Genomic DNA, 83,215 nt, shown 5'->3' with positions numbered 1-83,215 from the left:
CGTATTGGCTGATAAACGATCTCCGAGCAATCTTTCGTACGAAGTCTAGCACCAAGGAGACTGCGAAGAAAGCGCTTGAAGGATGGTACAAGAAGGTCACCAAGTCTACCCTTAGAGAGATTAAATCCGTAAAACAGTCTATCCAGCACTACGAGGACGAGATACTCAATTACTTTATCAACAGAGACACTAATGCTTCTGCAGAATCGCTCAACTCCAAGATGAAAGCCTTTAGGTCATGCCTGAAGGGAATAAGGGATATACCCTTCTTTTTCTATAGATGTATTACCGTCTTTGGTTAGGCAGCGGCATCCGCCCGCCACGGACAATCCCCCTTGGGCCCATAAAATACAGAATAAAAATGTTTTGGGAAAATTTGCTCATCTCAATAAATATTCGTATTTTTGTATCAGAAATAGAAGTCACATTAAATAACACGATTATGGCATTGGAAATTAAAGCGATTCCTACTCTTCATGGTGATGCTGCTGAGAGATTTCTTAAGCTAATAGACGTATCGTCAGAAGAAAGAAGCGGGGAGGTATCAAGCGTGACCCGCAGATGGTTAAGAAAGTTCTGCAAAAGGCTGGCCTTAGATAATTATGAGTTGGCTTTTTGATAACTGTAGTATTGATGAGTCGTATCATCAACGGATGCGATTCCATGTGATTATTCTTTCTATTCGTCAATATAAAATACTTGAAAATTGCGTTTTTCCCATTTTTTTGACAAATAGAACTTGTAAACTAGAGCGCGGAGAGGGCGAGTCTGAGCTAAAATGTGCGGAAAAACGGAGTTTCGGGTCGTAAATACCGTAGATATTTTGCTAAACATCGTGCAGAATTTTCTCTGGATGGTGTTTACGGGTCGAAAATATCGTAGAGAAAATGAATAAAACGATAATTTCCGGACTGTTTTTATTGGTTTTATGCGTATTTTTATTCGTTGTTGTTATAACGATAATTGCAAGTAATTGATTATGAGAGAGATGTAAAATTGGCTGAGAATCGTGTATTTGCGGGCGAATGGTCAGTTGCTGAAAAAATCGCGAATTTTGGAGGGGTTAAAACCGATGGTGTTTCGTCGATAATTTTTCGATGAAAATAAAATAGGTCTAAAATTTTCAGTTATCGAAAAAATATTGTATTTTTGCACGATAAACAAGCAAGCAAGAAAGCTATGAAGGAAATCAGTTGGGGATTTATCGGATGTGGTGAAGTGACGGAGAAGAAATCCGGTCCGGCGTTCAATGAAGTGCCGGGATCACATATAGAGGCCGTGATGAGTCGTAACAAGGCCCATGCGCGTGAGTATGCCCAGCGTCATCATATCAAGAAATGGTATGATGATGCCCAGGAGCTTATTGACGATCCGGCGGTGAACGCTATCTATATCGCCACGCCTCCGTCTTCCCATGCCACGTTTGCCATTATGTCGATGAAGGCTGGCAAGCCCTGTTATGTGGAGAAGCCGCTGGCGGCGAGCTACGGGGACTGTATCCGTATCAACCGTATCAGTGAGCAGACGGGCGTGCCATGCTTTGTGGCCTATTACCGTCGTTACCTTCCTTATTTCCAGCGTGTGAAGAAGATCATTGATGACGGCGTCATCGGTACGGTTGTCAATGTCCAGGTACGGTTTTCCGTGCCGCCGCGTGATCTTGATATCAACCGTGCCGGGGAATTGCCCTGGCGGTTGCAGCCGGATATCTCCGGCGGCGGCTATTTCTATGACCTCGCGCCCCATCAGATCGACCTGCTGCAGCAGTTCTTCGGTGTCATCACGCGTGCCCATGGCTATCCCGCCAACCGTGCCCATCTCTATGAGCCCGAGGACACCATTTCCGCCTGTTTCTATTTCGAGAGTGGCATCCCCGGCAGTGGCAGTTGGTGTTTTGTCGGTCATGAGAGCGCGAAGGAAGATCTGGTGACCGTCATCGGCACGAAGGGAACGGTCTCCTTCTCCGTATTCAACTATGATCCTATCCAGCTTGTCACTTCGGAGGGCGCCACGAGTATCGTCGTGCCCAATCCGCCGTATGTCCAGTTGCCGATCATCCGTAATGTCATCGAGGATCTGCAAGGCATCGGCAACTGTGAGTCGACGAGTGTGGCAGCGACGCCAACGAATTGGGTGTTGGACCGTATTCTTTGGAAGAATTAATATTTTTGCGATCGTGGTGTTGAGATTGAAACGAATCAGTGCGTGGCTGTTGCTCGTCATGATCCCCTCCGTGCTCTTCGGTGCGGAGGAAGGGGACAGCGTACCTCGTCGGCAGAATATTTTCCGGGCTATCGGGCATGCTGCCATACGTTTCATGGAAGAATTTGACCATATCGATACCACCTATATCGAACCTCAGGCCTACAATTTCACCACGATGTTGCAGAATACCAATACCTACGAGTCTTATCGCTTCAGCACGAGAGACGGAAATATGAGCATCAAGCTCTCGCCGGATCCTTCTTACCGTATGGGTCCGTATTTCGGTTATCGCTGGGCCTTCCTCGGATATACTTTCGATGTGGCGCATGTCTTCTCCGGCAGTGCCCGCCAGAACCGCACGGAGTGGGATTTCTCCCTCTACAGTTCAATGTTCGGCATCGACTTCTTCTGGCGAAACATGGGTAACGGCTATAAGATCAAAGACTTGAAGTTCAATGGTGATGAATCCGTGGAGATGTTGAAAGGCAGTGAGTATAAAGGATTCTCATCGAGTCTGCGGGGCGTGAACGTCTATTATATCTTCAACCATCGGAAATTCTCCTATCCGGCAGCCTACAGCCAGAGCAACGTGCAGCGGCGCAGTGCCGGCAGCGCGCTGGTGGGGCTCGGGTTCACGCGTCATACGATGTATCTCAATCTCAGTGATTTGGTGGAGATGGTACGGACGCCGGAGAACAGTGATGAGCTCAATCACGCAACGGACGGTGTGAACCTCGACCTGAAGTATAAATATCTCGATATCAGTGCCAGTGGTGGCTACAGTTATAACTGGGTCTTCGCCCGCAACTGTCTCTTCAATGCCAGTCTGTCGGCTGCCATCGGTTATAAGTCGACATCTTCGGATATTGACGGACAGTCGAAATATTTCACGGATTTCAAGTTGAAGAATTTCAATGTTGACTGTGTAGGCCGTTTTGCGATATTGTATAACAACATGCGGTGGTTTGCCGGACTCAGTGCTATCCTTCATACTTACCAGTATGACAAAGACCAGATCTCAACGAGCAATATCAACGGCGTGTTGAATTTCTATGTAGGATTTAATTTTGGAAGACGAAAGCGATGAAAAATAAATTAGGGAGACGGAATGTCTTTCTCTTGCTCCTTCTGAGCTGTTCCTTGCTCGGGCTCAGAGCGCAGGGCGTGGTCTGTACGAAAGGCGACAGTGCCCGCGTGGTGGCTTTGCTCACCGAGGCGCGCCGCCAGCCGGCAAAGACCAACTGGATGTTGTGGTTCGGCCGGAAGTTTATCGGCGTGCCTTATGTCGGGGGAACACTCGACAAGGGCAGGGATGAGCAACTCGTGGTGAATCTCCATGAACTCGACTGTACCACTTATGTGGAACAGGTGATGGCGCTCACGCTGTGCGCCGAGAAGAAGGCGACGCGCTTTGCCGATTTCTGCAATGCCCTCCGTCATGTGCGTTATATCGGGGGACGTGTGGCTTATACGGCCCGACAGCATTATTTCACCGCATGGATCAATGATAATGTCAAGGAAGGCCTGGTGACAGATATCCAACAGCCCAACCCGCCGTTCTCCGCCGTACAGAAGATCCGGGTCAACTGGATGACGACGCATGTGAGCAGTTATAAGATGCTCTCCGCCCACCGTCAGTGGCTCGGCGGCATCCGTGACCTGGAGAACAGTATCAATGGCAAGCGCTACCGCTATATCCCCAAGCGGCTGTTGCACGACAGTAGCTTGCTGCGCCGGTGCATCAAGAATGGTGACATCCTCGTGATGATCACGTCGAAGAAAGGCCTTGACACCGCCCACATTGGTATCGCCGTATGGGGGCGTGACGGACAGCTCCACCTCCTCAACGCCTCCTCGCTTCACCACCGTGTCATCGAAGAGCCCCGGAGCCTTTATGAATATCAACAGCGTCAGCGTACGCAGATCGGAATACGGGTATGCAGAGTAAGATAATTTCCTGTTTGTCTTCTTTTCGTCGTCAGCCGGGACTGCTGTCCTGGCTCGTCGTCCTCGTGCTCTTCTCCTCCTGTGCCTCCACGAAATTCGTGCCCGAGAAACGTTATCTCCTGGACCGAGTGGAGATCACGTCGACGCAGGAACATTTCAACGCGGCGGCCCTCGAACCGTTTATCCGTCAGAAAGCCAACTCCAAGTGGTTCTCCCTTTTCAAGATTCCTTTGGGCACCTATTCCCTCTCGGGAAAGGACAGCACGAAATGGCTGAACCGCACGCTGAAAAAGCTTGGCGAGCAGCCCGTGCTCTACGACTCCGTACAGGCACGGCTGAGTTGTCAGGATTTGTTGACTGCCCTGCAGAACCTAGGCTATATGCATTCGCGCGTCGTGCTCCATACACGGGTCCATGGCCGTAAGATCGATGTACATTATCTTCTTGATCCGGGTGTATCGTTTCTTATTGGCTCGGTAGACCATGACATCCGCGATACGGCTATCGCCCGTCTGTTGCAGGACTATCACTGGCAGCTGAAAGCCGGCAGCCCCTTTACCGTGGACCACCTCAACGAGGAGCGGAAGGCTGTCACGGCTTTCTTGAACGATCGTGGCTATCTGCGTTTCCATAAGGACTTTATACAGTATAACTGCGACACCATCCGTGGCAGCCGTAATATCGCCGTTCATCTCGTACTCCTCCCTTACCGTGCGAACAGCAGAAGTCCGGAGACCTTGCACCCCCGCTATTTCATCCGTCAGGTGAACTTCCTGCCCGATGAGAACGACAAGCTCCATCTGCGACGGAAAGTGCTGGAGGATAATACGGCATTGAAAGTCGGAGAGCCGTTCAGTAATACGGATCTTCAGCAGACCTATCATAACTTTGCCCGTATGGCGGCTGTGAGATATACGAATATCAATTTCCGGGAGGTCCGCGACAGTCTGTTGCCCGACAGTCTGCTCACGGCTGCCGATACGCTGCACCGCTTCGTGGATGCCCATCTGCAGGTGAGCATGAACAAGCCGTCGTCCATTGCTTTCCAGCCCGAAGGTACGAATACGGCAGGTGATCTTGGTGCTGCCGCCTCACTGACCTATACAAACCGGAACCTCTTCCGCGGCAGTGAACAGCTGTCGGTGGAACTGCGGGGCGCCTTCGAGGCCATTACAGGACTGGAGGGGTATAAGGATCAGAACTACCAGGAATATTCTGTCTCTACGAAACTCGCCTTCCCGCGTTTCGTAGCGCCGTTTCTATCCCGTAGCTTCCGTCGCCGACAGACGGCCACGTCGGAACTGTCCGTCAGCTGGGATCTGCAGAACAGGCCGGAGTTCCACCGCCGTGTCTTCTCCACGGCCTGGCGTTACCGGTGGGAGGAGCCGCACCATCATCTGAAATGGCGCTTTGACCTCCTCGACCTCAACTATGTCTATATGCCGTGGATCTCTGAGACGTTCCGTCATGACTATCTCGACAGTGCGAGCAACCGCAATGCCATCCTGCGTTATAACTATGAGGATCTGTTCATTATGAAGATGGGACTGGGTATCTCTTATAATAATGGTGTCGACGCTGTCCGTGCCAATATTGAGACAGCAGGCAATCTCCTTGACGGTCTCGCTCATCTCGCTTCTTTCAAGCAGAATAATAGTGGACAGTACACCTTATTTAATATAGCCTTTGCGCAGTATGCCAAGTTTGACTTCGACTATACCCATTTGTTGAAGTTCGATCGCCGTAATACGCTCGCCCTTCATGCCGACTTCGGCATCGCCTATCCTTACGGCAACAGTACGATCCTGCCGTTTGAGAAACGCTATTTCTCCGGTGGCGCCAACAGTGTGCGTGGATGGAGCGTCAGAGGACTGGGACCGGGAAAGTTCAAGGGAACGGACGGGCGCATAGATTTTATCAACCAGACGGGAGATATGAAACTCGACCTCAACGCGGAGATGCGCAGCCATCTGTTCTGGAAACTCGAGGGGGCCGCCTTCATCGACGCGGGAAATATCTGGACCCTTCGTGACTATGCCGATCAGCCGGGAGGACAGTTCCTTTTCAAGGATTTCTATAAGGAGATCGCGGTAGCCTATGGCCTCGGCCTGCGGTTGAACTTCGACTACTTCATCCTGCGCTTTGACTTTGGTATGAAAGCCATCAATCCTGCTTATGACAATGAACGGGAGCATTGGGCGATCTTCCATCCTGATCTCAGCCGCGACTTCTGTTTCCATTTCGCCGTGGGCCTGCCGTTCTGATACATTAAAAAAGTAAAAAGTCAACGGAATATTTGCTTTGTTGCGCTATTTTTGCTAATTTTGCAGATATATTGACTTGAACGATGCTGAAATTTATCTCTTTCGGGAGTGGGAGCAGTGGCAACTGCTATTTGCTCTATACTGATGATGACGCCTTGTTGATCGATGCCGGCGTAGGTGTGCGACTGCTGAAGAAGCATTTCCACGATTATGGACTGCGACTCGACATGGTGCGGAATATCCTTGTCACTCATGATCATGCCGATCATGTCAAATCTGTCGGCAGTATCAGTGGCGACTATCATATTCCGGTCTACGCTACCCGGAAGGTTCATAACGGCATAGAACGAAACTACTGTGTGCGGCGGAAGATTGACGGAGAGATGCTTCGGGTGATCTCTGTCGACGAGCCCTTCTCTGTAGGCAAGTTTCGGGTTACGGCTTTTGAAGTGCCCCACGACAGTAGCGATAATGTAGGCTATCTCATAGAATATGGTGAGGTCACGTTCTGTCTGATGACCGATGTGGGGCATCTTACCCCGCAGATGTTCGATATCATCGGACAAGCCAATTATCTTGTCATTGAGGCTAATCATGATCCCGAAATGTTACGCCAGGGGCCTTATCCGCAGTATCTCAAAGACCGTATCGCCGGCCCCCGTGGCCATCTGAACAATAGTGAGTGTGCGCATGCCCTCGCCGAGCATGCTACGGAGAGGCTGCGTCATGTATGGCTTTGTCATCTCAGTGAGGAGAACAACCATCCCGAATTGGCACGTCTCACCGTGGAGCAGGTGCTCCGCGACTATGGCCTCGTTGCGGGGAAGGATTTTCTCGTTGACGTGTTGAAACGTAAGACGCCCAGTGGGTTCTTTGAACTCAAGTGATATGAATCTCTCCATCCTCATCCCTACTTTTAATGATGACTGTACGTCACTCGTCCATGATCTGTTGGCACAGGCTGAGCTGATCGACGGACTGTCTGTTGAGGTGCTTATCGGTGACGATGGCTCTACGGATGAGAACGTTGTAGGGCGTCTTCACGCTTTGTCGGTTCTTTCGCATACCCAATATATTCGGAGGGAAAAGAACCAGGGACGGGCCGCCATTCGGAATTTCCTCGTCCGTCAGGCTCATTACGACCGGTTGCTCTTTATTGACAGTGATATGACCGTTTGCCGGGATGATTTTCTCCGCAAATATCTCGATACACAGGGTGCATTGGTCTATGGTGGCTATATCGTCGGGGGAGATAGTAGACGGCTGCGACATAACCTCCGTTACCAATATGAACGTCATTGTGAGGCAGCGCATCATGTCGATCAGCGCCTGCTGCATCCCGATCGTGACTTCCATACCTCCAACTTCCTCGTAGACCGTCAGGTGATGCTTTCTCATCCCCTTGATGAGCGGTTCCGACATTATGGCTACGAGGATGTGTTGTGGGGAAAAGTGCTGACACAGGAAGGTTTCAGTATCCGACACATTGATAATCCCCTCTCCTTTGCTACCTTTGAGGATAATGCCGCCTTTGTAGCGAAGACAGAGGAAGGTCTTCATACCTTATTTATATTTAGGAAGGATCTTTCCGGCTATTCCCATCTCCTGGCCTTGTCGGAAAAGTGGAATCATTCGCCGATAGGTGCTGCCTTACGGTTGTGGCATAAGTGGGTCGGACCTTGGGAAAGAAAAAAACTCTGCGGAACTAATCCTAGCGTGCCGTTGTTACAACTCTATAAGTTGGGATTTTTTCTCAGTTTATATTAAACCTACAGTATATTCTTTCGTCTACAGGAAAATGAATAGATAACATTAAATACTATATTAGCAAAATGAAAAAGAATGTACTCTCTGCTGCTGCCATCGCGTTGATGCTGATGACGGGTGCCGGTGTGAATGCTGAGGCTGCCACACTGGATGATTGCGCAATGGATCAGATGATGGCTATGCCGGCCAAGAAAACGGCTAAGAAAACTAAGAAAACCACGAAGAAGTCTACGAAGACGACATCGAAGAAGTCCACGAAGAAGACCACTTCTTCCACAACAACGGCCACGGCAACTGCTTCGTCCGCAACGACGACGGAAAGTACTGCCTCCAACGGCCTCGGCTCCCTGCTCGGCGGTCTGGCCAGTGGCCTCTCCACCATCTTCAACGCCAACAAGACCGCTACCGTAGATGATCTCGCCGGTACCTGGAGCTACACGGAGCCTGCTGTGGTCTTCAGTGATGACAATGTGCTGAAGGAGATGGCCGGTAAGATCGCCAGTGCTTCCATCGAGAGCAAACTGGCTCAGGAGTATGAGAAGTTCGGTATCAAGAAGGGCGCAATGAAGATGACGTTTGACAAGGACGGCAACTTCACCCAGACTATCGGTGGAAAGACAATTTCCGGTACCTATAAGATCAACGGGCAAAATGTCACGCTGAGCTATCTCGGTGGACTGAAACAGCTCGTCGGTACCACGCAACTCGACGGTAATGACCTCCTCATTGTCGTTGATGCCACGAAGGCCCTCTCAACCTTAAAGGTCCTTGGCGCCCTGACGGGCAACAGTGTCGCCAATACGGTAGGAAATCTTGTAGGAAGCTATAAAGGTCTGAAAATCGGCGTGAAATTGGATAAATAATCCGCTGATAATTTGGTAGTTTAGAAAAAAGTTCGTAATTTTGCACCCGCATTCACGAGTTGGATGCATAAAATTCAAACCTTTCAAATTATTTCATTAAAAAATGGCAACAAAAATCAGATTGCAGCGCGGCGGTCGTAAAGGCTACGCCTTCTATCGCATCGTTATCGCCGACGTTCGCGCACCACGTGATGGTAAATTTACTGAGAAGATTGGTACGTTCAACCCTAACACCAATCCTGCTACCGTAGATTTGAATTTCGACCGTGCTCTCTACTGGGTAGAGGCAGGTGCACAGCCTACGGACACTGTTCGTAACATCCTCAAGGGAGAGGGCGTCTATATGATGAAGCATCTCCGTGGCGGTGTCAAGAAGGGTGCTTTCGATGAGGCTGAGGCTCAGAAGCGTTTCGATGCTTGGAAAGCTGGTAAGGATCAGGCTAAGACAGCCGTCGCTGACGCTACTGCCAAGGCTAAGAAGGATGCTGCCGCTAAGGAGCTCGAGGCTGAGAAGAAGATCAACGAGGCTATCGCTAAGAAGGTCGCCGACAAGAAGGCTGCTGAGGCTGCCGCTAAGGCTGAGGCTGAAGCTGCTAAGGCTGCTGAGGAAGCTGCTCCCGCTGAGGGTGAGGCTGCTGAGGCTCCCGCTGAGGCTTAATCTTCTGGTAGAAAAAATTTTGGAAGCCGGATATTCTCATGAATATCCGGCTTCTGTCTTTCTTTTTTCATCAAGATTGGGGAATATCTATTCATTCTTTCCTCATTTATTGGTATTTTTCGTTAAAAAAGTGATTTTTTTTGCCTTTAGACCTTGACACTTATCATTTTTTTTTGTAACTTTGCATCAGAAAATAAGAAGATACCTCGATGGTCGTGATGATCATCCTATTATATTTATAAACTTAAAACCATTTTTCATCATGAGAGAAGTTAAAGAACAGATTTTCAAAGATTATTTGAATGACACCAAGATGCTCACAACGAGCGAAACAAACGTGAATGTTGTTGGTGGAGAAATCTGGTACGATTAAATTCACGTTTGACTGTTTCAGAGGCAGTCTATTGTAAATGAAAGGAATTTACACGGAAAACCGGTCATCAGAGGTATTCTGATGGCCGTTTTTTGTCTCTGTACATCTTCTCCTTCCCAGGATGTCTTTCTATTTCCGATAGAGTTCAAGATACTGCCGGGCTACTTTCTTATAGTCATGATGGCGCTCGATATAACGGACGCTGTCACGACGCATCTGCATCACCAGGTTCGGGTGGGTGAGCAGAACGCGGAGACCGTCATAGACACTCTCCTCGTTGGGCTGAACATTGAGGATGGGCCGCAATTCAGTCTCGTGAAGAATTTCGTAGTTCTCCGGTTCGCCGCCCCCGCAACAGATGATGCCGCGCTTCATAGCCTCCAGGGGGTTCATGGAGGGGGTGTAACTGTAGAGTTGGTCGAGGATGATGTCACTGCCGTTCATCATTTCCCGATATTGGGCAAAAGGAACACTTTCTGCAACGCGCAGTTCCACTTTTTCGGGATAATCGGCTTCCAGCCGACGAGCGGCACGGAGCATGATGTCTGTGCCTTTGTAGGCACTCCGCTTCTTATTGATACCGATAAAGATGCGCAACTTGTCATGAGGCACGATGGCTGGTGGTGGGTCCAGCGGTTTAATGGGGAAGGGGATGAACGTGGTCTTCTCGGGGAAGAGGGGCTGATAGGTTGCCCAGTATTCATAGAGGCCGGCGACGATGGCATCACAGTCATGGGCGATGAGCTCGTTGAGGCGCCCTTTGGGTGTGCCGATCCAGTCCTTCTGCTCGCGAAGGGCATTCTCGTCGGTGCGAACCTCATCACCGAAGTTGAAATCACTATAGCGCAGGGGTTTCCGCGTACTGTTCTCGTGCACCCAGTAATAGTCCATGCCATAGGCACCGAGTATCATCTTTCCGTTGTTATGACGGAGATATTGGTAGAATCGTGCGTTCCATTCAGACTTCAGTTCCAGAAACATCGGATTGATGAGTTGCACGACATCATAGTCGCGTAGTTTCGGCAATAGGCGGAACAGACGGGCCAGAAGGGAGATGCCGCCCCATTTCGTCGGCATCCGCTTTAGGTTGATGTCGCGTGGGTAGTCCTTCCAGAAGTCACCGTTGGAGGCTACCGTGACATCCTGCCCGAGACTTCGTAGTCCCTCCGCCAGTGTCCAGTGCACATTACTGTATTCGCCTAATAGTAGGATTTTCATGAGTAATTATTCTCTATTGTCCATTATCTATTCTCTATTGTCCATTATCTATTCTCTATTGTCCATTCTCCATTAAAGGTAGGGGATAGTGAGGAGCATGGCTAAGCGGCCCGTCTTCGTGGCTACTGCCCGGCGGAAGAGATTGTACTTGGTGGTATAGTCACGGTCGGGGAGGGGGAAGAGCCCATTCTTCTGCAGACGGGAGATAGCATCCTCGAGATAACGCTGCGAGCGGGTCAGACGGATGCACTGGTAGATATAGTCCATGGTGAGCTGAGCCACACGGCGCTCCATAGCCGCACGCTGGCCGCCTTGGAGCTGATGACTGATGGCATCAAGCCGCAAAAGCACCTGCTCTAAGTCGTTGAGGCGATGGAGGCGGTGTTGCTTGCTCTTGTTGTTCATGATCGACGTGCGGCGCTTACGGTAGAAGTAGGCCAGCGACGGCGTGTCGAAGACTCGCTTGGCATGGAGAAAGAGCTGTGGCGTAAACTCTTCGTCCTCATGGATAATACCAGTGGTAAAGCGGAGTCCTCGGAGAATATCTTTGCGGAAAACATAGCTGCACGCTGATGCCCTGAGGTTCCTGGTCTGCATATATTCCTCACCGCTGATAGGCTCGGGGAGCGTGAAGTCGGGCTCATTGACTTTTGTAGATGTGAAATTGAAATGGACGATATCCGGATGATGAAAGCGCACGATGTCGAGACAGTGTTCGTAGGAGGCGGTAATGAGCTTATCATCGCCGTCGACAAACTGGATATACATTCCTCGGGCGATCTGCAGTCCGCGGTTGCGGGCCTCGGAGACTCCTCGGTTGGGCTGTCGGAAGTAGACGATCTGATCGTCAAACTCTAACAGTTCGTTGATGACGGGAATCTCGGATCCGTCATCAACGACAATGACTTCCCGTTCCTCTTCCCCTAATGACAAGGCGAGAATGGACCGCAGACACTGGCGGACCATCTCCGCCGGAAGATTATAGACGGGGATGATGAACGATACCAGCGGCTGCTCTGACTTACTGGCTTCTATTTTTTGTGAAGGATGCTGTGTGCGAGTTTGTTCAGTTGACATAAGCGTTTGATTCCTAGGAGATGCATGAGTTTGAGTTTCCACGTGTTGTAATAAGGCATTACGGGAAGGATGGGTTCGTCGCCTGTTTGTTCGTAGACATCCAACTGGATATTCAGCAAGTGAGCGTAATAGATTCCCATGTCATGGGCCTCTTCCGTGCTCAGGGAGGCTGTCGGCGTGTCGAGGAGGGCGAAGATCTTGTTATGGAACGCCTGACGATGACCTTCCAACAGTTCCCGCAGTTCATGGCCGCGGGCTGTCGCGGTGATGCCTTGGGGATTCCATGCATAGTCGTAATAGCCTTTCGAACTTGTGGCGATCTTACTACAATGGGCGAGGACGAGAGGGAGGGTATAGACATCCTCGAAATGCTTGCCCGCAGGGAAGCGTACATCGTCGAAGAGTGCTTTCCGGTAGAGTTTGTTACAGGCGTAACAGTGCTGGTAGGCTTTGCCATGAAGCCAGTAACGGCGCATATCGGTATAGACCTCGTCGGGTAATGTTAAGGTATGCGTGCCGTGGGGACCACCGATACGTTCATGGACACTGTATTCGATGAGATCCAGCTCCTCCTCTTCCATCTGCTGCAGCAGGTCATGGTAAAGCAACGGGGTGTCACTCAGCGCGTCGTCACTATCGATGAAGGTCAGCACATCCCCCGTGGCAATATTGATGCCGCTGTTGCGGGCAACACTGAGACCTTGATTTGTCTGGTGATAGACACGCAGCCGATGGTCCTTCGCCGCCAGCTGTTCCATGAGCTCCTGACAGCCGTCGGCGGAGCCATCATCGACGAGGATCACCTCCATGTCGGTCTGCTGTTGTCGCAGTACCGTCTCCACACAGCGGCGGAGTGTCTCCCGTGTGTTGTAAACGGGTATAATGACGGATAATTTCATGGGCATGTTCTTTTTTCTACTGCAAAAATAATAAAAAACTTTTATTCTCGTTGTAATGAATAATGGAAAAAGCGGAAAAAGATAATAATTACACCCATATTCTCAAGTATACCGGACTCTTCGGCGGTGTACAGGGACTGAATATCCTGGTGGGTATCATCCGCAATAAACTCGTGGCACTGATCCTGGGCCCGGCAGGAATGGGTCTGGTGTCTTTGTTCAACAGTACGCTGACCCTCCTTTCCAATGCCACGAATCTCGGTATTTCCATGAGTGGCGTGCGGGAGATCTCCGAAGCCTATGATCAGGAGAAGGAGAACTATGACGCTGACGGCCTCCGCGCTTGTCCGCGGCTCTGCCAGGCAATCCGTGTTATCCGTTTCTGGAGTTTCCTCGTGGCACTCTTTGGAATGGTCGTCTGTATCGTCTTGAGTCCGTTGCTCAACCGATGGACCTTTACTTGGGGCAATCATACCTTACATTTCGTTCTTCTCTCTCCCGTGGTGGCTTTGATGGCGATAACGGGCGGGGAGATGGCTGTTCTGAAAGCTACGCGGAAGTTGCGGGCCCTCGCCGCCTCGTCGGTATATAGCGTCATCGCCACGCTTTTGACGACAGTCCCTTTGTATTATTTCTGGGGACAGGCAGCTATCGTTCCCTCATTGTTGCTCATCGCCCTGATCCAGTTGCTGCTGACGGTGATCTTCTCCTGGCGGCAGTTTCCTATCCAACTGATATGGACTCGCCGGCAACTGTTCCGCGGCGTGGGGATGGTAAGGGTAGGTATAGCCTTCGTTTTTGCTGGTATTCTCGGCAGTGGTACTGACTTCCTGATCCGTACCTTTCTGAACCGTCTCGCCGGACTTGATGAGATTGGCTTCTTCAATGCCGGATACATGCTCACCATGACTTATGCCGGTCTCGTCTTCTCTGCCATGGAGACGGATTATTTTCCGCGGCTCTCCGCTATCCAACAGACCGGAAAGGAGCTTAACCGAGTCGTCAATAACCAGATCGAGGTGTCCCTGCTCCTCGTGTCACCGTTGTTGACAGCATTCATCACGGCAGCGCCGTTGGTCGTCACCTTATTATACAGTGCACAGTTCGCTCCCGTGACGGCGATGCTGAAGGTGACCCTGCTGTCCATGTATTTCCGTGCTCTGTTCCTTCCGATGGAATATATCGCCTTGTCACGCGGTGACTCTGTGACCTTTCTTATCCAGGAGTGCGTGTCGGCTGTTCTCATCCTTGCCTCCGTCCTCGCCGGCTTTTCCCTTTGGGGACTGACGGGAACGGGCGTCGGACTCTTTGTAGCCAGTATCCTGATCTTCCTGTATGACATATCCAATATCTATTACCGTTATCGTTTTACCATCTCTCGTCAGGCACTCGGCTATCTCTCCTTCCAACTGCTCACGGGAATTGCTTGTTGTGTGCTCACCGGGATCTTCTCGGGATGGCTCTCCTGGCTGTTGGGTGCGCTGCTTTTCATCGTCAGTGCCCTGTTCTCCCTTCTCATCATCCATCAGAAGACACATCTTTGGGAGAATATCAAGGAAAAGCTCTTCCGGAAATAAGATGTTCCCAAGAGCATCTTCTTATGAATATTTTCTTCGATTTTGCCTACTTGAGTGTTCAAAATGGACAATGAAATTTGACTTTTTGTTACGAATGTGTTAAACCGTAATAAAAAATCATCTCTTTTCTTGATTTATTAGGATTATTTGTTAACTTTGCCCTAAGAAAAAAGAAAGCATCACACACCCCTACAAGGACACTGAGGAGCCGCATGTTACCTCTGATTGCGGATCTATCACGTCCCTGCTAAGCTGACAATAGATTATATATAATAAGGTGTAAATTATGGCGAAAGTAAAGACGATTGGCGTATTGACCTCCGGTGGTGATGCCCCCGGAATGAATGCTGCCATCCGTGCGGTTACCCGCGCAGGAATCTACAATGGTTTTAAGATCAAAGCTATCTACCGTGGTTATGACGGTCTCATTGCAGATGAGATCAAACCCTTCACCACAGAGAATGTTTCTGGTATTATCGGTACCGGTGGTACCATCCTGAAGACGGCTCGCTCTAAGGAGTTTATGACGGAAGAAGGACGCCAGAAAGCATATGAGAATTTGCAGAAGGAGGAGATCGACGCCCTCGTGGTTATCGGTGGTAATGGCTCTCTGACGGGTGCCATGCATTTCGCACAGGATTTTGATATTTGTTGTATCGGACTTCCCGGTACTATTGATAATGACCTCTATGGTACGGATAACACCATTGGTTATGATACCACGATGAATACCATCGTTGAATGTGTGGATCGTATCCGTGATACGGCGCAGAGTCATGAGCGTATCTTCTTCGTGGAGGTGATGGGCCGTGATGCCGGTTTCTTGGCGCAGAACTCTGCTATTGCCAGTGGTGCCGAGGCTGCCATCATTCCCGAGGACAGTACTGATGTTGACCAGTTGGCACAGTTCATGGAGCGTGGTATCCGTAAGAGCAAGAAGAGTTGTATCGTCATTGTCTCCGAGAGTCCGAAATGTGGCGCTATGTATTATGCGAACCGTGTGCGCAAGGAGTTCCCGGAATATGATGTGCGTGTATCCATCCTCGGACATTTGCAGCGTGGTGGTCGTCCTTCAGCCCGTGACCGTATCCTTGCCAGCCGTACCGGCTGTGGCGCCATCGAGGCTATCATGCAGGGACAACGTAATGTGATGGTCGGTGTTCGTAACAACGAGGTCGTCTACGTTCCGCTGAGTGAGGCTATTCGTAGTGATAAGCCGTTCGACCGCAAACTCATCAAGGTACTTGATGAGTTATCTATCTAATAAAAAAGGTAATTCTAAAAATATTAAGCTTATGTCAAAAATCAATGGACACATTTCCCAGATCATCGGTCCTGTCATCGATGTCTTCTTCGAGACAGGCGGCGAGGATCCGGAGAAAGTGCTTCCTAAAATCCATGAGGCTCTGGTCATCCACCGCCCCGACGGACGAGATCTAATCATCGAGGTGGAACAGCACATCGGTGAGGATACCGTGCGTTGTGTGGCTATGGATAACACTGACGGTCTGCAGCGTGGACTGGAGGTGATCCCTACGGGATCGCCGATCACGATGCCTGCCGGTGATCAGATCAAGGGCCGTATGCTTAATGTCATCGGTCAGCCTATCGATGGCATGAAGAAGCTCGACATGAAAGGCTCGTATCCTATTCACCGTGAAGCGCCGAAGTTTGACGAGCTCTCCACGCACAAGGAGATGCTTCCTACGGGTATCAAAGTCATCGACTTGCTGGAGCCTTACATGAAAGGTGGTAAGATTGGTCTTTTCGGTGGTGCCGGTGTAGGTAAGACGGTGCTCATCATGGAGCTGATCAACAACATCGCCAAGGGACACAACGGTTACTCTGTCTTCGCCGGTGTCGGTGAGCGTACCCGTGAAGGTAACGACCTGATCCGCGATATGCTCGAGAGTGGTGTTATCCGCTATGGTGATAAGTTCAAGAAAGCCATGGAAGAGGGAAAATGGGATCTCAGTCTCGTCGACCCCGAGGAGTTGCAGAAGAGTCAGGCAACTCTTGTCTATGGTCAGATGAACGAGCCGCCAGGGGCACGTGCTTCTGTCGCCCTCTCCGGTCTGACCGTCGCTGAGGAGTTCCGTGATCATGGTGGCAAGGATGGTGGTCCTGCTGATATCATGTTCTTCATCGATAATATCTTCCGTTTCACGCAGGCTGGTTCTGAGGTCTCCGCCCTTCTGGGCCGAATGCCGTCAGCCGTAGGTTATCAGCCGACACTGGCCAGTGAGATGGGTGCCATGCAGGAGCGTATCACCTCTACGAAGAAAGGTTCCATCACCTCCGTGCAGGCTGTCTATGTCCCTGCCGATGACTTGACGGACCCGGCACCGGCCACAACGTTCACCCATCTGGATGCTACGACGGAGCTGAGCCGTAAGATTGCTGAGCTTGGTATCTATCCTGCTGTGGATCCGCTGGGCTCCACTTCCCGTATCCTCGATCCGTTGATCGTCGGTAAGGCTCATTACGACTGTGCGCAGCGTGTCAAGCAGTTGCTGCAGCATTACAATGAGCTTCAGGATATCATCGCCATCCTCGGTATGGATGAACTCTCTGATGAGGATAAGCTCGTCGTCAACCGTGCCCGTAAGGTCCAGCGTTTCCTCTCTCAGCCGTTTACCGTCGCTGAGCAGTTCACGGGTCTGCCCGGTGTCATGGTGCCCATCGAGGATACCATTAAGGGCTTCAATGCCATCCTTGACGGTGAGGTCGACGACCTGCCGGAACAGGCCTTCCTCAATGTCGGTACCATCGACGATGCCAAGGCTAAGGCTAAGAAGCTGATGCAGCAAGTAGAGAAATAAGGAGATGCGCCTATGCTGACACTGAAAATCGTATCACCCGAGAAAGTCGTCTACCAGGGGCCTGTGGAGAATGTGACGGTGCCCGGCACGTTGGGATCTTTTGAGATTCTCAACAACCACGCGCCCATCATCTCCTCGCTGGAGGCCGGGCGTGTGACCTACACCACCGACCAGGGGCGTCAGCAGATGGACATCGAAGGTGGATTTGTGGAAGTGAAAAAGAATGTTGTGAACTTATGTGTGGAAGTATAGCAGACATCACTACTGCAGGTAAGCGCTACCGCAAAGGGTCGCTGTGGATCATTGCCGCTATGATGCTCATCGTCCTGGTGATCATCCGCGTGACTAACGAGTTCTTCCTCGTCGGTGGCCTTGTCGTCACAGTGGTCTTCTCTCTGCTCTGCAGCATCGTCTACGGGAAAGCATGGGAGGCTGTGGCACGCCGCTCGCCGCGCCAGTTGGCGAAGTTCTACCTTGTCGCCGGCACGCTGCGGATGCTCGCCGCCGTCCTTGTCTTCCTCGTCTATGCGCTCCTTCATCGGGACACAGGGACGTTGCTCGGCTTCACGGCATTGTTCGCGGGATTCTATCTCGTCCTGCTTCTGTTCGACTGCATCTTCTTTGCTCGGATAGAGAAAAAGTTTAAACAATTAAAATAAGAATTCTATGAAGGTTATCAAACAATTGTTCCTCATGCTCGTCATGTTCTTGACGCTGACTCCTGTGTCGGCGAAGGAGAACATCGATGTGAAGGGCATTTTGTGGGGTCATATCAAAGATTCTTATGAATGGCATATCACGAAAGTGGGGGACCATCAGATGGTCATCAATCTTCCGGTCATCGTGAAGACGACAACGGGCTGGCATGTGTTCAGCAGCGCCGCCTTCAGCGAGGAGAAAGATAAGAATGGAGACCGCCCCGGTCCTTACAACCTCGTGATCAAGAACGGTGATTCCAAGACCTATCCCAACAAGATTGTAGAGAAGGTCGGGAACAAGGAAGTCAGACCGTTGGATATCTCCATCACGAAGACCGTCTGCGTGCTCTTCATCGATGCGATCATCCTACTCCTCTGTATCTTGATCCCCGCCCGCTGGTGCCGTCGGCATAAAGTCGACGACCCCGCGCCGAAAGGATTCACGGGACTCGTACACATGTTTGTCATGAGTGTCTATAATGAAGTCATCAAGGCACCGATGGGCGATGAGGCACCGAAGTATGCCCCGTGGCTGCTGACCTGCTTCTTCTTCATCTTCACGGCAAATATCATGGGTATCGTTCCGTTCCCTCCCGGCGGCGGCAACCTCACGGGAAATATCGCCTGTACGTGTTTCCTGGGTGTGTGCACCTTCCTCATCACCAATTTCACGGGTACGAAAGCCTATTGGAAGGATATCTTCTGGCCAGAAGTCCCGTTGTGGTTGAAGGTCCCCGTTCCTTTGATGCCTTTCATTGAGTTGTTTGGTATCTTCACTAAACCCCTGGCATTGATCATTCGACTCTTTGCCAATATGATGGCAGGCCATGCCATTGCCCTGTCGTTCGCGGCCATCATCTTCATCATGTTCAACATCAGTGAGAATATGTTGGTCAACTATATCGCCGGTTCCGGCATGACGGTGGTGAGCGTCGCCATGAGCGTGTTCATGATGCTCCTGGAGATTCTGGTGAGCTACATCCAGGCCCTCGTCTTCACCATGCTGAGTGCCGTCTTCATCTCCTTGGCTCACGTTAAGTCTGCCGAGTAAAAACAGAATCTGTGGGGCTTCGGTCCTTCCGAAAGGAAAAAATTAAACATTAAAAATATTAGAACTATGATTTCATTATTGTTAGCAGCAGAAGTTGCAAAGTTAGGTGCCGCAGTAGGCGCAGGTCTCGCCGCAATTGGCGCAGGTATTGGTATCGGTCGTATCGGTGGTCAGGCCATGGACGCCATGGCCCGTCAGCCGGAGAAGATGAGCGATCTTCGTTCTTCCATGATCATCGCTGCCGCCCTCGTCGAAGGTGTGGCTTTCTTCGCCGTCATCATCGCCATCCTCGCCATCGTCATGTAAATGACCGCGCGGACGCGCTTTTCATTCAATCAAATTAGTCAAGAACTTTAACCAGTATATATGGATTTATTAACACCGGATTCAGGCTTGCTGTTCTGGATGACTGTTGTCTTCCTGCTGGTCTTCCTCATCTTGTTGAAGTGGGGCTTCCCCGTGATCATCAAGATGGTGAACGAGCGCAAGGGGTATATCGATGACTCCCTTCGGAAGGCACATGAGGCCAACGAGAAGCTTGCCAATATCCAAAAAGAAGGTGAATCCATTCTGCAGGAAGCACGTGAGAAACAGGCTCAGATCTTGAAAGAGGCTGCCGACACACGTGACAAGATCGTGGAGCAAGCACAGGAGAAGGCCCGTGATGAGGGAGCCCGTCTGCTCGGTGAGGCGAAAGCGCAGATAGAGACGGAGAAGCAGAATGCCATCCGTGATATCCGCTCGCAGGTTGCCACACTGAGTGTCGAGGTTGCCGGCAAGGTCCTCCGCCAGAAGCTCTCCACGAATCAGGAGCAGATGGAACTGATAAACCGGCTGCTGGATGAAGTTTCTGCTGAAAAGCAGGAGTCTGACAAATAAAGTAGCTTATGGATAGAGGTGTAATATCGGTCAGATATGCCCGTGCGCTCTTGGAGAGTGCCACGGCGCAGAAGGTCGAAGATGCCGTTTACCAGGATATGATGACGCTCTCCGAGAGTTATCTCCAGGTGAAGGCCCTTCGAACTACGATAGACAACCCTATGCTCCGCAAGGACCAGAAGCAGCATGTCTTGGAGACGGCAATGGGCGCGCCCACTGCTCTGAGCAAGCGCTTCGTATCCCTGGTCTTGAAAGAGGACCGGGAGAGTATCCTTCAGTTCATGGCTGCTTCGTATGTCTCTCTTTACCGGAAGCAGAAGAATATCATCCGCGGTCACCTGACTACTGCCGTTGCCGTTGACAAGGCCACAGAGGCCAAGCTCCGGCAGATGGTGGAGAGCAGGGCAAAGGGTAGTGTAGAGTTCACTACCGAGGTGGATCCGTCGCTCATCGGCGGTTTCATCCTTGAGTATGACACCTACAGAATGGATGCCAGCGTGAAGACGAAGCTTCATGCCATCCTCAATTCTTTAAATAAAAAATAAACATGTCAGAAAAGATAAAACCAAGCGAAGTGTCTGAGGTCCTTGAGAAGGAACTGCAAGGCATCAACAACGCGGACCAGTTTGATGAGGTCGGCACCGTGCTTACCGTAGCTGATGGTGTGGCTCATATCTATGGCTTGCGTAATGTTGAGGCTTCAGAACTTCTCGAGTTTGAGAATGGCACCATGGCCATTGTCATGAACCTCGAGGAAGACAACGTCGGTTGTGTCCTCCTCGGTCCCACCGCAGGCATCAAGGAAGGCGAGAAGGTGCGCCGTACGCATCGTATCGCTTCTATCCGTGTGAACGATAACTTCCTCGGACGTGTCGTCAACCCGCTGGGTCAGGCTATTGATGGCAAGGGTGACATCGATCTCACCGATGCTTTCGAGATGCCGTTGGACCGTAAGGCTCCGGGCGTGATTTATCGTCAGCCGGTGAAGGAACCGTTGCAGACAGGTCTGAAGGCCATCGACTCCATGATCCCTATCGGTCGTGGCCAGCGTGAGTTGATTATCGGTGACCGTCAGACAGGTAAGACGGCCATCGCTGTCGACACCATCATCAACCAGAAGAGTCTTTACGAGGCCGGTAAACCCGTATACTGTATTTATGTCGCCATTGGTCAGAAAGCCAGTACGGTGGCCTCTCTCGTACAGACACTGAAGGATCACGGCGCTATGCCTTATACCATCGTCGTCAGTGCTACGGCCGCTGATCCTGCCGCTATGCAGTATTATGCTCCGTTTGCCGGAGCTGCTATCGGTGAGTATTTCCGTGACCGCGGTCTCTCCGCCCTTGTCGTCTATGATGACCTGAGCAAGCAGGCTGTGGCTTACCGTGAGGTATCCCTGATTCTCCGTCGTCCGTCAGGACGTGAGGCTTATCCGGGTGATGTATTCTATCTCCACAGTCGTTTGCTCGAGCGTGCCGCCCGTATCAACGACCAGCAGGAAGTTGCCGAGCAGATGAACGACCTGCCGGAGTGCATGAAGGGACATGTCAAGGGTGGTGGTTCGCTTACCGCTCTGCCGATCATTGAGACGCAGGCCGGTGATGTGTCCGCCTATATTCCTACGAACGTGATCTCCATCACCGATGGTCAGATCTATCTCGTCACCGATCTCTTCAACCAGGGCTTCCGTCCGGCTATTGATGTCGGTATCTCAGTGAGCCGTGTCGGTGGTTCCGCACAGATCAAGAGTATGAAGAAGGTGGCCGGTACGTTGAAGATCGATATGGCACAGTATCGGGAGCTCGAGGCCTTCTCGAAGTTCTCCAGCGATATGGACCCCGTGACGGCCATGACGCTTGACCGAGGCCGTAAGACCAACCAGTTGTTGATTCAGCCGCAGTACAGTCCTATGCCTGTCGGTGAGCAGATCGCCATCCTTTACTGTGGTGTCCATGGCCTGTTGCATGATGTTCCTGTTGATCAGGTTCGTAGTTGTCAGGATCAGTTCCTTGACGCTATGCGCTCGAAGCATCAGGATGTCATCGACACCCTTGCCAGTGGCAAGCTCACGGACGACTGTGAGGCTACCATCAAGGATGTGATGGCCAATATTGCCGGACAATTTAAAGCGTGATAGCCTATGCCGTCGTTAAAAGAGATTAAGACCCGTATCACCTCTGTCAAGGGCACCCGTAAGATTACGAGTGCCATGAAGATGGTGGCGTCATCAAAGTTGCATCATGCCCAGGTAGCTATTCAGAACATGCTTCCTTACTCCAATCAGTTGGAGCATATCCTGAAGAGTTTCCTGATCTCTACTCCTGATGCCTCATCGGAGTATCAGATGGCTCATGCACAGATGAAGCGTGTCGCTCTCGTTGTCTTCAGTAGCAACAGCAGTCTCTGTGGCGGTTTCAATAATAACGTCATTAAACTGATGCTTCAGGCAGTCGAGGAATACCATGCCCTGGGTGTCGAGGATATCACTATCTATCCTATAGGCCGTAAGGTAGAGGAGAAGGTAGATAAACTCGGTCTGAAGAAAGGTGGTAGTTTCCTCGATCTCGCCGACAAGCCGAATTCCGAGGACTGTCGGCAGTTGGCCATGAAGCTCTGTGAGCAATTTCTCCATGGTGAGGTCGACAAGGTTGAATTGATCTATCATCATTTCAAGAGTGCCGGCTCCCAGATTCTGCAGCGTCGCACTTTCTTGCCTATTGATCTCTCTACGGAGGCTATCGGTGAGGAGAACGACCGTGATCTGGGCAGTAACCTTGCTACCGCAAAGGCCCAGGAATATCTTCGTAAAAAGAAAGCCAAGGAAGCGGGTGAGCGTATCCAGGGAGCGAAGATCAATGATGATTTCATTGTTGAGCCGGATCTGGAGACCGTCCTCCGTGCCCTTGTGCCGAAGGAACTTCATCTGAGCGTTTACACGGCGCTCCTCGACAGTGTTGCCTCTGAGCATGCCGCCCGTATGGTCGCCATGCAGGCTGCTACAGATAATGCCGATGAACTGCTTAAGGAACTCAACCTGCAGTACAACAAGAGTCGTCAGGCTGCTATCACAAGTGAATTGCTGGATATTGTTGGCGGTAGTGTCAACAATTAAAAGTAAAGAAGTAAAAAATTAAAAAAGTAAAGGCTGCGCTCCTTCGTGGGACGCAGCCTTTATTTTTTTGCTTTTATAGCTCACCATAGATTATTATAGCTCGCCATAGACCTATAGAGGGCTATAGTTTTCTATTGCGAGCTATATAGCTATAGTCTATACGAGGTACTGCGAAGAGATACTCTCGTTGTTGACAACACGGCGGATAGTCTCGGCGAACATGTCAGCGACGCTGAGCTGCTTGACCTTGGCGCAACGCTGCGTGTAGGGGATGGAGTCGGTGAAGACAATCTCCTCGAGACAACTGTTCTGAACACGCTCACTGGCGGGACCACTCATGACACAGTGGCTGGCGCAGGCACGGACGCTGATGGCACCAGCTTCCTTCATGAGGTTGGCAGCCTTCGTGATCGTACCGGCGGTGTCGACCATATCGTCGATGATGACAACATTTTTGCCCTTAACATCACCGATGATCTGCATGCTTTCCACCACATTGGCACGTGCGCGGGTCTTGTTGCAGAGCACCAGCGGACAACCCAGATATTTGGCGTAGGTGCTGGCACGCTTACTACCGCCGACATCCGGAGAAGCAATGACGAGGTTGTCGAGCTTGAGCTTCTGCAGATAGGGGAGGATGACACCACTGGCGTAGAGGTGATCTACAGGCACATTGAAGAAGCCCTGAATCTGGTCAGCGTGGAGATCCATCGTGATCAGACGGTCGATACCTGCGACACTGAGCAGATCAGCTACAAGCTTGGCGCCGATGCTCACACGCGGTTTGTCCTTACGGTCCTGACGGGCCCAACCGAAATAGGGGATGACGGCGATGATGTTACGTGCGGAGGCACGCTTGGCGGCGTCGATCATCAACAACAACTCCATGAGGTTGTCGGAGTTAGGGAAGGTACTCTGTACGAGGAACACATCACGACCACGGATAGACTCCTCATAGGATACCGCAAACTCACCGTCGGAGAACTTGGTGACGACCAGGTTACCGAGGGGACATCCTAAGCTTTGGCAGATTTTCTCTGCCAGGTATCTCGTCTTGGTGCCCGAGAATACCAGAAAAGAGTTTTTATCACTCATTGCTTTTAGCGTTATTATTGTAAAGAAATGTACTTCCTTTTTGGGGGTCATCATGGAATGACTTTTCCTTGTCATTCAGGAATGGCATTGCAAAAGTATGAAAATTTTCTAGAAAAACCAATGATATTGGAAATTAAATGCTATCTTTGCCCCATAAAATTATTTTTTATCAAGAATGAAAGTCAATTTAAGCACATTTTCAGAACTTCATGAGCCTGTTTACGTCCTTGAGGAAGAACGTCTGCGCAGAAACCTCTCACTCATCCGGCGAGTGGTCCATGACGCTGATGTCGAGATCATCCTTGCCTTCAAGGCATACGCGCTGTGGAAGACTTTTCCGATCTTCCGGGAGTATATCCATGCCACGACGGCCAGTTCTCTTTATGAGGCCCGTCTTGGCTATGAGGAGTTCGGCGCTCAGACGCATACGTTCTCTCCGGCCTATAATGATCAGGAAATTGATGCCATTGCCCGTTGCTCTAGTCATCTGACGTTTAACTCTTTGTCCCAGTATGAGCGTTACCATACCCGTGTTCGCGAGGTTCATTCGTCGATCAGTCTCGGCTTGCGTGTCAATCCTGAATATTCGGAGGTGGAGACACTCCTTTATAATCCATGTGCCCCCGGCACGCGATTCGGCGTCATCGCTGACAAGATCCCGCTCCGTTTGCCTGCTGATATCGAAGGTTTCCATTGTCATACCCTTTGTGAGAGTGGTGCTGACGTTTTTGAACGTACTTTGCAACATATTGAGGAAAAGTTCAGTTGTTGGTTCCCCCAACTGAAATGGATCAACTTCGGGGGTGGCCATCTTATGACGCGTAAGGATTATGATGTGGACCGTCTCATCCGTATCCTCCGTGATTTCCATCGCCGTTATCCCCATCTTCATGTCATCCTTGAGCCTGGTAGTGCTTTCGGTTGGCAGACAGGCCCGCTGATTGCTCAGGTCGTTGATGTCGTAGAGGACCGTGGTTATCGTACGGCCGTCCTCAATGTTTCGTTCACCTGTCATATGCCCGACTGTCTGGAGATGCCCTATCACCCCGCTGTTCGTAATGCCCGTATTCTGGAGTACGGGAATGCCGAACAAGAGTTGCAGAACATGCAGCGGCCCCATGTCTATCGCTTAGGCGGTTGTAGTTGTCTGAGTGGCGACTATATGGGCGACTGGCAGTTTGACCATGAGTTGGAAGTAGGGGAGAATATCATCTTTGAGGATATGCTCCATTACACGACGGTCAAGACAAATATGTTTAATGGCATCACTCATCCCTCCATCGCCATTGTTCATCCCCAGGGGAATCTGGAGTGGCTGCGGCGGTACAGTTATGAGGATTACAAGACCCGTATGGATTGAGCGTAGGGATATGATTGATGCATCAATCATATCCCTATTAATATAATAAGGTGTAAATTGGTAAAATGAAGAAAAAGTGACTTTTTTGTGAAAAAAGACGAGAAAAGATTTGCGGGTAAAGGAAAAAGTTACTACCTTTGCACTCGCATTTAGGGAAATGCACCTCACTAAGAGGAAAATAAGCGGCAATAGCTCAGTTGGTAGAGCGCAACCTTGCCAAGGTTGAGGTCGCGGGTCCGAGTCCCGTTTGCCGCTCATAATTTTCTGAAACGACCCAAAGATAAGATTTTTCTTATCAAGGAAAATGCCCAGGTGGCGGAATTGGTAGACGCGCACGTTTCAGGTGCGTGTGTTTCACGACGTGCAGGTTCGAGTCCTGTTCTGGGCACTTTTCATGGGTAGTCTCTGTGTTGGAGAGATGGCGGAATTGGTAGACGCGCTACTTTGAGGGGGTAGTGGTAATTGTACCGTGGGAGTTCGAGTCTCCTTCTCTTCACTTTTTAAATGTTCAGTTGCGGCAATAGCTCAGTTGGTAGAGCGCAACCTTGCCAAGGTTGAGGTCGCGGGTCCGAGTCCCGTTTGCCGCTCTTGATTTTTTTATTCCTTTCTTTAAAGGAAAAAGTATTACGAATACTACGAACAAGTCTCAAGCATGAATTTATACGTAAGATATTTTGATCGTGAAGCTCTTTTTCATAATTCCGAAGAAGTAATAGCATTTCTTTCTCGTATTGATGAGATTGGAATGGATGATAAGTTAGCCAATGAGATTCGGGAATATGCAGAGAGTGATGTGTTGTATCCCAAGCGCGTGAAAGTCCGTCCACGTGCCTATTTTATCATTATTAAGACGACCGCCGAGACGATGGCGGATTTTAAGGCCAAGAAAGGTGTTCATCCTGTTTCGCCGGGTGAAAAGCAGAAGATGGCCGGCAGTGCCGTCCTTCGCCTCAGCGAGCAGCGTCCTGGTTGGTATGAGGGTGATTTGAACTTCAAGCGTGTCGTCACCATTCCTGCCACAGGCAAGCATGAGTACCGTGACACCCGTTTCGTTGTGCGTTGTAAGGCGATGAGCGGTCAGGACTGTTACGACCGTATGGTGGAGAACCTGCAGGAACGTGTGGACCGTCGTAGTCAGTTCCCTTCCGCAAAGGGAAAGAATTTCCATTTCAAGTATTTAGGTATGTGGAAGCAGGCATAGGCTTATGAACAAGGTGATGTTGATAGGTAATGTGGGCAAGGATCCCGACGTGCGTTATTACGAGGCCGATCAGGCGGTAGCGCAGGTCTCGCTGGCGACAACAGAGAAGGGGTATACCTTGCAGAATGGTACGCAGGTGCCCGATCATACCGATTGGCATAACCTGGTGTTCTATCATGGTCTTGCCAAAGTGGTAGAGAAATATGTCCATAAGGGTGACAAACTCTATGTGGAAGGTCGGTTGCGCTATCGTTATTATGATGATAAGGCCGGCCGTCGCCATTTTGTTACGGAGATTATCGTGGACAACATGGAGATGCTCACACCAAAAAATAAAGAATGATGGATATAGACAGTATATCGCACTTATCATCGCTCGTGGACGTCAATCCGCCGTCCACGGGCGTTATTGTGGCAGCTCTCTTGGCTGCTTTGCTCATTTTGGTCTCAGCCTTCGCTTCCGGCAGTGAGATAGCCTTTTTCAGTCTCACGCCCGAAGATCTTGACGAGCTCGATCCCCAGCATAGTGCCAAGGACAAACTCATAGAGAAGTTACGTGATGACTCTGAGCGGACATTGGCGACGATATTGATTACGAACAACTTCGTCAATGTCACCATTATCATGCTCTGTAATTATATTTTCGGCTCGATCATCAAATTCCATGCGCCATGGTTGGAGTTTCTCTGTATCACCGTCTTGCTGACCTTTCTCTTGCTTCTCTTCGGTGAGATCATGCCGAAGGTCTACAGTCGACAGAATGCCCTGCTGTTCTGTCGCCGTGCCTGTCACGCCATCAGTGTGCTGGAGAAAGTGTTTTGGCCTTTGGAGAATATCCTCATCAAGAGTGGCAGTCTCGCCGAGCGTGCCGTGCCGAAGGAGAGCCGTCAACTTAGTGTTGACGATCTGGAGACAGCCCTTGAGCTGACCGACAAGAGTGAGATCAAGAATGAGCAGAGTATGTTGCAGGGCATCATCCGTTTCGGCGATGAGAACGCGAAGGATGTCATGACGTCGCGCCAGGATATTGTAGACCTTGACATACACTGTTCGTTTTCCGACGTGCTGAAATGTATTGTAGACAACAACTACAGTCGTATCCCTGTCTATCAGAACAACACCGACAATATCCGTGGTGTTCTCTATATCAAGGACTTGTTGCCCTATCTCGGCAAGCCGTCCTCGTTCCGTTGGCAGAGTCTGATCCGTCCGCCTTATTTCGTACCGGAGACGAAGAAGATCGATGATCTGCTTAGGGAGTTTCAGGAGAACAAAGTCCATATCGCCATTGTTGTCGATGAGTTTGGCGGTACCTCCGGTCTCGTGACGATGGAGGATATCCTTGAGGAGATTGTCGGAGAGATCAACGACGAGTATGATGAGGAGGAGAAGGTCTATTCGAAACTCAACTATAACACTTATCTTTTTGAAGGCAAGACCCTTTTGAGTGATTTCATCAAGGTGCTGCATATCGATGATGATGAGTTTGCTGATGTTGAGGGAGATGCCGACACTATTGCCGGTCTGCTTCTGGAGATAAAAGGAGACTTCCCGAGTATCCATGAGAAGATCTCTTATAAGAACTACACTTTTGAGGTCATGGAGATAGAAGAGCGCCGCATCTCGAAAGTGAAGGTTACCGTACACGAAGTGAAAAAAGTGGAGAAATAAACCTACCCAACCTCCTTCCGAAGGGAGGGGCTTTTGTAGGGACATGATTTATCATGTTCCGCCGAATGAGACATAATATTTTGAACGATGCCTTTATTCCGCAAAACGATATTCTACAATGGAACGAAATTCGGTCTTTGGAGGATCACGGAATCCCCCGAAGACCTTTTCGCATTATATCCTTATCTGGAGAAATACCGTGCCCATGTGCAGAAAAACTATCATAAGGACGGACGTCGTCTGGAGTTTCTCTGCTCCCGTATTCTCCTCTTTGAACTGTCGGGAGAATGGCAGGAGATCAAGCACCGGGATGACGGCGCCCCCCTCGTAGAAGGTTATGAGCTCTCTATCTCCCATACTCGTGGTTTTGCAGCACTCATTATTTCAAAAGACCATCCTGTAGCGGTGGATATCGAGTATCCGAGTGATCGGGTGGGGAAGATCGCCGCGCGTTTCCTGCGTCCCGACGAGTCCTTCACGGACATCCCCCGTCAACTCATCGCCTGGTGCGCGAAGGAGGCCTGTTATAAGTATTTCTCTGCTGATCATCTCGACTATCCGGAAATGTGTGTTCATCCCTTCTCCCTCGAAGACCAATGCCTGAATGTGGATAATCTCAAGCGCCGATGTTCCTTATCCTTGGATTTTGAAAGAAATCAAGAATTTACTTTAGTGTGGAGGGGATAAAAATATTGTTCAAAAAATTTGCTGATTTGGTTTAATTCTCGTATCTTTGTGGAAAATAAAATGTTAACAGATTATGAAACGGACAAGGATAGTAAAACAGATCAGTGATGCCATTCATCAGGTTGATCCGTCTGCAACAGCCATTCTCTATGGGTCAGAGGCCCGCGGTGATGCAAGAGCGGATAGTGATATTGATGTCCTTATTTTAATCGATGGTGATACATTGAATTTGGAAAAGGAACAGCGTTATACAACACCGTTGTACATGATCGAATGGTCCACGGGTGTGCCGGTAAGTCCTACCGTGATGCTACGCAAAGACTGGGAACATCGGCCTTTCAAAACGCCTTTTTACATTAATGTTAAGAATGAGGGGAGAATATTATGAAAGAGGAACTTGATGAGGAAAGTCGACATGCTTTATTAATTCCATCAATATGTGTTTTCTTTGCAAATTCAGAAATAAATTCTTACCTTTGCAAACCAATTAAATCCCTATGGGAGAATTATGACGGCCTCAAGGGTCGCATCCTACGGTGGAAATGATAAAAGATAAAACTCAATGATAGATACAAGTGCATTTCAAGGCAAGAAAGCCACATACTATACACTCGGTTGTAAACTAAACTTCTCGGAGACATCGACCTTTGCTAAGACACTCAGTGAGATGGGTGTGAGTACGGCGAAGGACGGAGAGGTCGCCGATCTTGTTCTTGTCAATACCTGTTCGGTGACGGATGTCGCCGATCAGAAGGCGCGGCATATCATCCGCCATCTCGTCAGAGAGAATCCCGGCGCTTTCGTCATCGTCACGGGCTGTTATGCCCAGTTGAAGCCGGAGACGGTGGCGAAGATCGACGGCGTTGATCTCGTGCTCGGCAGTAACGAGAAAGCCAATCTCATCCAGTATCTCAGTGATGCGTGGACAGGTCAGTTGCAGCCCGGTGAACTGTCGAAGGTTGATGATGGCAGTGATCCTCATCTCCATCGTTTCCATTCCGTGAAGACGAAGGACATCACGTCGTTCCAGCCGTCCTGCTCCCGTGGCAACCGCACGCGTTATTTCCTGAAGGTACAGGATGGCTGTAACTATTTCTGCACCTATTGTACCATTCCCTATGCCCGTGGCTTCTCGCGTAACCCGTCCATCGCTTCCCTCGTAGAACAGGCTGAACAGGCAGCGGCGGAAGGTGGTAAGGAGATCGTCCTCACGGGCGTGAATATCGGTGACTTCGGCGAGACGACCCATGAGCGGTTTATCGACCTCGTGAAGGCCCTCGATGCCGTGGAGGGAATCCAGCGTTACCGTATCTCCTCCCTCGAGCCCGACCTCTGCAGTGACGAGCTCATCGACTACTGTGCTCACAGCCGCGCCTTCATGCCCCATTTCCATATTCCCTTGCAGAGTGGCTCCGATGAAGTGCTCAAACTCATGCACCGCCGTTACGACAGTGCCCTTTTCGCCCATAAGATCAATCTCATCAAGGAGAAGATGCCCGATGCCTTCATCGGTGTTGACGTCATGGTGGGTTGTCGAGGTGAGAAGCCCGAGTATTTCGAGGCGTGCTATGATTTTCTGAAATCGCTCCCCGTGACGCAGCTCCATGTCTTCCCCTACAGTGAGCGTCCCGGCACGTCGGCCCTCGCCATTCCCTATATTGTCGACGAGATAGAGAAGAAACGCCGTGTCCACCGGTTGCTGAAGCTCTCCGACGAAAAGACGAAGGCTTTCTATGCCGCCCATATCGGCAAAGAGGCGGAAGTCCTCTTTGAGAAGGCAGAGCAGGGACATGCCATGCACGGCTTCACGCGCAACTATATCCGTGTGGAGCTCCCTGCCGCCCAGGCCCGTGAGGAGTATGATAATGAGATTCTCCGCGTCCGTCTCGGTGATTTTAATTTTGATCAGAGTGCGTTAAAAGCAGAATTGTTATGAGTAAGGTAGTTGTCGTTATATTAAACTGGAACGGCCGGGAGATGCTGCGGAAGTTTCTGCCCACCGTCTATCAGTACAGTCGTGAGGAGGCTGAGGTGTGGGTGGCCGATAACCGGTCAACCGACTGTTCCATGGAGATGCTTGAGGAGCAGTTCCCACAGGTGAAGACGCTGCTCCTCGATCAGAACTATGGTTTTGCTGGCGGCTATAACCGTGCGTTGAGCCAGATCGAGGCCGACTATTATGTCCTCTTGAACAGTGATGTCGAGGTGCCGCACCACTGGCTCACGCCGATGCTTGAACTCATGGAGCGCCGTCCCGATGTCGCCGCCTGTCAGCCGAAACTCCTGTCCTATTATGACCATGATGTCTTTGAGTATGCCGGTGCCGCCGGAGGTTTCCTCGACCGTTATGGCTATCCGTTCTGTCGTGGCCGTGTCTTCAGTACGGTAGAGCGCGATAATGACCAGTATGATACCGTAGATGACTTGTTGTGGGCTACGGGCGCCTGTCTGATGATTCGCAGTAAGGACTTCCATGATGTCGGTGGCTTCGACGACCGCTTCTTTGCCCATAATGAGGAGATCGACCTCTGTTGGCGTCTGCGCCAGCGTGGCCGCCGCATCGTCTGTGTTCCCGACAGTGAGGTCTATCATGTCGGTGGCGGCACGCTGCCGCAGGGCAATCCGCGGAAGACGTTCCTTAATTTCCGCAACAACCTCACGATGCTCTATAAGAACCTCCCCGATGATGAGCTGCGCCCCGTCATGCGCATGCGCTGGTTCCTCGACTACCTCGCTGCCTTCGAGACGCTCATCCTCAACCGGAATGTCGGTGATTTCAAGGCCATCTTCAAAGCCCGCCATGCCTTCCGGAAGTGGAAGCATGACTTCGACAAGGACCGTGAGGAGATAGCCCGCACGCGGTCGGAATCATCTGTCCCCGAGCGCCGTCCCTATAGTATTCTGTGGAAATATTATCTTCAGGGAAAGAAGACATTCACGGAGATGGAAAAATAATTTTTCTTTTTTTGACTATTTCTTTTGCCGTATCGAAAACATTTCTTATTTTTGTGCATTGAAACATCGTTTTAAACCAAAAGAGGCTTATGAGAAAATTTAACACTTTCGTTATGGCAGTCGTCTGTTTCTTTGCCACTGCCACATCGGCTACAGCACAGGACTCTCCTGCAGAAGAGTCAGACAACAATCTGTTCAACCATCTCGCCGTTGGCCTGAACATGGGAACGCCGGGTATTGGTATTGACCTCTCGGCCCCGATCACGCCCTATGCCGCCATCCGTGCCGGGTTCAACTTCTTCCCTAAGTTCAAGTATCATGATGACTTCTACCTCAGTGATACCTACATTGATGAATACAACAAATTCCGCAGACTTCATCCCGAAGAGAATTTGCCCGATCCTACCTGGAGTGATGGTGATGTTGCTTATGAGGCTTCCGCTCACAACACTACGGGCCATGTCCTCTTCGATTTCTATCCCGGAAAGAAATGTACTTTCCACTTCACGGTCGGTGCTTATTTCGGACCGTCGTATGTCGTGAAACTGAAGAATACGAAGGAGGGACTTTTCAAGGGTGTGTCCGTTTATAATCAGTATGCCGAGAACCATTCCGCTGAAGGCTATCAGAAGATCGGTGTCTGGTTCGACGATACCTATTTCCTCGAGCCTGATGCTGACGGTAATGTCAATGGCAATATCAAGGTCAGTGGCTTCCGGCCTTATCTGGGTGTCGGAGTGGGTCGTGCCGTCCCCCGTCACCGCATGGGATTCCAGTGTGACCTCGGCGTGCAGTTCTGGGGTAAGCCGAAGGTTTACTGCCAGGGACAGGAGATTTCCAAGACGGAAGGCAATGATCATGAAACCGATGACGGCGGTTTCGTTAAGACGGTGAAGAAGATCACGGTCTATCCGACGCTTAATTTCCGTTTGGTAGGAAGAATTTTATAATTTTCCACCGAATGGTTGCGGAACATGATGAATCATGTCCCTACAGAGAATCAATTTTGGAACATTTTTTGTTTTCTTCTTTTGTGGAAGGACGTTCCTCCCGCAAAAGAAGAAAACAGTTATGAAGAAACAGACAACGCCGGAGAAACGGCAACAATTCTTTAATTGGAATGGAATACTGATAGGTATTTTGATTCTAGTGCTCCTGAATTCTCTTCTGGCTCCTTATATTGGTCAGTCGCAGATGAAGGATGCAGACTATGGTACCTTTATCTCTCAGTTGGATCAAGGTAAAGTTTCCAAGGTCGTCGTCAAGGACGGCTATATTTATTATGACATTCCGTCAGCGACAAAACAGCAGGCTGACAAATCGTCAAAGACTTACAATCCTTTCGCTCAGCCGCAACCGCAGACGCAGACCTACCGTACTTCTGAGGTCAATGATCCGCAGCTTGTGGCTCGTCTGTTGAAAGCCAAGGCGCCGACGAAGACGGGCAAGGTGGAGATCTCCAAGGAAGTGCCGCAGAAGAGCTCACCGCTTGTCGACTTCTTCGTATGGTGGATTCTCCCGGCTCTCATCTTCTGGTGGATCTGGCGTGCCGGAACGAACAAGATGATGAAAGGCGGCCTCGGTGGCGGCGGTGGTTTCCTCTCCGTCGGCAAGTCGGGAGCGAAGGTCTATGCCGAGAGCGATGTGAAGACGCGCTTCGCCGATGTCGCCGGACAGGATGAGGCGAAGGCCACACTCATGGAACTTGTCGACTTCCTTCATAACCCGAAGAAATATACTTCTCTCGGTGCCCGTCTGCCGAAGGGCGCCCTGCTCGTCGGTCCTCCGGGAACGGGAAAGACGCTGATTGCCCGTGCCGTCGCCGGAGAGGCTCATGTGCCGTTCTTCTCCATCAGTGGTTCGGAGTTCGTACAGATGTTTGTCGGTATGGGTGCCGCGAAAGTCCGTGACCTCTTCCGTCAGGCTGCGGAGAAGGCACCGTGTATCATCTTCATCGATGAGATTGATGCCATCGGCAAGAGCCGTGACTCTTCCATGGGCAATGATGAGCGTGAACAGACGCTGAACCAGTTGCTCACGGAGATGGATGGCTTCGATGCCACGAAGGGTGTCGTCATCCTTGCCGCCACGAACAGACCCGAGAGTCTGGATAAGGCCCTGCTGCGTCCGGGTCGTTTCGACCGTCGTGTCATCATGGAACTCCCGGACCTTGAAGGTCGTAAGGCCATCTTTAAGGTTCATCTCCGTCATGTCAAGCATGCCGACATTGATATGGATGCCGTAGGCCGTGCCACCGCCGGTTCCAGTGGCGCCGATATCGCCAATATCGTCAACGAGGCTGCCCTCCGTGCCGTCCGTCTCGGTGAGAAAGCCGTGACGACGCAGGATATCGAGGAGAGTGTGGAGACCGTTATCGCCGGTGAACAGAAGAAAGGGGCTGTCATCTCTCCGGAGGAGAAGAAGATCATCTCCTATCATGAGATTGGCCATGCCATGGTCGCCGCCATGCAGACGGGTACGGCACCGATCCAGAAGATCACCATCGTGCCGCGTACCAGTGGTGCCCTCGGCTATACCATGCAGGTCGATGCCGGGGAGAAACACCTGATGAGTAAGACAGAGATGTTGCAACAGATCGCTACCCTTACCGGTGGCCGTGCCGCGGAGGAGGTGATGTGCCATACGTGTACTACGGGAGCCTCCAACGATATCGAGAAGGCCACGCAACTCGCCCGCTCGATGATCACCACCTACGGCATGAGTGACCGCTTCGGTATGGTGCAGCTCGAGCAGCAGCGTAACCGCTATCTCGGCGGCAACAGCAGTCTGACGTGCAGTGCCGATACGGCGAAGGCCATCGATGATGAGGTCGAACGCATTGTCCGAGAGGCCCATGAGAAAGCCGTGAAGATCATCACCGACAACCAGGACAAGATGAATGCCGCCGCTGCCATCCTGCTGAAGAAGGAGACGATCACGGGCAAGGAATTCATGGAAGTTATTCAGAAGTAAAAAAGTAAAGAAGTAAAAAAGTAAACGTAGGGACAGGGTTGATCATGGTTTTTCCCCTGCGGAGGAACCATTAAGGAAATATTCGCACAGAAAGGAGCTAAAATGACCCGCTTTCTGTGCGAGTTTGTTTCCTTTTTGTCAGTAAATAATCGGTGAAAAATCTCGTTTTTTCGTTTTTTTGGACAAATTGAACTTGCAAACTAGAGCGAGAAAGCCGCGAAGAAAGGAGAAAATGGAGCAAGTACCGTGTTTTTGGGTCGTAAACACCATAGATATTTTGCTAAATATCGGAGATAATTTTCTCTGGATGTTGTTTACGAGTGGTAAATAACGGAGAAAAATTGCATAAATCATTGTTTTTTGCGCTGTTTCTGTTGGTTTTATGCGTATGTTTATACGACGTAAAAAGTTCGCAAATGGTAAGTTATTGATTATTAATAATATACAAAAACGTCTGAGAGTCGCGTATTTGCGGGCAATTGTTCAGTTGCTTGAAAAATCGCGAATTTTGAAGGGGTTAAAACAGAGGGTATTTCGTCGATAGAAACCATGATGATAATACTAATAAATAGCTGAATTTCGTCGGCAGAAATTGAGGGTGTTTTATCGGTTCTATCCTTTAGTAGGTGGCCGCTACATGGCGGCCACCTTTTTTATCGCCGCCCAGCCCATCGTCTTCCTCAGGTTCATTTCCGCAACTTTGACATAATAATGGCCTTCTTCGTCGACGACCATGAGATCGATGCCGAAGGGCCCCGTATAGATATTTCTCACAGCGGGAGACATGACTTTCCGGAAATGATCGATCAGCGGAAGCACTTCCTCCCAAGGGATGAATGCCGACAACTGCCGCCGTTTCTCCTTCTCCGACGCGATGACATTGCCGCGGTAGGTGGCACCTTCGGTATGGAAGAGGCTCAGACCCTCATAGCGAACGCTGCCGTCCTCGTCAGCGAAGAATTCGAGAGCAAAATCTTTCACCTTATTATATAGGGGCTCTACAACCACACAGCCCTGCCTGGCGATGACGCCACGGGCCCACTGCTGCCACGGCGTCGACGCCATCAGCTCCGTGGAAAGGAGGAGAACGCCACGGCCGCTGCTGCTCCATGGACTCTTCAGCACGCCGCTGCCATGGCTCCCCAGGAATGCCGCTACGTCCTCCAAGGATTCTGTGGCGATAGCCGCCGTCTGCAGATGACGGACACACCAGCAGCGGGATGACAGGGCGCGGATGGCATCAAGGCGTGGCTCCATGGCTTCGTCCCACTGCCGGACGAGGCCTTTGTTGTCATGAGACAGCAGCCGGTGATACTCATGGACGACGGCACGGTCCCAGCCCCACGGTTCCAACTGCAGCGTCGCGGGGGTATAACCCGCGGGAACTTCCGAGACGAAGCGAACATCATGGCGGTGCTCTGCGGGAACGACGGCACCCGGAGGCATGAGGATCAGATCATCCGGTGCCGCCCACCGTTCGGGGAGGAAAAATAGTTTCTGCCGTTGGATCCTTCCGGCCTTCGGTGAGGTCCAGTTCCACTGGTTGGCGGCCAGGGCAAGGTCATGTTCGGGATTGAAGATATGAAGTTTCATCTGATGTAAACGATTACGTGGACAAAATTAGTAAAAAAATGTGAACGCAGCAATTTTTTGTCACGCAGAGTTTGCAAATTCAAAAGAAAATGGTAATTTTGCATCTGAAAAGAACAATCGCGGTGGGCATTACGCCTTCCCATAAAAACTACAAATACAATTCAATAGAAAAATGGAAGAAGCCTTCTTCAGAACTCATGACTACCTCCTGGAGCATACGAACGCCCCGGTCCGTCGCACCCTTATGGATGAGATCGACTGGAACGACCGCCTTATCGGCATTAAAGGTACGCGAGGGGTAGGGAAGACGACCTTCCTGCTGCAGTATGCCAAGGAGAAGTTCGGTGTCGGTAACCGCTCTTGTCTGTACGTGAATATGAACAACTTCTATTTTCATGGCAACGGCATTACTGATTTTGCCCGCGATTTCGTCAACCATGGCGGCAAGACCCTCCTCATTGACCAGGTGTTCAAGGAACCCGACTGGAGCATGGAGCTCCGCCGTTGTTATGACCTCTTCCCGCAGCTGAAGATCGTCTTCACAGGCTCCAGCGTCATGCGGCTGAAAGAGGAGAACCCCGAACTCAATGGTATCGTGAAAAGCTACAACCTCCGCGGCTTCTCTTTCCGTGAGTTCCTGAATCTGCAGACCGGCAATCACTTCCATCCTTATTCCCTGGAAGATATCATCAATGATCATGAGCATATCGTCCGGGAGATCCTCCCTCTGGCCTCCCCGATGAAATATTTCGACGATTACATTCATCATGGCTTTTATCCTTTCTTCCTTGAGCACCGTAATTTCTCGGAGAATCTGCTGAAGACGATGAACATGATGACGGAGGTCGATATCCTACTCATCAAACAGATTGAGCTGAAATATCTCACGAAGATCAAGAAACTCTTCTACCTCCTTGCCCTCGCCGGCCCCAAAGCACCGAATATCAGTCAGCTGGCGCAGGAGATCGAGACGAGCCGCGCTACGGTGATGAACTATATCAAGTATCTCGCCGATGCCCGCCTGATCAATATGATCTATCCCGTCGGACAGGCGTTTCCGAAGAAACCGGCGAAGGTGATGATGCATAACTCCAACCTCCTTTACGCGATCTATCCCATAGCTGTTGACCGCCAGACGGCGATGGAGACATTCTTTGTCAATACGATGTGGAAGGATCATGTCGTCTCGTCGAGCAATAAGGACGGACAGTATATCATCGACGGTACGCGGAAGTTCCGCATCTGTGACGCTCAGGGCGGTCAGAAGATCCGGTATAACACCGATACGTATTATGCCCGTTACAATACGGAGATCGGAAAGGGAAATCGTTTGCCGCTGTGGCTCCTCGGATTCCTCTATTAAAAGTAAAAAATTAAAAAAGTAAATTTCTGTAGGGATTTGATTCATCATGTTCCGCTAACGCAAAGAAATAAAGACACTAAAAATATACAATAACATTTTATATCTATAAAAATGGCTAAAGAAAAAAAGTTTATCACTTGTGATGGTAACACCGCTGCCGCTCACGTAAGCTATATGTTTACTGAGGTCGCAGCTATCTACCCGATCACTCCGTCATCTCCGATGGCAGAGCATGTTGATGAGTGGGCTGCAAAAGGCCGTAAGAATCTGTTTGGTCAGACCGTATCTGTTCAGGAGATGGAGTCTGAGGGTGGCGCCGCCGGTGCCGTCCACGGTTCCTTGCAGGCTGGTGCCCTGACATCTACCTACACGGCTTCTCAGGGTCTGCTGCTGATGATCCCGAACATGTACAAGATTGCCGGTGAGCTCCTCCCCTGCGTCTTCAATGTTTCCGCCCGTACGCTGGCTAGTCACTCCCTGTGTATCTTCGGTGACCATCAGGATGTGATGGCTTGCCGCCAGACCGGCTTCGCCATGTTCTGCTCCGGTAGCGTCCAGGAGGTCATGGATCTCTCTGCTGTTCCTTATCTCTCTACGCTGGAGAGCTCCGTTCCTTTCATCAACTTCTTCGATGGTTTCCGTACTTCTCATGAGTATCACAAAATTGAGGAGATGGATATGGAGGATATCCGTCCGCTCGTTAATCCCGAATGGATCAAGCGCTTCCGTGACCGTGCCATGAGTCCGGAGCGTCCTGTGACCCGTGGTACCGCTGAGAACCCCGAGACCTTCTTCACGCACCGTGAGGCTTGCAACTCCTACTATGACAAGGTTCCCGCCATCGTTGAGAAGCACCTCGCCGAGATCAGCAAGATCACCGGCCGTGAGTACCACCTCTTCAATTACTATGGTGCTCCCGATGCAGAGAACATCATCGTTCTGATGGGTTCCGCTACGGAGCCGGCACGTGAGGCCATCGACTTCCTGACCAAGCAGGGCAAGAAGGTCGGTATGGTGGCCGTCCACCTCTTCCGTCCGTTCTCCGTTGAGGCTATCCGCAAGGCTATCCCCGCAACGGTGAAGCGTATCGCCGTCCTCGACCGTACGAAGGAGCCGGGAGCAGAGGGTGAGCCGCTGTATCTCGATGTCAAGAGCGCGCTGTATGACGATCCCCGTCATCCGCTCGTTGTCGGTGGCCGTTATGGTCTCGGTTCTTCTGATACGACACCGGCTAAGATCGTCGCTGTCTTCAAGAACCTCGAGCTCCCCGAGCCGAAGGATCACTTCACCGTGGGTATCGTTGATGATGTCACCTTCACTTCTCTGCCCGAGGAGGAAGAGATCCCGATGGGTGGTGACAGTCTCTTCGAGGCTAAGTTCTTCGGTCTGGGTTCTGATGGTACGGTCGGTGCCAACAAGAACTCCGTACAGATCATCGGTAACAATACCAACAAGTACTGCCAGGCATACTTCTCCTACGACTCTAAGAAGAGTGGTGGTTTCACCTGCTCTCACCTGCGTTTCGGCGATGAGCCCATCCACAGCGCATATCTCGTGAACACGCCGAACTTCGTGGCTTGCCACGTTCAGGCTTACCTTCACATGTATGATGTCTGCCGTGGTCTCCGTGACAACGGTACGTTCCTGTTGAACACGATCTTCGACGGCGACGAGCTCATCAACTTCATCCCGAATCACGTGAAGAAGTACTGGGCAAAGCACCATATCAAGGTTTACTATATCAACGCCGGTAAGATCGGCCAGGAGATTGGTCTGGGCAACCGTACCAACACTATCCTGCAGTCCGCTTTCTTCCGTATCACGAAGGTCATCCCCGAGGATCTCGCCGTAGAGCAGATGAAGAAGTTCATCGTGAAGTCTTATGGTAAGAAGGGTGAGGATATCGTCAACATGAACTATGCTGCCGTTGACCGTGGTGGTGAGTACAAAGAGCTCACTGTCGATCCCGCTTGGGCTAACCTGCCGGAGGACGAGAAGAAGGTTGATGACGCTCCCGACTTCGTCAAGGAGGTTGTCCGTCCGATGAACGCTCAGGCCGGTGACCTGCTGAAGGTTTCTGACTTCGTGAAGCACGGCACTGTCGATGGTACATGGGAAGTAGGCACCGCCGCTTATGACAAGCGTGGTGTGGAGGCCTTCGTCCCCGTCTGGAATCCTGACAACTGTATCCAGTGTAACAAGTGTGCATTCGCTTGTCCGCACGCTGCCATCCGTCCGTTCGTCCTCGATGAGCAGGAGAAGGCCGGCTTCGACGGCAAGACCATCGATATTCTTGCTCCGAAGGCACTGAAAGGTATGCAGTTCCGTATTGAGACTTCCGTCCTCGACTGCCTCGGCTGCGGCAACTGTGCTGATGTCTGCCCGGGTAAGAAGGGTGAGAAGGCGCTGAAGATGGTTCCGTTCAATGTGGACGCTCCCGATATGATCAAGGAAGCAGAGAACTGGACTTATCTGACGAAGAACGTCAAGTCTAAGCAGGATCTCGTAGATATCAAGCAGAGCCCGAAGAACTCTCAGTTCGCTCAGCCCCTGTTTGAGTTCTCCGGCGCTTGCTCCGGCTGTGGTGAAACGCCGTATGTGAAACTCATCTCTCAGCTCTTCGGTGACCGTGAGATGATTGCCAACGCTACCGGTTGCTCCTCTATCTACTCCGCTTCTGTTCCTTCTACGCCGTATTGCAAGAACGAGAAGGGTCAGGGCCCTGCCTTCAACAACTCTCTGTTTGAGGACTTCTGCGAGTTCGGTCTCGGTATGACCCTCGCCAACAAGAAGATGAAGAAGCGCATCACGATGCTGCTCCAGGAGCTCATCGCCAAGGACGATACGCCCGCTGACTTCAAGGCTGCCGCCCAGCAGTGGATCGACAACCAGAACGATGCTGACGGCTCTAAGGCTGCCGCTGCCGCTCTGAAGCCGCTGATCGCCAAGGGCGCTGAGGCTGGCTGCCCGACCTGCGCAGAGCTGAAGACCCTCGACCACTACCTCGTGAAACGTTCTCAGTGGATCATCGGTGGTGATGGTGCTTCCTACGATATCGGTTACGGTGGTCTCGACCACGTCCTCTCCACGGGTGAGGATATCAACATCCTCGTACTCGATACGGAGGTTTACTCCAACACCGGTGGTCAGTCTTCCAAGGCTACGCCGCTGGGTGCCATCGCACAGTTTGCCGCTGCCGGTAAGCGTGTGACGAAGAAGGACCTCGGCTTGATGGAGACGACCTACGGTTATATCTATGTCGCTCAGATCGCTATGGGTGCCGACAATGCTCAGACGCTGAAGGCTATCCGTGAGGCTGAGGCTTATCCAGGCCCGTCTCTCGTCATCGCTTACGCTCCGTGTATCAACCACGGTATCAAGGGTAAGGACTTCGATGGCAAGGGCAAGCGTGGCATGAACCGCAGCCAGCATGAGGAGGCTCTCGCCGTTGAGTGTGGCTACTGGCATCTGTGGCGTTTCAACCCCGAGCTCGCCAAGGAAGGCAAGAATCCGTTCCAGCTCGACTCCAAGGAGCCGCAGTGGGATAACTTCCAGAAGTATCTCCAGGGTGAGGTCCGCTTCGCTTCTCTGAAGAAGGCCCGTCCTGAGGAGGCTGATGAGCTCTATGCTGAGACCGAGAAGGCTGCTAAGCGTCGCTATGCTTCCTATGTCCGCAAGACGAAGGAAGACTGGAGCGATGCTGCCGAATAAGCAATAGCTATCCTAAATATAAGAATCCTGTGGGGGCGACCTCACAGGATTTTTTTGTTTACCCGTTTGGGCGGAACATGATAAATCATGTCCCTACGGCAAATACATTCCGTCGTTTTCATAATTGCCGTTAAAATTTTATGTTTTTCCAAAATATCGTTGTATCTTTGCAAGACAAAAAAATAAACAACGAAACGAATGAAACAATGAATCTGAAAATACGTTTGTCAGTACTGACATTTCTCGAGTTCGGCGTCTGGGGCGCTTATCTGACCTGTATGGGAAATTACCTCGGCGTTGCCGGTTTGGGAGCCGAGATCTCCTGGTTCTATGCCATCCAAGGTATTGTCTCTATCTTCATGCCGACACTCATTGGTATTGTCGCCGATAAATGGATTCAGCCGCAGAAGCTCCTCGGAATCTGTCATCTTCTGGCCGGCGCTTTCATGCTGTCTTTATGGGTCATGGGCTTGTCGGCCGGTTTCGGACAGGAGATCCCGGACAAGGGGCTTTTTATCGCCCTCTATACTCTGAGTGTCGCCTTTTACATGCCGACGCTGGCACTGACGAATACCACCGCCTTTACGGTATTGAAGAGCCATGGCGGTGATACCGTCACCGATTTCCCGCCGATCCGTTCCTGTGGTACTGTCGGTTTCATTATCGTCATGTGGTTTGTCAACTGTGCCGTTTGGGACAATGGCTCGTTCTCAATGACGCTGGCACAGAATGCGCATAAGTTCCAGTATACCTATAACCAGTTCCTCGTCTCCGGCCTGCTGAGTCTTGTGATGTTCTTCTATGTCTTTACCCTTCCTCAGTGCCGTATTGTCAGGGAGGAACGGGAACAGAAGAAATCACTGATGGAACTCCTCGGCCTCGATGCCTTCAAACTCTTCAAAGAGCGCCGTATGGCGCTGTTCTTCATCTTCTCCGCCCTCCTGGGAATGTCGCTGCAGGTGACGAACAGTTTTGCCGGTCCGTTCATCTCCAGTTTCCAGGGTAGTAGTGATCCTGTCATCGCTACCTCGTTTGCTGCCAGTAATGCCACGTTGTTGACATCGATCTCCCAGGTCAGTGAGGCATTCTGCATCCTGCTCATCCCTTTCTTCATGAAACGTTATGGCATCAAGAGCGTGATGCTCATTGCGATGTTCGCTTGGGTACTGCGCTTCGGATTCTTCGGTATCGGCAATCCGACGATGCCGGGTGTGCTCTTCTTCATCCTCTCCTGTATCGTATACGGTGTCGCCTTTGACTTCTTCAATGTCTCCGGCGGTATCTTTGTGGACCGGGAGTGTGACCCGAAGGTAAAGGCATCGGCGCAGGGACTGTTTATGTTGATGACCAATGGTCTGGGCGCGACGATAGGAACGCTGTCGGCCGGTGCTGTTGTCAATCATTTCTGTACGTGGACGGATCATGGCGATTCCTCTTATCTCATGGGAAACTGGCAGGCCTGCTGGTTTATATTTGCCGGTTTCGCCCTCGCCGTAGGGTTGGCGTTCGCTTTAGTGTTTAAGCCTCATCATCAAGTGAAAAATCATGAATAGTAAGATAGAAGTTCATATTGAGGGATTCACCGATGTCGTCGGCGATGAGGATCTCGGTCTGCTGATTCTTGCCAATGACAAGAATGACCGTCAGATCTCCCTGCCCTGCGAACAGGATATGCTCCGGGAGTTTGTACGTCGCATGCATCATGAAGACGGCAATGAGCATCGTCTCCCGGAGGTTCTCGGAGGAATCCTGCAGCGGGATACGCTGGGCCATTACGAAGTGGTCATCAACGCGCTGAAAGACGGAAAGTATTCGGCCCTCATCGTCAACGAGGACACGCTGGACCTGGCACCTGTCCGTGCCACGGATGCTGTCCTGTTTGCCTATGTCGCTCATCTAAAGATTTTTGTGGAATCAACCTTATGGCTGCATCAGAGTGCTCCTTTCTCTGAACAGGACAGCAAGACGGGACGTCTGGGTATTCCTATTAACGTGTTGAGTGACGATCTGTTGCGGAAAGCGCTGGATGACGCTATCCGTCGAGAGGATTATGAGGCAGCGTCACATATTCGGGATGAGATCAACCAGCGTAAGAAGAATAAACCGGAGAAGTCATGAAAGAGGCTCGTTATTTCTATGTTCCTCGGGCAGCCGACGAGAAAGAACTGCCGATGGAGGAAGCGCTCCATGCCCTCCGCGTCCTTCGATTGAAGAGTGGCGACGAGATGTTTCTCATGGATGGAGAGGGGACTTTCTATCGTGCTGTCGTTACCTTGGCGGCAACGAAGCATTGTATGTATGAGATTCAGGAGGCATTACCCCAGCAGCCTGCATGGCGGGGAAGGATTCATCTGGCTATCGCCCCTACGAAGATGATGGACCGTATGGAATGGATGGCGGAGAAGGCCACGGAGGTCGGTTTTAATGAGTTGACTTTTCTGCATTCGAAGTTCTCCGAGCGTAAGGTCGTACGTACCGTCCGTCTCGACAAGATCGTTGTCTCAGCTATGAAACAGAGTCGTAAGCCGTGGAAGCCTGTCGTTAATGGTATCTGTGGTTTCAAGGACTTTATCCATACCCCGCGTCCGGGCAGGAAGTTTATCTGTCATTGTTACCCGGAAATAGAGCGGAAGGACTTCTTTACGGAGGTCTGCAATGCCGTAGGGGAGGAAGGGGAGGATATCACCGTTCTCGTCGGTCCTGAGGGCGATTTCTCCATCGATGAGGTTCAGATGGCTTTGGAACATGGCTATGAGAGTGTTACCCTCGGTACCTCCCGGCTACGAACGGAGACGGCAGGCCTGGAGGCTGTTATGATGGCTAATTTAGCGAGAAGAATATGAAAAATATCAAAGATATCATCGGAGGCCTGCTCGTGCTGGCCTCTGTCTTTTTCGTCTCTTGTTCGGGAGACAGTTATCTCAATGCCGTTCCCGGAGACAGCAGGGCATTGATCTCCCTGGATCTTACCCATCTCCAGGAGGCCCAGGAAGGAGGTCGCGCTGCCACCTTTCTGAAACGAACGCTCGGTGTTGTAGACCCTGGTGACTGTGGTCTTGACCTGAAGCATAAACTTTATCTTTTCGAGTCCGGTGACGGTACTCTCGGCCTCTGTGCGAAGGTTGATGATGAGGATGACCTGACCGACTGTTTTGACAACTTGGCAAAACGCGGTCTGTGTGTCGGCGTGAAGAAATACCGCAAATGCCATTTCACCTTATTAAAGAATGCGTGGGTCGCCGGCTGGTCCGACGAGGCCTTCCTCGTTATGGGTCCCGTCACGCCGTCCGCTGCTGCCACGCTGCAGCAGCAGATGGCGGAATATCTCAAGGAAGATGAGGATCAGGGCGTGAAGAGTCAGCCGCTCTTCGACCGTCTTGACAGTATTGACGCGCCGATGGCGATGGTCACGCAGGCCCAGGCTTTGCCCGACCAGTTCGTGGCGCCTTTCGTCCTCGGTGCCCCGCAGAATGCCGATCCCTCCGAGGTGCTCATCTCCGCCACGCTCCAAGTGAAGAAAGGAATACTGAACATTACGGGTAAGACGTTCTCCTTCGATGGAGGCATCAACGAGGCCCTGCAAAAGGCTCAGCGTCAGTACCGTCCCATCCAGGGACATTATCTGCCGACGATGCCGTCCACGGCTCTCTTCGGTATGTTCATGAATGTCAACGGTCCGCAGTTTCTGCCTCTGATGCAGGCCGACAAAGGTCTGCAGGCCATCCTTATGGGGGTTAACCAGGCCATTGACATGGATAATATCATCCGTAGTGTCAATGGTGATATGGCGATTGTCATGCCTAAATATTCCGAGAAGGATCTGCAACTCACCATGGCCGCGAAGTTGGCAAACAGCAACTGGACGAAGGATGTCAGCTATTGGAAACAGAGCGTGCCGAATGGCGGCAAGATCAGTGACTGGCGTCCCGGTGCCTGGTATTACAGTAGTGACAAGACGAGTTTCTATTTCGGTGTGAGCAAGGACCTGCAGTTCTATAGTGGCAGCAGTGCCGCCTTGGCCGACCATAGTCTCGTAGCCTATCCGCAGCCGCTCAATCCTGCTGTGCAACAGTTGATCCGTGGCAAGCGTGTGGCAATGGTCATCAATCTCGGTGCCCTTGGCAAAGGGCATAGCGCGTTGACGGCCGTGAGTGGCATGCTGGAGCCGTTGTTTGGTAAGGTGAATACCATTGTATATGTGATCAAATAATTTGATCAAATAAATGTGATCAAGTAAAATTTTTATATCCATCATGGAAAAAATTACATTTCAGTCTATTGTCCCACAGGTCTTCTCCGCCCATGCGGAGGAGCTGCACAGTGATATCTGGAATACGGAGGTCACTTTTGAGCGGGGACACCTCTATCTCGTAGAGGCAGACAGTGGAAAAGGAAAGAGTACGTTTTGTAGTTATATCGTCGGATACCGACATGACTATACGGGTACCGTCTCTTTCGATGGCCGTGACACCAAGGAGTTTAAGGTGAATGACTGGGTGGACATGCGCCAGCGTCATGTATCCCATCTTTTTCAGGAGCTCCGTCTTTTCCCGGAGCTGACGGCTTTGGAGAATGTGGAGATCAAGAACAACCTCACGCATTTCAAGGACCGCAAGCAGATCGTGGAGTGGTTTGATAGGTTAGGCATTGGCGACAAGCTCGACGCGAAGATCGGCCGCATGTCGTTTGGCCAGCAGCAGCGTGTGGCGATGATCCGTGCGCTCGTGCAGCCCTTCGACTTTCTCCTTGCTGATGAGCCGATCTCCCATCTTGACGACCGTAACTCCGCCATCATGGCAGATATCATGATGACGGAGGCGAAGGCACAAGGGGCCTGCGTTATCGTCACGAGCATCGGTAAGCATATGAAACTTGATTATGAAAAGACATTGAAACTATGAATCTCGTTTGGAAATTACTTCGTCAGCATATCAGCGTACCGCAGTTCGTCGGCTTCTTCTTCGCCAATCTCTTCGGTATGTTCATCGTCCTTCTCGGTATACAGTTCTACCGTGATGTTGTTCCCGTGTTTACGGCTGACGACAGTTTCATGAAGGCCGACTACCTCATTATGAACAAGAAGATCGGCACGGGAAGTACGATCAGTGGCCGCAGCAATACTTTTACGCCGGAGGATATCGCAGATGTGAAAGCGCAGAAGTTTGTCCGTCGCATGGGAGTCTTCACGCCGACGGAATATAAGGTCAATGCATCCATGGGAATCAACGGCACGAACGTGCTGAACTCTGAGATTCCTATCGAGTCGGTCCCCGACGGCTTTGTCGACGCACCGAAGGGGCAGTGGAAATGGAAGGAAGGAGATCCTGCCGTGCCCATTATCCTGCCGCGCGCTTATATCACGATGTATAACTTCGGTTTCGCGCAGAGTCACTCTCTGCCGAAGATCAGCGATGGTCTCGTCGGCATGATCGACTTCCAGTTGTTCATCCAGGGCAATGGCCACAGCAATGGCTTTAAAGGACGGGTTATCGGCTTCTCTTCCCGTTTGAACACGATCCTTGTGCCGCAGAGTTTCATGGATTGGAGTAATAACTTCTTCTGTCCCGGACAACATAGTGAGCCCTCCCGTATCATCGTCGATCCGTCGAATACCGGTGACCAGAGCATCTCTCAGTATCTGCAGAAGAAAGGCTACGAGATAGAGGATGACAAGCTCAACGCCGAGAAGACCACCTACTTTCTGAGGATGATGGTGACGATGGTCATGATCGTTGGTCTGATCATCTCGATCCTGAGTTTCTATATCCTCATGCTCAGTATCTATCTGCTCGTACAGAAGAACTCGTCGAAGTTGGAGAATCTGTTGATGATCGGCTATAGTCCGAATGCCGTTGCGCGCCCTTATCAGCTGCTGACGATCGGACTGAACATCGCCGTGCTCCTCATCGCGTGGATTATCCTCTTCTTCGTGCGCAACTATTACATGGATATCATCGAGACGCTGTTCCCGCAAATGGACGACGGCACCATGCTGCCGGCTCTCCTCATGGGTGTGGCCCTCTTCGTCCTCGTCTCCATCTGTAATATCATCGCCATCCGCAGAAAGATCATGAGCATCTGGGAGAGAAAAGAATAAAGTCTTATCCTCAACCCCTCCTCCAAGAGGAGGGGAGGGAATGGTCTCTTCCTTTGCAAGGCTCAGACCTGTCTTTTTTATAAAAAAGATGAAGAAAAATTTGGTGGAATGAGAAAAAAGTCGTACTTTTGCACTCGCTTTTGAGAAAACAAAAGACAAGCACATTGCTTGGAAGAGCAATGAGGGCGTTTAGCTCAGTTGGTTTAGAGCATCTGCCTTACAAGCAGAGGGTCGGCGGTTCGAATCCGTCAACGCCCACCTTATTATATATAAGGGTGGTTTCCAGAGTGGCCAAATGGGGCAGACTGTAAATCTGCTGCTTCTAGCTTCGGTGGTTCGAATCCATCACCACCCACAACGACAGCCGTTACTTCCTGAAGTGACGGCTGTTTTTCTTTCCTATTCGGTGTTACAGGAAAAAAATCGTCGTGAACTGAAAAATTAACAGTTTCGTAACATAAGTTTTGAAAATTTTTTGTTAATTTTGCAGCGTAAACGCTTAAAGAGATTTAAACTCGACAATTTAACAAATTTATTTTCAATTCTTATGTACAAGAGAATCTTTTCTTTTGTAGCCATGTTGATGATAACTTTTGCATCAGTCATGGCACAGGTTACAACTTCTTCCATGAGTGGAAAGGTTGTAGCAGGTGGTGAAGATGTTATCGGCGCTACCATTACCGCAGTACATGAACCTTCCGGCACACGGTATAATGCCGTTACCAATGAGAATGGTCGTTTTACCATTCAGGGTATGCGTGTCGGCGGACCTTACAAGGTAACCGTGAATTATATCGGTTACAAGGATGAGGTCCTCAACAACATCCAGCTTTCCCTGGGTCAGACGCGTACCGTCAATGTAGACCTCAAGGAAGATGCCCAGCAGCTCGGCGAGGTCACTGTAACCGGTAAGAATGGTCGCAACAGTGGTGGCGCCGCTGCCAACTTCAACCAGCAGCGCATTGAGAATACGCCGACGATCAGCCGTGACATCTATGATGTTGCCAAGCTCTCCACGCTTGTCTCCACCTCCCGTGTCGGTGGTATCTCCATCTCCGGTATCAACAACCGTTACAACTCCTTCCAGATCGACGGTACCGTCAGCAATGATGTCTTCGGTCTTGCCTCCAGCGGTACGAACGGTGGTCAGACGGGTGCCAACCCGATCTCCATGGATGCCATCCAGGAGCTGCAGGTCAGTGTCGCACCTTTCGATGTCCGTCAGAGTGGTTTCACCGGTGGTGCCATCAATGCCATTACGAAGAGTGGTACGAACCAGTTCCATGGCAGTGCTTACATGTATTATACCAACCAGGATATGTACAGCAAGTACAACCGTCTGCACGACTACGCTGAGGAGAAACTCTCCGAGCGTTCCACGAAGACCTATGGTGCTACCTTCGGCGGTCCTATCGTGAAGGACAAGTTGTTCTTCTTCACGAGTGCCGAGTATAAGAAGACAGAGGCCCCCGCTACGATCTATCCGGGGTATATCAGCTCTTATGTCACGGAGTCCTCTCTGCAGCAGATCGCTGATAAGTATAAGTCTCTGACTGGTTTTGAGGACAGCTACGGCAAAGGAACGCTGGGTACGAAGGCCTTCAGTTTCCTAGCCCGTTTGGACTGGAACATTGATAACAACAACCATTTGGCTTTCCGTTATCAGCACAACGACTCTTACGATGATAAGGACGGATTGAGCAGCAACACTTTCACGTTCAACAACTCCAGCTATCGTATGAACAACAAGACGAACTCCTTCGTCGCTGAGTTGAACTCTCATATCAGCCCCGTCCTCTACAATGAGGCCCGTGTCTCTGCCAGCTTCATCCGTGACAACCGTAATGTCGGTTATCAGGGTCCTACGGTACAGATCAGCAATGTCCTCGGTGGCGACGGAACGTCCAACAATACCGTGAATATTGGTACGGAGTTCAGTAGTGGTGCCAACTATCTGAATCAGGATATCTGGTCTATTGAGGATAACCTCTCTTGGTACCTCGGTAACCATAACCTCACCTTTGGTATCCATGACGAGTTCTATAAGATGAAGAACCTGTTCATCCAGGCTTCCAATGGTGCTTGGTATTACAACTCTCTGGAGGACTTCCTGGCTGATAATCCTTGGAAGTATACCTATAAATATACGGATCCTGAACTTACCGGTGGCGACACCCGTTGGACTCCGAATATGAAGTATGGTCTCTTCGGCTTCTATGCTCAGGACAAGTGGGATATCACTCCGCTGTTGAACCTGACCTATGGTATCCGTTTCGATATCAACGATACGTTCAACAATCCTACGACGAACGAAGAGTTCAATTCCTTCGCAGCTGAGCATAACCTCGGTGTAGAGGTGGGTAAGATGCCGAGTGCCAAGCTCCTCGTCTCCCCGCGTGTCGGTTTCAACTGGTATACAGACGATAGCCGTCGCACCCTGCTGCGCGGTGGTATCGGTATCTTCTCCGGTCGTGCTCCTTATGTATGGCTCTCCAACGCCTTCGTCAACAATGGTGTAGAGGCTAAGGGTACAACCATCACGAAGAATGTTCCTACGCTCACCCAGTATGCCAAGGATCCTCTGGGTGCTGCCAGCCAGTCTACTGCCGGTCTGTCTCCGGATATCGTGACGATCTCCAAGAACTTCAAGTTCCCGCAGGTACTCCGTATGAACCTCGCCCTGGAGCAGACGCTTCCCGGTGATGTGAAGATGACATTGGAAGGCCTGTATTCCAAGAATATGAACAACGTGTTCTTCGAGAATCTCGCCTATAAGGATAACGGTGATAAAGTCTATGCCGTCGAAGGTGTGGATGCTTCCGCCGTTACTTCCTATAGTAAGATTGAGAACAAGCTGCCTTACTACAGCATCATCAACCTCCGCAACACGAGCAAGGGTTATTCCTATAACTTCAGCGTGAAGGCTGAGAAGACCTTCGACTTCGGTCTCTACTTGATGGCCAGCTACATCTTCGGTCACTCTTACAGTGTGAACGATGGTACCTCTTCTGTCGCTTACTCTAACTGGAAGTATAACTACAGCCGTAACACGAATGATCAGAACGAGCTCAGCTGGTCTAAGTTCGATATTCCTCACCAGGTTCGTATCCAGGTTGCTTATCAGTCACCGAAATATTGGAATGGTTGGATGAGCACGGATGTTGCCATCAACTACAATGGTTTCAGTGGTGGCCGCTATTCTCTGACGATGAACGAGAAGGCTGACTACAACAATGATGGTTGGCGCGGCAACAGTCTGCTCTATATTCCTACGAAGGAGGAGCTGGCACAGATGCAGTTCACCGATACGAAGAAGCTCACTGCCGAGCAGAGCCGTCAGATGTTTGAGGAGTGGATTGAGAATGATGACTATGCCAAGAATCATCGTGGCCAGTATGCTAAGCGCAACTCCAACATGACTCCTTGGGAGAATGAGATCAACCTCCATGTTGCTCAGAACATTTATAACATCAAGGGCATCGGTAAGATGCAGCTGACGTTCGATGTCATGAACTTCGCCAACATGCTCAACAAGCACTGGGGCGCTCACTACAGCAATGCTTACAACCTCAGTCCGCTGACACTTACTGCTGTGAAGAATGGTGTCGGTTACTTCCAGTATAACACCAACAGCAAGCCCGTTGCCAGTGATGTTGCCAGCCGTTGGCATGCACAGGTGGGTCTGCGCCTGGAATTCTAGGAAAAGTAAAAAATTAAAAAAGTAAAGAATTAAAGCGTAAAGAATTAAAATTCCCGCAAGGAAGAGAATAAAATTAATCCCCGTCATCGTTTGGATGGCGGGGATTTTTTCATTATGATCCGTTTGTAGGTGGGATCAGCCCTTGAGTTTTTTCAGCCGCCGTTTGGCAAGGGAGTGATTCGGACAGAGTTGCAGGGCCTTCTCATAATTCTTGATGGCGGCCTCTTTCATGCCCTCCCGCTCACAGTCCTTACCCATGAGGGTATATTCCACGGCGAGGTGCTTGAGGAACTTGTCCTGTTTCTCCTTTTCCTTCTTCATGGCCTCATTCTCTTCCTTGAGGTCCTTGATCTGCAGGAGAAGGTGGTTGAGTTTCTGGCGGATGAGGCGCCGCGGCCCTGGTTTCTCAATATCATAACGACTGTGGATAGCGAGGAAGAAGTTGTCGAGGGCCGCCTGCATGTCGCCCTTGTCGAAGGCGCTGACGGCATCGGCATATTCCTTGTCAGCCTTACTCTGCGTCAGGGCACTTTGGATCATCCGTTGGTCATTATAATGAGAGGCGAACTGTTTCACCTCTGTACGTACAAAGACGTCATGGGGCTGGATGGGCTCGTTGAGACTGATGCCTTCCAGGGAGGTGCAACGGGAGAGGGCGACATAGGTCTGTCCGCCGGCGAAGACGCCTCCCGTGAAGTCGATCTTCACCTGGTTGAACGTCAGTCCCTGACTCTTATGGACGGTGATGGCCCAGGCCAGTCGCAGCGGATACTGGTGATAAACGCCGATCTCCTCTTCCTCCACCTTCTGTTCCTTTTCATTATAGGTATAACGGACATTACTCCAGAGGGCCTCATTGACGACGACCTCCTTGCCGTTCTCCAACCGTACGTAGATATTCGGCTCTTCCTCATCATCATTGAAGAGGACATCATCTTCGTCGGTCGCTTCTTTGACGTCATATCCCGTGACGATACCGAGGGTGCCGTTGACCCATCGGTGGTCCATATCATTCTTAATGAAGATCACCTGTGCGCCGACTTTCAGGCGTAGTTCGATGGGTGTGGGGAGCATGCTGTCGGGGAAGTCCCCTTCTTTATAACCTTTGAAGAGCACTTCTTCACCTTCAAGCTGGTTGAGTTGTTGCTGGTTGATATAATCCACGGTATCCCGACGTCCGGAGAGGGTGATGGCGAGTTGGTCATCATTTTGGTTAAGGTTGGCGCCGACGCGCCGGTTGAGCATCTGCAAGTCACGGGAGGTTGCCGTGGAGGTACGGATATTGTCGAGGATACCGATAAAGACGGGATCGCTCTGCCGGTATACTTTCTTGAGTTCGATACTGACAAGGCGGAACTCGCGGAACACCCTGGCATCGAAGAAGAAAGCGGAGGGATAGAAGGGCTCGAGGAGGCGGCGGTCATCCTCTCTGACGACGGGCTCGAGTTGATAGATATCGCCTACGAGGAGCAGTTGCTTGCCGCCGAAGGGCTCCCGCATGTTCCGGCAGTAGACGCGCAGCACCTTGTCGATGAAGTCGATGATGTCCGCCCGCACCATGCTGATCTCGTCGATGATGATGAGTTCGAGACTCTTGATGAGGTTGATTTTCTCACGGTTGTACTTGAGGGTCTCCCGGAGGTTCCTCACACTGTACCGGATATCGTTCGGCAGAAGGGGATAGAAGGGAATCTTGAAGAAACTGTGAAGGGTGCTGCCACCGGCATTGATGGCCGCGATGCCCGTTGGCGCGAGGATGACATGTTTCTTCTTCGTGTGGGCGGCGATATAGCGCAGAAACGTCGACTTGCCCGTCCCGGCCTTTCCCGTGAGGAAAAGGGAGCGACGGGTATATTGGATGATCTGCAGGGCATTCTGCAGTTCGGGATTTTCCAGGTCGATTGTTTCGTTGTTGGACATATTAAATAATGTGGTGGTAATATCGGCAGGCACCGAGACGGAGCTCGGGGTGGAAGATGATGATGAAGTCACGGAGGACACGCTCGGGATGGAATGGTGTCTCCTCGTAGAACGGCACTTTCGTACAGTCAGCACCCCATACATTCTTTTTTTGCCAGGCTTTCATCTCCGTATAGCCGGGGAAGGCCGCCTTTAACTGGGCGAGCGTTGTCGGAGTTGTATCATATTTATAGAGCCAGAAGTCGGCATTGCCGGCATCATTGAGGACCTTCTCGAAACTGAGAGAGAGGGAGCCCGTGCTCTTGTCCTTACTGTAGCAATAGGCAGCCCCGGCATCACGGATGAGGGCGGCGACACTGCTCTCTCCGCCCGGCACATACCAAGTGCCGCCCGTCTTCAGTTCGGTGATAACGGTAGGTCGTTTTGTCGTCTTTGCCGCTTTACCCTGCAGGGCATGGTAGGTACTGTCGGTAACACGGAAGATACTGTCGGCGGTCGCCTCCTGTCCAAAGAGCAGTCCATAGAATTTCACCCATTCCGCTCTGCCGAGGGCACTCGTCTCCATATAGTCGGCCGCCTCGATGAGCGGGATATGCAGTTTGTCGAGTTTCCCATAGCCGCCACTGTTCTCAAAAGGTGAGAGGATGAGCGCGTCGGGACGGGTGTCGATGATCTTCTCGATGTTTGGTGTCATACTGTTGCCGCAGTTGGCGATCTTACCCTGTCGGACGGCGGTCTTCACCCACGGGAGGTTCATATAGTCGAGGTCGCAGACGCCGGCCACGGCCTTCGCCTCGTGAAGTTCCTGCAATAGGGCTGTATGGACACTCGTGAAGACGATGGAGCGGGAGAGGGGCGTACGCACGAGTGTGGCACTGTCCTTGGTCAGGGCCTGAGCCTCTTCGGGGATCTCTTTCTCCGATTTCGGGACGAGGATATAGCGGTGGAGCGTTTTGCCCTGATGCCAGGGATCGGCGAGGCGCACGTCGGTATAGCCATCGTGTTTGACAATGACGAGCTGACGGGCATAGCGCATAACGACAGTATCCCCGCCATCTGCCGTGAGCCCTGTGTGGGCACCGTTGCAGCCGGCGAGGATACAGCCGAAGAATAGAAGGGATAAATGCTGGATCTTCATTTGCTTCGGGATGGTTTCTATAAACGTTGGCGACTTGCGCTTGCAAAGCGCAAGCACACGACGGCAAGCCGTTCTTTCCTTGTCGTTAGAACGGCAGATCGTCAGCGGCACTGTTGCCATCGGCGGGCTGCTGCGGCGGGAAAGGAGCGGCGGCACCGTTATCTGCGGCGGGAGCAGCGGCAGCACCTGCCGGCGGGAAGGGTGCGGCGCCTGCCTGCGGCTGGTTACCGGTGTTGACAGCATTGGGATCTACGCGCTGTACGTTCCATGCACGGATATCGTTGAACCAACGGCCGTTGTACTCATGGCAGTCGATATCGAAGCTGACGGTGAGCTCCTCACCACTCTGGATATTGAACTGTTTGATACGATCTGCGCCGAAGACACGGAAGCAGCACTTGTGAGGATACTGTTCGTGGGTCTCGATGACATAATCCTGAGAAGCCCAGGGGTTACCGGTGCGCTGAGAGACACCACTCTGCTGCGGCAATACCGCGATGATTTTTCCTTGTATTTCCATTATCTAAATGTTTTAATATTTTCGGGTTCTTAGGTAAAACCTGCTTTTATTTTGCGAAGTTACGAAAAAGTTTGGGAAAAATGAAATTTTTCGAGGATTATTTTTTCAGCAGGGCCTCGCAGAGCTTGCGCTGGAGGACGCGGGCATCGAGGACGCTCATCTCCGTGTCCATGATGGCGAAGCAGTACTCATGGCCGTCAGCTCCCGTGGTGAAGCCGGCGAGGGACGAGATGCCGTAGGGGTGGGAGAGTGTCCCCGTCTTGGCGTGTACACGGCCTCTCGTCAGCGGACTGACCATCTCCGTGCGCAGGGTACCGTCGACACCGGCCGTCGGCAACTGTTTCATCATCACCTGATAGATGTCGGGATGATGGCGGCCGTAGAGGAGGGCGGCGCAGAGGGCCTTTGGTGAGAGGAGGTTATGGATACAGAGTCCGCAGCCGTCATGGATGCAGAGACCTTTATCTTTCTGTTTCAGACTGTCGGCGAGGAAGGTGCGGAGATATTTCACGCCGGCAACAGTCGGATCGGCGGCCTTCGGGTCGAGGTGATGGCCGATGGTATAGAGCATGGATGTTGCCTGCGTGTTGGCACTGTGTTTCCACATCCGTTCCGTGACGGCGGTGATCGGCGTGTTACGGTAATGGATGAGCTTGGATCCACGGACGACCTTGTTCTTCACGACGATGATCTGGTCCTTCGTGAGTTGGATGCCATTCTGATGGAACGCATTGAGGACGGCTTGGATGATCTTGTCCTGACCTTTATAGAAAATGCCGAAACTGGAGAAACTCAGATCCCAGGGGTACCAGTGGGGCTCGCTCTTCACGGGATCAGTGACGGGGAGACTCAGCAGCAGATGGCCGTTGAGTTTCTTCACGCCTGCTTTCTTCGCCGCGGCAGCAAAGGGCATGAAGTCCTGGGCCTTGAATGACGGATCGAGGCTGCCGAGGAGGCTCATGGAGCCGTTGACGGTGCCGTTCTTCGGTTGTCCGTGGAGGAAGAGGGCCGTATAGTAGAGGTATTTCGTTGAGAGGAGGTGCAGGCCTGCCGTACCGGAGATGAGTTTCAGACAGGAGGCGGAGTGCAGGGGCTGTTTCTCGTTGACGCCAAAGACGGGCTTGTCGGCCGTGATGTCGTAGACATAGAAGGCGAACTGTCCCTTGCAGCGCGGCTCGGCGGCGAATTTCTTCAGTCGGCTGACGACAGCGGTGTCCACTTGGGCCGCCTTTTTGGCAGTCGTGGTATTTTGTGTTTTTTTAATCTTGTCGTTGTGATTCCCACAGGAGGAGAGCGCCGGAGCCAAAAGAGCGGCAGCTACACCTATATATAATAGTTGTTTCTTCAGATTCATGATGGTGCTATATATGTCGCGTATATTTTTCTGAGATGCAAAAGTAAGAAAAAAAGTAGAAGGAAGGCACAAAAGGGCCCGTTTTTTAAGACATCGTAACAGAACGGTTACAGAGTCGTGAAAACAGGTGGTCACAAAAGATACCTATTTTTGGGTATCCCGGATTTTTGGGTGGTTGGCATGAAGTTTGTACTTTTGCTGACGGAATAAATAATCAGACGTTAAATTAAAATATTTGCATTATGACAAAGATTGAGAAAGTTCATGCACGTGAGATTCTTGACAGCCGTGGCAATCCGACGGTTGAGGTAGAGGTAACCCTTGACAATGGCGTGATGGGTCGCGCCAGTGTTCCCTCCGGTGCTTCCACGGGAGAGAACGAGGCTCTGGAGCTCCGTGACGGTGACAAGAACCGTTTCGGTGGCAAGGGTGTCCTGAAGGCTGTTGCCAATGTCAATGATGTCATCGCACCGGCTTTGAAGGGTGATGATGTCTTCAACCAGCGTGCCATCGACTATAAGATGCTGGCCCTCGACGGCACACCGACGAAGAGCAAGCTCGGTGCCAATGCCATCCTCGGTGTCAGTCTCGCTGTCGCCCATGCTGCTGCCAAGGCGCTGAATCTGCCGCTGTACCGTTATCTCGGTGGCGTGAACACCTATGTGCTGCCGGTTCCAATGATGAACATCATCAATGGTGGTGCCCACAGTGACGCGCCTATCGCCTTCCAGGAGTTCATGATCCGTCCTGTCGGCGCGAAGAGTGAGCATGAGGCTGTCCGTATGGGTGCTGAGGTCTTCCATGCCCTTCAGAAACTGTTGAAGAAGCGTGGCCTGAGCACGGCTGTCGGTGATGAGGGTGGATTTGCTCCGAAGCTCGACGGTATCGAGGATGCCCTGCAGAGCATTGTCGACGCTGTGAAGGCTGCCGGTTATGAGCCGGGCAAGGACGTGCGCATCGCCATGGACTGCGCCGCTTCCGAGTTCTCTGAGGTCAAGGACGGTAAGTACTATTACAACTACAAGCAGCTCAGCAATGGCATGCCGAAGGATCCCAATGGTAAGACGTTGAGTGACGAGGAACAGATCAAGTATCTCGAGGAGCTCATCACGAAGTATCCTATCGACTCCATCGAGGATGGTCTCGACGAGAACGACTGGGAAGGCTGGCAGAAGATGACGAAGGCCCTCGGCGACCGTGTACAGCTCGTCGGTGATGACCTCTTCGTGACGAACACGAAGTTCCTGAAGAAGGGTATCGAGCTCGGTGCTGCCAACGCTATCCTGATCAAGGTCAACCAGATCGGTTCGCTCACGGAGACTCTGGAGGCTATTGAGATGGCTCATCGTCATGGCTACAACACGGTCACCTCACACCGTAGTGGTGAGACCGAGGATACGACGATTGCCGATATCGCCGTTGCCACGAACAGTGGTCAGATCAAGACGGGTTCCATGTCGCGTACCGATCGTATGGCGAAATACAACCAGCTGCTGAGAATCGAGGAGGAGCTCGGTGACAGCGCTGTCTACGGATACGAGAAATAACCGCATTCGCGCTTCCTTGCGCTTGCAAAGCGCAAGCACACAACGGCAGGCCCAAAAACGGCCTGCCGGGAAAGATACGAACGGTAGGTCGGTAAGAACGGCCTGCCGTTTTTTTGTCATGATTTTGTAACTTGATGTTGGGAGATATATCATTCTTTTTTTATACTTTTGCAACAGATTGCAAAAACGTTGAAAATGGAAGATCAGAAATACCAACTCATGGTCGTCGATGATGAGGCAGACCTGTGTGAGATCCTGAAGTTTAATCTCGAGGCCGAAGGCAACTATGATGTTGACGTTGCCTACAGTGCTGAGGAAGCCCTGGAGAAGGGCGTGAAGGACAAGGACCTGTTGCTCCTCGATGTGATGATGGGTGGCATGTCCGGTTTCGCCATGGCCAAGCAGCTCAAGAGTGACCCGGAGACAGCACAAATCCCCATCATCTTCCTTACGGCGCGTGATACGGAGAATGACACGGTGACGGGCTTCAACCTCGGTGCCGATGACTATATCTCCAAACCGTTCTCTATCCGAGAAGTCCTGGCGCGCGTGAAAGCCGTGCTGCGCCGTACGACAGAACAGGCCGAGCGGAAGGAAGAGCAGAACAACACCATTACCTATAAGGGTCTCCAACTTGACATGAACAAGAAGGAGGTGACGGTAGACGGAAAAGCCGTGGCCTTCACGAAGACGGAGTTTGCCCTCCTGCATCTGTTGCTTGAGGAGAAAGGCAAGATCCTCTCCCGTCAGCAGCTCATCGACCGTGTGTGGCCCCGTGACGTCATCGTCCTCGACCGTACGGTGGATGTCAATATCACGCGCTTGCGCCGAAAGGTGGGTCCTTATGCCAAACATATCGTGACGCGGCTGGGCTTCGGTTATGGATTTGAGGAGTAGGGGGAAGAGTCTATGGATCATCGTCTCTCTATCGGCAAGCGGCTGTATCTCGCCGTCCTCGCCATCTTTCTGGCTTTTGCCCTTACCTTTATATTATATCAGCAGAGTCGTGAGAAGGACTATAAGATTACGGTCCTCGACCAACGTCTGCAGGATTTCAATTTCCAGTTGGGTGAGACCTTCAGCCGTGACACGTTGATCACGGAGGCAAAGGTCAACGCCTATCTGCGGGAGAACCATTTCCCGGATCTCCGTGTGACCCTCATCCGGCCCGACGGAAGAGTATTCTTCGACTCCGAGCGGAAAGACTATCAGAATATCCCGAACCACAGTAACCGTGTGGAGATCCAGGAGGCCATGCGGGAAGGTAGTGGGCGTACCGTCGATCGTAAGAGTGCCACCGTTCCTGAGTCTTTCTTCTATTCTGCCACCTATTTCCCCCACAGTCATTTCATCGTCCGTTCGGCCCTGCCGTATAATGATAACCTGATCAATATCCTCAATACTGATAAGAATTATCTCTGGCTCTCCCTTGTCGCCATCGTATTGTTGACGGTTGTGCTCTACCGTTTCACCCACCGACTGGATAAGAACCTCACAAAATTGCGCATCTTCGCCTCCCGTGCCGATCATAATGAGACGCTCGAGGTGGAAGATCTCGCGGAGTTCCCCGATGATGAGCTCGGTGAGATTGCCGAGAAGATCATCAAAATCTACAAACGTTATCTCAAGACGCGAAAAGAACAGGACGAGCTGAAGCGACAGCTGACGCATAATATCGCCCATGAGTTGAAGACCCCCGTGGCAAGTATCCAGGGTTATCTGGAGACCATCATCGACCATCCCGATCTTGATCCGAAGATGTTGCAGATGTTCCTCTCACGCAGTTATGCCCAGAGCCAGCGCCTGACGTCCTTGCTGCGTGATATCTCTACATTGAACGTGATGGACGAGGTGACCGACATGCACGGCAAGGAGAATGTCGATCTGGCGAAACTCGTCATCGAGATCCAACAGGAGACGGCACTGCAGTTTGAGCAGAAGCACATGACGTTTGAAGACAAGTTGCCCGATCATGTGATGATGCGCGGTGTACGTAGTTTGCTCTACAGTATCTTCCGCAACCTCACCGATAATGCCCTGGCCTATGCCGGTGAGGGGACGACGGTGACGGTGGAGGTCCGTGAGACGGAGGAATACTGGCGGTTCCGGTTCTATGATACCGGTAAGGGCGTGCCCGCGGAACATCTGCCGCGGCTCTTCGAACGGTTCTACCGCGTGGATAAGGGGCGCAGCCGTGCCATGGGCGGTACGGGACTGGGACTGGCCATCGTGAAGAATGCCGTGTTGCTGCACCGCGGGAGTATCAAGGTCAGCAACCGGAAAGAAGGGGGACTGCTGTTTGAGTTCTCGCTGGCGAAAGCATAGGGGACTTGCGCTTGCAAAGCGCAAGCTCATAACGGCATGCCAAGATGGGCGCAGACCGGCATGCCCGGAGTGATGGATGAGAATTGTAACAGCATTGTAATATCTTAGACTTTTGGTTGTAACACGGAGACTGTACCTTTGCACAAAAATATAAACGTAACATAATTATCAATTTATGGAAACCATTTATTTGTGCATTGTCATCTTCCTCCTCTGCCTGGCGGTATTTGACCTCTTTGTCGGAGTGAGCAATGATGCAGTCAATTTCTTGCAGAGTGCCATTGGTGCCCGTGTTGCCAAGTTCCGCACGGTGCTCATCATCGCCTCTGCCGGTGTCGTCCTCGGTGCTGTCCTTTCCTCGGGAATGATGGATGTGGCACGCCACGGAATTATGACACCGAAGTATTTCTCTTTCCATGAGGTGATGACGATATTCCTGGCTGTCATGGTCACCGATGTCATCGTCCTTGATGTCTTCAACTCATTGGGTATGCCGACGTCCACGACGGTATCCCTCGTCTTTGAGCTCCTCGGTGGTACCTGCCTCATTGCCATGTTGAAAGTCATCAGTGACCATGGTTTCACTTATGGGATGTTGCTCAACAGTGACAAGGCCCTGCAGGTGATCATCGCCATCTTTGTCAGTGTGGCCATCTCCTTTGTCTTCGGCTTGCTGATCATGTGGATCTCCCGTGTGGTCTTCACCTTTAATCCATTTGGAAAAGGCTCGAAGGCCGGACAACTCGTAAAGGTCTCCCTCTTCGGCGGTATCGCCTTCACGGCCCTGGCCTACTTCATCTTTATGAAAGGTCTCGGCAAGAGTCCTTATATCTCTGATGCAGCACGCGACTATATCGACGCGAATACCAAGCTCTTACTGCTCTATACCTTTATCGGTTCCACGATCCTGATGGGTGTCTTCCATCTGATCAAGATCAATGTCTTTAAGTTCTCTGTCCTCATGGGAACGTTCGCCCTGGCCATGGCTTTCGCCGGCAATGACCTGGTGAACTTCATCGGTGTGCCTTTGGCCGGTCTGTCCTCTTATCAGGACTTCACCGCCAACGCCCATGGTGCCGGTGCCGACTCGTTCCTCATGACGTCATTGATGGAGAGTGCGAAGACACCGCCGTTCTATCTGATGGCTGCCGGCGTGATCATGATCATTGCCATGGCAACGTCGAAGAAGGCACAGAATGTCATCAAGACTTCTGTCGACCTGGCCCGTCAGGACGAGGGCGATGAGATGTTCGGCAGTAGTAAGGCTGCCCGTGGCATCGTCCGTTGGACGCAGTATTTCGTTGAGTGGTTCGCCCACCTCTTCCCCGTCAGTGTCCGTCAGTGGGTCAACAGCCGTTTCAATAGTAATGAGGTGGTCCTCGAGGACGACAAGGCCGCCTTCGATGTGGTGCGTGCCGCCGTCAACCTCGTCATCTCCGCCATGCTGATCACCATCGGTACGAACCTCGGCCTTCCGTTGTCAACGACCTATGTGACGTTCATGGTGGCCATGGGTAGTAGTCTCGCCGACCGTGCGTGGAGCCGTGAGAGTGCCGTCTTCCGTGTCACGGGTGTGCTGAGTGTCATCGGTGGCTGGTTCATCACCGCCGGTGTGGCCTTCATCACCTGTGCCCTCGTCGCCCTGTGCATGTGGTTCGGTGGTGTCGTCATCCAGGCCGCCTTCATGGTTCTCGTCGTTTATCTCCTGTATCGTAGTAATAAGAAGTATAAGGCCAACAAGGAGAAGGAGAAAGAGGAGGAAGACAGCTTCCGCCTGATGATGCGTACGCGTGATCCCGAGCTCGTCTGGGATATGCTGAAGAAACATGTACGCAACACGCAGTCGAAGGTCTGCGCTTACTCCATGGAACAGTTCAACGATATCGTCGATGCCTTTGCTAATCAGAGTGTTCGCACGCTTCGCCATAGTGACAAAGGTTTGAGGAAAGAGCTGGAACTGTTGAAGAAGATCCGTCGTCAGGAGATGCTCGGGTTGAAGAAGAGTCCGTTGGAGATGGCTATCGACCGCAACACGTGGTTCCATGTCGGTGCCAACAGTGACCAGCAGTTCATGTATACCCTCCGCCGTATGCTGAATCCGATCAAGGAGCATGTCGACAACAACTTCAACCCACTGCCCGAGGAGTATGTGAAGGAGTTTGAGCCCATCCGCCGGAAGATCAACGACCTGATGAAGATGACGTGTGAGCAGATCGAGACCGACCGTTACGACCAGTATCGCGATGTCCTCGCTGAGGCTGACGCCTGCAAGGATGAGCTCAGCGTGATCCGAAACACCCATATCAACCGCATGCAGGAGAAGAAGAACAACAAGGACCTGCAGGTCGACATGGTCTATCTGAACCTCCTCCAGGAGTCTCAGCAGTTCCTGAGTGTCATGCGCCATCAGTTGCGTTCCGCGAAGAAGTTCATGGAAGCGTAACGCCTTCGGCGAATGGATAATGGACAATGGACAATGGAGAATAGACAATAGATAATGAAAAATGGATAATTATTCGAATGGATCAAGGATAATTATCCATTTTTTTTGAACCCCATAACCCAACAAACAATGAAAAAAATATTTATCTTGGCCGTTCTCTCGATGGCCGCGCTGAGCCTCTCTGCCCAGCAGAAGATGAAGATCGGCGGTACGATCCGCGGCAAGTATGAGTATCAGACGCAGGACAAGGAAGGCCGCTTCCAGGTGCGTAACGCCCGTGTCAATGTCAGTGGCGATGTCAACGAATATGTCTCCTACAAGGCTGAGATCGACCTCTGCGACGAGGGAACGATCAAGATGCTCGATGCTTATACGAAGATTACGCCGTGGAAGACCTTGAACCTGACCATTGGTCAGATGCGTGTGCCCTTCACCATCGATGCCCACCGCTCTCCCGACCAGCAGTATTTTGCCAACCGTTCTTTCATTGCCAAGCAGGTCGGTAATGTCCGTGATGTCGGTGCCCGCCTCGGCTACACCTTCAATGTCGGTTTCCCCATCATCCTCGAGGCCGGTATGTATAACGGTAGTGGTCTGACGCATCAGAAAGACTACTGGACGAATCATGTCAACTTCTCCACGAAGGCGCAGTTCCTCTTCCCCTGTGGCATGGATGTCGTACTGAGCATGCAGAAGATCCGTCCCTCCGATGTCAACGTGATGATGTATGATGCCGGCGTCAACTACCATAAGAACGGGTTCATCGCCGAGGCCGAATACCTCTATAAGCATTATGCCCAGGGTGCCTTCCATCCCGTCCATGCCTTCGACGGTTTCGTGAGTTACGATATCCCCGTTCGCACAAAGCTCTTCACGAAGGTGTCGCCGCTCGTCCGTTACGACTATATGAGTGACCACAGTGACGGACTGCGTTATACCATTGATGAGAACGGCACGAAGACGGAGAGCAAGACGGGCTCCCTCGTCATCACCGATTACAAGCGCAGCCGTATCACCGGTGGTGTGACGCTGAGTTTCGACAAGCCGTTCCTGAGTGATATCCGCATCAACTACGAGAAATATTTCTACGGTCATGAGGGTATCGCCAAGCCGTCGGAGAAAGACAAGATCGTCGTGGAGTTCATGACCCACTTCTAAGGCATCCGATCCTCTTGCAGGGCCGCCACAAGGGACGGCCCCTGCATTTGGCAAAATGGCGGATCATGATAAATCATGTCCCTACGGCTTTCACACAATCGTAACCTCCCCTTTACACTTCTGTAATATCTCGTGACTATCTTTGCAATGTGAAATAAAAAAAGCAAAGAAAAGTACAAGATGAAAGATTGTAAAAGGGGAGTGGCAACGATGATGTTGCTGCTGACAACAGGAGCCTGGATGTGTGCGGCTCCACTGCCTAACCGCCTTCCGATGGTGAAGGCCGTACCGGCAGATTCGGCGAATGTCGTCGACAGTATCTGGAGAAATCAGAACCTCGGTGAGGTCACCGTCACCGCCGTCGTTCGCAAGAATACTGACGCGGCACTGTTGAATATCGCCCGGAAGAGTGATGTCGTCATGAGTACCGTCTCCTCCCAGGAGATCAAGCGTACGCAGGACTCCAATGCCGGTGAGGTCATCCGTCGTGTTCCCGGCGTGAGTCTCATCGATGACAAATTCGTCATGGTTCGTGGTCTCTCGCAACGTTATAATAATGTATGGATCAATGGAGGAGCCGTTCCGAGTAGTGAAGCCGACTCCCGTGCCTTCTCCTTTGACTTGATTCCGAGTTCTCAGCTCGATAACCTGATGATTGTGAAAACACCGTCGGCAGAATATCCTGCAGACTATACCGGAGGCTTCATCTTAATTAATACCAAGGAAATCCCAACATCGAATTCTCTTAACATCTCCGTAGGTGGAAACTGGAACAGCCAGTCCGCCTTCCGGAGCATGTTACTGCCTCACGGCACCTTCGACAGTTATCCCACGCGCCAGGATGTGAACCTTGGCAATGTGACGAACGACTGGACGACGAAGTCCGTCAAGCCCTTCGGTGATCTGCGCCTCGGCGCCGACTGGTCCCACCGCTGGGATCTCGCCGGTCGTAAACTCGGTATGATCGCATCCGTTAACTACTCGCGGGAGTACCGCCGTTATACGGGCATGCTCAACAACCTCTTCGGTGTCTACGATGTAGAGAATAACAATGCCAATTATCTCCGTCATTCCGTTGATGATCAATATAATTTGAACAACCGCCTCGGTGCGATGTTCAACGTGACCCTTTTAAGTAAGAATGGAAAACACAAGTACCAATTGAAAAACATTTTCAACCGGATTGGCAACCTCCGCTATACCTGGCGTGACGGCTTCGATGCCCAGTCCGATCCCCTTCACTCGGCAGAATATTACAAACGCAGCCGAGTGACCTATAACGGTCAGATCACCGGTACCCATACCTTCAGTGGCGATGCCCTCGATTGGAGTGTCGGCTATGCGTATGCCAATCGCCGTATGCCTGACCGTAAAAGATACACCCAGTACATGGATGTCGAGACCAACGACTATGCCTTGCTCAACGGCAATGACATCTCGCGTGAGTGGACATCCCTGGATGAACATATTTTCTCAGCCCAGGTCAACGACGAGCACAAGTTCTCCTTCGGCTCCTGGCAACCGAAGTTGAAGGTGGGTGCCTACGGCGAGTACCGTACGCGTAAGTATAAGACACGCGACTTCTACTACCTCTGGGATACCTACAACAACACCCTGCCTTCGGACTTCCGGCAGATGGACCTGCAGCAGCTCCTCAGCGACAACAGCTATTTCGGCGCTGACAAGCTCTTCCTCCAGGAGCAGGTCAACTGGCAGAACAACTATAACGGACACAACACCCTGGGCGCTGGCTATCTCTCGGCGGCCCTCCCCTTTGGCAAGTTGGATATCCACGCCGGTGTCCGTTTCGAATTCAATCAGACGGAGCTCATCTCCAACACGCGCAGTTATGAGGAGAGCCACATGAGCAACTATTACCGTCACGGCGACTTCTTCCCCTCGCTGAACATGACCTACCGCTTCGACGACCGGAACCAGTTGCGCCTCTCTTATGGCCGCAGCGTCAACCGCCCGGAGTTCCGTGAGCTCTCCTCATCGGTCTACTACGATTTCGACCTGGCGAGTGACGTCATCGGTAATGTTGACTTGAAGAACTGTTACGTCAACAACATCGACCTGCGCTATGAGTGGTATCCCCATCGCGGGGAGGTGATCTCCCTGGCTGCTTTCTATAAGCATTTCCAGAACCCCATCGAGTGGACCTATACCGTTGCCGGCGGTACCGACCTCATCTACAGTAACAAGAACGCGAAGGCCGCCAACAACTTCGGTCTTGAGCTCGACATCCGGAAACAGCTCGACTTCATCGGACTGCGCAACTTCTCCTGGAGCTTCAACGGCGCCCTGATCCACAGCCGTGTCACCTTCCCCGCCGGTTCGCTGGAGGAGAGCCGTCCGATGCAGGGACAGAGCCCCTACCTCATCAATACGGGCCTGTTCTACCGCAACCCGAAGCTCTATCTGAACATCGCACTCCTCTATAACCGCATCGGCAAGCGCATCATCGGTGTCGGACGTACCTTGGGTGCATCTGGTAGTGAGGAGGCCGCACATGTGCCCAACAGCTATGAGATGCCACGGGATGCCTTCGACTTCACGGCCACGAAGAGTTTCGGTGAGCACTGGGAGCTGAAGTTCTATGTCCGCGATCTCCTCAACCAGAATGTCTGCTATAAGCAGTTTGCCAAGGACAGCAACGGTGGTGAGGTCCAGGAGATCGTCCGCCAGTATAAGCCCGGACGCAACATCGGCCTCATGCTGACGTTGAAACTGTGATGAATAAATAAAATTCAATTTTATAACCTCAAATAAGGAAAGCAAAATGAAAAAAATGAGAGTTTTGTACGGATGCCTCGGCATCCTCGCCGCCACAGCCATGCTGACGGCCTGTAGCAGTGATGACAATGATGACAACGGCAGCAGCAGCGCTACCACGTCCTATACCTATGGCAAGGACGGCGGCCTCGTCTCCTGCGATCATATCCTCTTTGACGAGGACGGCAAAGCCGACGCCAACGGTAAGGTCATCGGTAATGGCGACCAGGGCTTCGTCTTCACCGGCAACCAGACACTGAAGAAGGGCGTCTACCTCCTCAAAGGTTGGGTGTATATCGCCAAGGGTGCCAAACTGACCATCGAACCGGGAACGATCATCAAGGGTGACAAGCAGACCAAGGCTTCCCTCATCGCTGAGCCGGGTGGACAGCTCTTTGCCCAGGGTACCGCTTCCGAACCGATCGTCTTCACCTCTGAGGAGGCCAAGGGTAACCGTAAGCCCGGTGACTGGGGTGGTATCATCCTCTGCGGTAATGCCAAGAACAATCATGGACAGATGCAGATCGAGGGTGGTCCCCGTACGAAACATGGTGGCTCCGACAACGCTGACAACTCCGGCGCCCTGGAGTATGTCCGTATCGAGTTCGCCGGATATCCTTTCGAGAAGGATAAGGAGATCAACGGTCTGACCTTCGGCTCCGTGGGTAGCGGTACGACGATCGATCATATCCAGGTGTCCTACTCCAATGATGACTCCTACGAGTGGTTCGGCGGCGACGTCAACTGTAAGTACCTCATCGCCTACAAGGGCTGGGATGATGACTTCGATACCGACAACGGCTTCTCCGGAAACGTACAGTTCGGTCTCTCTGTCCGTGATTCCCGTATCGCTGATGGCAGCCAGAGCAACGGTTTCGAGAGCGACAACGATGCTGACGGTGCTGCACAGGATCCTTACACCACCGCTACCTTCAGCAACATCACCTTCCTCGGCCCGAAGACTTTCGACAGCAACTTCCAGAATACCTCCGCTTACATCAACGGCGGTGGCATGAACCCGAACAACGGCTCTTCCATGGGGCTCTTCCAGGCTGCCATGCACATCCGTCGTAACTCCCGCCTGAATGTCTACAACACCGTCGCCATCGGCTGGCCGATCGGACTGATCCTCGACGCTGAGAAACCGGGTAAGGCTACGGGCACAGGTACGCAGAAAGCGGCCACCGACGGTCTGATGAAGCTCCACAACATCGTCTTCGCTGGTATGGACGCTACGGGTACTGACTTCAACAAGGTCTACAAGGATGCCCTCTACGACTACGCCACGAAGACAACGGACGACACGAAGAAGTCCTTCTCCAGCACCTTCTTCGAGCAGGTCGCCAATAACAACAAGGTCCTCGCCGACTGGACGGCCTTCAAGATCTCTCAGGCTACGTATGTTCCCGGTGATGCCAGCACCCTCTTCTCCTACGCTCCTGACTTCACCGATCTGAAGGGTAACAGCTTCTTCAAGCAGGTCAACTACATCGGCGCCTTCGCCAAGGGTGATACCTGGGCTCAGGGCTGGACGAACTTCGACCCGGAGAACACGAACTACTAAACGCCTCCCGTCTTGTACGGCCTGCCGTCAAGTGCCGATGCTTTGCAAGCATCGGGTGGGGGCCTGCCGTCAGGTGCTTGCGCTTTGCAAGCGCAAGGAGCCGCAATAAAAAGGAATTGTAACACCGTCGTAACACGTTTGTAATATGACTGCACTATCTTTGCAACCAGTATTACAAACGTGTTTATGTTATTACAATGTCTAGTATGAAAGAAAGTAAGAAAGCAATTATCAACGCACTCAAGAACGACACCAAACATGGTGGCAAGTTTGAAGCTCTCGTGCTCAACCTCGCCCTGCAGAAGATTGACAGTGACAGTTTCGAGTTTGACGGCGAGGCCGTCTATACCGTAGACAGACAGTGTATCATCTACTGCCTCTCGCAGAAGGACAGCTTCTCCATTCCAGAGGGTGTCGAGGTGATCGGTGAGATGGCTTTCCGAAGTAAGAAAAAACTCAAGAACGTCATCATCCCCAACACGGTGACGTCTATCGAGAAGGATGCCTTCTACGACTGTGACCGCCTCGACAATGTCTTCATCCCCGCCGGTGTGAAGAATATCGATGGCTATGCCTTCGCCGAGTGTGACGCCCTGAAGCAGGTGACTTTCGAGGGTACCCCCGCCCATCTCAACCGCCACACCTTCTCCGACAGCGACAACCTCCGCAAGCTCGTCGTCCCCAAGGGCAGTGTCAAGGCGTTCCAGAAAGCACTGAAATATGATGGCAGTGAGGATGAGTATCTGATCTTAGAAAGCCTCACATCCAACCCCTCTCCGAACAGCCTCACCCCCAACCCCTCTCCGAAGGGCGAGGGGAGTGAAAAGCCTCAGGCCGTAGAAAAAGCCGAGGATAAGGCTCCCAAGGCTGAGGACAAGGCCCCCAAAGCAAAGAAGAACAAGAAGAACAAATAATCCACTCCCCGTTGCCGCCGCCAAGCCGGGCCTGCCGTCAAGTGCTTGCGCTTTGCAAGCGCAAGGAAGCGCAAAAAATCCCCATCCCTATGCCTATCAAGAATTTCAAGAAATATTATGTGGAGCGCGATGTCAGTTGGATGTATTTCAACTACCGCATCCTCCAGGAGGCCGAGAAAGAAGACGAGCCTCTGCTCGAACGACTCGGCTACCTCGGTATCTATAGTAACAACCTCGACGAGTTCTTCCGCGTCCGTGTCGCCGCGATGAGCCGCTATCTCGACGAGCCTACCCTCGACAAAGCCACCCACCACAGCGTGAAGAAGAGCCTCCAGACCATCAACAAACTCAATGAGCGCTATGGCGTGGAATATGCCGAGGCCGTCGATCATGTCTTCGCCGAACTCCAGCAGCATGGCATCCGACTCATCAACGAGCAACAGCTCAACGAGGAGCAGAAGGCCTTCCTCCGCGATTTCTATTACGACCGCCTCAACGGCAACTGTAACCCCATCTGGCTCCATCAGATCGACAATATCGCCACCCTCGAGGACAACCGCATCTACCTCGTCGTCGAGCGCCAGGAGAATGACGCGAAACAGAAGACGAAATATGCCATCGTCAAAGTCCCCGACCGCCAGGTGGGCCGTTGGGTCCGTGTGCCCTCGAGTGACGGCTTCGAGAATATCATGTATCTCGATGATGTCGTACGCTACTGTATGCCCTTCATCTTCCTCGGTCTGAAGCCCGCCACCTACCGCGCCTACTCCTTCAAGTTCACGAAGGACGCGGAGATGGAGATCGACAACGACCAGGACTACGGCACGCTGGAGAAGATCAAGGCCGGTGTCGACAGTCGTAAGCGCGGTGATGCCGTGCGCGTCATCTACGACCGGGAGATGCCGCGGGATATCCAGAAACGCATCCTCGAGCGCCTCGATATCGATGAGCTCGACACGTCCCTCGCCGGTGGACGTTATCAGAACCATAAGGACCTCATGTCCTTCCCCGACTGCGGACATAAGGAGTTGAAATATGACAAGTGGACGCCCGTCATGAAGCCCGAGTTCCTCTCCGAGGACTCCCTCCTCGACGCCATCCGGGAGAAGGACCGCTTCATCCATGTCCCCTACCACTCTTTCGACGGCTATATCCGCGTCCTCCAGGAGGCTGCCATCAAGCCCGAGGTGAAAGCCATCAAAACCACGCTCTACCGCCTCGCCAAGGACTCGAAGGTCGTCAAGGCCCTCATCACCGCCGCCCGCAACGGCAAGAAGGTGACGGCTGTCGTTGAGCTCCTCGCCCGTTTCGATGAGGAGAGTAATATCAAGTGGTCGAAACGCATGCAGGACGAGGGCGTCAATGTCATCTTCGGTGTCGAGGGGTTGAAGATCCACTCCAAACTGCTCTATATCGAGTCGAAGAAAGGCAATATCGCCGTCGTCGGTACGGGAAACTTCCATGAGGGCAATGCCAAGCACTATACCGACTACTTTATGATGACGGCCCGGCCGCGCATCGTCAACGAGGTGGAGAAGGTCTTCGAGTTCATCGACCGTCCGTTCCTCCATCCCCGGTTCCTCGAGCTCCTCGTCTCCCCGAACGCCATGAAGAATCGTATCCTCCGCATGCTCGACACGGAGATCAAGAACGCCCGGGACGGCAAGGAGGCCTGGCTGAAGATGAAGATCAACCATATCACCGATAAGGATGTCGTGGAGAAACTCTATGAGGCCTCTGCCGCCGGCGTGAAGATCGATATCTGTATCCGTGGCAACTGCAGTCTCGTGCCCGGCATCCCCGGCGTGAGCGACAATATCCGTTGCGTGGGAATCATCGACCGCTATCTCGAGCACAGTCGTATCCTCATTTTCTGTAATGGCGGAAAGAACAAATACTACCTCGGGTCCGCCGACTGGATGCCGCGCAACCTCCTGAGCCGTATTGAGGTCTACACCCCCGTCTACGACCCCGACCTGAGAGCCGACCTCCTGCGTACGGTAGAGTATGGCATGAAGGACAACACCAACGGCCGTATCGTTGATGGCCTCGGTACCAACGAGATCCCCGGCCCCCAGAACGGTGAACCTCCCTTCCGCAGCCAGCAGGCCCTCCATGACGCCTACACATTGGGCCTGCCGTCAGGTGCTTGCGCTTGTGATGGCCTGCCGTCAGGTGCTTGCGCTTGTGATGGCCTGCCGTCAGGTGCTTGCGCTTTGCAAGCGCAAGGAAGGGAATAAAAACGAAAGACAATGACAGAACTGAATATCGAGAAATGCAACCTCGCCGCCGTGGACGTCGGATCCAACGCCGCCCGGTTGCTCATCAAACACGTGGAGATTGACATCGACGGCAACAAGACCGTCAGCAAGCTCCTCTTCCTCCGCATCCCCCTGCGACTCGGCATGGATGTCTTCGCACAGGGAAAGATCAGTGAGGAACGGGCCCATGAGTTCATCTGTACGATGAAGGCCTACCGCCAACTCATGAAGGCCTATCAGGTCAGCCAGTACCGCGCCTGTGCCACCTCCGCCATGCGTGACGCGAAAAACGGTAAGAAGATCATCAAGAAGATCGCCAAGGACGCCCATCTTCGCCTCGAGATCATCTCCGGCGACGAGGAGAGTCAGATCATCTACGACAACCACCTGGCGATGATGCCCGACGAGGGCTGCTTCCTCTATGTCGATGTCGGTGGCGGCTCCACGGAGATCAGCTTCATCTGTGACGGCGAGCGCGTCTACAGCCACTCCTTCAATGTCGGTACCATCCGACTCCTCAACGGAAAGGTGAAGAAGAAGGACCTCCTCGACATGAAGAGCGAGATCGAGCGCGTCACCCTCGGACATCACGACATCACGATCATCGGATCCGGCGGTAACATCAATAAACTCTACCGACTGGCCTCAAAGAAAGAGAAACTTGACTTCCTCCCCGTGGAGACCCTCCGTGGACTCTATGAGGACCTGCATAAGATGAGTGTGGAGGAACGCATGAAGGTCTACAGCCTCAAGCCCGACCGCGCCGATGTCATCGTACCCGCCGCGGAGATCTTCCTCCATGTCGCAGCCAGCTCCAAATCAGAAAAGATTAGTGTACCAAACCTCGGCTTGGCCGATGGCATCATCAATGAGATGGTTTCATCCCTTTGATGAATCACGTTTGTATTTTTTTATCAGTAAATCAAAAAGGCGGTCATCTCCGTGAGGAGCTGGCCGCCTTGTATTGTTATGCCGTTTCTGCCGTCATGTCCGGCCTGCCGTTGTGTGCTTGCGCTTTGCAAGCGCAAGGAGGCGGTGTTGCCCGGCGCCCCCTCCGTTTCTTTCTCTTCAGCCATTCCGCCTTCCGCTTCTCATATTCCTCGCGGCGCGTCTCTAGATATCCGTCTGCCATACGCTCTGCTATTTTGCGAAATGACTGTATACGGCCGTGACCTTCAGCGGTGTCGTACCGCCCTGGAGGCGTGTCGACGTCAGGCTCATGTCGTTCGTCACCTTGTTGATCACCGTCGTACCACTGCTCGTGGTCGTCGTCGATACCGTCACGGGGACGATGATGGCCTTGTTCCAGTCCGTCTCGCCCTTGTGGTGGTGCATATACTTCACCAGCCCCGAGATATTATAGAACGTATAGCCGTTCGTCGAAGAGGAATAATTCGTGGTATGCGAGAGGTCACCATCGGGCAGCTCGTTGTTCTCGAAGAAACTCTTCAGCTTGCTCACGGGGAGGATGAGCAGATAGTTGGCCTTCGGCAGCGTATACGGACTGTAGCGGTTCGCCCGTGTACTGTTCAGACAGGGTAGGGTGAGCTTCACGCTGTTGATGGAGTCCGTCTCATGGCCGTTGAAGATCTCCTCCACAGGGAGCGTCACCTCCGTGAAGAGACCCGCGGGCGTCTTCAGATACGAGCAACTGTTGTCGGCAGCGATATCCTTCAGCTCCGAACCGTTGGTGATGACGTTCGTCTGCAGCACCTCAGGCGTCAGGGACACATAGGCGGAGGTGGAGAACTGCTGCGTCTCCCACACGCTGTCCTTCGCCGTGGAGTCATAGACCTTCACGAGGGAGTCCTTCACCTGGATCATGTTGATCCAACCGGCCATGATCTTCACCATCGCCCCACTGCCGCCGATGGTCTTCACGTAGAAGCCCGGCAGCACGTTCTTCAGAAACTTGTTCTGATTGGCGTAATACTCGGGATGCTTCCGGTACATCGTCATCAGATAGGAGCCGAAAGAGGAGTATTTCGTACCGTCCTTCGCCGTATACGCCTTGTTCAGCGGAATCGAGATGGCATGGGTCTCACCGTTGCTGTTCCGCACGGAGTCACTCAGACTGAGGTCCTGGATGGTGAAGTTATGATCCACCGTGTAACCACCCGTGCGCACATAGCCCTTCTCGATAGGGTCAAAGTTACTGTAGTATTTCGTCGTCTCCGGCATCGGCTTGTCAAGCTCATAGACCCGCAGCTTCTGCGGCGCCGTGGAGTCACCATAGAACGTGGTGAAATAGAGCTGCAGATACGTCGCTGCCGGCACCTTACGGCCGTAGCTGTCCGTCGTCTTCAACTTGTTCTCGGCAATGAAACCGGGGTTGGCGAAAGTCTGAAACTGCATCATCGCGTTCCCCGTCACCAGGGCGTTCGTCTCGGGGTCTACGACACGGCCGAGATAAGGAGAGAAGGAACGGGAATAAACGCTGTCGGCCATCACCGTCTGTGTCGTCGCCGTAAAGGACGAGTCGGTGACGGTGAGCATATCCACCTTGTCCGTGATGGAGCCACCGATGGAGTCCGTCGTGTCATCACAGGCTGAAAGGGAGAGGGCGGCCACCATGAGGGCCGCCAATGTCTTATATTTCATTCGGATTAAATCTTATTGAAGAAATCGGCATACGCCTGCTGATAGTCGTCGCCGGGATAGGTGAGTAGGGGAGTGCCCTTTGCCTTGGCATAGTCCAGGAGTTGCGCGTTGACCTCACTGTCGGCCTCCACGATACCATCACTGTAGTCGATGGCCAGTTTGCCGAGCTCGAGGAAGTCGAACTTCTCATTGTAGTCCTTCAGCAGCTCCGCCGTAGCGTTCTGGAACGGCACGCAGCGCTTGAAGTTGTCACCGAGGTCACCACGCAGCTGTTTGGTGAAGAGCGAGGTGATGACCTTCGTGTTGGCGTAGCACGGCTCCTCGTTATAGGCCTTCTTGATATAGAACGGTACGACGGCACCCATCCAGCCCTGACAGACGATGAGGTCCGGGGCCCAACGCAGCTTCTTCACCGTCTCCAGGACACCACGGGCGAAGAAGATGGCACGCTCGCCGTTGTCAGGATATTCCTCGCCTTTCTCGTCCTGTTCCATCTGGCGGTGTGAGAAGTAGTCCTCGTTATCAATGAAGTATACCTGTACACGGGATACGGGGATGGAGGCCACCTTGATGATCAGCGGGTGATCGCTATCATCGATGATGAGGTTCATGCCCGAGAGGCGGATGACCTCATGGAGCTGACCGCGGCGTTCATTGATATTTCCCCATTTGGGCATGAAGGTACGGATCTGAAAACCCGCCGCCTGAGCCTTCGAGGGAAGGTCACGGCCGAGGACGGACATTTCTGTTTCTGGGACGTAAGGAGCAATCTCCTGGTTGATGAACAACACTTTTTTTGCCATGGCGAATCTTTTTTATGTTCTTTCAAGTTGCAAAATTACGAAAAAATCGGCGGAAATGCAATTTTTTTACCATTCTTCTTCTTTATTTAAGAAAAATGTTGTTATTTTGCAAGTGATATGAAAACGATAAGCAATATTGTAGACCTCCAGAATGAGCTCTTCGAGGCTCACAAGGAGGGAAAGGAGATTGGGCTTGTGCCCACCATGGGTGCCCTGCATGAAGGACACGCCTCTTTGATTCGTCGTAGCGTGAAGGAGAATGCCGTCACCGTCGTGAGCGTCTTCCTCAACCCTACACAGTTCAATGACAAGGGCGACCTGGAGCGCTATCCCCGCACCCTCGATGCCGACTGCAAGCTTATTGAGGATTGCGGTGCCGACATCTGCTTCGCCCCCTCGGTGAAGGATATCTATCCCGAGCCCGACAACCGCCATTTCGAGTTCCCGCCGCAGACAACGGTCATGGAGGGTGCCCACCGCCCCGGCCATTTCAATGGCGTCTGTCAGGTCGTCAGCCGTCTGTTCTATATCGTCAAGCCGACGAAGGCTTACTTCGGAGAGAAGGACTGGCAGCAGATCGCCGTCGTCAAGCGCCTCGTGAAATATATCGGCATGGACAAGAAGCTGAAGATCGTCGAGTGCCCCACCATCCGTGAGGACGACGGACTGGCCAAGAGCAGCCGGAACACCCTGCTGACGCCTGAGGAGCGCCAGATTGCCCCGAAGATCTATGCCGAGCTGAAGGCGAGCGTCGACTATGCCAAGGAGCACACCGTTCAGGAGACCCATGACAAGGTCGTCGCCGACCTCAATGCCGTCGATGGCCTCGACGTAGAGTATTTCGAGATCGTTGATGGCAACACCCTCCTCGATGTCCCCTCTTGGGAGGCCAGCCCCTACATCGTCGGCTGTATCACCGTCAACTGCGGCCATACCCCCATCCGCCTCATCGACCACATCACGTATAAAAAGTAAAGAAGTAAAAAAGTAAAAAAGTAAAACTGCCGCAAAGGTTCGTACCCTCTGCGGCAGCTTTACTTTTTTACTTTATTACTTTTTTACTTCTACCCGGTTTCCTTTTCCCGGGAAGATTACCCGCGGCTTGAACGTCTTCGCCTCCTCGAAGTCCATGAGGGCGAAACTCATGATGATCACGGTATCACCCACGAGGACCTTACGGGCAGCGGCACCATTGAGACAGATATCCCCCGAGCCACGGCGGCCCTTGATGATATACGTCTCGAAACGTTCACCGTTGTTGTTATCTACAATCTGCACCTTCTCACCGGCAATCATCCCGCAGGCATCCATCAGGTCCTCATCAATGGTGATGGAACCCATATAGTTGATGTTCGCCTCCGTGACGACAGCACAGTGAATCTTCGATTTTAATATTTCTATCTGCATAATCTTTCATGCATCGATCCTCTTGCGGGGGACTTTATTCGATCACCACCAGCGGATCATCCTCGAGAACGGCCTGGCCGACCTTCACGCAGATCGCCGTGACCTTACCGCTCTTCTCGGCCTCAATCTTGTTCTGCATCTTCATGGCCTCCAGGACAACGACGGTATCACCGGCACTGACCTCCTGACCAACACTGACACTGACCTCCGTGATCGTTCCCGGCAGGGGAGCCTTCACGGCATTGTTACTGTTCACACTGGCAGCCGGCGTTGCCTCGCCCTCCTCTTCGGAAGCGGCGGCGGGCTTGCCGAGCACGACCTTCTTCTTCTCAGGCTCCGCCGGCTTCTCCAGCGCTACCTGATACTCCTCACCGTTGACGGTGACGGATGCGACATTCTTCTCTTCGTCGATGTCGCCGATGGCTACCTGGTATTCCTTGCCATCAATGGTATACTTGAATTCTTTCATATCGTTTTACGGTTTCGGGGTGAATGACAGCATCTTCGCGTTCCACAGCGTGTGGCGGTGCTTGATGGTGATCACGCCCGGTTCGATGTCATGTACGTTATTGCCCTCGTACTCATACAGAGCCATGGCAATGGCGGCAAATACGTTCTTATCCTTGTTCTTTTCTTTTGCCATAATGATCATATTTTGATCCACTTGCAGGGGCCGTCCCTTGTGGCGGCCCGACGGCGGAACGCCGTTCATTTGCGGAAACGAAATGCCGTAACCGGCATCGGGCCGCCACAAGGGACGGCCCCTGCAGGGGAAACTACATCGGCATGCACCCGTGTTTCTTCGCGGGCAGACTCTGTTTCTTCGTGGCCAACTGGGCCAATCCGCGGCAGATGCGGAAACGGGTGTTGCGCGGCTCGATGACATCATCGATATAACCGAACTGGGCTGCCTGATACGGGTTGGCGAAGGTCTCCGTATACTCGTCTTCCTTCTCGGCGAGGAATGCCTTCACGTCTCCGCCTTCCTCCTTCACCTTCTTGGCTTCCTTGCCACAGAGGATGGCTACGGCACCACTGGCACCCATGACGGCGATCTCAGCACTCGGCCAGGCGAAGTTCAGGTCGGCACGGAGCTGCTTACAGCCCATGACGATATGACTTCCGCCGTAGCTCTTGCGCAGTGTAATCGTGATCTTAGGTACTGTGGCCTCACCGTAAGCGAAGAGGAGCTGGGCACCGTGCTGGATGACGGCATTATACTCCTGACCCGTTCCGGGGAGGAAGCCCGGGACATCGACGAGACTGACGATGGGGATATTGAATGCGTCACAGAAACGGACAAAACGGGCACCCTTACGACTGGCGTTGACATCGAGGACACCGGCATAGGCGGCGGGCTGGTTAGCCACGATACCGACACTCTGACCGTTGAAACGGGCGAATCCGGTGATGATGTTCTTCGCGAACTTCGGCTGGACCTCGAAGAACTCACCGTTATCGGTGACGGCGGCAATGACCTTATACATATCGTAGGCCTGGTTCGGGTCCTCGGGGATGATCTCGTTGAGGAGGTCTTCCTTACGGTCGATGGGATCCGTGCACTCCACGCGCGGAGCTTCCTCGGTATTGTTGCTCGGCAGGTAGGACAGCAGGGTCTTGATGAGCTCCATGCACTCCTCCTCCGTCTTCGCCGTGAAGTGGGTCACGCCGCTCTTGCTGGCATGGACACTGGCACCACCGAGGTGCTCGGCATCGATATCCTCGCCCGTCACCGTCTTCACGACCTTCGGACCGGTAAGGAACATATAACTCGTGCCCTCCGTCATGATGATGAAGTCGGTGAGGGCAGGACTGTATACGGCACCACCGGCACAGGGACCCATAATGGCACTGATCTGCGGGATCACGCCACTGGCGAGGATGTTACGCTCGAAGATCTCTCCATAACCGGCAAGGGCGGAGATGCCCTCCTGAATACGGGCACCGCCGGAGTCGTTCATGCAGATCACGGGAGCACCCATCGTCATGGCCATGTCCATCACCTTACAGATCTTCTGTGCCATCGTCTCCGACAGACTGCCGCCGTTGACGGTGAAGTCCTGGGCATAGACATAGACGAGACGGCCGTCGATGGTCGCCGAGCCGGCAACGACACCGTCACCGAGGAACTGCTTCTTCTCCATGCCGAAGTTATGACAACGGTGGAGCTTGAACATGTCATACTCTTCAAAACTACCCGCGTCTACGAGCATGTCAATACGCTCACGGGCTGTATACTTGCCTCTGGCGTGCTGCTTGTCAATGGCCTTCTGACCTCCGCCCAGACGGGCCTGCTCACGCTTGGCTATGAGTTCTTTGATCTTTTCTACTTGCTTACTCATATCTTTTATTTTGTCGTTTTGTTCCTTTACTGGCAGCGCACCGTTTTCCGCACACCGCCTAAACCGCGTGCAAAGTTACGGCTTTTTTTTCAATTCCGTGCAACTTCTTCTGTTAAATTCAGTTGACGGAGGGATTATGAGGCGATTCAGACCACAACAAGGGTGTTTCGGAGGGGTTGTCAAGAGGATCGATGCCGTCTGGCCCTTCTTTCGATCGACCCGTCATCGGATCTCCCGTTTCGTGCTTGGAGGGAGTGGGGAAGGAGGTCTGGAGTAGAGTGGGGGGATTTTGGAGGGGAGAAAAATCAATTTGAGGCTTAATATATTTTTTCATATTGTTTGTTTTTTAGGGTAGGAGCATGATTCCTCATGCCCCTGTCTGTATTATCGAATAATAATTTTCTTGCCTTGGTAAATATAGATACCGGAATGTAGAGGCATGGAGTGAAGTCTGACTCCGGAGAGAGTAAAATAATCGGCTTGAGAATCTTTGTCTATATTTATATCGTTTATTCCTGTGACAGAGTCTTCATGAATCATTACTTTGGCGTTGGATGTAGTATTGTTTAAAACAAAGTAGGCACGTGTACCCTCTAGTTTGTCGGATGCATTATTAGAAAAAACTAATGACAGGCCATCTTTACCACTTAAGAAACAAGTCTTGTTATCGATTGGTATGGTTGTAGCATTATAGGTCCCAATAAACTGTATGCCATCTTTTTCTATTGTCATCGGTACAATGTTGGATATCGTTACGTCTTTAAATGTAATGACTTTGTCAGAGGTCTTACTCGGTTTGATAAGATAAGGACAACCAGCAGTGGTATTTCCATTTACAGATGTAAACTCCAAATAATATTGTTCTCCATTTTTCTTCACGCTGGAAAACTCGTCAATCTCCACTTTATCTCCAAAGGCAGCTTTTAGCTCATCCTGTGTCAGTGAGAATGGTAAACATAAGGTATACCAGCCGCCATCATTTGAAAATTCCCGTTGTAGATTCACGTCTCGCGTAGTATTATAGGCATTTTGGATGACAAGATCATTGTTTGTCTCTGTACTGCTGCCATCAAGATTAATAATTGCAGGGGCATTGACAGCTAGATTGTCATCATAGGTGACGGTTATGCTCTTGACAATAACTTCTGATTCACTACGGAACACAATGGAGTCTAATCCATTAGCATATTCAAACTTTCCTTTATTAAGGGATACATGGTATGATTTTTTGAGACTATTATCTTCAGGATGCATATTGCTGGGTCCATACGTATCATTCGTTTTAGCTATGGAGGTAAAGACAATTTCAGTGATTCTACCTTTTGTAGAAGAAATGGTAAAATGCATATTACTATAGAATTTGTAATTTTTACCACTTGTCAGGCATGTTTCTGTAGAAGTTATTCCGCTAGTAATTACTTCTACAGAACAAGTGATACCATCTTTCGTGATGGAGTATGGCTGCTCTTTCGTTGCATGATCTGTGGTTGGGTCAAAAGTAACCGATACTTCTTTAGCTTGTCCTGTTATACAGAATAGGAAAGCAAAGAAAGCAATGAAAAATGTTTTTATTTTTTCCATAACTCTTAGTTATTAGTTTTATTGATAAGGATGAAGTATCCTTACCTTCCTTTTGGCAAATATAGTATTATTTTCTTTACGATGATTGCTTTTTAACATATAATATAGATTTTTAAATTATCGAAAAAGTTGTGCACATGGCTTGCACTATGCTTTCCCTCTTTTCCCTTCTCCCTCCCATTAGAATTCAATCCTGACTCTCCCGTTGATCTGTCTCCCGGTGAGGTAGTTGGGCACGGCGTACTGGTGGTTGGTGACGTCGGTGATCCAATAATAGGAGTTGACATTGTTGATGCCGAAGAGGTTGAGACAGTCGATGCCGAGCCAGACGGACTTACAGAACGGACGGGACTTTCCCTTGCCTGAATAGAGGAGGTACGACATGCCGATATCCGCCCGTCGGTAAGCGGGGGCGCGGAAGTTGGCACTCAGGGCCCTGTGGGGCGCGGAGAACGGCAGTCCGTCGGCATAGGCGAGCTTGAGGTTCATGCGCCACCGAGTGGAGCCGGGGAAATAGTCGGTGAAGGCGAGGTTCAGACTGTAGCGCTGGTCTGTCGGCAGGGGTAGGGTGACGCCGTTCCACTTCATCTGCGTCTTCATCAACGAGAAAGAGATCCAGGAGTCCGTCCCGGGGACGAACTCACCATAGAGCTTCAGGTCGAGACCCGTAGCATAGCCCGTCGCCTCGTTCTGTCCCGTATACGTGATCTTCAGGTTGTCGACGGTATAGGGGATGAGATTCCCGAGGTTCTTATAATAAGCCTCGGCGGAGAAGCGGTAGTGACGTCCGGCGGCGAGGAAGCGGTAGTCATAGCCCGCGATGAGGTGGAGGGACCGCTGACTCTTGATATGGTCGTTGAGGGTCGCTACGGTGACGCCGCCGACCGTCGTGGTGTCACGCAGCTCCTTGAAGAACGGTGCCTGGTAGTAGAGACCCGCGGCGAAACGGAATGTCGTGTTGTCACTGTAGGCGGGGTAGACCGAGAGGGAGAGGCGCGGGGAGACGATGAGCTCTTTCGTGAACGACCATCGGCTCATGCGCAGGCCGTAGTTCAGGGCGAAACGGGTGTGACCGCCACGGGAGGCGAAACGCCACGTGTCCTGGGCATAGGCCTCGATACGGGTGGCATCGAGGGTGTTGCTGGCTTTCAGGGCATAGACCATCATCAGGTCACGGCCCGTATGAGGCACGGAATAGCCTGCTGAGTCGCGCATTTCGTACTCCCCGGAGTTCTCGGAGATATGCTCCCGCTTGACGGTCACGGCGGCCTCGGCAGTATGATGGACGGCTTGATGGCGCAGCATGACTTTCGCCGAGAGGACGCGGGCTTTCAGATAGTTGCGGGCATGCTGGAAATAGGTCCCCACGCCGAGGCTCTCCGTGGTCTGTGTCTCGTCGAGCCAGTACTGTCCCTGGATATCATAGGTCTCCCGCTCATTCGTGCGGAAGGCGGAGCCGAGGAGGGAGAGGGAGGTCTTCGGGGAGAGGTGACGGGTGATGGCGAGGGAGCCGAACCACGTGGTGAACCGGTCCTTCTCCTGTCCGTCGAAATAGACCTTGAAGTCGTGGGCGTCCTCGAGGGTGCCGAACTTCGTCTCACGGTCCTCGGGGATGAAGGAATAGTGGTTGTCGGAGACATTCCCGATGAAGTCGATGGTCCAACGGCTGTTCGGTTGCCAGGAGAGGTAAGTCTGGTAGTCGAGGAAGTCAGGGCGGTACTCCCCGTTCTCCTCGAGACTGCCGAGGAGGTATTTGTTGGTCTTGTAACGCAGGGAGTTGAGCCATGAGAACTTCTTCGTGGCCACGCCGACATAGCCGTCGGCACCGAGGAGGGAGGCGGCGACGGTGCCCTCGGCATAGGTCTTATGGCCGTCACGGGGCTTCAGGCGCTTATAGGTGATGTCGAGGGCCGAGGACATCTTGTCGCCATAGCGGGCGGCATAGCCACCCGTGGAGAAGGCAATGCGGTCGGTCATATAGGGGTTGATGACACTCAGGCCTTCCTGCTGGCCCGAACGGACGAGGAAGGGCCGGAAGGCCTCCACGCCGTTGATATACACGGAGTTCTCGTCGAAGGCACCGCCACGGACATTATACTGTGCGGAGAGCTCGTTATGGGTGGAGACGCCGGCCTGCTGCTGGATGAGGCCTTCGACGGCATTGCCGGAGGCGGAGGGGGCGAGGGCCATGTCCTTCGTGTCGAGCTCCTGCGACTGTCCGTCCTGCGTCTTCTTGCCCGTGACCGTGACCTCGTCGAGGGTGTTGTCGGCATAGAGGACGACGAGGAGGGTCTGTGTGCCGCGGGGGTGGCGCAGCACACGCGTCTTCGTCTTGTAGCCGACCATGGAGAAGCGGATGACGACGGAGTCGGCGGTGTGGAGTTGCATGGAGAACTCACCACGGAGGGAGGTGAGGGCGAGCTTGCCCTGAGAGACACAGGACACGGAGGCCATCTCCACGGGGTTCTGGTCGTTGTCGATGACTTTTCCGCGGAGGGTGAAGGTCTGTGCCGTGGCCGTGAGGGCGGCGGCGAGGATATAGAGGATGGCGAATATTCGTTTCATTAGTGTTATAACGAAAACCTCCTCCATTTATTGCTTCAAACAAAAACAAGATAAAAACCAGGGGAGTTAAAGATAAAATATAAATTGGTTTTTATCTTGTTTTTTTTGTTTTCTTCTTTAAATTCAATGCGGGTGCGTGGCCACAACATGGTGGCCACCTACAAACGGATTATTACAGGCG

At 51.9% G+C, this 83,215-nt stretch carries 68 protein-coding genes, 6 tRNA genes and 1 pseudogene (1 of these 75 running past the window's edge); 57 read left to right on the top strand and 18 right to left on the bottom strand.

What is annotated here, in order from left to right:
* From G604_RS0107255 to G604_RS0107210, 10 genes are all read left to right on the top strand, one after another.
* Positions 1 to 302, top strand: a 302-nt coding sequence (locus tag G604_RS0107255) for a transposase (RefSeq protein WP_028909996.1), incomplete at its 5' end; no start/stop codon positions are given.
* Between the two features lie 59 nt (positions 303 to 361).
* Positions 362 to 619 carry a hypothetical protein gene (locus G604_RS13790; protein WP_036904845.1) on the top strand — a complete coding sequence of 86 codons (258 nt, stop codon included), beginning with the start codon at positions 362 to 364 and terminating at the stop codon, positions 617 to 619.
* 560 nt (positions 620 to 1,179) lie between these two features.
* Positions 1,180 to 2,163, top strand: a complete 984-nt coding sequence (locus G604_RS0107245) for a Gfo/Idh/MocA family protein (RefSeq protein WP_028909994.1) — start codon at positions 1,180 to 1,182, stop codon at positions 2,161 to 2,163.
* A 16-nt stretch (positions 2,164 to 2,179) separates the two neighbouring features.
* Positions 2,180 to 3,292, top strand: a complete 1,113-nt coding sequence (locus tag G604_RS0107240; RefSeq protein ID WP_231376085.1) for a DUF4421 domain-containing protein — start codon at positions 2,180 to 2,182, stop codon at positions 3,290 to 3,292.
* Entirely contained in the window at positions 3,289 to 4,158 is an 870-nt protein-coding gene (locus tag G604_RS0107235) for an N-acetylmuramoyl-L-alanine amidase-like domain-containing protein (protein ID WP_036904840.1), read from the top strand. The genes G604_RS0107240 and G604_RS0107235 overlap by 4 nt, the downstream gene beginning before the upstream one ends.
* On the top strand, positions 4,143 to 6,416 hold the full coding sequence (locus G604_RS0107230) for a BamA/TamA family outer membrane protein (protein ID WP_081657696.1): 2,274 nt from the start codon (positions 4,143 to 4,145) through the stop codon (positions 6,414 to 6,416). Before G604_RS0107235 ends, G604_RS0107230 begins: the two co-directional genes overlap by 16 nt.
* 83 nt (positions 6,417 to 6,499) lie before the next feature.
* On the top strand, positions 6,500 to 7,303 hold the full coding sequence (locus tag G604_RS0107225) for an MBL fold metallo-hydrolase (protein ID WP_028909990.1): 804 nt from the start codon (positions 6,500 to 6,502) through the stop codon (positions 7,301 to 7,303).
* The gene (locus tag G604_RS15025; RefSeq protein ID WP_231376082.1) at positions 7,290 to 8,183 is read left to right on the top strand and encodes a glycosyltransferase family 2 protein; all 894 of its coding nucleotides are present in this window, start codon (positions 7,290 to 7,292) and stop codon (positions 8,181 to 8,183) included. Before G604_RS0107225 ends, G604_RS15025 begins: the two co-directional genes overlap by 14 nt.
* A gap of 65 nt (positions 8,184 to 8,248) precedes the next feature.
* Positions 8,249 to 9,046 (top strand): lipocalin-like domain-containing protein, encoded by a 798-nt coding sequence (locus G604_RS13785; RefSeq protein ID WP_051220271.1) that lies wholly within the window; start codon positions 8,249 to 8,251, stop codon positions 9,044 to 9,046.
* Between the two features lie 103 nt (positions 9,047 to 9,149).
* On the top strand, positions 9,150 to 9,704 hold the full coding sequence (locus G604_RS0107210; protein ID WP_028909988.1) for a 30S ribosomal protein S16: 555 nt from the start codon (positions 9,150 to 9,152) through the stop codon (positions 9,702 to 9,704).
* Between the two features lie 502 nt (positions 9,705 to 10,206).
* Here G604_RS0107210 and G604_RS0107200 read toward each other — a convergent pair.
* The 3 genes from G604_RS0107200 to G604_RS0107190 form a co-directional block, all read right to left on the bottom strand.
* Positions 10,207 to 11,295, bottom strand: a complete 1,089-nt coding sequence (locus tag G604_RS0107200) for a glycosyltransferase family 4 protein (RefSeq protein ID WP_028909986.1) — start codon at positions 11,293 to 11,295, stop codon at positions 10,207 to 10,209.
* 72 nt (positions 11,296 to 11,367) lie between these two features.
* On the bottom strand, positions 11,368 to 12,372 hold the full coding sequence (locus G604_RS0107195; RefSeq protein WP_036904837.1) for a glycosyltransferase family 2 protein: 1,005 nt from the start codon (positions 12,370 to 12,372) through the stop codon (positions 11,368 to 11,370).
* On the bottom strand, positions 12,327 to 13,271 hold the full coding sequence (locus tag G604_RS0107190) for a glycosyltransferase family 2 protein (protein ID WP_028909984.1): 945 nt from the start codon (positions 13,269 to 13,271) through the stop codon (positions 12,327 to 12,329). Before G604_RS0107190 ends, G604_RS0107195 begins: the two co-directional genes overlap by 46 nt.
* Before the next feature lie 62 nt (positions 13,272 to 13,333).
* Between G604_RS0107190 and G604_RS0107185 the strand changes: the two genes are divergently transcribed.
* The 11 genes from G604_RS0107185 to G604_RS0107135 all read left to right on the top strand — a co-directional run bounded on the left by G604_RS0107185 (position 13,334) and on the right by G604_RS0107135 (position 23,410).
* Positions 13,334 to 14,848: an oligosaccharide flippase family protein gene (locus G604_RS0107185; RefSeq protein ID WP_028909983.1), complete on the top strand. Its 1,515-nt coding sequence runs from the start codon at positions 13,334 to 13,336 to the stop codon at positions 14,846 to 14,848.
* 286 nt (positions 14,849 to 15,134) lie between these two features.
* Positions 15,135 to 16,112, top strand: coding sequence for a 6-phosphofructokinase (gene pfkA / locus G604_RS0107180; protein ID WP_028909982.1), 978 nt, complete (start codon positions 15,135 to 15,137; stop codon positions 16,110 to 16,112).
* 31 nt (positions 16,113 to 16,143) lie between these two features.
* Positions 16,144 to 17,670 carry a F0F1 ATP synthase subunit beta gene (gene atpD / locus G604_RS0107175; protein ID WP_028909981.1) on the top strand — a complete coding sequence of 509 codons (1,527 nt, stop codon included), beginning with the start codon at positions 16,144 to 16,146 and terminating at the stop codon, positions 17,668 to 17,670.
* Between the two features lie 12 nt (positions 17,671 to 17,682).
* The gene (atpC, locus tag G604_RS0107170; RefSeq protein WP_028909980.1) at positions 17,683 to 17,922 is read left to right on the top strand and encodes an ATP synthase F1 subunit epsilon; all 240 of its coding nucleotides are present in this window, start codon (positions 17,683 to 17,685) and stop codon (positions 17,920 to 17,922) included.
* On the top strand, positions 17,907 to 18,329 hold the full coding sequence (locus G604_RS0107165; protein WP_051220270.1) for a hypothetical protein: 423 nt from the start codon (positions 17,907 to 17,909) through the stop codon (positions 18,327 to 18,329). Before atpC ends, G604_RS0107165 begins: the two co-directional genes overlap by 16 nt.
* 7 nt (positions 18,330 to 18,336) lie before the next feature.
* Positions 18,337 to 19,419 (top strand): F0F1 ATP synthase subunit A, encoded by a 1,083-nt coding sequence (gene atpB, locus G604_RS0107160; protein WP_028909978.1) that lies wholly within the window; start codon positions 18,337 to 18,339, stop codon positions 19,417 to 19,419.
* A 66-nt stretch (positions 19,420 to 19,485) separates the two neighbouring features.
* A complete protein-coding gene (atpE, locus tag G604_RS0107155; protein ID WP_028909977.1) occupies positions 19,486 to 19,725 on the top strand; it encodes an ATP synthase F0 subunit C in 240 nt (79 codons plus the stop codon).
* 60 nt (positions 19,726 to 19,785) lie between these two features.
* Entirely contained in the window at positions 19,786 to 20,298 is a 513-nt protein-coding gene (gene atpF / locus G604_RS0107150; protein ID WP_028909976.1) for a F0F1 ATP synthase subunit B, read from the top strand.
* Between the two features lie 8 nt (positions 20,299 to 20,306).
* The gene (locus G604_RS0107145; RefSeq protein ID WP_028909975.1) at positions 20,307 to 20,843 is read left to right on the top strand and encodes a F0F1 ATP synthase subunit delta; all 537 of its coding nucleotides are present in this window, start codon (positions 20,307 to 20,309) and stop codon (positions 20,841 to 20,843) included.
* Positions 20,844 to 20,845: 2 nt separating this feature from the next.
* Positions 20,846 to 22,432: a F0F1 ATP synthase subunit alpha gene (atpA, locus tag G604_RS0107140; RefSeq protein WP_028909974.1), complete on the top strand. Its 1,587-nt coding sequence runs from the start codon at positions 20,846 to 20,848 to the stop codon at positions 22,430 to 22,432.
* A gap of 6 nt (positions 22,433 to 22,438) precedes the next feature.
* Positions 22,439 to 23,410, top strand: coding sequence for a F0F1 ATP synthase subunit gamma (locus tag G604_RS0107135; protein WP_028909973.1), 972 nt, complete (start codon positions 22,439 to 22,441; stop codon positions 23,408 to 23,410).
* A gap of 156 nt (positions 23,411 to 23,566) precedes the next feature.
* On the opposite strand, the gene G604_RS0107130 is transcribed toward G604_RS0107135, so the two are convergent.
* Positions 23,567 to 24,505 (bottom strand): ribose-phosphate pyrophosphokinase, encoded by a 939-nt coding sequence (locus G604_RS0107130; protein WP_028909972.1) that lies wholly within the window; start codon positions 24,503 to 24,505, stop codon positions 23,567 to 23,569.
* A gap of 175 nt (positions 24,506 to 24,680) precedes the next feature.
* On the opposite strand from G604_RS0107130, the gene nspC reads away from it, so the two are divergent.
* The 14 genes and pseudogenes from nspC (at position 24,681) to ftsH (ending at position 35,352) form a co-directional block, all read left to right on the top strand.
* Positions 24,681 to 25,865, top strand: coding sequence for a carboxynorspermidine decarboxylase (nspC, locus tag G604_RS0107120; protein ID WP_028909971.1), 1,185 nt, complete (start codon positions 24,681 to 24,683; stop codon positions 25,863 to 25,865).
* A 182-nt stretch (positions 25,866 to 26,047) separates the two neighbouring features.
* Positions 26,048 to 26,120, top strand: a tRNA-Gly gene (locus tag G604_RS0107115).
* A gap of 51 nt (positions 26,121 to 26,171) precedes the next feature.
* Positions 26,172 to 26,253, top strand: a tRNA-Leu gene (locus G604_RS0107110).
* Positions 26,254 to 26,277: 24 nt separating this feature from the next.
* Positions 26,278 to 26,361, top strand: a tRNA-Leu gene (locus G604_RS0107105).
* Between the two features lie 18 nt (positions 26,362 to 26,379).
* A tRNA-Gly gene (locus G604_RS0107100) sits at positions 26,380 to 26,452 on the top strand.
* Between the two features lie 65 nt (positions 26,453 to 26,517).
* Positions 26,518 to 27,066: a hypothetical protein gene (locus G604_RS0107095; protein WP_028909970.1), complete on the top strand. Its 549-nt coding sequence runs from the start codon at positions 26,518 to 26,520 to the stop codon at positions 27,064 to 27,066.
* A gap of 4 nt (positions 27,067 to 27,070) precedes the next feature.
* Positions 27,071 to 27,400, top strand: a pseudogene (locus G604_RS0107090) (single-stranded DNA-binding protein); the annotation flags it as partial.
* An 8-nt stretch (positions 27,401 to 27,408) separates the two neighbouring features.
* Positions 27,409 to 28,737: a gliding motility-associated protein GldE gene (gene gldE, locus G604_RS0107085; protein WP_036904875.1), complete on the top strand. Its 1,329-nt coding sequence runs from the start codon at positions 27,409 to 27,411 to the stop codon at positions 28,735 to 28,737.
* 87 nt (positions 28,738 to 28,824) lie between these two features.
* On the top strand, positions 28,825 to 29,424 hold the full coding sequence (locus G604_RS0107080) for a 4'-phosphopantetheinyl transferase family protein (RefSeq protein ID WP_051220269.1): 600 nt from the start codon (positions 28,825 to 28,827) through the stop codon (positions 29,422 to 29,424).
* Between the two features lie 73 nt (positions 29,425 to 29,497).
* Positions 29,498 to 29,812 carry a nucleotidyltransferase domain-containing protein gene (locus G604_RS0107075; protein WP_028909966.1) on the top strand — a complete coding sequence of 105 codons (315 nt, stop codon included), beginning with the start codon at positions 29,498 to 29,500 and terminating at the stop codon, positions 29,810 to 29,812.
* Positions 29,813 to 29,986: 174 nt separating this feature from the next.
* Positions 29,987 to 31,360, top strand: a complete 1,374-nt coding sequence (mtaB, locus tag G604_RS0107070) for a tRNA (N(6)-L-threonylcarbamoyladenosine(37)-C(2))-methylthiotransferase MtaB (RefSeq protein WP_028909965.1) — start codon at positions 29,987 to 29,989, stop codon at positions 31,358 to 31,360.
* Positions 31,357 to 32,379, top strand: coding sequence for a glycosyltransferase family 2 protein (locus G604_RS0107065; protein WP_028909964.1), 1,023 nt, complete (start codon positions 31,357 to 31,359; stop codon positions 32,377 to 32,379). The genes mtaB and G604_RS0107065 overlap by 4 nt, the downstream gene beginning before the upstream one ends.
* An 89-nt stretch (positions 32,380 to 32,468) precedes the next feature.
* Entirely contained in the window at positions 32,469 to 33,329 is an 861-nt protein-coding gene (locus G604_RS14750) for a hypothetical protein (RefSeq protein ID WP_155941878.1), read from the top strand.
* A 121-nt stretch (positions 33,330 to 33,450) separates the two neighbouring features.
* Positions 33,451 to 35,352, top strand: coding sequence for an ATP-dependent zinc metalloprotease FtsH (gene ftsH / locus G604_RS0107055; protein ID WP_028909963.1), 1,902 nt, complete (start codon positions 33,451 to 33,453; stop codon positions 35,350 to 35,352).
* A gap of 633 nt (positions 35,353 to 35,985) precedes the next feature.
* Here the strand turns inward: ftsH and G604_RS13775 are convergent.
* Positions 35,986 to 36,945, bottom strand: a complete 960-nt coding sequence (locus G604_RS13775; RefSeq protein WP_051220267.1) for a hypothetical protein — start codon at positions 36,943 to 36,945, stop codon at positions 35,986 to 35,988.
* Between the two features lie 172 nt (positions 36,946 to 37,117).
* Here G604_RS13775 and G604_RS0107035 point away from each other — a divergent pair, with 172 nt between their 5' ends.
* From G604_RS0107035 to G604_RS0106985, 11 genes are all read left to right on the top strand, one after another.
* Positions 37,118 to 38,308 (top strand): ATP-binding protein, encoded by a 1,191-nt coding sequence (locus G604_RS0107035; RefSeq protein ID WP_028909962.1) that lies wholly within the window; start codon positions 37,118 to 37,120, stop codon positions 38,306 to 38,308.
* Positions 38,309 to 38,419: 111 nt separating this feature from the next.
* Complete coding sequence (gene nifJ / locus G604_RS0107030) at positions 38,420 to 42,019, top strand: pyruvate:ferredoxin (flavodoxin) oxidoreductase (RefSeq protein ID WP_028909961.1); 3,600 nt, start codon at positions 38,420 to 38,422, stop codon at positions 42,017 to 42,019.
* Between the two features lie 206 nt (positions 42,020 to 42,225).
* Positions 42,226 to 43,572 (top strand): MFS transporter, encoded by a 1,347-nt coding sequence (locus G604_RS0107025; RefSeq protein WP_028909960.1) that lies wholly within the window; start codon positions 42,226 to 42,228, stop codon positions 43,570 to 43,572.
* Positions 43,565 to 44,137 (top strand): UvrB/UvrC motif-containing protein, encoded by a 573-nt coding sequence (locus G604_RS0107020; RefSeq protein ID WP_028909959.1) that lies wholly within the window; start codon positions 43,565 to 43,567, stop codon positions 44,135 to 44,137. Before G604_RS0107025 ends, G604_RS0107020 begins: the two co-directional genes overlap by 8 nt.
* Positions 44,134 to 44,862, top strand: a complete 729-nt coding sequence (locus G604_RS0107015; RefSeq protein ID WP_028909958.1) for an RsmE family RNA methyltransferase — start codon at positions 44,134 to 44,136, stop codon at positions 44,860 to 44,862. The genes G604_RS0107020 and G604_RS0107015 overlap by 4 nt, the downstream gene beginning before the upstream one ends.
* Entirely contained in the window at positions 44,859 to 46,229 is a 1,371-nt protein-coding gene (locus tag G604_RS0107010) for a DUF4836 family protein (protein WP_028909957.1), read from the top strand. The genes G604_RS0107015 and G604_RS0107010 overlap by 4 nt, the downstream gene beginning before the upstream one ends.
* A gap of 43 nt (positions 46,230 to 46,272) precedes the next feature.
* On the top strand, positions 46,273 to 46,920 hold the full coding sequence (locus tag G604_RS0107005) for an ATP-binding cassette domain-containing protein (protein ID WP_028909956.1): 648 nt from the start codon (positions 46,273 to 46,275) through the stop codon (positions 46,918 to 46,920).
* A complete protein-coding gene (locus G604_RS0107000) occupies positions 46,917 to 48,116 on the top strand; it encodes a hypothetical protein (protein WP_028909955.1) in 1,200 nt (399 codons plus the stop codon). The genes G604_RS0107005 and G604_RS0107000 overlap by 4 nt, the downstream gene beginning before the upstream one ends.
* Positions 48,117 to 48,299: 183 nt before the next feature.
* Positions 48,300 to 48,374 (top strand) — tRNA-Val (locus G604_RS0106995).
* 15 nt (positions 48,375 to 48,389) lie between these two features.
* Positions 48,390 to 48,471, top strand: a tRNA-Tyr gene (locus G604_RS0106990).
* Positions 48,472 to 48,663: 192 nt separating this feature from the next.
* The gene (locus G604_RS0106985) at positions 48,664 to 51,816 is read left to right on the top strand and encodes a TonB-dependent receptor (protein WP_028909954.1); all 3,153 of its coding nucleotides are present in this window, start codon (positions 48,664 to 48,666) and stop codon (positions 51,814 to 51,816) included.
* A gap of 135 nt (positions 51,817 to 51,951) precedes the next feature.
* Here G604_RS0106985 and G604_RS0106980 read toward each other — a convergent pair whose 3' ends face one another.
* The 4 genes from G604_RS0106980 to G604_RS0106965 all read right to left on the bottom strand — a co-directional run bounded on the left by G604_RS0106980 (position 51,952) and on the right by G604_RS0106965 (position 56,748).
* Positions 51,952 to 53,736: an AAA family ATPase gene (locus G604_RS0106980; RefSeq protein ID WP_051220266.1), complete on the bottom strand. Its 1,785-nt coding sequence runs from the start codon at positions 53,734 to 53,736 to the stop codon at positions 51,952 to 51,954.
* A 1-nt stretch (position 53,737) separates the two neighbouring features.
* Positions 53,738 to 54,874 carry an ABC transporter substrate-binding protein gene (locus G604_RS0106975; RefSeq protein ID WP_028909952.1) on the bottom strand — a complete coding sequence of 379 codons (1,137 nt, stop codon included), beginning with the start codon at positions 54,872 to 54,874 and terminating at the stop codon, positions 53,738 to 53,740.
* Between the two features lie 85 nt (positions 54,875 to 54,959).
* Entirely contained in the window at positions 54,960 to 55,394 is a 435-nt protein-coding gene (locus tag G604_RS0106970) for a DUF3127 domain-containing protein (protein ID WP_028909951.1), read from the bottom strand.
* 97 nt (positions 55,395 to 55,491) lie between these two features.
* Positions 55,492 to 56,748, bottom strand: coding sequence for a D-alanyl-D-alanine carboxypeptidase (locus G604_RS0106965; protein ID WP_028909950.1), 1,257 nt, complete (start codon positions 56,746 to 56,748; stop codon positions 55,492 to 55,494).
* Positions 56,749 to 56,990: 242 nt separating this feature from the next.
* Between G604_RS0106965 and eno the strand changes: the two genes are divergently transcribed.
* The 10 genes from eno to G604_RS0106915 all read left to right on the top strand — a co-directional run bounded on the left by eno (position 56,991) and on the right by G604_RS0106915 (position 72,626).
* Positions 56,991 to 58,295 carry a phosphopyruvate hydratase gene (eno, locus tag G604_RS0106960; protein ID WP_036904831.1) on the top strand — a complete coding sequence of 435 codons (1,305 nt, stop codon included), beginning with the start codon at positions 56,991 to 56,993 and terminating at the stop codon, positions 58,293 to 58,295.
* Positions 58,296 to 58,490: 195 nt separating this feature from the next.
* Positions 58,491 to 59,192: a response regulator gene (locus G604_RS0106955; protein WP_028909948.1), complete on the top strand. Its 702-nt coding sequence runs from the start codon at positions 58,491 to 58,493 to the stop codon at positions 59,190 to 59,192.
* A 12-nt stretch (positions 59,193 to 59,204) separates the two neighbouring features.
* Entirely contained in the window at positions 59,205 to 60,620 is a 1,416-nt protein-coding gene (locus tag G604_RS0106950) for a sensor histidine kinase (protein WP_028909947.1), read from the top strand.
* 175 nt (positions 60,621 to 60,795) lie between these two features.
* The gene (locus G604_RS0106945; RefSeq protein WP_028909946.1) at positions 60,796 to 63,063 is read left to right on the top strand and encodes an inorganic phosphate transporter; all 2,268 of its coding nucleotides are present in this window, start codon (positions 60,796 to 60,798) and stop codon (positions 63,061 to 63,063) included.
* 162 nt (positions 63,064 to 63,225) lie between these two features.
* Positions 63,226 to 64,221 carry a porin gene (locus tag G604_RS0106940; RefSeq protein WP_231376084.1) on the top strand — a complete coding sequence of 332 codons (996 nt, stop codon included), beginning with the start codon at positions 63,226 to 63,228 and terminating at the stop codon, positions 64,219 to 64,221.
* 180 nt (positions 64,222 to 64,401) lie between these two features.
* Complete coding sequence (locus G604_RS13770) at positions 64,402 to 66,957, top strand: TonB-dependent receptor domain-containing protein (protein WP_081657694.1); 2,556 nt, start codon at positions 64,402 to 64,404, stop codon at positions 66,955 to 66,957.
* Between the two features lie 46 nt (positions 66,958 to 67,003).
* Positions 67,004 to 68,560, top strand: a complete 1,557-nt coding sequence (locus G604_RS0106930) for a hypothetical protein (protein ID WP_028909944.1) — start codon at positions 67,004 to 67,006, stop codon at positions 68,558 to 68,560.
* A 206-nt stretch (positions 68,561 to 68,766) separates the two neighbouring features.
* Positions 68,767 to 69,474 carry a leucine-rich repeat domain-containing protein gene (locus G604_RS14745; protein ID WP_051220264.1) on the top strand — a complete coding sequence of 236 codons (708 nt, stop codon included), beginning with the start codon at positions 68,767 to 68,769 and terminating at the stop codon, positions 69,472 to 69,474.
* A gap of 89 nt (positions 69,475 to 69,563) precedes the next feature.
* A complete protein-coding gene (locus G604_RS13760) occupies positions 69,564 to 71,714 on the top strand; it encodes an RNA degradosome polyphosphate kinase (RefSeq protein ID WP_081657693.1) in 2,151 nt (716 codons plus the stop codon).
* 27 nt (positions 71,715 to 71,741) lie between these two features.
* Entirely contained in the window at positions 71,742 to 72,626 is an 885-nt protein-coding gene (locus G604_RS0106915; protein WP_028909942.1) for an exopolyphosphatase, read from the top strand.
* 249 nt (positions 72,627 to 72,875) lie between these two features.
* Here the strand turns inward: G604_RS0106915 and G604_RS0106905 are convergent, their stop codons facing one another.
* Both G604_RS0106905 and G604_RS0106900 read right to left on the bottom strand, forming a co-directional pair.
* Positions 72,876 to 74,336 carry a DUF4270 domain-containing protein gene (locus G604_RS0106905; RefSeq protein WP_028909941.1) on the bottom strand — a complete coding sequence of 487 codons (1,461 nt, stop codon included), beginning with the start codon at positions 74,334 to 74,336 and terminating at the stop codon, positions 72,876 to 72,878.
* 5 nt (positions 74,337 to 74,341) lie between these two features.
* Positions 74,342 to 75,139: a glycogen/starch synthase gene (locus G604_RS0106900; protein WP_028909940.1), complete on the bottom strand. Its 798-nt coding sequence runs from the start codon at positions 75,137 to 75,139 to the stop codon at positions 74,342 to 74,344.
* A 117-nt stretch (positions 75,140 to 75,256) separates the two neighbouring features.
* Here G604_RS0106900 and panC point away from each other — a divergent pair, with 117 nt between their 5' ends.
* Positions 75,257 to 76,114: a pantoate--beta-alanine ligase gene (gene panC, locus G604_RS0106890; protein ID WP_028909939.1), complete on the top strand. Its 858-nt coding sequence runs from the start codon at positions 75,257 to 75,259 to the stop codon at positions 76,112 to 76,114.
* A 75-nt stretch (positions 76,115 to 76,189) separates the two neighbouring features.
* Here the strand turns inward: panC and panD are convergent, their stop codons facing one another.
* The 7 genes from panD to G604_RS0106855 form a co-directional block, all read right to left on the bottom strand.
* Positions 76,190 to 76,546 carry an aspartate 1-decarboxylase gene (gene panD / locus G604_RS0106885; protein ID WP_028909938.1) on the bottom strand — a complete coding sequence of 119 codons (357 nt, stop codon included), beginning with the start codon at positions 76,544 to 76,546 and terminating at the stop codon, positions 76,190 to 76,192.
* Between the two features lie 34 nt (positions 76,547 to 76,580).
* Positions 76,581 to 77,015: a biotin/lipoyl-containing protein gene (locus tag G604_RS0106880; RefSeq protein WP_028909937.1), complete on the bottom strand. Its 435-nt coding sequence runs from the start codon at positions 77,013 to 77,015 to the stop codon at positions 76,581 to 76,583.
* Positions 77,016 to 77,021: 6 nt separating this feature from the next.
* Entirely contained in the window at positions 77,022 to 77,189 is a 168-nt protein-coding gene (locus G604_RS15395) for a hypothetical protein (protein ID WP_196801100.1), read from the bottom strand.
* A 133-nt stretch (positions 77,190 to 77,322) separates the two neighbouring features.
* Positions 77,323 to 78,888 (bottom strand): acyl-CoA carboxylase subunit beta, encoded by a 1,566-nt coding sequence (locus G604_RS0106870; RefSeq protein WP_028909936.1) that lies wholly within the window; start codon positions 78,886 to 78,888, stop codon positions 77,323 to 77,325.
* Positions 78,889 to 79,272: 384 nt separating this feature from the next.
* On the bottom strand, positions 79,273 to 80,469 hold the full coding sequence (locus tag G604_RS0106865; protein ID WP_028909935.1) for a hypothetical protein: 1,197 nt from the start codon (positions 80,467 to 80,469) through the stop codon (positions 79,273 to 79,275).
* 180 nt (positions 80,470 to 80,649) lie between these two features.
* Complete coding sequence (locus G604_RS0106860) at positions 80,650 to 83,034, bottom strand: carboxypeptidase-like regulatory domain-containing protein (protein WP_028909934.1); 2,385 nt, start codon at positions 83,032 to 83,034, stop codon at positions 80,650 to 80,652.
* Positions 83,035 to 83,206: 172 nt separating this feature from the next.
* Positions 83,207 to 83,215, bottom strand: partial view of a RelA/SpoT family protein gene (locus G604_RS0106855; protein WP_028909933.1) — the end only. It continues 2,211 nt past the right edge of the window; the window shows 9 of its 2,220 coding nt (coding positions 2,212-2,220); its start codon lies beyond the right edge, outside the window — the gene reads right to left on this strand; it ends in the stop codon at positions 83,207 to 83,209.

The sequence above is a fragment of the Prevotella sp. AGR2160 genome, assembly GCF_000424185.1.
In the GTDB taxonomy this organism is placed as follows: domain Bacteria; phylum Bacteroidota; class Bacteroidia; order Bacteroidales; family Bacteroidaceae; genus Prevotella.
Note: the sequence above shows the minus strand (reverse complement) of the source record. Positions and strands in the feature narration are given on the sequence as shown.

Excerpts from the sequence above, each read along its gene's own strand:
- G604_RS0107015 (WP_028909958.1), top strand. The coding sequence starts at position 44,134 with ATGAAAGAGGCTCGTTATTTCTATGTTCCTCGGGCAGCCGACGAGAAA.
- G604_RS0106865 (WP_028909935.1), bottom strand. The coding sequence starts at position 80,469 with ATGGAAAAAATAAAAACATTTTTCATTGCTTTCTTTGCTTTCCTATTC.
- G604_RS0107225 (WP_028909990.1), top strand. The coding sequence starts at position 6,500 with ATGCTGAAATTTATCTCTTTCGGGAGTGGGAGCAGTGGCAACTGCTAT.
- atpE (WP_028909977.1), top strand. The coding sequence starts at position 19,486 with ATGATTTCATTATTGTTAGCAGCAGAAGTTGCAAAGTTAGGTGCCGCA.
- G604_RS0106975 (WP_028909952.1), bottom strand. The coding sequence starts at position 54,874 with ATGAAGATCCAGCATTTATCCCTTCTATTCTTCGGCTGTATCCTCGCC.
- eno (WP_036904831.1), top strand. The coding sequence starts at position 56,991 with ATGACAAAGATTGAGAAAGTTCATGCACGTGAGATTCTTGACAGCCGT.
- G604_RS0106945 (WP_028909946.1), top strand. The coding sequence starts at position 60,796 with ATGGAAACCATTTATTTGTGCATTGTCATCTTCCTCCTCTGCCTGGCG.
- G604_RS15395 (WP_196801100.1), bottom strand. The coding sequence starts at position 77,189 with ATGGCAAAAGAAAAGAACAAGGATAAGAACGTATTTGCCGCCATTGCC.
- G604_RS0107080 (WP_051220269.1), top strand. The coding sequence starts at position 28,825 with ATGCCTTTATTCCGCAAAACGATATTCTACAATGGAACGAAATTCGGT.
- G604_RS0107195 (WP_036904837.1), bottom strand. The coding sequence starts at position 12,372 with ATGTCAACTGAACAAACTCGCACACAGCATCCTTCACAAAAAATAGAA.
- G604_RS0107035 (WP_028909962.1), top strand. The coding sequence starts at position 37,118 with ATGGAAGAAGCCTTCTTCAGAACTCATGACTACCTCCTGGAGCATACG.
- G604_RS0107000 (WP_028909955.1), top strand. The coding sequence starts at position 46,917 with ATGAATCTCGTTTGGAAATTACTTCGTCAGCATATCAGCGTACCGCAG.
- G604_RS0107245 (WP_028909994.1), top strand. The coding sequence starts at position 1,180 with ATGAAGGAAATCAGTTGGGGATTTATCGGATGTGGTGAAGTGACGGAG.
- G604_RS0106900 (WP_028909940.1), bottom strand. The coding sequence starts at position 75,139 with ATGGCAAAAAAAGTGTTGTTCATCAACCAGGAGATTGCTCCTTACGTC.
- G604_RS0107010 (WP_028909957.1), top strand. The coding sequence starts at position 44,859 with ATGAAAAATATCAAAGATATCATCGGAGGCCTGCTCGTGCTGGCCTCT.
- G604_RS0106930 (WP_028909944.1), top strand. The coding sequence starts at position 67,004 with ATGAAAAAAATGAGAGTTTTGTACGGATGCCTCGGCATCCTCGCCGCC.
- G604_RS0107165 (WP_051220270.1), top strand. The coding sequence starts at position 17,907 with ATGTGTGGAAGTATAGCAGACATCACTACTGCAGGTAAGCGCTACCGC.
- G604_RS0107095 (WP_028909970.1), top strand. The coding sequence starts at position 26,518 with ATGAATTTATACGTAAGATATTTTGATCGTGAAGCTCTTTTTCATAAT.
- G604_RS0106880 (WP_028909937.1), bottom strand. The coding sequence starts at position 77,015 with ATGAAAGAATTCAAGTATACCATTGATGGCAAGGAATACCAGGTAGCC.
- G604_RS0107210 (WP_028909988.1), top strand. The coding sequence starts at position 9,150 with ATGGCAACAAAAATCAGATTGCAGCGCGGCGGTCGTAAAGGCTACGCC.
- G604_RS14750 (WP_155941878.1), top strand. The coding sequence starts at position 32,469 with ATGAGAAAATTTAACACTTTCGTTATGGCAGTCGTCTGTTTCTTTGCC.
- atpD (WP_028909981.1), top strand. The coding sequence starts at position 16,144 with ATGTCAAAAATCAATGGACACATTTCCCAGATCATCGGTCCTGTCATC.
- nifJ (WP_028909961.1), top strand. The coding sequence starts at position 38,420 with ATGGCTAAAGAAAAAAAGTTTATCACTTGTGATGGTAACACCGCTGCC.
- pfkA (WP_028909982.1), top strand. The coding sequence starts at position 15,135 with ATGGCGAAAGTAAAGACGATTGGCGTATTGACCTCCGGTGGTGATGCC.
- G604_RS0107145 (WP_028909975.1), top strand. The coding sequence starts at position 20,307 with ATGGATAGAGGTGTAATATCGGTCAGATATGCCCGTGCGCTCTTGGAG.
- G604_RS0107075 (WP_028909966.1), top strand. The coding sequence starts at position 29,498 with ATGAAACGGACAAGGATAGTAAAACAGATCAGTGATGCCATTCATCAG.
- nspC (WP_028909971.1), top strand. The coding sequence starts at position 24,681 with ATGAAAGTCAATTTAAGCACATTTTCAGAACTTCATGAGCCTGTTTAC.
- G604_RS13760 (WP_081657693.1), top strand. The coding sequence starts at position 69,564 with ATGCCTATCAAGAATTTCAAGAAATATTATGTGGAGCGCGATGTCAGT.
- gldE (WP_036904875.1), top strand. The coding sequence starts at position 27,409 with ATGGATATAGACAGTATATCGCACTTATCATCGCTCGTGGACGTCAAT.
- G604_RS0106905 (WP_028909941.1), bottom strand. The coding sequence starts at position 74,336 with ATGAAATATAAGACATTGGCGGCCCTCATGGTGGCCGCCCTCTCCCTT.
- G604_RS0107230 (WP_081657696.1), top strand. The coding sequence starts at position 4,143 with ATGCAGAGTAAGATAATTTCCTGTTTGTCTTCTTTTCGTCGTCAGCCG.
- atpA (WP_028909974.1), top strand. The coding sequence starts at position 20,846 with ATGTCAGAAAAGATAAAACCAAGCGAAGTGTCTGAGGTCCTTGAGAAG.
- G604_RS0107235 (WP_036904840.1), top strand. The coding sequence starts at position 3,289 with ATGAAAAATAAATTAGGGAGACGGAATGTCTTTCTCTTGCTCCTTCTG.
- G604_RS0106965 (WP_028909950.1), bottom strand. The coding sequence starts at position 56,748 with ATGAATCTGAAGAAACAACTATTATATATAGGTGTAGCTGCCGCTCTT.
- G604_RS0106985 (WP_028909954.1), top strand. The coding sequence starts at position 48,664 with ATGTACAAGAGAATCTTTTCTTTTGTAGCCATGTTGATGATAACTTTT.
- G604_RS0107065 (WP_028909964.1), top strand. The coding sequence starts at position 31,357 with ATGAGTAAGGTAGTTGTCGTTATATTAAACTGGAACGGCCGGGAGATG.
- G604_RS14745 (WP_051220264.1), top strand. The coding sequence starts at position 68,767 with ATGAAAGAAAGTAAGAAAGCAATTATCAACGCACTCAAGAACGACACC.
- G604_RS13770 (WP_081657694.1), top strand. The coding sequence starts at position 64,402 with ATGAAAGATTGTAAAAGGGGAGTGGCAACGATGATGTTGCTGCTGACA.
- G604_RS0106940 (WP_231376084.1), top strand. The coding sequence starts at position 63,226 with ATGGCCGCGCTGAGCCTCTCTGCCCAGCAGAAGATGAAGATCGGCGGT.
- panC (WP_028909939.1), top strand. The coding sequence starts at position 75,257 with ATGAAAACGATAAGCAATATTGTAGACCTCCAGAATGAGCTCTTCGAG.
- mtaB (WP_028909965.1), top strand. The coding sequence starts at position 29,987 with ATGATAGATACAAGTGCATTTCAAGGCAAGAAAGCCACATACTATACA.
- G604_RS13775 (WP_051220267.1), bottom strand. The coding sequence starts at position 36,945 with ATGAAACTTCATATCTTCAATCCCGAACATGACCTTGCCCTGGCCGCC.
- atpC (WP_028909980.1), top strand. The coding sequence starts at position 17,683 with ATGCTGACACTGAAAATCGTATCACCCGAGAAAGTCGTCTACCAGGGG.
- G604_RS0107185 (WP_028909983.1), top strand. The coding sequence starts at position 13,334 with ATGGAAAAAGCGGAAAAAGATAATAATTACACCCATATTCTCAAGTAT.
- G604_RS0107190 (WP_028909984.1), bottom strand. The coding sequence starts at position 13,271 with ATGAAATTATCCGTCATTATACCCGTTTACAACACACGGGAGACACTC.
- G604_RS0107005 (WP_028909956.1), top strand. The coding sequence starts at position 46,273 with ATGGAAAAAATTACATTTCAGTCTATTGTCCCACAGGTCTTCTCCGCC.
- G604_RS0106980 (WP_051220266.1), bottom strand. The coding sequence starts at position 53,736 with ATGTCCAACAACGAAACAATCGACCTGGAAAATCCCGAACTGCAGAAT.
- G604_RS13790 (WP_036904845.1), top strand. The coding sequence starts at position 362 with ATGTTTTGGGAAAATTTGCTCATCTCAATAAATATTCGTATTTTTGTA.
- G604_RS0107025 (WP_028909960.1), top strand. The coding sequence starts at position 42,226 with ATGAATCTGAAAATACGTTTGTCAGTACTGACATTTCTCGAGTTCGGC.
- G604_RS0107130 (WP_028909972.1), bottom strand. The coding sequence starts at position 24,505 with ATGAGTGATAAAAACTCTTTTCTGGTATTCTCGGGCACCAAGACGAGA.
- G604_RS0106870 (WP_028909936.1), bottom strand. The coding sequence starts at position 78,888 with ATGAGTAAGCAAGTAGAAAAGATCAAAGAACTCATAGCCAAGCGTGAG.
- G604_RS0106970 (WP_028909951.1), bottom strand. The coding sequence starts at position 55,394 with ATGGAAATACAAGGAAAAATCATCGCGGTATTGCCGCAGCAGAGTGGT.
- G604_RS0106860 (WP_028909934.1), bottom strand. The coding sequence starts at position 83,034 with ATGAAACGAATATTCGCCATCCTCTATATCCTCGCCGCCGCCCTCACG.
- G604_RS0107020 (WP_028909959.1), top strand. The coding sequence starts at position 43,565 with ATGAATAGTAAGATAGAAGTTCATATTGAGGGATTCACCGATGTCGTC.
- atpB (WP_028909978.1), top strand. The coding sequence starts at position 18,337 with ATGAAGGTTATCAAACAATTGTTCCTCATGCTCGTCATGTTCTTGACG.
- atpF (WP_028909976.1), top strand. The coding sequence starts at position 19,786 with ATGGATTTATTAACACCGGATTCAGGCTTGCTGTTCTGGATGACTGTT.
- G604_RS0106955 (WP_028909948.1), top strand. The coding sequence starts at position 58,491 with ATGGAAGATCAGAAATACCAACTCATGGTCGTCGATGATGAGGCAGAC.
- panD (WP_028909938.1), bottom strand. The coding sequence starts at position 76,546 with ATGCAGATAGAAATATTAAAATCGAAGATTCACTGTGCTGTCGTCACG.
- G604_RS0107135 (WP_028909973.1), top strand. The coding sequence starts at position 22,439 with ATGCCGTCGTTAAAAGAGATTAAGACCCGTATCACCTCTGTCAAGGGC.
- G604_RS0106950 (WP_028909947.1), top strand. The coding sequence starts at position 59,205 with ATGGATCATCGTCTCTCTATCGGCAAGCGGCTGTATCTCGCCGTCCTC.
- ftsH (WP_028909963.1), top strand. The coding sequence starts at position 33,451 with ATGAAGAAACAGACAACGCCGGAGAAACGGCAACAATTCTTTAATTGG.
- G604_RS0107200 (WP_028909986.1), bottom strand. The coding sequence starts at position 11,295 with ATGAAAATCCTACTATTAGGCGAATACAGTAATGTGCACTGGACACTG.
- G604_RS13785 (WP_051220271.1), top strand. The coding sequence starts at position 8,249 with ATGAAAAAGAATGTACTCTCTGCTGCTGCCATCGCGTTGATGCTGATG.